The following is an 88563-nucleotide window of genomic DNA, read 5'->3' as shown; positions in this document are numbered from 1 at the left end:
CACTGTACTGAGGATGTAAGCTTGACCTGCAAGGGAAATAGCATCTTTTGCACCCACTGTCACATTCCCCGCATTCCCCTGTCCATAAGTTGAGGTAGAAAGTTGAGCGCCATCACTTAGAGAGAAGTCACCAGAATCGATGAAAATGTTACCTCCATTGCCTTTTGATCCCAAGCGCACTAAATTGCGAATTATGCTCCCAGAACCTGCAATTTTGATTTCCCCGGTAGCTTTGAGGGTAATATCCCCGGCAACAGTTTCAGGTGTACCCAAACCTACCCCAATACCAGCAGAAAGGAGACTTCCTCCTAATATCTCTAAATTACGGGCATTAACTGCAATATTACCGCTACCAGCCCCAGTCACAAATACACCCGCTTGATTGGTAAGCGATATATCAGCACGAGTCACATTAAGAGGGAATTTCAAGCTGAGATTATCCCGATTAAAAACAAGATTGACATTTCCCGGTGCTGCTAACCCCCCGAATTCAACTCTCCCACCATAAGCATTTAAATTGCCGCCATCCATGCTGACATTACCGCCCACTAGCAGCAAACTTTTACCATCTCCTACTCGTAAACCATAAGCATTAAGACCTGCGGGAGTTATTCCTGCTGGTGCAATTGACCTGTTTTCAATTCTGCTAGGCTGAAGTTGATTGAAGAACAATGCCGAAGGATTAACTGTTAGTAATGCAGAAGGAGTCTGAGGATTAGTTGCACTAAATTCTAAGCGATCGCCAAACACAAATGAATTCGCCGTACTCGCCACAAATGAACCCGCCACATCCAACCGTGCATTGTTTCCAAAAATGATCCCATTGGGATTGAGAAAAAACAAATTTGCACCACCATTCACCCCCAAAGTGCCGAGAATATTCGAGATATTACTTCCCGTCACCCGTGTGAGAATATTGGAGATTCCCGTGGGATTGGCAAAATAAACACGCTGCAACTCTCCCACATTGAATTCCTGGAAACTATGGAACAGGTTTGCACCACGAATTGCTCCGCCATCAATGCGATCGCCAACACTACCTTTAATATTCACATTGGGAGTTATTCTTGAAGAGCGATCGCCCAAGGTTCCATCAGGGGTAATCTGGGCTAAGGCGTGATTTTCAGAACCAAATATGACATGAGCAAGCACTCCAATAATCCTAAAAACTCCTAATAAACCTGAGCGCCAATTCCGATCTCCACAGATTGCCATATCAGAACCAGCCTCGCTTGCTCATTTCCTACCCGTGAATATGCAATCAATCTATAGCGCTTCGGGTTGAGTTCAATACAGACCTAACCCCCAGCCCCTTCCCTACTAGGGTTGGGGAGTAAGGTTTTAAGCCTCTCTCCTTTTTTTAGGAGAGAGGTCAGAGTGTATTTAATACAAACGAGAAACGCTATAGCGGTTCTCGCTTGAGTGAGATACAAGAACCCCACCCCCAACCCCCTCCCCGCTCTTCGAGAGGGGACTATGATGGACTTCATGTGATTAGGAAACGCTATACGCTATATTGATAAATTTTTCTACAATTAATTTCAGCAGATACTTTAACTAGATGATAGTAAAGTTTCTAAAACTTTACATTAGGTAATGCTGACCAAAAGAAAAAGTTACAAATCACTCATCAACCTCGCCTTACGGAGAAAGAATTGCAGCACCGTTTCTTCACGGGAAATAATATCAACCCTACCCTCCATGCCCAATTGAATGTGACACTGGTTTTTCCCTTTACCTAAAACCAGAGTTTCTGGTTCAATAGTCACTTCATAGAAAGCACCAGCCGTTGGTGCTTGCCGACTAACAGATGTGTCAGTAGATGAATTGCTATTATTCTTTTGGGGAGTAATCGCATCTGGAGAAATCGCCTGCACTTTTCCATTCAGAGTACCATAATCTGGGTAAGGACAAGCGCTGACCCGCATTTGGACTTTTTGACCAATTTTTAACTTACTTTGATTTTCAGATGCCACTACTGCTTTCAAAACTTGAGGCGCATCAGTGGGGACAATTTGCATCACTTCTTCGCCAGGACGCACAGTTTGACCTGGGTTTCGCAAATTGAGTTGAGATATTATCCCATCGGCAGTAGCTGCGATCGCGGTTTGAGCTAAATCTATTTCCCCTTGTTTGAGTTCGCTGGTATCACGCTCTAGCTGCTTCTCAATTTCAATCCGTTGCTTAATTAGGGCTTGACGTTCCTTTTCTGAAGTCGCCTTGTTGCTTTCTCCTCCAGCTTTTTCTTGAGCGATACGTTCAGTAGCAACAGTTACTTCTGCATTACTTGGATTTACGGATGCTTGGGCGCGTTGTCTTCTCGCAATGGCAGCAGATATAGCTTCTTGTAACCGTTGAATTGTTTCTGTTTGCGCCTCCACTGCTGCTTGTTGCGCCTTTACCGCTTGCTCTTGCTGTTTTGCAGCTAATTGTGCTTCTTCCAATTGATCCTTAGATAGCGCCCCTTGGGTGGCTGCACTCTCATATCGGTTCTGTTTTGACTGGGCTACACCCAAAGCAGCTTCAGCAGCATGAAGATTCGCTTGTGCTGTTTTTAACTGTGCTTTCCCAGCCTGCAATTCTGACTCAGCAATTCTGACGTTAGCATCAGCTTCTTGGAGTTCGGAAACAGTGGTAAGATTTTTATCTCGATATTCCCGACGGCGACCGCTCAATTCGGCTTGGGCACCAGTAATAATCCGGTTTACGCGGTCAGTTTCGGCTCGAATCTGGCTGTTGAGGGCATTAATCTGGGCATTGATTTGCACTAGTTGTAACTTAGATTGTTGAATACTAGTTTGCAATTGGCTATTTTTCGTTTGCAGACGGGAGTCGTCGATAGTTGCGATCGCATCTCCTTTTTTGATAACTTGATTTTCTTTGACATAAATGTGCATTACCTGACCTTCAATCGCCGCTTGCACAATTCGCAATTCACCCACCGGACGCACAACCGCCTGTCCTTGGACGGTGACTTTATATTTAGTGACAGCAGCGATTGGAACAGCTAGTCCGAGAACGCAGAGAATAAACATTCCGCCAAAGGTTGTCCAACGATTAATTGGTGGAAGAAATTCATTAGTTTGAATTGGAGGTAGAAAATCTGTATTGCTAACCATGATGTAATATGAATAAACCGCAGAGGCACAGAGAAAACAGAGATTTTTACAACTGATATCATGTCCGGGCAATTAAGCATAAAACCCGGAACCCCACCCCGCCAAAGCTGCGCTTTAGCTCCCCTCCCCGCCGGCGGGGAGGGGCTGGGGGTGGGGTTCTTTTATTATGGGTAATTTGGCGAAGATGATATGATTTAGAATTGCTATCTTACATTAATGGCAACAGACTTGCCGTTACGTTGAGCCGAGGAAGATGTCAGCGCCAACGCATCCTGAGAGGGGAAAATATCATCGAGGAAATCTAAATGTTCACCGGGTAATTTCCGCAATTCTTCTGGTGTACCTTGAATCTTTAAGCGTCCTTGTTCTAAAAGTACAATTAAATCTGCTCTTTGTATGACCTTGGGACGGTGACTAATCAGAATAGTCGTTTTATTATGACGATGGGATAAAAGTCTATCTAGTACTTGTCTTTCGCTTACAGGGTCGAGTGCGCCCGTGGATTCATCTAAAATTAAGATCGGTGGCTCAGTAACTATTGCTCTGGCGATCGCTAATCTTTGGCGTTGTCCACCGGAAAGATTTGCACCAAATTCTCCTAAGACAGTTTGATATTTATCGGGTAGTTTGCTAATAAATTCATCTGCACCAGCAATTTGACAAGCTCTGACAATTTCTTCAAAACTGATGTGGGGATAGCTAAAGTGGAAGTTATCAATAATAGAACGACTCCAGAAGTGGGGTTCTTGAGGAACTAATACTACCTGTTGTCGCAGACATTCTAAAGACAGGTCTTGCTGATTATAGAAACCATAACGAATATTGCCAGACTGAAGTTTATATAAACCAGTAATCAATTTCGCCAGGGTACTTTTACCACAGCCAGATTTGCCAATTAAAGCAATGACTTGACCGCCAGGAATAGTTAAGGAAAAATCTTCTAGTAGGTCAACTCTACCTGCGTGATGAAAGTTAAGTTCAGTGCAAGTAATATCCGCATTCCCAGGAATTTGTGCCCAAGGCTTTTTGAAATCATTCTCGTCTTCTGGGGTAGCATCAATAACTTCTGTCATCCGTTGAATGACAATCTGGGCAGTAATAAACTGATCTACTAAGCCGATCGCAGCACTTAGGAAGCCCAGAAAATTGCCACTCATGCCGTTATATGCCATCAATTGACCGATTGTTAAGGTGCGATTAATGACTAAATAGCTACCCATCCAGAGGATGCCAATACTAATGAAAGTGGAAAGAACGCCAGTAATTGTACTGCTATAAAGTCCCAGCTTCATCGTACTCCAGCCCAGGTGGGCGAGGCGACCATAATTCCCTTGGTATTCTTCCCAAGCTTGGGGAGTGGCTTGGGTAGTTTTTAATACTTGCACACCACGAAATGTTTCCACCAAAAAGCCTTGGTTTTCTGTACCAGAAACAATCATATTGCGGGTTTTCTGGCGCATCGCGGGTAAGAAAAGCAAGTTAACAGCTGTGACAATAATAAATGCAACTATGGAAGCTAGAGTTAGTTCCCAACTGTAAAAGAGCATAATGCCCAAGGAAATTACAGCGATAAAAAATTGACTTGGTAATCCGAGGACAATTTGGGAAACTAAGTTATTGATGGACTTAACATCAGAAATGCGGCTGACAACTTCCCCACTGCGTCGTCCTTCAAAGTAGGAAAGGGGTAAATGTAAGAGTTTGCGTCCGTATTCGAGGATTAGTCCTAATTGCAATTTTTGACCAAAGTGACCGATGAGATGAGATTGTACTAAACTAATGGCGCTTCTAATTAAGTTCATGGCAATAACGCCAATTGCCACAGTAGTTAGTAGTTGGGTATCACCTCGTACTAATACATCATCGGTGAGGAGTTGCATCATAAAGGGAGATGCTAAAGAAAGCAGTCCAATGGCGATGTTAATTGCGATCGCTTGGGCGAGAATAAAGCGATAGGGCCAAACCCGTTGCATATAACGCCCAAGACCGCCAATTTTATCTGACTCTTGTTGATAAAAGCGGCTGTCGTCAGGAGTTAGCAGTAACATCACGCCATTACCCCAACCTGCAACTAACTCCTGGCGGGTCAGGTAACGGATACCAACACCAGGGTCAGCGATGACATATTTCTTACCTTTTTGTCCGTATAAAACTACCCAGTGGTAGCCCTTCCAGTGAATAATGACTGGTAGGGATATTTGGTGTAATTGGTCGATTAGTTGGGGAGTGGCTTTAACTTGGCGAGCATTGAATCCTAGTACTTCGGCTCCTCGCTTCAATCCCAGCAAGGATGTTCCTCTAGAACCAGTACCTACGGCTTCCCGGACACGGTTGAGGGTAAATGTGCGTCCGTAGTGTTTGGCAATGGTGGCTATACTTGCTGCACCACAGTCTTCTTCACTGTGTTGAAGGACTATTTGGTATTTCATTTTCAGGTGCAATTAATTAATACTGAGTGAAAAAATACAGTCGGGTCAAATGACCCGACTTGATTGAGCATTTAGCTTGTCATATTCGACTTTTCACTGCTTGGCTGAGGCAGTAAAAGGTCATTGCGCTTAGGCTATACTGTGCGAGGAACTATATTTGGAGTCGGATTAGAACTAGGACTACCAGGAGTATTTGAAATTAAGACTAAAGTATTGCCACTTGCAACATCAAAAACATTTTTTCCTGGATCTGGAACTAGTTTTTGGTTAGCTACAGCATAGCCAGGTCCAATCTGTGAGTCGAAGCTAACAGTTGGTGCTGTAGAGTAACTATATTGGTTATCATCGCCAGGGTTCAAAAAGTCACTTATTCCGTTAATATTGTAGTTGAGGGGAATACCCGAATTATTGGTGAGATCGTAGGTAAAACCACCTTCGATCACTGCTCCTTCTTCGAGAGTTAATTCGGTGAACAGTTGTTCTTGACCAACAGCAGAATAGTTAGAAGTAGAAGTGATATTGTCGGTATTTGACATTGTTTTTCTCCTTGATTGTAATTGACTGGAAGTTCTGGAAATAAATTTTTCCCAGATAAACTTGTTACTTCGAGGTTCAAAATAAAAGTTGGCTCAATGACTCTGGAATTAAAACTTAATTCCAAGTAAAAGTCACCAATTAGGCACTAATTAAATGCCCCATACAGAGATAACTCGATAAAGTTTAATTCACCTTGTTTGCACCTTTTTTTAGTACTTAGTAGGTGAATCTCTCTGCATATCACTCTTTACGACGGCTTTTAGTTTTTATGCACTTGGATCAGAAAAATTTTGGAAAAATCTGTAAAATCCCTACGCAGCAAGGAATTAGCTTTTGGCTGTATCGCTGTATAATTGAGAGCAGCTATGGTTCAAACAACGGCAAATATTCCATGCAACCCCGACAGGGCATTGTTGAAATCTTGTGTACCTTTGTGCAATTTGAGGGTAAATGTGCGTCCATAGTGTTTGGCAATGGTGGCTAGACTTGCTGCACCACAGTCTTCTTCACTGTGTTGAAAGACTATTTGGTATTTCATTTTCAGGTGCAATTAATTATGAGTGAAAAAATACAGTCGGGTCAAATGACCCGACTTGATTGAGCATTTAGCTTACAGGTTGAGGCACCCCTACATTTACAGGCGGATTAGAACTAGAACCACCAGGAGTACTTGAAATTAAGACTAAAGTACTGACATTTGCAACATCAAAAACATTTTCTCCTGGTTCTGAAACTAGTTTTTGGTAAACTGGAACATAGCCAGATCCAATCTGTGAGTCGAAGCTAACAGTTGGTGCTGTAGAGTAAGAATATTGCGTCTGATCACCAGGGTTCAAAAAGTCACTTTTTCCGTTAATATTGTAGTTGATGCCAACACCCGAATTATTGCTGAGATCGTAGGTAAGACCACCTTCGATCACGGCTCCTTCTTCGAGAGTTAATTCGGTGAACAGTTGTTCTTGACCAACAACAGAATAGTTAGAAGTGATATTGTCGATATTTGACATTGTTTTTCTCCTTGATTGTAATTGACTGGAAGTTCTGGAAATAATTTTCTTCCAGATAAACTTGTTACTTCGAGGTTCAAAATCAAAGTTGGCTCAATGACTCTGGAATTAAGTTTTAATTCCAAGTAAAAGTCACCAATTAGGCACTAATTAAATGCCCCATACAGAGATAACTCGATAAAGTTTAATTCACCTTGTTGGCACCTTTTTTTAGTACTTAGTAGGTGAATCTCTCTGCATATCAATCTTTACGACGGCTTTTAGTTTTTATGCACTTGGATCAGAAAAATTTTGGAAAAATCTGTAAAATCCTTATGCAGCAAGGAATTAGCTTTTGGCTGTATAATTGAGAGCAGCTATGGTTCAAACAACGGCAAATATTCCATGCAACCCCGACAGGGCATTGTTGAAATCTTTTCTACCTTTGTGCAATTTGAGGGTAAATGTGCGTCCGTGGTGTTTGGCAATGGTTGCTAGGCAAGCTGCCCCGCAGTCTTCTTCAGTGTGTTGGAAGACTATTTGGTATTTCATCTTCTGGTGTGATGATTGGTGAGAAAATATAATCGGGTCTTGTGACCCGACTGTATTCAGTGTTTAGTTTTTCCATTCAGACGTTTGACTATGCCAATTTTAGATTTTAGATTGCCGATTTTAGATTTTTTTGGTTCATGCCCCGTCCCTAGTGGGCGGAACAAATCCAAAATCCCAAATTTAAAATCATAATGCCCCGCACCCTTGCGGTCTCTTTCAATCCAAAATCCAAAATCCAAAATCCAAAATTGATTGACTGCTTGGGGGTGTAGTCAAAAGTAAAAAGTAGTTAGTAAGAGCGATCGCTTGGCAGTCCGTCAAGACGCACCGATCTGCGATCCACCCCAGTCTTTACCTAATTCCCAGAGTTGGCTCCCGCCATAATATGCAGATTTGGCGGCGAGATGAATCGAGGGCAAAAAACGAGACGTTCCCCAACCATAACTGGCTGCAAGCCAGTGAGTCCAAGTGAACAGTTGAGTTTTTTGCTTTCTCCATGTTATGATTTACGTTAGTGTGCATGACGTAAATATGCTGGTATTTGAGGCCAAACTTGAGGGAGAAGATGAGCAGTATCAAGCGCTTGATGAAGCGATTAGAACTGCTCGTTTTGTTCGCAATGCAAGCCTTAGATATTGGATGGATAACAAGGGTATTGGGCGATACGACCTCAGTAAGTTCTGCGCTGTGCTTGCTGCTAACACCGAGTTTCCTTGGGTGTCTAAGCTTAATTCGATGGCTCGTCAAGCCAGTGCTGAAAGAGCGTGGTCTGCGATTGCTCGGTTTTTTGATAACTGCAAGAAAGGTAAACCGGGGAAAAAAGGTTATCCTTTGTTCAAGAAGGAACAAACCCACGGTTCTGTTGAGTACAAAACTTGTGGGTGGCGACTTTCTGATGACCGCAGGTATATCACTTTCTCTGATGGATTTAAAGCAGGAACTTTCAATCTCTGGGGAACCCGTGACCTGCATTTCTACCACAGGAAACAGTTTAAAAGAGTGCGGGTTGTACGTCGTGCAGATGGCTATTATTGCCAATTTTGCATTGACCAAGAGCGAGTAGAAAGGCGAGAACCAACGGGTAAGACTATTGGTATTGATGTAGGCTTGAACCACTTCTACACCGATAGCAATGGGGAAACCATCGCCAATCCCCGACACCTACGTAAAAGTGAGAAGTCTTTGAAACGGTTGCAACGCCGTTTGTCTAAGACTAAAAAAGGTTCCAACAACAGAGTCAAGTTTAGAAACAAACTTGCGCGTAAACACCTCAAAGTAAGTCGCCAACGCAAAGACTTTGCTGTTAAGACAGCAAGGTGCGTAGTGAGGTCTAACGACCTCGTGGCGTATGAAGATTTGCAGGTGCGTAATATGGTCAAGAATCATCGCTTGGCTAAGTCTATCAGTGATGCGTCGTGGTCGCTGTTCCGTGAATGGGTTGAGTATTTTGGTAAAGTATTTGGCGTGGTAACTGTTGCGGTTCCACCTCACTACACCAGTCAGAATTGCTCTAACTGTGGTGAAGTTGTCAAAAAGACTCTTAGCACTAGAACTCATATTTGTCCTCATTGTGGACATACTCAAGATAGGGACTGGAACGCAGCACGAAATATATTAGAAAAAGCCTTGAGTACGGCGGGTCACGTCGGAACTAACGCCTCTGGAGAGACTGATCAATACAAGAGGTGAGGAAACTCCTCTTCTTGCAAATCAACTCGTGGAAAGAGGAAGCCCAAAGAGCGATCTTTGGAATCCCCCGCTATATCAGGTACTCCTGATTAGCGGTGGGAGGATGTCAATATTAGGTCTGACTGAGTAGGGACTCTTTAGGATGTCAGACAACCAGTTCAGTTAGACTTCGTAAAATTCATATCTCCTTCCTGGTGCTAGATCCTGAGTCCTATTTTGTACCCCTGGCGCCAGTAGATCAAGATCCCAACTTGCTGTAGCTATTGGATCTAGACCGAGAAAATTTGAAACTTGCCCTGGGGCAATGGCAAGATTACTGCCAGCGTTAGGAGCATCATAGGCTAAGTTATAGGACAAATTGTAGCTAGTGCCATTTGTTATTTGAAGAACTGTCGGGTTGGGTGTAGGGATACCAGGATTACCGCCGATACCGCCGACAGCTGTTTGGACAGGCACGGCGGCCCTAGCTGGACCGGCATCTCTAATTAAAACTGTAAACTGTCCTCCCTCAAGCATTGCTCCTTCTTCGAGAGTTAATTCGATGAACAGTTGTTCTTGACTAACAACAGAACTGTTAGAAGTAGAAGTGATGCTGTCGATATTTGACATTGTTTTTCTCCTTGATTGTAATTGACTGGAATTTCCTGAAGGAATTTTTCCAGATAGATTTGTTACTTCGAGGTTCAAAATCAAAGTTGGCTCAATCACTCTGGAATTAAGTTTTAATCTCAATTAAAAAGTCACCAAATAGGCACTAATTAAATGCGCCATACAGAGATAACTCGATAAAGTTTAATTCATCTTGTTTGCACCTTTTTTTAGTACTTAGTAGGTGAATCTCTCTGCATATCACTCTTTACGACGGCTTTTAGTTTTTATGCACTTGGATCAGAAAAATTTTGGAAAAATCTGTAAAATCCTTATGCAGCAAGGAATTAGCTTTTGGCTGTATCGCTGTATAATTGAACGTGAGTTCGACAAATCTTGTTTGACCTCTCAAGAGCAGCCCCTCGACCTTGGCGTCAGCCTGCCGTTTTAGGCAAGCCCAGAGGGGAGTAAAAAGCTTAATTTTTCGTTGCTCCTCCCTTTCCGTTTCGGAGAGGGAGGCTGGGAGGGAGAGGTTCATTGAACTCACGTTAATTGAGATCAGCTATGTTCAAACAACGGCAAATATTCCATGCAACCCCGACAGGGCATTGTTGAAATCTTTTCTACATTTGTGCAATTTGAGGCAGACCAATTTAGTGGTTGGGCAACAGATGCCAAACTGCGACGCAGTATGAAAGTTTGCCTTACGGGGTCGTTAACTGAGAAATCAGATACCTTTTGGGCTGTTTACTGGTATAAAGTTTGGCAGAATGAATCTAGTACTGTGGCGATCGCACATATTTCTGCTTACTTACAAGAGGTGTGCTATTGGACTGCAAGAAAATTCGCCCTCAAGTTTGCCACACAATCGTCTCTAGCAGACTGTTTTCAGATGGCGATCGCTCATATTAACAAAATTCTCAAAACTTTCAATCCTCAATACAGTTCGCATTTAAAAAGCTATGCAGAATTAGCTTTTGAATCGATTATCAAGGATGTACTGCGCTTACGAAAGGAAGCAAACATTTGCTCAGACTGGGCATTATTACATAAACTCAGCCGCAAACGACTAGTGCAGTCATTACAAAATGCCGGATTTAACGCTCAAAGTATCGAAAGTTATATTTTAGCCTGGGAATGCTTTAAGGAACTCCACACAGGTGACAATACAAAAATTCGCCAGCTTACCAAACCAGATGTTCTGACTTGGGAGGCTATTACTAATCTTTATAATGTAGAACGTTTAAGCCGATTGAGTTCACCCACCGCCGCAGTCAACCAGAAAACCATAGAAAGCTGGATATTATCTTCTGCGAAAGCTGCTCGTACCTTCCTCTATCCTAAGATTGTTTCCGCAGACGCTCCCCTCAAAGAAGATGATGGTAATTTATTAGAGATATTGCCTGCAAATTGGCAAACATCTTTACTAACGGAAATTATTGAGCAGGAAGAAGCTGCGAATGCACGAAATCAGCAAGCTCAGTTAAACGAATTTTTGCACCAAGCGATCGCTGCAATGGATGCCAAGTCACAACAACTACTACAAGCTTACTACGGTCAGAAGCTGACTCAAACAGAAGTTGCTGCACAGTTAGAAATTAAGCAATATACTGTTTCCCGTCGCCTTAGCAGCATTAAAAAGTCATTGCTGCTGACTTTAACGCAGTGGAGTCAAAACACCTTGCATATTTCTCATAAATCTGACGTAATAGATACTATAAACACAAGCTTAGAGGAATGGCTCAAAGTCCAATATAGCCATACCTTCGGGGCGGGAGTAGGGAGTAGGGAGTAGGAAGTGGGGAGTAGGGAGTAGGGAGTGGGGAGTAGGGAGTAGAGACGCGATTAATCGCGTCTCTACTAGGGAGTGGGGAACAGAAGAGAAAACTAGAGATAGAAAATTTGGTTTTAAGCCTCGCCCGATGCGATGCCCGTAGCTCTGCCGAACGCGAGTGCGTCTCGTAGAGAAGGGTTAAGCGAAAAAATTCCTATTTTCCAAAGTAGGTTGAAACCCCGCCCCTTGTGGTAATACTTAGTTTCCCCACTCCCCACTCCCCACTCCCCACTCCCCATTCATTTTTTAATATGGAGCCATTCTAAAATTATGTTTAACACACCTCCCGCATTCATTATTGACTCACGGCAGTTATATTTAGAAATTTCCCAATCTCCAGAGGAGCAAGAACAGCCATACTCAACAGCTGGTGCTTGTCAACGTGGGTGGATAAATCAAATTTGCTTGCAAGCATTTTTGCCTTGGTTCAAAGAGGAAATTGCCCCCACTGCTAGGGTTTATCCCAACAGTGCGGCATTACCGAGTTTTTGGGAAGTAGTCAATGGTACAGCGATTAATTTTGATTGCGATCGCCTTGTATTAATTCCCACCCTCGCTATAGATAACGATGAGTTGCGCGTACCGCAGGAATGGGTAGATATACCAGAGTGGGTTGCTGACTACTACATAGCAGTACAGGTCAATCCCGATGATGGCTGGATGAAGATTTTTGGCTACACAACCCATAAAATTCTGAAAACAAAAGGGGTTTATGATGCTGGCGATCGTACTTACAGCTTGGAAACTGAAGATTTAATTTCAGATATCAATGTGCTGTGGGTTACACGCCAACTTAATGATCCAGAAGCCTTACGCGCCCAGATTGCACCTTTAACTCCGATTGCCAAAACCCAGGCAGAAAACCTCTTAGAAAGGTTGGGTAATCCCGATGTGAAATTCCCGCGTTTGGCAGTTCCATTTTCACTATGGGGTGCGCTCCTGGCACATAGCGGTTGGCGTAAAAAATTGTATGAGCTGCGTCAGGGTTTACTCATCCAATGGTCAATTCCGCAATGGTTGCAGACAGGAGTAGGCAATTTAGCTCAACAGTGGGGATGGGAAAAAAGAGAATTCGTCGTGTCTACAGGAATGCGGAGTGCAGAACCATTCCTCGGCTTGTCTCGGCAAATAATAGTTGCAGAGGATAGATACGAGTTACGTATTTTCCCAAAAAGCGCTTCTGAGGAATATGTTTGGCGCTTTGAATTGCGAAGTGCAACTCCTAGTGGTCAAATTCCTGCTGGGTTTAAGCTTCGGCTACTAACAGAAGACTTACAAGCTTTTGAGAATAATGAAGATGCAGCAACAACTCCTGTAGATATGTTGTATTTGGAAGTAATTTTGGAACTAGGAGAAGGATTAGTTTGGGAAATAGAACCCGCACCTGAAGATTATGACCGAGAGATTTTGCGGTTTTAAAGAAGAATTCAGAAGTCAGAATTCAGGAGTCAGAATTCAGGAGTCAGAATTCAGGAGCGGAGCCGGAGCAGGGCGAAAGCTCCGGTCAGAATACCTAACATGAATTCTGACGACTGGCGCTAATATTGCTGTTTGATAATAGATACAACTCAGCATCTGTGGAGAACTCGTTGTGGGCAAGTTAGTCATCTTAAAGTTAGGGGAGGGAAACTTTGAACAAGGGTTTCCGGTGACGCTACAGATTGGCGATGAAAATGTCCGCCCTAGTGTGGAAATTACGGGTGCGCTTCCCCCCAACCCAGAAATTCTCCGCGATTATTACCGTTGGCAATCTATTTATCGTAATTTAAGGTTGCCATCTCGTCCTATTGGTTTACCCAAGGAACTTAACCAAGCCGCCAGCCTAGAAGACTGCCAGCAGGTGACTGAGGAATTTAAAATACGTTTTAATACTTGGCTTGCTGCCGATTCCTTTCGTCCTATCCGCGAGAAATGGTTGGAAAAACTCAGGCTTGCGGATAATATCCGTGTGCTTTTACAAACCAAAGACCTCCGATTACAGAAACTCCCCTGGCATCTTTGGGATTTGCTGGAACGCTATCCCCAGGCGGAAATAGCCCTGAGCGCTCCCGCCTACGAACAAGTCAACCGAACCGCAACCACATACGACAAAGTAAAAATCTTAGCGATTTTGGGTAACAGCCAAGGAATTGATACCAAAGCAGACCAGGCGCTGCTTAATTTGTTACCGAATACAGACATCACTTTTTTAGTTGAACCACAATGCCAAGACCTGACTGAGCAGCTATGGGAGCAGCATTGGCAGATTCTATTTTTTGCCGGACACAGTTCTACTCAGGAAACGAATGAAATCGGAAAAATCTACATCAATCAAACTGAAAGTCTCACAATTAGCCAGTTAAAATATGCCCTGAAAAAGGCAGTGGAACGAGGTCTACAACTGGCGATTTTCAATTCCTGTGATGGCTTGGGATTGGCACGGGAGTTTGCTTCTTTGCAGATTCCCGAAATTATCGTGATGCGAGAGCCTGTACCCGATCGGGTGGCGCAGCAGTTTTTAAAGTATTTTTTGGAAGCCTTCGCGCAGGGAAACTCGTTGTATTTAGCTGTGAGGGAAGCACGAGAAAGGTTACAGGGGCTAGAAAATCAATTTCCCTGCGCGACATGGTTGCCTGTGATCTGTCAAAATCCGGCAGAGATGCCGTTGAATTGGGGGGAATTATTTAGAAATACACCCAATCTTCCCACATCTTTGTCTAAAACTACGGCTGTTAAAAGAATCACAAATCGGCTTGGGTTCTCATTGCTCTTACTGACGAGCATGGTAATGACTGGAATATTAACAGGGGTAAGGTATTTGGGTGTGATGCAACCATTAGAATTAAGTGCGTTTGACCAAATGTTACGCTTGCGTCCTGCTGAGAAACCAGACTCACGCCTATTGATTGTTGCTGTGACTGAAGAAGATGTGCAGGCGCAAAAACAGGAAAAACCTCAAGGTTCCTTGTCAGACAAATCACTTGCTCAACTCTTAGAAAAATTAGAGACATATCAAGCACAAGTTATTGGTTTGGATATATACCGAGATTATCCAGTGGGTAAGGATTATCCAGCATTGGCAGAACGAATGCGAAAAAGCGATCGCTTTGTGGGGGTGTGTCAACTCAGCGATTCCCAAGCCGGAAAACCAGGTGTGAAACCACCACCAGAAGTTTCTCCAAAGAGTCTAGGTTTTAGCGATATTGCCGTAGATTCAGATAATGTCGTGCGTCGCCATCTGTTAGCGTTAACTCCCTCACCCTCATCTCCTTGTACTGCCTCCTATGCCCTGAGTGTTCAACTTACATTGCGTTACCTGTACGCGAAGGGAATTAAGTTACAATTTACCCCTGATGGCGCGTGGCAATTAGGGAAGCAGGAATTTAAACCAATAGAAGCTCATGCCGGAGGTTATCAAGGGATTGACGCTTTTGGACACCAAATTTTGTTAAATTATCGCTTCTCTGGTTCCCCAGATGCGATACCTTCGGTAGGCTTCGCCAACGCACCACATATTACTTTGAGACAAGTGCTAACGGGTAAGCTGAATGCCAATGCAGTCAAAGGCAGGATAGTCATTATTGGCACAACAGCAGAAACTTTTGGTGATTACTGGTTAACTCCCTACACCACTCCTAAAGGGAAATTACAGGCAATACCAGGAGTATTTTTACAAGCCGAGATGGTCAGTCAACTGCTCAGTGCTGCTTTGGACGGAAAACCTCTGTTGTGGACTTGGCCACTTTGGGGTGAAGTAATGTGGGTTTGGGGTTGGTCTTTTTTAGGCGGTTTGCTTACTGCTTATCTGCACCGATTCACTTACTTAAGCTTGGCAGCAGGTATAGCTATTATCAGTTTATATGCTAGCTGTTTTATATTTTTTATTGCATATAGTTGTTGGGTTCCTCTGATTCCTGCTATGTTGGCTTTAGGAGGTAATAGTTTAATAGTTACAACTTACTTAAACATAAAATTTAAAAATTAATATTGAAGAAGAATTCAGAATTCAGGAATCAGAATCAATCAGTCGGGGATTGGGACTGGGTACTGATTGAAGACCACTAAATCGTAGATTTGGTGTGGGTCTAAAAAGAGTCTATTCATCCGCTTTTTTGGTCAAAATACCTAACATGAATTCTGACGACTGGCGTCTTTATTCTGTTTCGATAACGCCAATTTTAAACATGAAAACCACCGTTCAGCAGGTAGGAGGCAGGAGGCTTTATGAAAAGCTATTGGCAAAAAATACAATTAATCGCTGCATTCGGGATGGCTTGGTTGGGAATTATCGGCTCTTCTCCAATGATTTGGATAACACCATCTGCCGCCGCGCCTGTGACATTTTCGCCTCCTCCGCCTCCTCCAGACAGGGGTGCAACAGGCGATCGCGGAGGAGCTGCAAGTCGTGGTTGTGGTGTTAGTAATCAGTCTGTAATTGCACTTGTACCTGTATATAAACAGACACTCAAGCAAGGAAAAACAGAAGCAGTTTCTGTTACTAAAGTTTGGGGCTTGACGACCGAGAAACATCCAACTTTTTGGTTTTTTGTCCCCTATAAAAAATCTACAATTAATTCCATTGAGTTTGTTCTCAAAGATGAGTCAACTAAACTAAGTCAAACTCTTTATCGAACAACAGTAACAATCCCAGAAGAACCAGGAATTATTAGTATTCAGTTAAACGCAACTACTCCCCCATTGGAAGTAGACAAGATGTATCACTGGTTTTTCAAGATTAAAATCAATTGCAATCCCCAACAACCTCCAGAGCAGGAGTATGTGGAAGGATGGGTGCAACGGGTGAATCTAAATCCTAAATTAGTAGATAGCCCGAAGCAAGCAACTCCTCTGCAACGGGTAAAGCTTTATGCCCAGAATGGCATTTGGTACGATGCCTTAACTACTCTGGCTGAATTACGTCTTGCCAAACCTGAAGATCCAACTTTAGCGGTGGAGTGGATGAATTTGCTTAAATCCGTAGATTTAGAGAATTTAGCTAAACAACCACTTTTGAAGAAGAATTCAGGAGTCAGAATTCAGGAATCAGAATCAATACTTCGGCAGAGCTACGTAACCATCAGTCGGGGATTGGGACCCGCCACTGATTTAAGACCACCCTTTACCGTCTAGTCCTCCAGTCAAGGGATTTAAGCACCTGGAAAACTGCGGTGATCTTGAAGCAACTAGGTCGTGCGAAGCGTCAGTGCGATTCGTTCAGTCGAAACCTGAATAAGGAGGATGACTGGCTTTGGTTGAGTAACCCATCAAGGGTAGAGTTCGCACTTTAAATCCTCAATCAATGACAACTCACTATCCATGTAGGTGTGGAAACCTAGCCGAGCCAAAAGCTAAGAAAGCTAGAAGAGAAAGGGAAAGATTGAAGTTACCCAACTCTAATTATAACCCAATCAAAAATACACCAAGTCCTACTGTCCCGGTGCGGGATTAAAAGCACACAGCGCCCTCTACCGTGAGGTAGATGAGGAGTTTCCCCTGTATCTGGATTGACAACCCAGACGCAGAAGCGGGAGTGAAAGCAGTTGAGGCGGTAATAGCTGAAAACGCAAGCTGCTAGCAGGAGTTCATGGGTAGAACAAACAAATTGCCAAAAGCACGTCTTGAACTGGCAGGGCAACTAAAACTAACTGGCAAATCCAAACCTACACGTAGAGTTTGGATTCCAAAACCAGGAAAAGAAGAAAAACGCCCATTAGGAATACCCACAATGTACGACCGCGCACTACAAGCTGTAGCGAAGGCTACACTTGAGCCAGAATGGGAGGCTATTTTCGAGCCAAACTCCTACGGTTTTAGACCTGGAAGGTCATGCCACGATGCGATAAAACAGATTAAAAACTGTATTCAAATCAAGGCAAAGTACGCGCTAGACGCGGATATAGCCCGATGCTTTGACCGCATCAACCATGAGGCACTGCTCCAAAAGTTGAACATCAAAGGAAAAGTCAGGCGACAAATAAAAGCTTGGCTAAAATCCGGGGTAATCGATTCAGGAGCATTCAGTGCAACATCTGAGGGAACGCCGCAGGGCGGTATAGTTTCACCACTATTAGCAAACATAGCCCTCCACGGCATGGAAGAAAGGATAAAACAGGAATTCCCAATGATGCCTCTCACAGGTAGGGAAACTTGGTTTCACAAAAAGGGAACGTCCTTTCGCACCCCTAATGTTATCCGTTATGCAGATGACTTTGTGATTCTCCATGAAAATAAAGCCGTTGTCCAAAGATGCCGAAAAATTATCTCGGAATGGTTAGCTGGTATAGGACTTGAATTAAAACCAGAAAAAACTCGGCTAACTCATACATTCAACCCTGAATTAAGTGAGGATGGAAAAGCTGGATTTGACTTTCTCGGTCATCACATCCAACAATACCCCGCCGGAAAATACCGGAGCAATATAGATGCCCAAGGTAAAATATTAGGTTTTAACACCCTCATCACCCCATCCGCGAAGGCGAGTAAGGCTCACCAAGAGGAAATCAAAAGAATCATCACAAAACACAGGTCTTCACCCCAAGCGGTACTAATAAAAGACCTTAACCCTGTCATAAGGGGATGGACTTCTTATTTTTCTAACTCCGATGTCAAAACCGTTGGAGAACTATCGAAACAAGATTACCTCACATACCTGAAACTTCGACGATGGGCAAAACGCCGATGTGGAAACATAAATGATGGACACATCAAATATTGGACTTCCATTGACAGTGATAACTGGGTATTCGCAACCAGGGAAGGGTACGCGAACCCCCTACGGTTACTAAAACATAGGGAAACAAGTTGCAGTAGCACTGACTATGTGAAAGTTAAAGGCGATAAAAGCCCTTACGATGGCGACACAGTTTACTGGAGCAAAAGACTAGGAACACACCCCCAAATGCCCAACCGTAAGGCAAAGTTGTTAAAACTTCAATTGGGGAAATGTCCTTGGTGCGGCTTAAGCTTCCAAGAATGGGATGTTTTAGAAGTAGACCACATCACCCCCAGAGCCATTGGCGGCAAGGATGAATACAAAAATCTGCAATTACTGCATCGGCATTGTCACGACGAAAAGACCGCACTTGACCTAAAAGAAATACGGAAGAAAGACCGCTCCAAATTCCTAGAGAAACTCTCTCAATTCTGGAACAAATTTAACTGGGAGTGGATACATGATATTCCTAATTTCATAGGTCAAAAGGTTAGGGAGTCCGATTTGACAAAAGGATAACACACTGAGTAGCCGTGTGCAGTGAAAGTTGCACGCACGGTTCCGAATGGGAGGGGTGATGCAGTAATGCACACCTCGACCCTACCAAAATCTCAGGTGGATGTTGCTAAAAACGACTTGGGGAATGTAGAAACCCCAAGCTCAGGCGAAGCCAGCTTGGGGTAGTTCATAGAAATTCAACTTAAAGAGAGACTACTGAGGGTCATCCAAGACGGAACTGTGAGCTTGTGGTTCTTGAATGCGGTGTTGTATATAGCTCCGTCGAGCCTTTGCGATTTCTTGATAAACCTTCTTGCGAGCTAAGTTGACGCTACCTAGGGGCGCGTGTTCAGTCAGGGTATGCCAGGGGTTGAAGGAGAGTCCTTCATTCAACCGATCCCGCTCCTGGAAGTCGAATTTCTGAGTGGGAATTCTAATAGTTGCAAGCTTAATAAACGGTGAGTCTTCTTCTTTCCACTCTTGCATCGGATCTTCGATAGGGGTTTTCTCGTCATTGACATAGGACTGTACCAGAAAGTCAAAGGTGGCCTCTTGACCGTCTGCCGACAGATAGGCGACTATTGCTTCACGCAGGTAATTCTCGGAGTCGGGGATCGAATTGGGAGACTCTTGCTGTTGAGGTTTTACGGAATATTTGATGGACTGAGAACCCAATTGATAGGGCGTTGTACTCCAGTATTGAATCAGCAGGGGATTGGCAACTTGTTTGCTGGTGACTGCCTTAAGGATTTCAAAAGTGGGGGCTAGCGATCGCAATTCTTCTGCATCTGCCTTACCAACGCTTGCTTTCGTCAGGATGGCAAACCCTTGAGCATTTTTCACAAAAAAGATCGGAGTATTAATCAGCAGAAAATCTTGAGTTTCCTGCTCATCATCCAGTACTTTTTGACCCTCTACCTGCATGAGTTTGATGGCCATTGCTCGAATATCGGGTTCTAAATCTGACTTGAGTTTACCGCGCTTCTCGGCATCGGAAGCATTTGAGAAACGTACCCAAATTGGATAAGTCTTAGACTGAGCGAAAATGCCAACCTGTAATGATTGGGGAATGTTGTCTTCAATAATAAATTCTCCCCAAACTAAGCCGTGGCTTTTGGGATGATCTTTCCGCAGGTCTGGCCCTTTTTCAGCTTGAACATCGAGATCGATATCCAGAATAGTATCAGTTGCCGCTTCTTGTGTAGTAGTAGATAAGTTGGCATGAGTCATGGTTTTTCTCCTTTTTTTAACCAAATTCGGCAGGTTTAATTACGAACCCCAACCTGCAAAGGAAACTTGACGGCGATAAAATTTAATCTCGCAATTTCATTGCGTTCTGATTGCTCTGCAACAAGCTCAATCCCATGATTAAGATAATCTCACTTGAGTGAGGTACAAGAACCTCACCCCCCCGAAGAGCAAGCGAGGAGGGGACTATGATTTAAGGTGCATTGGAGTAACCAGAACGAAAAGACTTGATACTTTGTTGTTCTGGATTATACTTATTTCTTAAAATGCTTCCAATATCATTTCCCATAACATGAATTGAGATGGATGGTGCAAATACCGTAGTGGCTTTCACAGAGTGAATATCTCCATCGGGAGGCAACAAATGGTAAATTTCACCGCGTTTTACTTGATACAGACCAACAATCTCTAACTGAGCAAATCCTTCTAATTCACCATTATCTAGGCGATGGTACACAGTTTCTTCTTGTTTGCCTTGATACAACCCGACAAGTCCCCAAGATAAATGGTCGTGGATAGGGGTAATGGAATTAGGAGGAATCACTAAACTAAAAATAGTTAGCTCTTGAGAACGATACAGCAACCATTGTCCGATACCGCCGCCTAAACCACTGTCAGGGTTTGGTTGAGCAAAATGTTCTGGTAGCCAATCCTGTCTCTGGAGTAGGGCAGCAAAATAGGGTTCAAGGATATTGAGGGTTTTTGTGTGATTACGATTTGTGCTAGCAATAATTTCTTTGGCAGTAGCCACAAACTCAGATAATTCAGGACTATCAACAAACCATTGGTCTGTTTCTGAGGGTTCGAGAGTAGTTGTGTGAGGCATAAAATATTAGATGTAGGATTCAGGATGAGAACTTACTCTAGGCAACGGTGACTATTTGTTGTTCTCTTCGATGTACTTCTTTTTTTACCAACGGAATTACATCTTGACCAGAGGCGATCGCATCTTCCACGGGTCAAAACCGCGAATCAAAAGTGTTGTCACTCCAGCATCGTAATAATCAAATAACGATTCTGCTATTTGTTTTGGAGTCCATACTAAGGCACTAGTACCGCAAGGCGGAATTCGTAATTCGTAATTCGTAATTAATTGTTTGCAAGGGTTTGAGACATTTCAAATGGGTGGCTTATTTACGCCGTGCTGTACTAGTATTACTATAATCTCCTGTAGTAAGTAGGTCGGCGCAATTAAAGCTAAGTGCTGAAGGCTGTCATTTGTCCTCTCTTACAAAGTTCTGAGCGGAGGAAACCTCCGCTCAGACTTTGCGCTTTGTCACTTGTACTGAGCGACGTCGAAGTATTGGTCATTAGTAAGGGCTTAAAGCCTATTTACATTTCGTAATATACTTGGGTTTTTTCGCGCCAACTCACTTATATACAATCAGTGCCCACAGACATTTGTCGTAAATTTCACTGTCTTGGGCTTCCACTAGTGCGAGTGCAACCAGCAGTTAGAACACTGATAAACAGAGTTGTCACTAAAAAGCTACTGATTTGTTGTGATCTGGACTGTGAGATAAAAATCATCAGTGTAGTCCAAATGAATTAATAACCTACTGTTTGATCTACGATGTTACGCAGAGGTTTATCTTGGCGATAGCGGGTAAAATTATCGAGAAAAAGTGCAAGCGATCGCTCCTTAACTCTGGGAGAATTACCAGAACAGTGGGGTGTAATAAAAACGTTGGGCAAAGACCACAATGGACTTTCTGCTGGTAGTGGTTCTGTAAACACTGTGTCTAAAGCAGCCCCCGCAATTTCACCATCCTCTAATGCTTTCACCAGTGCAAATTCATCTACAATTGCACCACGAGCAATATTAATTAAATAAGCACTGGGACGCATCAAATGCAGTACCTCAGCATCAATCATGCCTTTAGTTTCCCAGGTCAGAGGCGTGGCAATCACAACATAGTCGGCTTCACCCAAAAGTGCTTTCCATTCATCTGCACCAACTACTTTGTCAAAGTTAGGTTGCGGTTGCGGGTGACGACGACTCCCAAAAATCCGCATCCCAAAAGCTTTAGCACGGGACGCAATTTCTTGCCCAATTCCACCTGCACCGATAATTAATAAGGTTTTATCTAGTAATTCTTGAATTGGCAGACCTTTTTGCCAATGGTGTTGAGTCTGTTGTTGGTGTAATTTGGATAGTTGCTTGGCATGAAACAGCATATAAGCAATGACGAATTCGGCAATGGGAATCGCGTGAACTCCCGCACCGTTAGTCAAAATCAGGTTACGTTCTATATATTTGGGTGTAAAGATGGGTGTAAGGATGTGATTTACACCCGCATTTGGTGCATGATGCCAACGCAATTGCGGTGCAGATTCTAAAACTCGATGCAATGTTGTTGGTTTCAGGAAAAACCAGCTAAAGTAAACTTCGGCATCTTTAGCATCGCCATCAAAGTTACCTTCGCTGTCCACACGCACAACTACTATGTCATCAGGTAGATGAGCCTCAAGTTCTGTGGCTACGTCTGTTGGTAGAATAATTTTCAAAGTTGACAACTCCCTTCACGTTGCTTTGTCGTGAAAAAGCAGGTGCGATCGTCGCCTAGATTTAAAAATTCCATCCATGACATTCTCGCACCCACCTCAACTGCCATAAGATATCCATCATCAGGTAACAGATTGCAATTTAGTGCTTGGCTCAAAAAACCAATGCCTTCAGTAGCAATGATGACTGTGTGCGATAAACTACGTCCCACCGTAGGCGATGGGCTACGGTGGGGCGTAGTTTATCGCAATTCATACTTAATACTCTTTGTCGGTCGTATTACCGTAGTTTGCATATAAAAAAAGCTTTGCACACTTTTTTTATAAAATCAAGGGCTATCTTAATAAAACTTAAAACTAACTAATGAAACAAAATTGTAAGTAATAGCAAAAACTAGGACTTACGCATTGACAGAGACAACCAAATGTGCATCACATCTCCTTACAAGGCTCTGCCTTGTAATGCTCTTGTGGGAGGGCTGCTGCCTCCTGTCAAACTGGGAGGCAGCAGCCCTCCGAGCGATCGCATTCCCAGGCAGCAGGCCAGGAACGATGTAGGGCAAGACTTTTATCTTAATCAGCTTCATATCCACATGATGCTCAATTTGTAAAGTGCGTAAGTCCTACATCTTATCAAGAAGATAATACACTAACTTGACCGATTTACCGTAAATTATGGTAAAATGCAAATTTAGCTGAATTATCGAACAGAATTCAGGAGTCAGGAGTCAGAATTCAGAATGAATTCTGTACGAAAAAGCGGATGAATAACCGGAGTTTTTGCACCCCCACCAAATCTATGATTTGGTGGTCAACTTTCGTAGTGGCGGGTCCCAATCCCCGACTGAAAGATTGCTGAATTCTGAATTCTGGATTCTGCATTCTTCTTCAACATCATTACTTGTTCTAAAAATCCTGTCAATCGAACAGATTAGTATTTCACCCGAAAAAAGAGGTAAAACTTAATGTTGAAATTTTTATTTCAGCGCCTAATAATCTATTGGCAAAAATGGGTTATTTTCAGATTTGCCAATCCAAGGCGATTCTTATCTATTGTCCCGATAAAATTTACTGGGGCATTTATTACTGGCTTATGCGTCAGCTTGTTATTTGCTGCTTGTACAGTAAATAATCCAACTAATACTACAACATCTGCCAATAATTCCACTCAAACCAAAGCATCAGTAGTCAGAATAGGCTATCAAAAATCCTCAATTCTCCTAAAAAATAAAGGGTTTTTAGAAAAGCGATTACAACCTGAAGGTGTATCTGTTCAATGGATTGAATTTCAGGCTGGTCCACAGCTTTTAGAAGCCATGAATGTTGGCAGTATTGACTTAGGAAATACTGGAGAATCGCCACCAATTTTTGCCCAAGCAGGAGGTACTGCAATTACATATATCGCCGGAATTGCCCCAAGTCCTGCTGGTTCAGCAATTCTTGTTTCCAAAAATTCTGCCATCAAAACAGTCAACGATCTCAAAGGTAAAAAGATTGCTTTCCAAAAAGGTTCTAGCGCCCATTATCTGCTTGTGCAAATTTTAGAAAAATATGGTTTGAAATATAGTGATATTCAACCTATATATTTACCACCAGCCGATGCTCGTGCTGCCTTTGTCAGAGGTAGTGTTGATGCTTGGTCAATTTGGGACCCATTTTACGCAGCAGCGGAGAAATCTGCCAATGCTCGTGTATTAATTGATGGTACAGGAATTAATAAACAAGGAGGATATTACCTTGCCAGCCAAAAATTTGCTAGCCAACAGCCAGAACTTATTAAGACAGTGTTAGAAGAAATTCAAAATTTTGAACAATGGGCTGATCAACATCGAGATGAAGTAGCTGCAAATCTCTCCTCCATTTTGGGCATTGATTTAGAAACAATGCAAAAAAGTACTAATAGAAGAAAGTTTGGCCTTATACCAATTTCTCAAGAATTAATTACTCTTCAGCAGCAAGTTGCTGATAAATTCTATGAACTTAAATTGATTCCCAAAGAAATTAACGTCAAAGAAGCGATGCTTACACCTGAGCAATATGCAGCTTTTTCACCCAAAACTAAATAATTAGTAGTTCGTAATTAAGCCTTTTCTTACAGCTATTTTCAGGTAAATAGACCACGCGGGTAGGGGCACAGCAATGCTGTGCCCCTACGACAGATGTGGTTCAAAACTTGTTCGCGGAGCGTCGCGCAGAGAGTATTTGAGACAGGACTTACGCAAACAATAGCCGAAACCCTTATTTTTGGGTAGGGGCAATTCATGAATTGCCCCTACCGCGTGTAGTTTTGCGTAAGTCCTATGAGATTTAGACTGTTTGCAGTTGGAGGTTTTTTTGGAATAGTTCTAAGACTTGTTGCCAAGCGTCGGCGGCGGCTTCGGGATTGTAGCTGGCGCGATGGTTGCAGAAAAAGCCATGTTCTGCACCCTCATAGCGGAAGATTTTATGAGGAATTTGATATTTCTTTAATTCGGCTTCAATTTGTTCTGTGTGTTCTAGTGGGATGCCTTTATCTTCTGTACCAAAGAAGGCGTAAATGGGGGCTTTAATCTGCGAAGTATGGGTGATAGTTGGTTCACCACCACCGGGTGTAGAGTTGGTAATTCCGCCACCGTAGAAGGAAGCTGTAACTTTAATGTCTGGTAAAGTGGCTGCTAAGTACACAACATGACCACCAAAGCAGAAACCAATAGAACCGATCGCATCTTTCTGTACATTTGGTAGAGTTTGCAAATAGTTGATCGCCGCTTGAATATCGCTCAATATTTCCTCGGCTGTGGTCTGTTCTTTATAGGTTCTACCACGCTGGATATCTTCTGGAGTATATTTAGCCTCGAAACCGGGAGCAGTGCGCTGATAAAGTGCGGGAGCGATCGCTACATACCCGTCCTTAGCAAACTTCTCAGCAACTTCCCGAATATGAATATTTACCCCAAAGATTTCCTGAATCACAATCACGCCGGGGAAAGTTCCCTCTTTTGCAGGTTCAGCTAAGTAAGCATCAATTTGCAAATCACCGTTTGGGACTTTAACTTGAGTTGTGCGAATTCCTGTGTTTGTCATTTTAGGATTTAGCCTACAATGTCGTTGAGAGTTGATTGTTGTTGATATTTATCGATATACTACGGTAAACACGTTAACTTACCGTATTTTATAAAAGCATCATTCCATAACCAAGTAAGAAAAACAAGTATGGAGGAAATAAAAGTGTGGCTCACAGGAATCGATCATATTCAGGTGACATCACCACCGGAAGTAGAAAACGCGATGCTGTTTTTTTACAACCAAATTTTGGGACTCACTGAAATTATTAAACCAGAGGCTCTCCAAGCTAATGGAGGCGCATGGTATGTGCTGGGGGATATTCAAATCCATGTAGCTATAGAGAAGCCGGCTAATAACGAAGTATCTAGGCGACATATATGTTTCCGGGTTCACAACTTAGAAGTATTTGCCAAACATCTCCAAGCATATAAGGTAGAAATTATTAGCGATCGCCCCCCAAGCGGATACAATCGCTTTTTTGTCCGCGATCCGGGTGGTAATCGCATAGAAATAGCAGAATTTATCTAAGAGGATGTTTGAAAAGTCCTCATCTTGGTAGCAAATACTTTGAGATCCCCCTAAATCCCCCTTAAAAAGGGGGACTTTAAGAAGTTTTCCCCCCTTTTTAAGGGGGGCTAGGGGGGATCTAGAAGTGCCTAAAATCACAGCCAACCACTTTTCAAACAACCTCTAACACAATTAACAATTAACAATTCAAAATTCAAAATTCAAAGTGCATAATCTGATTGTCATCCTCACTTTTTAGCGAATTTTAGATTTTAAAATCTAAAATCTAAAATCTGTCTTGAAAAGTTTGCTCAACGGGGGGAACCCCCGCACGCAACTTTTCGCAAAATCCAAAATTGTGTGACCAAATCCGCCTCCTCCAGGAGTTTCTATCACAAAAACATCCCCATATCTCATCTCTACTGTTGCTGTGCTGTCTAAATTCTCTTCAATTCCATTCTCACGTTGTATCCAGTTGCGTCCGACAATTCCGGCTTCCCCACCATTTAATCCAAAGGGAGGGACAACCCGATGACTAGAGAGAATATTAGCTGTCATCGGTTCTAGAAAACGGATGCGGCGGATAACTCCATTACCACCAGAATATTTCCCTTTACCACCGCTATCGGGACGAAGACTAAAGCTTTCTAAAAGTACCGGATAACGGGTTTCTAAAACTTCTGGATCGGTCAAGCGGGAGTTAGTCATGTGAGAATGAACACCATCAGTTCCATCAAAATCAATTCCTGCTCCAGAGCCGCCACAGATAGTTTCATAATATTGATATTGCTCATTACCAAAAGTAAAATTATTCATCGTTCCTTGAGAAGCAGCCATCACACCCAAAGCGCCATATAAAGCATCAACAATGGTTTGAGAAGTTTCGACATTACCCGCTACTACTGCTGCTGGATAAATTGGATTCAGCATACAGCCGACAGGTATAATAATTTCTAGAGGATTAAGACACCCGGCATTCAGAGGAATATGATCATCAACCAAAGTCCGAAAGACATATAAGACTGCTGCTTGAGTTACCGCTTTCGGAGCATTAAAATTACTATTTAGTTGCCCAGATGTGCCAGTAAAATCAATGGTAGCACTACGACTTTCTTGGTGAATTGTCACTTTAACTTTAATTATTGCCCCATTATCCATTTCATAAACAAATGAGCCATCTTTGAGAAGATTGATAACCTTTTTCACTGACTCTTCAGCATTAGCTTGCACAAATTTCATATAATCTTGGACAGTCTCAAGCCCGTATTGTGAAGTCATTTTACGGAGTTCTTGAACTCCCCGTTCATTTGCGGCAATTTGTGCTTTTAAATCAGCGATATTTTGCTCAGGGTTACGCGCAGGATAAGTATGATTTGAGAGGTGCTGTCTGACTGCAATTTCTCGAAAATTTCCCTCTTCAACTAAGAGAAAATTATCAAAAATAATTCCTTCTTCTTCTACTGTGGTACTGTGGGGAGGCATTGAACCAGGAGTAATTCCACCGATATCGGCTTGATGTCCACGAGAAGCGACGTAGAAAATCGGAGTAGGCGGTGTAGTATTTTCCTCACTTTTCAGAAATACAGGGGTAATTGCAGTGACATCAGGAAGGTGGGTTCCGCCATTATAGGGGTTATTAGATAAATAGACATTTCCTGGTTTTAGAGTGTCACCTTGATCGTTAATTAAGCTGCTGACACTTTCACTCATTGAGCCTAAATGTACAGGAATGTGGGGAGCATTAGCGACTAATAATCCCGATGAGTCAAAAATAGCACAGGAGAAATCTAGCCTCTCTTTGATATTCACTGATGTGGCCGTGTTTTGTAACACAATTCCCATTTGTTCGGCGATAAATTGATAGAGATTTTTGAATATTTCCAAGCGGACGGGATCAGGTTGAGTTGTTGTGTACATTTTTGATTTCTGTTTGTTTAGGGACTTCCAAGAAGTAAATTATTTAAGGAAACGAACCACAGAGACGCAGAGAACACAGAGAGAAGAGAAATAGAGAGGATTTTTGCGTCAGTTTTGGGATATTTTTTTATTTGGATGTCACATAGTGTAAGAGGTTGTTTGAAAAGTTTTTCGCTGTGACTTTAGGCACTTTTAGATCCCCCCTAACCCCCCTTAAAAAAGGGGGAACCGGAATCAAAGTCTCCCAATTTATCGGGAGATTTAGAGGGAGCTAAAACTTTTGATACCGATAACAGGACTTTTCAAACATCCTCTAAGTTGGCTTCGATTTCCGCAGGAAGTTAAGCATAGCTGAAACCACAGCATCCGGTGACTCAATTAAGAAGCCATGACCACCACAGTCGAGGACTAAAAGTTCAGCGTTGGGAATGCCTTGAGCAAGTTGTTGAGAAAACTTTAGCGGGGTGAGAATGTCTTGTTTGCCAACTAGAACTAGGGTAGGACAATGAATTTGTTGAAGGCGATCTGTTGTGTCAAAGTCAAGCATGGCTCGGCTGTGATGATAGAGTGAATGAGTCGCAGGCAAGAAAGGATATTTGATTGCAAATTCGATCAGACCTTCGATCATTCCAGGAATCGAGTAGAACGTATCTGTAAATATCCACGGTAATACGACTTTTTCATAAAGTTTCAGGTCTACATTAGCGCAGAGGTCGCCCCAAGTCTCAATAATGCTGTTGAATAATGCATCACCCTTTGCTAACGATGAAAGTAGCATCAGACTTTGTACCTTTTGAGGATGTGCTAACACTAGTTCTTGGGCTATCTGACCACCCATTGAATGACCTGCTAGATGCACTTTATCGATCGCAATATGATCAAGCAATGCTGCAACGTCACTAGCCATCTGTTTGAGACTATAGGGACTTTCGGGAGCAGAACTTCGCCCCATACCTCGGTTGTCCAAGCGAATAACTTGATAGTGCGAAGTCAGCGATCGCATAATCAGCGACCAATAGGCATGATCGCAAAGGAAGCCAGCTATTAATAACAATGGCTCACCGCTTCCTTTAATATCGTAGAACAAATCAATTCCGTTAATCTCAACCTTGGGCATAGTCAATAAGAAATAAGAATTAAGGTTAAAAGGGCGGTTAGAAACCGCACGCCAGTTGCAACAAGAGTGGCTCGCCGCCCAACGCACTGGCTTGTCTACACGAGGCTTTACCCACCTTTCCTGCGGAACGCCAAGGGCGAACGTGGGTTAAGAATCCTTGATTTTGTATTAGTCCACGGAGGTGGACTTTGTTTGTGTAGCCGCGAATTCTATTCGCCCTGGCTTAAGTTGACACGGATGAGCAATGCTGTGCCCCTACCCGCGTGGTCTATTTACCTGAAAATAGCTGTAATGAAGTTTTTCTCATTCCCATGCAAAGCATTGTCAGCCAATACAATGGCATTGTCAGCCGATGCAATGGCATTGTCAACCGATGCAATGGCATTATCAGCCGATGCAATGGCATTATCAGCCGATGCAATAGCATTGTCAGGCGATGCAATGGCATTGTCAGCCCATGCAATGGCATTATCAGCCCATGCAATGGCGAAGAATAAGTTGCACATCGAGTCAGATTCATCGCAACTACTCAAGCCGGATAGAAAAACTACATCTGACTAGATATGACTATCTTTTAAGTAAAGTTTTTTAATTACGAATTACGAATTATTTATACTCCTGCAAAGCCCCTAACTTCCGAATTCCGGGCCAAATCATCGCCGTAGCAATCACTACTACAATTGTGCCAATTCCACCACCTACAACCGAAATCACTGGGCCAAACAAGGCAGCTGTCAAGCCTGACTCAAAGCCCCCTAATTCATTTGAGGCACTAATAAACACGCTATTAATAGCAGCAACCCGACCACGCAAATGATCCGGTGTTCTAATTTGAACTAATGTATGGCGAATCACAACGCTAATACTATCTAGTGCGCCACCCAGGATCAGCATCAACATAGATAGCCAAAAGGAACGAGAAAGTCCAAAGATAATTGTGACAACCCCAAAGCCAACCACTGACCACAATAAGGCTGGGCCTGCTTTGCGTAACGGTGGTAAATACACCAGGGTAATACCCATGCTCAAAGCACCGATGGAGTGTGCTGCCTGTAAATATCCCAACTCCACTGGCCCCACATGTAAAATATCTTTGGCAAAAATCGGAAGGAGCGCGATCGCACCACCCAACAAGACAGCAAACATATCCAATGTAATTGCTGCTAAAATTAACTGATTCTGCCAAACAAATTTAGCACCAGCTGACAGGGCTTTGAGTGAGATTGGCTCTGTTGTGCGAATACCTTTTTTCTCTTTGATCGCCAGCGTTAAAATAAAACACAGCAACGCCGCGATCGCAGCTAGCACATAAACTCCTGTAGCACTTCCCAGTAGTGCAATTCCAAATCCTCCAAAGGCTGGGCCGATAACTGCGGCTAATTGAAAGCTACCACTATTCCAGGTTGCTGCATTCGTAAAAGCACTGACAGGTATCAACTGCCACATGAAGGCATCACTGGCAGGTCTGAGGAAAGCCCTAGCAACACCTGTTAATACCAAGCAGGCGTAAATTAGAAAAACTGCACCTTTAGTATAGGAAAGTACACCCAAAGCTAGGGAGCAGAGAGCTAGCAACATTACCGACAGTAAAATGATCAGTTTGCGATCGCGGCGATCGGCCACATGTCCGACAATCAAGGTGAGAGCAATCATCGGCAAGACTTGCGCCAGCCCCACGCCACCTAAAGCGATCGCTGAATCAGTCCGCTCATAGAGTTCCCAGCCGATGGCTACAGTTTGCATTTGCGATCCCACAAACAGCACCAGCCGTCCAATGGTAAATAGTCGATAGTCTCGAAACTTCAGGGCTGCAAAGGGATCGTGCTGTGCAACCTCAGAGTTATGGGGATTTGAGTTCTGTTTGCTCGAAGACATTTTTTAGTAGAGTTAAGCCTTCTTCAATGTTGGAAATTTGCTCTTCTGTAAGACCTTTCAGCAGATCGGTAATATGAGCGCGAGTTTGATCTTGGGATTGCTTGAGATGGTGTCTTCCCTCTTCAGTGAGATTGAGCAGCACCCGCCGCCGCTCTTGAGGATGATCGCAGCGTTTCACGAAATCGCGTTGGACTAAGCGTTCTATGGTTGCTGATGCCGTGGCAGAGGTGACACCTAAATGCTCTGCTAGCTCAGATAATGAAGCTCCAGGATTGCGGTTGATAAATGCTAGCGATCGCAACTGAGGTATAGATAAAAAAGCAGCGCTATGGGCACGCATATCCGCTCGGATAAACCGCATCACTAATGGAACTGTGTCCATTACCCTAGCGGCACATTCTTCGGAAGTTGCACCTTTAGTAGGTTTATCCAAGGTCATGGGCTTGTTGTTCTCCTGATTACATTTCCATCCGTGGATAAAGTTTTCCAGCGATGATGGTTAAGATAATTAACCTTAATAAGAGAATTGTACAATCCAGACCAAAGCGATAGATGCTAGTACAACACGGCGTAAGGGACTTCCAAATAAAAAAATACTCGAAAAACTGACGAAAAAACTCTCTCCTCCTCATTCCTCTGTGTCGCGCCAGTTGCTTCAAGTCGGGGAACCCGCCCAACGCACTGGCTTCTCTGTGTCTCTGTGGTTCGTTTATTTGGGTAATTTATTTCTTGGAAGTCCCTAAATAAACTACCGATTCCAAATCAATCAACCGCTTACGCTGTATACCTGTTTGAATTTTGAATTTTGAATTTTGAATTCCGCCTTGCGGATCACATTGCTACCCGTGGATAAAGTCGTCCACCGATGATCGTCAAGACTGTTACTGCTAATGAGAGAATTGCTAAATCCCAACCAAAGCCATAGACGCTGATTCCATCCGCTAGCATGGCGCTGCGTAAGGCGTCAACCTGATAAGTTAAGGGATTTAAGTGGGAAATAATCTTTAACCAGCCGGGCATCATTGAGATGGGATAAATAGCATTGCTGGCAAAAAATAACGGCATGGTTAACATTTGTCCAATTCCGGTCATCCGCTCTCTGGTTTTTGCCAAGCAGCCAATGATTAATGAAAAAAGACAAAAGCAAGCCGCCCCCAGCATCACTACCAATAGCACTTGCAGAAATGCTAGAGGATGGAGATTTAATTTTACACCTAAGAAAAAAGCCAATACATAAATTACTGCTACTTGGGATAAGCACCGGACTCCACATGCTAGAGCTTTGCCTAAGACCATTGCTACACGGGGTGTAGGACTAGCAAGAAATTTATGTACAATCCCTAAATCTCGTTCCCAAATTAGTGTCATTCCACCAGTGAAAATGGCCACATTCAACACGCTTTGAGCGAGAATGCCAGCAGCCATAAAGTCTAAATATGGTAAGTTCCCTGTATGAATTTCGTGAAGTTTGGAGAACACTTGCCCAAAAATCAGTAACCATAATGACGGTTGCACCGATCTAACTACTAAATCAGTGGGATCGTGGCGGAGTTTACGCACTTCCAATTCTGCGATCGCCAGAGTTTTCGTAACTACCTCTTTAATTGCAGAGATAATATTTCCTCGGTGAGTAGCTGGGCTTTTAACCCAACCGTTGAGCAGTACGTCTGGTTCTTGCTGTGTCACGGTAGTTGACTCCTGATGTTAACTGGTCGCCTGTATAGTGAATAAAGACATCATCCAAAGTTGCGTTTGGTTTATCTAATGAAGCTTTTAAGTCGCTTGGTGCGCCTGTAATTACGACTTCACCTTGCTGCATAATCGCCACGCGGTTACATAAGCTATCTGCTTCTTCTAAAAAGTGGGTTGTTAAAAATATAGTTGTGCCGTAATCAGCACAGAGTTGTTCCACAAGCTGCCATACTTGAGTTCGAGCGATGGGATCTAGTCCGACAGTCGGCTCATCAAGAAACAAAATTTGGGGTTGATGTAGCACTGATACGCCGATTTCCAGCTTGCGGATCATCCCACCAGAGTAGTTTCGTACCAAGCGCTTCGCCGCATCTTGCAAACCCATGTATTCTAAAATTTCATAGATGCGGCGATCGCGTCCTTTGGCAGGTATTCCATACAGCTTGGCAAAAATTAAAAGATTTTCGTAACCCGTGAGGCTACCATCAGCAGAGAGCGCCTGGGGTACATAGCCAATAGCCCGTCTCACAGGATTAGATTCACGAGTCACATCATAGCCAGCTAAGGTTGCTGTTCCTGCACTGGGAGGCAGTAAAGTTGTCAACATCTTAATAACTGTACTTTTCCCTGCCCCATTCGGTCCAAGCAGCCCAAATACTTCACCCTGTTCCACAGATATGCTCAGGTTATTAACAGCCGTTAACTTCCCAAAACGGCGTGTGAGTCCCTGAGTTTCCAAAATCAGCCCTCTTGCTTCGCTAGGAGGTTCTGACCGATTTATTTTTCCCGTCAGTATAGTCACAAGTTTGATGCACTCACAATAATTAGGTAAGCTAACTATTAGTTTCTCAACATATTGGTTGGAAGTCAATAGACTTTTGGCATAAATCATTAACAACGAGGTGAATTTATGTCTCAAAATCCAATTGCCCAGTTAATTCACGATCGCATTGGGAATTATAAAGATAGGGATACAAAATCACAATAGTTTTGACGTATCCTTTTTATAGTATAAATGTACTGTTAGCTTGAGTTATACAGCCATGCAACCTCTTCAGCCAGTTAGCGGATCAGATTTGCAAAGATTTTTGTCAGCGCCAGAGCAGTTATTGCAAGAGTCAGTAGCATTGCAATTAGCGATCGCTAGTTTCCACCAGACACCGCGTAGTCTTTTAGAAATTCTAGTTAATAGTGCTGATGCACAGGTAGCAGAAGCGGCAAGTTTACACGTAAATTTTGCCGGAGAAATAACAGACGGGTGGCAGCAAGCAGTTGATGAAATCCTGCAACAGCGTCAGCTAGGGCAAAACGACCGATTGGCGGTAGAACTGCTCAGAATCGGGTCTGTACCTCCTTGCTTTTTCAGCGAATGGGTTCCAGCCGAGCCACTAATTCAAGGATTGCGAAATCCCCAAATGCCGTTGCGTTATCGGTTGCAATTATTACAACGACTGTCACAGGAACCAAGCCTAGAACCAAGGTTACAGGTGGCAGAGTCGCCAGAAACGCCGTCAGCAGTGTTAGAGCAGTTGGCGGGTGATTTAGAATTACCAGTACGGTTGGCGGTGAAATTTAATCCCAGTTGTCCACCACCATTAATTGAACTGGTGGAAGGACAGTATGCCGTTGCATCTGACTGGAATACCGATGGTGAACAATTAGCGATGCTGGGGCTGAGTCGTTGGCCGTGGATTCGGTTGGCTGTGGCGCAAAATCCCTCAGCGACAGCAGAGACGCTGATGCAGTTGGCTGGGGATGCGGTGTACAAAATTCAGTTAGCGGTAGCGAAGAATCCAGAAACACCCGCAGATGTGTTGGCTGTGTTAGCAGAACATCAAGATAAAACGATACAAGCAGCCGTGGCAGAACATAGGAATGCAACGGAAGAAATATTGCATCAATTATTTCCAACTCAACAGCAACTTTTGGAAAGAAGGAAAAATTTACCAACTAGTATTTTAGAGCGATTTTTTAACGAAGTAGCGACAGAGAAACCGCTTTGGAAAAATTACAAATGGCGGTATCTGTTTCTGGATCAGCCAAATACACCAACCTGGATTTTAGCTGAGTTAGCGAATGTTGATTTGGATGCATTGAAGAACCAAACTAATTTTTCACTGATATTCCAAACTTTAGAAGAAGGCATGACCGTGCAAAAATGGCTTCAAGATGAGACAAGATTTTTAGCTGATATTGCCAAACATCCCCAAGCTTCAGTGGAAATTTTACAACATTTGACACAATATCCTAATCCGTATGTACAACTAGCCCTTGCTCGGAATTCTCAAACTCCTGAAGAACTCAAATTAAGTTTATTAGCAGAGTTAGCTGTTAATGCTGACGAGAGGATTCAAGTCCAAGTCGCGGAAAATCCTCATACACCTGTGCATATTTTGCAAACGATCGCGCAAAATGAGTTTTATCAAACAAAAGTCTTACGAGAAATTCGGCGAGTTTTAGCATCAGAATATGCAGCAAATGCTTTCCCATTCAAATCTCATGCTGACGATGTTATGTATCATTTACAGCATGAGATTTTATATCCAGCAGGTATATCTGTTGATGTTGAAAGCTGGATGGAAATTATTGAGAGTCATAATTTGCTCGAAGTAATGGAAAGCAACTTAACATCTTTGGACACGAGTTGCCAACTGACTGCATTGATGATTCAATTAATGCCTCAATGGGCTGAAGTGCTTCCCAATATAACTGATAAATCACTGGAACGAGTTGTCAGAGACCTAAAAGATATTTTGGAAGAGATTAACAGTTCTGTAAAATATACCCTACGGTCAGTCGGAGTAGCACTTGTTGGCAATCCTAACACTCCAGTGACTTTGCGAGAACACTTAAAAAATAAACTTATCAGACCATCAATCCCGCTTGATTATCAATATAGTGATCGTGATGTACTTTTAGCGCTAGCTTATAATCTACAGGTTCCTGAAGTCGAACGGATGGAATATTTACAACAGCTTCTCGATCATGTTGGCAAAGAAATTGCTATGGATTCTCGCACACCTCTTTCAGTGTTAGAACAATTACTTGAACAAGGACAACAAAAAGCGATCGCCAAAAATCCTGCTACGCCTGAATATCTTCTCAGGCGAATTGCAAATCAGCCACAACCGCATGATTCGATCTGGAGGGTTATTGCTGAAAACCCAAATGCTCCTGCTGATTTACTGCTTCGATTTGTCCATCATCCCCATGAGAGACAAACTGAGAGTAATGTCACAATGTTTGATATAGTTATTGCTAATCCCAACTTACCTATTTTAGAACGTTATCGGTTGTTACTTGGTAAAGAAGAAGCTCAAGAAGTTGCCAACACTCACCAATTAATGGCACAGCGTTACGATAGTCCTTATGCTTTAGCACAGGTTCTGCAAAACGGAGATCAAAAAGCTAAATTGACCGCAGCAGGTAGCAATAAAACTCCGATTCAAGTCTTGGAACAACTGACCAAAGATGCAGATGAAACCGTGCGTCAAGTTGTTTTACAAAATGCCAATTTACCACTCCAAAATTTGCTAGAACTGGCGCGAGATAAAAGCTTTAACGTGCGTTCACTGCTTCTCTACAAATCATCTTATAACAAAACACCAACGCCTATTCAACTATTAGAAATATTGGCGCAAGATGAATCTGAGGAAGTCAGAGCCAAAGTTGCAGAACATCCCGATTCACCTGTTGAACTTTTGACGCGGTTAGCCAATGATACTAGCCGTGAAGTCAAATCAAGACTAACTGCTAACCCCAATACTCCAGTCACAATACTCACTCGCTTAGGCTTAGAAGAAAATCTCGTAAATCAACGTAATCCTAATACACCAGGAATTGTACTTGCTCAGGCGGTTAAAAGCATGAGTAGCAAAAATCTTGCTGATTTTATTAAACATCCTGTCAAAGGTTCACAAATGCCTGCTGAAACTTTGTCACAGTTAGCAAGTCACACCGATAGTTCAGTGCGTTATCGAGTCGCATCTCACCCTAATACACCAGCCACCGTTTTAAGACAGTTAGCTAGAGATTCTTATGTAGCTACCGTGCGTGCTGTCGCCAGTAATGCTAATACATTTCCTGAAACTTTGGAAGTGCTAGCTAGCCATCCAGATTTTACAACTCGTTTGGAAGTTGTTCGCAATCCCAACACACCGCCTCGCGCACTTGCTCAAATTGTTCTGAGTACCCAAAATTCAGGAAATACGCCAAATCAAACAGTGGATATGCTCAAAAGTGCATTTCCGGGCGATCATAATAATGTACTGCGTTCAATAGCTGGTAATCCTCGCACACCTATAGAAGCATTGGAGATTTTAGCAAGAAGAGAATTTATCGGTGCAACACCCGATCCTCGCTCGATTATTCCACCTACAACTGATGATAGTATAGTGCGATCGCTTGCGTACAACCCCAGTTTAACACCGCAATTGCTGGGCATTCTTGTCCAAGACCCTTGTGTAGAAGTGCGGGTTTATTTAGTCCGCCATCCCAATTTGACAGAGGCGTTGTGGTTGCGGTTAGCGGAAGATGCGGTAATATCCGTGCGTGAAGCTGTTGCTGCTACAATCAACGCACCTGTAAGTGTTTTGGAATTACTGGCGCGAGATGAACAAGTAGAGGTGCGAATCAAAGTAGCGACTAACCCCAATACACCAATTACTGTCTTACAAATTCTCGCAGGTGACGAAAACTCCAGTGTACGCACTGCTGCGGCTAGCAATTCTAACCTACCTGCAACAATACTGACACAATTGGCAAATGATCAAAAAGTCGAAGTCCGCCGCGCAGTTGCTCAAAATCCCAACACCCCTGCACCCATCCGCGAAACCCTCCGCGATTTGGTTGTACAACCCACCACCCGCCAAACTAGTCCTACCTTGCGCGGACTCAACCGCCTCTACAACCCCAGCACTGATGATTTAGTCAGCATACTTGCAGAATACGCAAGTTCAGAAAATGCCTTTGTGCGGTTAGTAACACTCCTCCACCCGCTAACTCCCCATGAAGTGCTGACTCAAGGGGCGCAGTCTGCATCCTGGCTAGAACGCTACGCCGTTGCTGATAATTCTGGGACTCCTAGCGTTTTACGTCAGCAACTTGCTGAAGATAGCAACCGGATTGTCCGCGCAGCCGCTAGAGTTAATACTAATTCGTAATTCGTAATTCGTAATTCGTAATTCGTAATTAATATCCGTCAGATTTAGTCTGACTTTTCACGTTATGTGGAAAAGCCACGAAAAACCTAACCCCCTAACCCCCTTCCCTACTAGCGTTGGGGGAAAATTCAAAGTCTCTCTCCTTTTAGGAGAGAGAAATAGAAGTGAGGTTTTCCAGATACCGTGAAAAGTCAGAGATTTAGTGGGGGTTTTAGAGTTTGAATTTGTTGCTGGATTTTAGAGAATTGGTATAACTTGTGAATAATTGAGGATGTTGCAGATGGCATACAGTGATTTCACACTTGCCAAAGTTCGAGAAACGTTTCAACTTGTAAGTGATGAAAAGCGCAATCTATTCAAAGATGTGTCGCCTATTCAACCTTCCGCTAGCTTAACAACGCTCTTAGAAGAATATACTCAACTAGCAACTGCCATCAACACGGAAAAAGCTCGTTCAGAATTACTAATTATGCCAGTTCTTACCGAAGTTAGACGACAGTTAAGTTATCAAATATCACTGTTTTCTGGAACAGATTTTGATGTAGATAGTAGTAAAGTATTGAATGGATTTTGTGATTTCATTCTCTGTGATTCTGAAGAACAGTTTTACATTAAAGCGCCTGTGCTTACAATTGTTGAGGCGAAAAATGAAAATATCAAAGGTGGTTTAGGACAATGTATTGCCACTATGATAGCTGCCCAATTATTCAATCAAAATACTCAACAAGAAGTTAAGACAATCTATGGAGTTGTGACTAGTGGAACCAACTGGCGGTTTTTAATGTTGGAAGGACTAACAGCATACATTGATATAGTTGAATACTACATCAATGATGTTGATAAGATTCTTGGTATTCTATTGCAACCATTTAAATCTGCTTTACTACAAGCATCCTTATGATAATAATCGCAAATTTATCAATCACATAACTGTAATTAAATTGCACCTAATATATTATGCACACTGAAACAGAACGCATTTTTGGAACTCTACAAGTTCTTGTTGATCCTTACTTAACTGTTCGTTTACCAGGTCATGAAGACGGCGGTACTATTGTTCCATTTGTTTGGGACGTATCTGAACAAGGAGAATTTAATATTATCAATCTCTGTCTGGCTAATGGTTGGCTACAGCTTACAGATGTAGATATTATAATTAAAAGTTGGCAAGAATTGGAATATCTGGAATTTTTTCCCAAAATCAATTTAAGCTTGCTAGAGAAAAATATTAGGAACAATAAATTAGCAGCTTTATTTCAGTTTTTGCAGACCAATTTACAAGAATTAGAATCATTTAGATTCAAGAAAGTTTATTATCCTACATCGTCTTTTGTAATTGGGAGAACAGAAGAAGGTAATTGGATTTGTATTTGTCCAACTGTTTATACAGAAACAGGAATTCCGCAAGAGCTAATTTCTCGTTCTTCTCTATCTCGATCAACCTCTAGTCAATTATACGGTCAAAACACACTAAATTTCATTTCACAAATTGAAGCAATTACCTCAGAAATAGGCACAATTTCCTTAGAAGGTGATTTTGGTGGTGGTTATTACTATAGCTATGATCATCAAATTGTTTATGGTGTTGGTGTATCTAAAGAACTAGCATTTGAACAGGCTTTTCAAAAGGCTAGACTTCTAGAACTAAAACAATTTCATAGCTTTTATACTGATAAAAACTACTTAAGCGACTACTATGAGGAAGATTATGAAGAAATTTATGCAAAATATGAGCAAGTTAATAAATTTTTTAACCAGAGATTTCCTGAAGTAATTATGTATAGATTCAGTTTTTTTACTCAGGAGCATATATACATAATAGGTCAAAGTCACCCTGGAGATTGGGTTGGACTATATCTAAAAAGTGAATTTGTTTACAATCCCTAGATTCAGGGCTATTTCTTTCTCATCTAGCCCGCCTCAGAATGAATTCTGAGTCTAATAGCGAAAGTCGTCTAAAGACGACTAATAAAAGGTTATAGTCCGTTTTAACGGACTTTAGTTATTAGCCCGGAACTTTATTTCTGGGCGGTTTATGTCTAGAGCGAAATAGCCCTAGATAACTTAAAATAGTTTGCTTAAGTATCAACCGTAAAATTAATTAGAGCTAAATTTATGCATTTAGAAACAGAAAAAATCTTAGGTACTCTTGAAGTATTGACGGAAAAACCCCTTGAGTTTCGTCTGCACAGTAATCAATATTCTTCTTTAGTACCTTTCGTTTGGGATGTAAAGGAAAAAGGCAACTTTAGCTTACTCAATCTTGGACGCGATCAAAGATGGATAACTCTAACAGATATTGATGTCGCCGTAAAAAGTTGGCACGCATTAGAACGTCGCGGTTATCTAAACCCAGATGATGATCCGAGTGATTATGAAGATGAAGATATTATCAATCCTGAATTAGCTGATGAAAGGGCAAATATATATCAGGAATTAGCTGATGCTATCCAAGAAAAACTCCATAATATAGAAGTGTTTAAATTCAGTAAAACTGTTTACTATTCTTTTTATGTTGTGTTAGGTCAAAACCAAGAGAATAATTGGTTTTGTTTTTCTCAAACTGTTGCGAGAGAAACAAGATTAGAAGGCGAAATAAAATACTCTGATTTACCTGATTTAACAATGCAGCCATCTTTCGATAGCAGTACTGCTAAATTGAAAGATAAATTTCAGCAAATTATCAATCAATTACAACCGATTAGTATTTATGGTTATTATGGTGGTGGCTATGATTATAGATTCAATCATTGTTTAGTTCAAGGAATAGCCGACTCTAAAGAAAAAGCATTGTTAGTAGCTCTACATCAAGCAGGAATGCTAGATATTGCTAAATTTCATGAGTTTGACCCAGAAGCTTTATCTTGGATATGGGACGAGGCTGAAATTGCTGAGTTTTATCCCAGATACCAAAAAATAAATAAGTTTTTAACACAAAATCTTTCCGATTTAAGAATGATCAGATGTAGCTTTTGGAATCGTGAATATATATATGTCGTTGGTCAAACCAATGCTGGAGATATAACTGGAATTTATATAGAAAGTGATTTTGATTACAATCCCTAATTTTACATACAACATCTCAAGAAGATAAATTATGCACTCTGAAACAGAACGCATTTTTGCAACTCTACAAGTTCTTATTGGCTCAAATTCGTTTGTTTGGGAAACTACAACCCAAGGTGAATTTAACCTCTGGAATTTAATGATTTCCGAAGGGTTTGTTCATCTAACCAACATAGAACTTGCTTTTAAACATTGGCAAAATATTGAAGAATGGAGAACTCCTACTAATCAACAAGAATTTTGTGAATACGCCCCGCCACGTTCAGAACGCGAGGACAACACTTGGAACGAAAGTATTGCTAATGAACGCCTTGGCTACTATCAACAACTCCAGCAGTTAGTTGAAAATCATCTGCAAAATATCCAAGCATATAATTTATCTGTTCCCAAAGCAGCACATCAAAGCTTTGAGTGGGAACATCCATATTTTTCTGTGTCGATTGTGGTTGGTGAAACTAGCGATCGCAACTGGTTTTGCCTTGCCCCCACCATCCCCGATCAAGTAAGCTATAATCACCGCGATCGCAATCAACCCACAACACAAATTGTCTACGAAGAATCACCAAGCGAAGCACCTCAAACTCTGATAACTGAAGTTCAAATTCTGCTTAATAATCTCACCCCAATTACCAACTACGGCTACTACCACGGCGGATACAACTATACCTATCAACATCAAATTGTCGGTGCGATCGCCAAAAGCAAAACGACTGCCATTGAACTTGCACTGCAAGCAGCAACTATGGTTTTTTTGGAGAAACGAACAGTTGAATATACTGATGGTCGCTACAATAGCCGTAAACTCAGCCAGTTTATGAACCAGTGCTTGCATAACCGCACTGACTACAGTATCAGCTTTTGGGATGTTGGCTACACCTACGAAGTCGGACAAACCCCAGCAGGAGATTTGCTAGGGGTGCGATCGCAAAGCGAATTTGAATACAATCCTTAGAAAGAGTAGCAAAAACCCAAATGTCTAAAAAGTCCGATTCGCAGTTCCAAAAGTTTAAAAGTAGGTAAGCGACTATTCATTTTATCGAACAGAATTCAGGAGTCAGGAGTCAGAATTCAGAATGAATTCTGGGCGACTGGCGGATAAATAATCGGCGTTTTTGCACCCCCACCAAATTTTCAATTTCCTGGTGCAACAATTCAGTCGCGGGTCTGAATCCCCGAATGATTGATTCTGGATTCTAAATTCTGAATTCTGAATTCTGGATTCTGCATTCTTCTTCAATTAAACCTTTGTTCCATGTGCATAGATAAAATAGTTATCTGTCACCTTCACGTCAGTCTGAAAACCTGTTTTATTTAGCTGATCTTGAAGTTCATCAGGCTGATAAAAAATTTTGACAATCTGAAATTCTTGACCATCATTTAACTTCCGGCTTTTATATATGTTTCCGTCATCTTTAAGAATATGATTGTTAGCCGTAGATGTCGGTTCAAAGCGAGAGTCAATGATAAATACTTGTCCACCAACGCGAACAGATTGATAGACTTTCGTCAAAAATGAATCGAGTAATTTTGGCGGCACATGAGACAGCCAAAAGGCAAAAAACACTAAATCATATTCAGTGTCAGGTTGCCATGTAAATAAATCGATTAGGTGATATTCAACACTCAGTGAATTTAACTTGGAGCGATTAATTGTAATCACTTCTTGGGAGGCATCGATCGCAGTAATTTTTTTACCGATAGTTAAAAGTTCCTGCGTCCAGATACCTGTTCCACAGGCTAACTCTAAAATATCATCCACCACGCCAATTTGGTGTAATGTATTTTTGATCACAGCTATTTCATAAAACCAGCGCTGGTTGTTTTCGGTACCGCGATCGTAGCGTCCTTTCCTATAGAACCACTGATCATATTCGTTGGCTCTAGCGCGATAGTAATCAATCTGTTGTTGAAGAATATTATCTGTCATGGTGTGCTTTCTGATCCGATTGAATTTAGATTTGACGTTGCTATAACTTTTAGGAAGAATTTTTTCTTCAGCGAATCAACTTGCATTTCAGCTTGAATTATGTGATATTTTTATGATTCCATAATAATACGGTAAATCAATAAACTTGCCGGAGTTGTACCGGAGGTTTGCTGAAGTCTGATAGTTATTTATCCCTGAAAGCAGAGTAAAGATGTTGACTAAGTTCTCTCCAAGTCGATTTTTGGGTATTGCGATCGCCTTTCTCCAAAGGTTCCAACAACGAAGAATCCGCACCTTTTCTATAATGTTTGCAGTGGGACTTAGCTTAACTTTGGCTCTCTCTGCTTGTTCTCCAAGCGCAAGCGACAACTCTGGCACACCGCAGACAACCCAAGCCCCCAGTCCAGCAGCTAGCGCTACTACAGTTCGCATAGGTTATCAGAAAGCATCAACTGTCCTCTATGCGCTGAAGGCGAGAGGGGAATTAGAGAAAGCTTTCGCAGCTTCAGGCTCTTCCGTAACTTGGTCAGAATTTCCTGCTGGACCCCCACTCCTAGAGGCATTGAATGCAGGTAGTATTGATTTTGGCTATACCGGAGAATCACCACCTATATTTGCTCAAGCTGGGGGTATTCCTTTAGTTTATGTTGCCTACGATCCTTGGAGTCCCAAGGCTGAAGCCATCCTGGTGCCCAAGGATTCACCTATTAAAAGTGTGGCTGAACTCAAGGGTAAAAAAGTTGCTTTTGCCAAGGGTTCTAATGCTAACTACCTATTGGTGAAAGCACTGGAAAAGGCAGGGGTACAGTACAGTGACATCCAACGAGTAACTCTGACTCCCGCCGATGCTCGTGCTGTCTTTGAGGGAAAAAAGGTTGATGCTTGGGCAATTTGGGACCCTTACTTAGCCGCAGCAGAAGCAGCAACAGGCGCACGTACTTTAGCAGACGCGACGGGATTAGCTCCCAATCGTGGTTATTATCTGGCTGCAAAATCTTTTGTTGATGCCAAGCCGGATGCCTTGAAAATAGTTCTCGATCAGGTGAAGAAAGTTAGTGACTGGGCAAAGAATAATCCTAGTGAAGTTGCTAAGTTTCTTTCCCCTGCTTTGGGTATAGATGCTCCGGTGTTGGAAATAGCAGAAAAGCGACGTGAATATGATGTACTTCCGCTCACAGATGAAGTGATTACTAAACAACAAGAGGTTGCAGATACCTTCTATAAAATTAAATTGATCCCGAAAGAAATCAAAGTTAAGGAAATCGTTTGGCAAGGCAAATTGAATAAATAACTGAATCGTAATATGAAAGAGTGGTACAAGGACGATCTCGCGTATATCCATGATGTCGGTTATAGTAATTACGCTCTCAAATCTGCTCCCGGCATTATAGAAATTCTGAATCGGAGCGGAATACGGGACGGGCTAGTGGTAGATTTAGGGTGTGGAAGTGGATTATCAGCGCAAGAACTCACGAAGGCTAATTATCGTGTTCTCGGAATTGATATCTCTCAGTCAATGATTGAAATCGCTCGCAAAAGAGTGCCAGATGCAGAGTTCCGAGTCGAATCATTTTTCAAAGCTGAGATTTCACCGTGTCATGCTGTGATATCGATCAGTGAATGCTTTAATTACTTGTTTGATCCAGATCCCGAACGTCAAACGTTGGTTGATCTGTTTGACCGCATATACAACGCTTTAGTTTCTGGAGGTGTCTTAATTTTCGACATTGCAGAGCCAGGACAGATTGCACCGGAAATCACAACTAAGGGATTCAATGAAGGAGACGATTGGATAGTACTCGTCGAAAAAAATGAGGATCAAAAGCAGGGGATACTCACCCGTCGAATTATTACCTTTCGTAAAGTGGGAGAACACTACAGACGGGATGATGAAGTACACCATCAGCAGTTATATGAAGCGACAGATATTGCAGAAAAACTTCGTCAAGTTGGTTTCCAAATTGAGATCGTGCGTAGTTATGGTCAGTACAATCTGCCAAAAGCTCATGCAGCATTCATTGCCCGTAAATCAGTATGAGACTACAACAAAATATGCGCGAGTAATGTATAATGAAATATTTATTATGGGATTTTGAGAATACACTAGGTTTATAAAAATGTAATTTTATCGAATCATATACCCGAACTTAACGATATTATAGAGAATTTAGGAATTAGAGATTACTTTACTGAAATATATACATCTGGAAAAATTGGTTATGAAAAACCAAACATCAAATTTTATGATTACGTTATCAACGATTTAAATCTTGAAAATAAAAAATGTATCATGATAGGCGATAGTTATGACGCTGATATAGCTGGAGCTTTACGCGCAGGAATCAAAGCAATCTTAGTAAGAAAACCAAACGAAAAGAATTACAGATTTTATTGTAAAAATATAAGAGGAATAATAGAAATAATAAAAAATATGTCAATTTAAACACATTTGCACCAGATGGCTTAAGGGAGTACCAAAAAAATCATCCAATCTTAATTTGTAGGATGCATTATGCCTCTACCTAACGCACCATAATAGATTAGATTTCGAGTAATATCTAAAAAAAATAAGTAGTTGAAAACGACACTAAGAATCGACTAAATTTTTTAAGATGACCAATCTCAGCGTTAACCTTAACAAAGTCGCTTTACTCAGGAATGCTCGAAATTTTGGGAGACCGAGTGTGATTGAAGCGGCTTCTACCTGCATTAAAGCTGGCGCACAGGGAATCACAGTTCACCCACGCCCAGACCAACGACATATCAAGCCGGAAGATGTCGATGCACTGGCGCAGATATTGACTGTTGAGTTCAACATAGAAGGTAATCCTTCACCTCAATTTTTAGAGATAGTCCGAAAAATCAAACCAACGCAGTGTACCTTAGTTCCCGATGCACCAGATGCTTTCACATCAGACCACGGATGGGATCTGGCTACAGATGGCTCTTGGCTCAGACCAATCATTCGAGAGTTAAAAGACCTCGGAGTTCGAGTCAGCTTGTTTATGGATACTGACTTAACTCAAATTAAACGTGCTAAAGAGATTGGAAGCGATCGCATTGAGCTATATACAGAACCTTATGCTACAGCTTTTCGTAATGGCAATGTAGAATCTGTATTCCAAGACTACCAAAAAGCAACACAAAAAGCTCAGGAAATTGGTTTAGGAGTGAACGCTGGGCATGATTTAAATCTGCAAAACTTAGAAAAGTTCTGTTCAATTTCTGGCATACTTGAAGTGTCTATTGGTCATGCGCTGATTGCCGATGCTTTGGAGGTGGGACTATCTACTGCTGTGCAAAAGTATTTAAAAATCCTATCTTTAAACTAGATTTAAAAACTTTTCACAAGAGGTGAATAGACAATGTATTTTACCGCCTGAATGTTCCGGCAAAGTATTCTATAGGACTTACGCAAAATATCTCTCAAACTCTGATTTCTCCATGCCCTCTGCGCCTCTGCGGTTCGTTATTCCGTAATTTGTGCGTAAGTCCTATTCTATTTAATCAAAAAATAAGTAACTATTTTATGGCTGCAACAAGTAACTTCCAAGATTCAGAAGTCAGACAGTTAAAGATGTATAAGTTTGCCCCGGCTTGCGAGAATGAGCAAATAGTATTTGGTGCTGCACGACCTGGATACAATAATAAGAAGCTTCAAGATTGGATAGAATTCATGAAGCGCCAAGATATCAAGCGAGTTTGCTGTCTTCTTCCAGAGCAACAGCTAGCTTCTTACTCTGATCTTCTGGGCACATACAAACAGGAATTTGGTAATCAACTAGTTTGTTGGGCACCAATTGCAGATTTCCATCTATGTAATTTAGAAACCCTCACACAGAAAATACTTCCTTTCTTAATAGAAGCAGATAAACAAAACGAGAAAGTCGTTGTACACTGCTCTGGTGGAATTGGACGTACTGGACATGTGTTAGCGGCATGGCTAGTTAGTGTCCGAAAATTATCAAATCAAGCTGCAATAAATGCTGTCAAGAGAACAGGTAGAAATCCTTATGAAGCTGCGATCGCTGCTGTCTTTAGAGGTATCAATCCCTTGAAAGTTGTAAAAGAACTTGACGTACTTCTGAATGATTGCCGTCAAGCAGTGCATCAAGTATAGGACTTACGCATTGACAGACATAACCAAATGTGCATCACCTCTCATTACAAGGCAGAGCCTTGTAATGCTCTTGTGGGAGGCTCTGCCTCCCAGTTTGACACGAGGCAGAGCCTCCGGCACGCGGACGCGAACGCTACTACACAAAGCTTAGTCCACCGACCTGGACTAATACAAAATCAAGTGTTTTTAACCTGCGTTCGCGTAGCGTTCCGTAGGAAAGGCAGGTTTTGCCTGTGTAGCCGCACCTGTGCCAGGGCTAGTAACAAATTAGACTTTTCAAACAACCTCTTAGAGGCGTAGCTGTATTTGCTGCTTGATTCTTTCACAAGTCTATGATATTATCCGTGCAATTGGATTGATACAGTAATCCGATAGATTTACAGTAGATTAAAATCTGTCCGAGATTATGCGCCATTTCCCAAGTTGCTTAATTAAATTTATCAGCTACAACTTTCATTTCACTTTCCAGCTAATTGCCAGTAGCACAAAGGGCAGACATTCAGTATTGAATAAACGAAAACATTAAAAAATTACTACTGCATTATGGTAGAAATATCGAGCAAATCTCACTTTAAGCTATTCAATTACTTTCTACTATTCTTAGTAGGTGCAGTATTCACCTTATCTACGACTTTAGTCAGCTGTAAAGCACCAAGTACACCAGAGAAAGCCGCTAACGCCTCTAATAGCAATAAGACAAAAGTCTTACACATGGGCTATATGACAGCTGGAGACTTACTCAAGATTAAAGGACTGTTAGAAAAACGTTTAACTCCACTGGGTATTTCTGTAGAGTGGTCAAAATTTGCTGCAGGACCGCAACTTCTGGAAGCGATGAATGTGGGAAGTGTAGATTTCGGCTTTGTCGGTGAAACTCCGCCTATCTTTGCTCAAGCGTCCGGCGTTCCTTTTGTTTATGTTGCTAGTAGTAAACCTGGGACTGGTGAGGAAACTGCTGTTGTAGTCGATAAAGACTCTCCAATCAAGACAATAGCTGACCTCAAAGGTAAAGGACTCGCCTTTCAAAGAGCTACTGCACAACAGTATTTCGTTCTGAAGGTTTTGGAAGAAGCAGGACTAAAACTTAGCGATATTAAACACATTAACCTCACACCATTAGAAACTCGTGCAGCATTTGAACGTAAAAGTGTTGATGCGGCTGTAATTGGCGACCCCCACCTGGCGCTATTTCAGAAAACTGGCAGTATTCGGATTATCCGAGATGGTAAGGGAATTACTACCCAAGGAGCCTACTGGTTAGGTTCGCGCAATTTCGTCAGAGATAATCCTGATGTAGTGAAAATCATTTTGGAAGAAGTCAACAACGTCGGTAAATGGGCTGAAGCTAACCCACATCAAGTAGCTGAACTGATTTCGCCCGAAGCAAAAATTGATGTTCCAACACTAGAACTAGTATCAAAGCGCAGGCATTACACTTTAAGACCTCTTAGTGAAGAAGTTTTGTCAGGACAGCAGAAGATTGCTGATTTGTTCTATGAGCAAAAATTCATCACTAAGAAAATTAATGTTAAAGAAGCGACACTTTCCTCTGAACAATATGCTGCTTTGACCCCTTCGGTAGTTAAGCCTTGAGTATTTGCAGTAAACTTAAGCATCAGAAAATTGATAGCATATTATGGTAGCTAAAAAACACAACTTTCTAATGTTATTAATGGCTGGAGTATTTACTCTATCCACGACTCTAATTAGTTGTAAGACACCAAATACACCAGACAAAGCCGCCGTCGCCGCTTCTAATGGCATCAAGACGAAGGTGTTACGAATAGGGTATTTTACTACTGCGGATATAACCAGAAATAGACAAGTTTTAGAGAAACGCTTGAATCCACTAGGCATTAATGTACAGTGGGCAAAATTTACCGCCGGGCCGCAACTTCTAGAAGCGATGAATGTCGGCAGTTTGGATGTCGGTGCTGTCGGTGAAACTCCACCCATCTTTGCTCAAGCAACTGGCATTCCTTTTGTTTTTATTGCTAGCACTAAACCACCTACTGGTGAAGGAACTGCGATCGTAGTACATAAAGACTCCCCAATCAAGACTGTAGCTGATTTAAAAGGTAAGACTCTTGCTTTTCAAAGAGCTACTGCGAGTCAATACTTTGTGGTGAAGGCTTTGGAGGAAGTAGGGCTGAAGTTGAGTGATGTCAAATATCTAAATCTCATATCACCAGAAACTCGTGCAGCATTTGAACGTAATAGTATTGATGCAGGTGTAATTAGTGATCCTCAACTTGCCGAGTTTCAGAGAACTGTGGGAGTTCGGATTCTCCGGGATGGTAAAGGGATTACGACCCAAGGTGGTTACTGGTTAGCTGCACGCAGTTTCGTGAAGGAGAACCCGGAATTAGTGAAAATTATCCTCGAAGAAGTCAATAATGTAGGCAAATGGGCTGAGGCAAATCCACGAGAGGTTGCCGAAATAATCGCGCGTGATGCCAAGCTAGATATTCCAACATTGGAAAAGGTAGTCAAGCGGCGGCGTTATACCTTAAGACCTATTAGTGATGAAATTCTGTCAGGGCAGCAGAAGATTTCTGACTTGTTCTATGAGCAAAAATTTATTACTAAGAAAATCAATGTTAAAGATGTGGCGCTTTCCTCTGAAGAATATGCTGCCTTGACCCCACCCGAAATCAAGCCTTAGAGGATGTTTTAAAAGTGGTGGCTGAGGTACCAAAACTTTAGCTCCTCCTAAATCCACACCACTTGCTTCAAGTCCGCAGAGCCGACGCCAGTCGCTCATGGGGGAAACCACGCCAGATGCTTCAAGTCGGCGGAGCCGCCCAACGCACTGGCTCCCCAAGACCGCGCTGGCTCCCCAAGGCACTGGCTCTCCTTAAAATAATTCGTAATTAAGTTTTGTGACGAACGCGAACAGCGTCTCTAAGAGTTGAGTGCTGTTGTGGCGACGGTTTCCGACTCGCATTACTTCGAGTGAAAAAGAATGTAGAGACGTAGCACTGCTACGTCTCTACAAGGGTTCTTGATAACGCATATTTAATTTCTAAACCATCCATATTGGGCATGGCTAAATCGGGCAGAATCACATCTGGATTGTATTCAGTTGCTACTTACAGCAGAATTCAGGAGTCAGAATTGGTGAATTCAGAAGTAAAACACGCTTTATACCTAGCTTTGAGACGAATCGTTGTCTACTTCACCTTCCTTGAAATCTGCTGTATATCGCGTGTTTGCAGGAAAATTGATAACCGTGAAACACTATATTTCACTCATAAATTCAGATGTGCTGACCCTGATTTACTAGGTTTCAGAGACTTTTTCATTTTGAGGACAAAGAGAGCGAATTAACTCCCGAATCACATCGGTTGCTGGTCTTCCTGTGATTGAACAGTATTGTTCAAGCTTCTGTGCCTCGCTTGATGTGAGATTGATTGTAAGTCGTTTAGCAGCCCATTTTTTATTCATGTATTAGAGAGACAAGCGATATTTTTAAACTACTTCTCTAATATCAATCATTTAAGCTGCTAAGACAATGGTATAACTAATGACATCTACTTCAAGTAATCATGAAGCTGGATATTATTTTTTCTAAGCAATAGTCAAGAGGTAGGGTATATTCTCAAGTATGAAGTTTAGCTACTTTTAGGGCAGTAATTATAAGTAGAATGTAAAAGGAATATTAAAGTAAGTAAACACAAAATAAGTATTTTCACCAACTGTCATTAAACATCGACGTCGCCAAAGTGTTAGAGGATGTTTGTAATGTCTTAGTTTTCCATATTTTAAAACAGGAGTTTGAAACCATCTGACGGCAAGAGGGAATTTTGCAATACAACTGGATTCTTTCATCGCCCCTGCCTTAATTCAGTAACTGAATTATGTAAGATTATTAACAATTCTTGTATCTGGTAGTAAATAGCTGTACTGTAAACGGCTAATAATAATACTGTTTAGTAAGGGGAGATTTATGAAATCAAAAATGGTTGCAGCTTGGCAATATGCAAAGAAAATTTTTGTTTTCCCAAGAAATATTATATTTTTTGGGTTGGCACTTTTACTGATTTTAGCTTTTAGTACGATTGTAAACTTCACACCATTGGCTCAACCTGCCACAGCTTAAGTGACGCCAATCTCAACCACTATTCCACATTATGCCGTAACTGCTGAATTTGGTAGAGATAGACCAGGTAGCGATTACTATTCTTTTACGATTTCAGCATACGCTTCAATTTGCCAGCAGGCTTGTATTAATGATACCGGCTGTATTGCTTATACTTATGTTCGACCAGGGCCAAAAAGTCCTAGTGCTGTTTGTTATTTAAAATCTGTAGCCCCAGCTTCTAACCCAAATGACTGCTGTGTATCCGGTGTGAAATTGTAACCTAAAAGTGCGGTGCGATCGCATCATGACATAGACTTACAGCAGTTTTTATGTATTTGAACTACATCTGTCGTCGGGGTATAGGAATGCTGTGTCCCTACTGTGTGGTCTGTTTACCTGAAAATAGCTGTAAAGACTTTAATACAGCACAGCGTAAATCCAGCTACCATCTCAATTAACCAGACAATTATTTGAGCAACTTGTTAAAGGTAGGCAAACTTCCGCCACAGTGTAGTAGGATGATTGTTTAGCGCTAATTTAGTGATTTCCGATAATTATGTTTTGATGTAGTTTGCAACTTCAACCTCATGAGCGATGCTTGTAGGTTTAGGAATAGGTAAACCATCTTCTAGCATTCCTTCTAGATGAAATTCAATAGCTTCTGCAATCATCTGCTTGACTTCTTCTAAAGTTTCACCCACAGCTACACAACCTGGTAAATCAGGGACATAAGCGCCGTAGCTAGTTTCTCCCTTTTCAATCACAACTGTATAATGCATCAGTCTTCCTCCAATTGAGCTTGTCTCCAGATATTTTTCAGAGTGCCAATTGGCACATCCACATTTGGCTTACCAGACACTGTTACAGCACCAGGTTTATCTGGATGTTTGAACTGTCGATGACTACCTCTAGTTCTATGAAGATACCAAGCATCAGCTTCTAGTCGTTTGATAACTTCGCGTACTTTCATGCTACTACTTATCTGTACAGATAAAATTTCTGTTACAGATAGAGTCGCTAATTGAGAAGTCAAAAGTCAATAAGATTTCCTCATTTTGGGAAATTTCCTCATTTCGGGAATATTTTGGATTCAGAGATTCCCGACCCTATACCCCACAAAAAAGAATAAATTAGCTTAAAGTCTTATCAAACAGAGACTTTAGTTATTGAGTACATTATTAATACATATTAATAGATGCAGTATTGGGGATGAGATATTAATAGATGCAGTATTTATTTAAAGTTAACTTAAGGCTATTTCTGATTCTTATATTCACACGTTCTGAATAATCCAGCTTAGAGGCGGGGACAAAAATCATATTATGAACAAAACCTTTGCAACTATTGACGGGAATGAGGCTGTCGCCCGTGTCGCTTACAAATTAAATGAAGTGATTGCCATTTATCCCATCACCCCCTCTTCAGCAATGGGTGAATGGGCAGATGCTTGGTCAGCAGAAGGTCGTTCTAACCTCTGGGGTACTATTCCCAGCGTTGTGCAAATGCAGAGCGAGGGAGGAGCCGCAGGCGCTGTGCATGGAGCATTACAAACAGGTTCCCTGAGTACCACTTTCACGGCATCTCAGGGGTTATTATTGATGATACCCAACTTCTACAAAATTGCTGGTGAACTGACTAGCGCTGTGGTTCACGTTGCAGCCCGCTCTTTGGCTACCCACGCTTTATCTATTTTTGGCGACCATAGCGATGTGATGGCAGCTCGTGCTACTGGTTTTGCGCTGCTGTGTTCCGCTTCAGTGCAAGAAAGTCAAGATTTTGCTCTCATCGCCCATGCTGCTACCCTAGAAGCGCGAGTCTCGTTTATGCACTTCTTTGATGGCTTCCGCACCTCCCATGAAGTCCAGAAAGTCAAATTGCTGTCAGATGACGATTTGCGATCGCTAATTCACGATAACCTAATACTCGCACACCGCGCCCGTGCGCTGACCCCAGATTGTCCAGTATTGCGCGGTACTGCCCAAAACCCCGATGTCTACTTCCAAGGACGTGAAGGCGCTAACCCTTACTACAACGCTTGTCCAGAAATTGTCCAGCGCATCATGGATCAATTTGGAGAACGCACGGGAAGGCATTATAAAATCTATGAATATTACGGCGCCAACGATGCCTCGCGCGTTATCGTTCTTATGGGTTCAGGTTGTGAAACTGTCCATGAAACGATAGATTATCTTAACGCCCGTGGTGAAAAACTTGGTGTAGTGAAAGTGCGACTTTACCGCCCCTTTGATGTCCAAAGGTTTGTTGCAGTATTGCCAACTAGTGTACAAGCGATCGCTGTTCTTGACCGCACTAAAGAAGCAGGTAGCGCCGGGGAACCTTTGTATTTGGATGTTGTAGCTGCTATTCATGAAGCGTGGGGAGTAGGGGGAGATGAGGGAGTAGGGGGAGATGAGGGAGCGTGGGGAGATGAGGGAGCAGGGGGAGATGAGGGAGCAGGGGGAGATGAGGGAGCGGGGGGAGATGAGGGAGTAATGGGAGCAACATCCTCCTCATCCCCCTCATCCCCCTCATCCCCCTCATCCCCCTCATCCCCCTCATCCCCCAAAATCATTGGTGGTCGTTACGGTCTTTCTTCCAAAGAATTTACTCCGGCGATGGTGAAGGGCATTTTTGATAACCTTGGTAAAGCTAAACCAAAAAATCACTTTACTATTGGGATTAATGACGACGTTACTCATACTTCCTTGAGCTTTGACCCCAACTTCTCCACAGAATCGGATAATGTTGTTCGGGCTATGTTCTATGGATTAGGTGCTGATGGCACTGTTGGGGCTAACAAAAACTCTATCAAGATTATTGGTGAAGAAACCGATAATTATGCCCAAGGCTACTTTGTCTTTGACTCCAAGAAATCTGGCTCGATGACCGTCTCTCACCTACGCTTCGGCAAAGAGCCAATTCGCTCCACTTACCTAATTGACCAAGCCAACTTTATTGGTTGCCATCATTGGGGATTTCTGGAACGCATAGATGTTTTAAAAGCTGCTACTTCTGGGGCGACTTTGCTGATTAATAGTCCATATAATGCAGATACCGTCTGGGAAAATCTGCCGCTCAAGGTGCAGCAGCAAATTATCGAAAAACATTTGAAGTTATACGTAATCGATGCTAGCCAGGTTGCCCGCGAAAGTGGTATGGGTGGACGTATTAACACTATTATGCAGGTATGCTTCTTTGCATTAGCGGGTGTCTTGCCACAAGAAGAAGCGATCGCTAAAATCAAACAAGCAATTGACAAGACCTACGGTAAAAAAGGCGCAGAAGTTGTCCGCATGAACTTACAAGCTGTAGACAACACCTTAGACAACTTGCATAAGGTAGATGTACCACAAACACTCCCCACAGACGCGATTAATCGCGTCTCTACTCCAAACTCTTGTACAGACGCGATTAATCGCGTCTCCGTCTCCGCTCCCGAATTTGTGCGAGAAGTTCTGGGCAAAATCATGGTATGGGAAGGCGATGACTTACCTGTTAGCAGACTACCCGTTGATGGCACTTTTCCCGTAGGTACTGCCAAGTGGGAAAAACGTAATGTTGCTGAAGAGATACCTGTATGGGAGCCGGATGTCTGCGTCCAATGTGGTAAGTGTGTGATGGTTTGTCCCCACAGTGCCATCCGTGCCAAAGCTTATCAAGCGGATGAGTTAGTCAATGCACCGGGAACCTTTAAATCAACTGGTGCAAAAGATAAAGACTTTGCTAATCAAAAATTTACCATTCAAGTTGCCCCAGAAGATTGCACAGGATGTACTATTTGTGTAAATATTTGTCCTGCTAAAGATAAATCTCAGCCATTGCGGAAAGCGATTAACATGGCACAGCAGTTGCCTTTACAAGAACAAGAGCGGAAAAACTGGGATTTCTTCTTGAGTTTACCCAATCCTGACAGGCGATCGCTAAAATTAAACCAGATTCGCCAACAACAACTACAAGAACCTTTATTTGAATTCTCTGGTGCTTGTGCAGGTTGTGGTGAAACACCTTATTTAAAATTATTAACACAATTGTTTGGCGATCGCGCCGTCATCGCCAATGCTACAGGTTGTTCCTCAATTTATGGTGGGAACCTCCCCACAACTCCTTGGACAACCAACGCTCAAGGACGCGGCCCCGCATGGTCTAATAATCTATTTGAAGATAACGCCGAATTCGGTTTTGGCTTCCGTCTTTCTCTCGATAAACAAGCTGAGTTTGCGGCGGAATTGTTGCAACAGCTAGGGAGTGGGGAATGGGGAGTGGGGAGTGGGGAATTGGGAATACATCAGGAGTTGGTACAGTCTATTCTCAATGCCAAACAAAACACTGAGGCTGATATTTGGGAACAACGAGAACGGGTAGCGCTGTTGAAACAAAAGCTAGATGAACTGTTAGAAAAAAGGAATTACTACTCCCATGCCCAAATCCAAAGTCTCAAATCCCTTGCAGACTACTTGGTGAGAAAAAGCGTCTGGATTGTTGGCGGTGATGGTTGGGCTTATGATATTGATTTTGGCGGTATCGATCATGTAATCGCTAGTGGTCGAAATGTCAACATCTTGGTAATGGATACAGAAGTGTATTCTAATACAGGCGGTCAATCTTCTAAAGCTACGCCACGAGCAGCAGTTGCTAAATATGCCGCCAGTGGCAAGCCTGCACCTAAAAAAGACTTAGGGATGATTGCCATGACCTACGGAAATGTTTACGTAGCGAGTGTAGCCCTTGGTGCTAGAGATGAACATACTCTGAAAGCATTTTTGGAAGCAGAAGCTTATGAGGGTCCATCACTGATTATTGCTTATAGCCATTGCATCGCCCACGGCATTAACATGACTACAGGGATGAATCATCAGAAAACTCTGGTAGAATCAGGTCGTTGGTTGCTGTATCGACATAATCCAGAGTTGCTCAAACAGGGTAAAAATCCTTTGCAATTGGATATGCGATCGCCTACGCAATCTGTAGAACATTCGATGTATCAAGAAAATCGCTTCAAAATGCTTACCAAGAGCAAACCCGACGTAGCCAAGCACTTATTAGAACAAGCTCAAGCTGAAGTAGATGCACGTTGGCAGATGTATCAATATTTGGCAAAGCGTGATGTTAATGACTAAGTGACATCTCTCCGTCCTAAAGGCTACGGTGAATTACCCCCCTTAATCCCCCCGATAGATTGGGGGGAAACCGGAAATCTAGTTCCCTCCCCTTTATAAGGGGAGGGTTAGGGTGGGGTAAAACCTTGGTTAACGTGCCGTGAGTTCGGAGAGGGGAGATAAAGCGCAGCTTTATCGGGGTGAGGTTAAGCTGTACTTCACTCTTATTAGGAAACACTATAACATCGTGATATTCATGAGAAACATCGTGATGTTCATGAGAAACATCGTGATGTTCATGAGAAACATCGTGATGTTCATGAGAAACATCGTGATATTCATGAGAAACATCGTGATATTCATGAGAAACATCGTGATATTCATGAGAAACATCGTGATATTCATGAGAAACATCGTGATGTTCATGAGGAACATCGTGATGTTCATGAGGAACATCGTGATGTTTATGACAAACCCTGTGCTTTAAGTTGTATTAAAGGCGAACTTTATCCAACAAACACGCAAATATTGGGCTTGGTTTTTCAACACAGCCTATAAAAGGCTTCTTGCTGTTTCAGCTAAAAAAATAATTAGGCAATTTTTAATAACGCGAGGAAAAAAGAGTTTCCCAGTCAATCACAGGCGGTCTTTGTCCCTGGTTGACTATTTCAAAAATTTGTCTCGAACTATTTGGCTGAAAAAGGCATTCCACACAAGCGCTGGCGACATCAATCCGGCTGGCATCACCCGAAAGTGTATCCCCAGTGGCTACCACCACACCGTATTTACCCCCAGTTTTTGCCTTTAAGAGCGTGTTGAGGTCGTATGAGGTATATGGGCCGTCAATGAGGCGTCCTGGGCGGATAATAGTGTAAGGTAATCCTGAATTAATAATGGACTCCTCGCCCTTTTGTTTGGCATCCAACACGCCGAAGGCATTAAGAATACTAAAAGGAAACTGATTTTTACGGAGAATTCCACAGGAAGAGACGAAAACAAATCGCTGCAAATTTCGTGGTGCTGCTGCCACTAGGTTGCTGATACCTTGGGCATCGACCTTCGCCGGACTATTCTTTGCTTTTGCTTCACTAGATTTGGGGTTAAGAAAAGTGATTCCCCATTCAATCAAGTTTGGAGGTTCGTCAAACTCCCATCGCGCAGAGGGAAAGGCAGTGGTTCCAGTACAACTTATGATGTGGCTCACACCTAGCGTTGCGGCTGGCAGTGTAGCTGGCTGGCGGATGTCACCAACGGCAATTTCCACACTAGAGTTAAACATCTCTTCAGCTTTTGCAGCATTGCGTGTCAGGACACGAACTTTCAAGCCTTTCTCTAGCAGCTTACCTACCACCAGTTGCCCCACTCCACCAGTAGCACCAGCAACTAGGACCAAATTTTCAACTGAAGTTTCAAAAGAAGTCATAAAGTACCTGTGAGATAGTCTATAGCGGTTCTCAATTGCATGGAATACAGGAGCCAGTCGGGTGGGCGAGTCTCCCGACTTGACCGAACTGGCGTACCACTCCCAGGGGCACAGCATTGCTGTGCCCCTACCATCTGTTGCATCCCAACGAGAACTGCTATATTGCTAATCTAGTGACATACTCCACACACTCCCTATAAGAGTGAGTGTGGGCTTCTCAGTGACTCCTCTAGGAGGACATTAACTGAGCTTTAAAGCCCTATGCCCTAGGGACTTTTGGAGATAATTTTGAACTTTTTTGATAGGCTGCTTTTCAGCATTTAATTGAGTTACACCTAGTGGTTAAAATTATATCAAATATTTTGAAAAAAATCAAGAAAGTGTTCATTCCTCAATGCCTACGGCACGAAGATAGCGAACGACCAACATTGCTGATTTCGCAATGCTCAATGCAAGGAAAGTTGGTCAAGAAAGTCACCACGCGTATTCATGAGGCAGCGCTTTGGGCGGGTTTCCCGACTTGTAGCGACTGCCGTCTCATCACCTCCCTATCGGGTAGGTGAGAGGCTTCTACTGTTTAAGCTAAAAAAATGCGATGTCTACGACGGGCGTAGATGCAGTACATCGCCAAAATAGACCTAGATTAAAAATTTTGCTCATGGCTGTTGACTCTGTAGCATACAGGCTGAAAACTGGGAATTTTAAGATCAGGGCAAACTCCCTAAATCTAAATCAGCACAGTAGCCAGCACTTGAGGTTTCGAGCCACGAATGAAAATTAGTCAAAAATTAATTTCGGGTATTCTAGGAATGGTTACTCTCTCAGCAACTATTGGTGCAATTAGTGCCAATCAGCAATTGAAGATGGCTAAGTATCTTGCTCAACAAGAAGCTGAAGAAGTTGCGGGACTACTGGGATATTTCGTAAGTCATGAGATGCAATACCACGAAATGCGATCGCAAGAGGAGTTGCTAGCCCATTTGCAAGAGCATGTTCAAGCCCTACATAAGCAACGTCAGCGTGATCTGGAGATTGTAGACCGCAATAAAATCATTCTGGCAGATGTAGTTACCGAAGACATCGGTACGCGATTAGATCACGATCGCAATAATGAAGTTGGTAAAACTATTCACGATGGTATACCAAGAACCTATGTTGAGACTAGTTCTGAGTACCCAAAGGGGATTCAATTGATTGCTGTTGCTTTTAAGACTAGCAACGGTGAAACCTTTGGTGCAGTAATTCTGGAATATACACCGCTTTACGAAGCAGCGCTAGCAATAGCCTATAAAAATATTGTTGTGACGTCGGCCATTAGTTTGGGATGTGGCATATTTGCATTAGCAGCAGTTTATCTGCTCTCCAGAAGTATCTCAAAACCGATTAAACAACTCCAGCAAGCTGTAGTATATCTGGCTGAAGGTAAGCTGGATACCAGAGTTAGTATTGGTTCCCAGGATGAGATTGGCGAGTTAGCCACCTCGTTCAACAAAATGGCGGACGATCTGCAATATTCTAGAGTTGAGTTGGTCAATGCTAACGAACAATTACGAGACGAGATTGTTGAGCGCCAACAGGCAGAAGCCGAACTTCAGCAAGTTCTGAAAGACCTGCAAAAAACCCAAATGCAATTAATTCAATCTGAAAAAATGTCGAGTTTGGGTCAACTAGTGGCGGGAGTTGCCCATGAAATCAACAATCCGGTTAATTTCATCTACGGCAACCTCCAATACACTGATGATTACACTCAACAGCTGTTGCTGTTAATTAAGCTTTATCAAAATTATTATCCCTACCCAGAGCTAGAAATTCAAAATGCTAATAAAGAAGCAGATATTGAGTACCTAATAGAAGATTTGCCTAAGATGTTGTCTTCAATGAAGATGGGGGCTAAACGCATCCGTGAAATTGTTCTCAGTCTACGAATTTTCTCTCGTTTGGATGAAGCTGAGTTCAAAACGGTTGATCTGCATGAAGGAATTGACAGTACTCTGTTAATTTTGCAACACCGTCTTAAGGCACAAAATAATCGCCCTGAAATTAAAGTGGTCAAAGAATATGGTGAAATGCCTAAAATCCAGTGTTTTGCAGGGCAAATGAATCAGGTATTTATGAACCTCTTGGCAAATGCAATCGATTCTTTAGAAGAGGGGTTCCAAAAAGAACTTTGTCCAAATCCCTTGATTCGCATTTCTTCTGAACAGGTAAATGAAAATGTCGTGATTCGGATTGCTGACAATGGAGCAGGAATTCCAGAAGAAATCCAGTCGCGTCTATTTGACCCTTTTTTCACCACGAAACCAGTTGGTCAGGGGACTGGTATGGGATTATCGATAAGCTACCAAATAATTACTGAAAAGCATGGTGGCTCTTTGCAATGCATTTCATCACCGGGACAGGGTGCAGAGTTTGTAATTACAATCCCGATTCGAGCAGTGAAATCAGCACAATTATCAATAGACATCTCCAGAAATTAAAGATGCCTTATCCAGAATCCTTGTAGAGAGACGTAGCAGTGCTACCTCTCTACATTCTTTTTGACTAGATGTCTAATCTGCGATCGCACTTACAGCAGAAATCATGTATTTGAACCACATCTGTCGTAGGGGCACAGCAATGCTCATTGGTGTCAACTTAAGTAAAAAGTCAGCAGAAGATGTAATCTAAGGACATCTGGTTTGATGTTCTTAGTGATACATCATGAGTACAAAACGTCCAGCGCGAAAAGGAAACCCCGATCTGCGGCAGCAAAAACATATACCAGCACCGCCGATAGAGGAAATGGAGAAAGAAATAAATTCAATTGCTATCTCCAGTGAGCTTTAAACCCCTGAGATTGTATGAAGACAAACAGAAGAAAAAATTCCGAGATAGAATATTAACCCTACCGATGATGATGGCGATGGTCGCTCCGCGAACCGCCGCAGGCATCGTTGTGAGTTTAGTTGATCGCCAAATTCCAGGCTTAAGAGAAGTACAAAGGGTCTTGTCACGCATTGGGATTGTTATGGGTGGAACGAATGGAAGTGAGTGCCCAAGCAGTGTCAAAACGATTGCGAACATTGCCAATTGAATTATTTGCACAAGTTTTTGAGCAAGTAATGCAAAGAATCAGTACTCAACCAAAAAATCAGGCAATTCCAGAGAATTGGCTGGAAGTTTTAGTTATCTTCGGAAATTGGTTTTCCAAAATTAGAAAGTCAATTTCCTAACTTGACGATGCGCGTCTAATTAAATTTATCTATTGTAAAGGAGTGCAGTCAAGGCGAACACCTAAAACGCGATCGCTGCACAGACTCAACTTACTAAACTCCCTCAATTAAGTAAGGAGAAAAACAATGTTTAACATCAACAACCAAACCCAAGACCTCTACAGCCTCGAATTGGTGCAAGACCTTGACCATGAAGCCGCTGCTACTGTTACTGGTGGTTATTTATCCATTTCCACTGATGCTAATGCTCAAGGAAGTCAGCTAGTTCTCGGACAAGGATATACCAGTTTAGGAGGCTATAACAATAAAGTATCTTGGTACCAAACGACTAACGAAGGTTGGTATGCCTACACTGGTGAGAATTACACAGGTCAATCCTACTATCTACCACCAAACACCTCAGGTAACTTATCCGCTTATGCTAACGACACCTGGCAGTCTGCCCAACCTGCATCCCAATCTGCTCCGATTAACGGAGGTCATCACTGGTGAGAATTACACAGGTGAATACTACTATCTACCACCAAACACCTCAGGTAACTTATCCGATTATGCTAACAACACCTGGCAGTCTGTCCGACCTGCATAATCAGCTCGGTTCTATTTCGTACCGCAGACTAGAATCATGAAAAACTTAAAACAGAAAAAATGCTCTCACACAAGCTTTTAGCTGAGTAACATCCTTTTCTGGCAGTTTGTAGGGGCGAGGTCGTTTTCGCTCCTAGTTTTTGATTTTATTTAAAATAGCACAAATAAACGTAAATGGCAATATATATAGCTTGATTGAAGCTCAGGGATGGATGTACGGATCTAATAGGACTCTTTGAGGTTTTGTGTTGGGTAATTCGATGACTTGTGTGTACACCGTAGCCTTAAAAAGGGGTGATTTCTAAAGCTTTTTAGGGGGTTGGGGTATCTGAGTGCGTAAGTCGTGGAAGTTTTAGTTATCTTCGGAAATTGGTTTTCCAAAATTAGAAAGTCAATTTCCTAACTTGACGATGCGCGTCTAATTAAATTTATCTATTGTAAAGGAGTGCAGTCAAGGCGAACACCTAAAACGCGATCGCTGCACCGACTCAACTTACTAAACTCTCTCAATTAACTAAGGAGAAAAACAATGTCTAACATCAACAACCAAAGCCAAGACCTTTACAGCGTCGAATTAGTGCAAGACCTTGACTATGAAGCCGCTGCTACTGTTACTGGTGGTACATTATACATTTCCACCGGACCTAGTGGTTCAGGAAGTGAGACAGCTGTCGGAAAAGCATATCCCGATTTAGGAGGCTATGACAATAAAGTATCTTGGTACAAGGTAACGGGTAACACTGGTTGGAATGCCTACACTGGTACGGATTACACAGGTCAAAAATACTATTTAGCACCAGGCACACAAGGTAACTTAGGCGGTGACGCTAACAATAACATTGAGTCTTTACAACCTGCATTACCTGCATAATCAGGTCGGTTCTATTTCATACCGCAGACTAGAATCCTGAAAAACCTAAAACAGAAAAGAATGCTCTGACATAAGCTTTTAGCTGAGTAACATCCTTTTCTGGCAGTTTGTAGGGGCGACGTCGTTTTCGCTCCTACTTTTTCATTTTATTTAAAATAGCACAAATAAAGGTAAATAACTTTCCAAAATTGGAAAGTCAATTTCCTAGCTTGACGATGCGCGTCTAATTAAATTTATCTATTGTAAAGGAGTGCAGTCAAGGCGAACACCTAGAACGCGATCGCTGCACCGACTCAACTTACTAAACTCTCTCAATTAACTAAGGACAAAAACAATGTCTAACATCAACAACCAAAGCCAAGACCTTTACAGCGTCGAATTAGTGCAAGACCTTGACCATGAAGCCGCTGCTACTATTAGTGGTGGTACACTATACATTTCCACCGGACCTAGTGGTTCAGGAAGTGAGACAGCTGTCGGAAAAGCATATCCCGATTTAGGAGGCTATGACAATAAAGTATCTTGGTACAAGGTAACGGGTAACACTGGTTGGAATGCCTACACTGGTACGGATTACACAGGTCAAAAATACTATTTAGCACCAGGCACACAAGGTAACTTAGGCGGTGACGCTAACAATAACATTGAGTCTTTACAACCTGCATTACCTGCATAATCAGGTCGGTTCTATTTCATACCGCAGACTAGAATCCTGAAAAACCTAAAACAGAAAAGAATGCTCTCATATAAGCTTTTAGCTGAGTAACATCCTTTTCTCGCAGTTTGTAGGGGCGAGGTCGTTTTCGCTCCTACTTTTTCATTTAAACAATTGTAGGACAAATAAACGTAAATAACTTTCCCAAATTGGAAAGTCAATTTCCTAACTTGACGATGCGCGTCTAATTAAATTTATCTATTCTAAAAGAGTGCAGTGAAGGCGAACACCTAAAACGCGATCGCCGCACAGACTCAACTTACTAAACTCTCTCAATTAATTAAGGACAAAAACAATGTCTCAGATCAACAACCAAACCCAAGACCTCTATAGCATCGAATTGGTGCAAGACATTGACCATGAAGCAGCTGCTACCTGTAGTGGTGGTGCCTACGACCCAGATGTAATTTTGTATAGAGATGCAGGAGCAGGCGGCGCTAATCCTCTGGCGGTTAATGCATCAATTGGCGATGGTCTTAACTACGTTGGTAATGATTTCAACGATGTAACCTCATCTTTTGTGATTCAGAGGGGTACATGGAGCTTCTATAGAGACGCCAACTATGGGGGGTATGAGGGGACTTACGGACCAGGAGTATACTCTAGTCTCCCATCGGGTATTGGAGACGACAGTATAAGTTCCCTCTATCGTGCAGGGTAGATTTAACTATACTCTAGTCTCCCACCGGGTATTAAAAACGACAGTATAAGTTCCCTCTATCCTGTAGGGTAGATTTAACTATCCTACACGATAGATAAAGGGATTTTACGCCGGGGTAAAGCTACCTTCGAGTATACATTTTTCAGATAGTATTAACACTATTTAGCTATCAGTTACTTTAAGAATATCAATAACTCAGTTAGTAGTTATTCACTTTTGACTGATAACTATTCACTGTTTACTTACTTTAATCATTGAACAATGAAATACCACAGCATATTGCAACACAGTGAAGAAGATTGTGGCGCTGCTTGCCTTGCAACTGTTGCCAAACATTACGGACGCACTTTGACTCTGAGCCGGGTACGAGAAGCAGTAGGCACGGGGTCACGAGGTACTACTCTGCTTGGTTTGAATCGGGGTGCAGAAGCTTTGGGATTTAATGTCCGCCAAGTCAAAGCTTCTCCTCAATTGATCGATAGTTTAAATAAAGCTCCAATGCCCGCCATTATACATTGGAAAGGTTATCACTGGGTAGTTTTATACGGTCAAAAAGGGAAAAATTATGTAATTTCCGATCCGGGTTTTGGTATCCGCTACCTCAGTCGTAAGGAATTAGCTGAGGGTTGGAGTAATGGAATCATGCTGCTATTGGTGCCAGACGACACCCGTTTTTCTGAGCAGCCAAATGACAAAATGACTGGCTTTGGACGCTATCTGGTGCGTGTTTGGCCCTATCGCTTCCTTCTGGGTCAGGCGATCGCAATTAATATTGTAATCGGACTTTTGTCTCTCGCCTATCCTTTGATGATGCAACTGCTCACCGATGATGTGCTAGTGCGGGGAGATACTCAACTATTAACTACCGTGGCAATTGGGGTAATTGCCATGAACTTGTTTAAAAGTGCAATTGGTTTGGTACAGTCTCACCTGATCGGTCACTTCGGTCAACGGTTGCAATTAGGACTGCTGATGGACTACGGTCGAAAACTTTTACACTTGCCCTTATCTTACTTTGAAGGACATCGTAGCGGGGAAGTCGTCAGCCGAATTTCCGATATTCATGCCATCAATGACTTAGTTTCGCAGATTGTTCTTGGTTTACCTAGCCAATTTTTTATTGCTGTAGTTTCCTTGGGCTTTATGCTGTTTTTGAGTTGGCAACTGACTCTGGCTTCGGTATTAGCCTTTATCGTCGTCACCTTAGTTAATCTGCTTTTCCTACCCGCTTTGCGCCAGAAAACTCGTAAGCTGATCATTCTAGGTACTGAAAACCAAGGCTTTTTGGTAGAAACTTTTCGTGGCGTCCAAGTACTCAAAACGACCCAAGCAACTCCGCAAGCTTGGCAAGAATATCAAACCAATTATGGTCGCATCGCCAACTTGGGTTGGAGTACGATGAAGTTGGAGCTATACAGCAGCACATTTACTAATATTCTTTCAACTATAACTAATATAGGTTTACTCTGGTTAGGCAGCTATTTAGTAATTAATCACACATTATCTATTGGTCAGCTACTAGCCTTTAACGGCATGAGTGGCAACTTTCTCGGTTTTCTGAGTTCAGTGATCGGGTTAGCTGATAAGTTTATTACTGCCCAAATTGTCATCCAACGGATGTCAGAAGTGATTGACGCTACCGCAGAAGACTCGAATGAAGAGAAAAAGCCTTGGGCAAAAATTCCTACTGATGCAAATATTATCTGCACTAAAGTTAACTTTCACCATGCTGGCAGAGTTGACCTCTTGCAAGATTTTACGTTGACTATGCCTGGTGGTAAAGTGATTGCTTTAATTGGTAAATCTGGTTGTGGTAAAAGTAGCCTAGCTAAACTGATTGCTGGTTTATATTCCCTCCAATCAGGCAATATCCGTTATGGCATCTATAACAAACAAGATTTATCTTTAGAATGTCTGCGACAGCAGGTAGTTTTAGTCCCGCAAGAGCCGCACTTCTGGAGTCGCTCAATTTTTGATAACTTCCACTTCAGCTATCCTGACGTGACTTTTGAAGAAATTGTCACAGCTTGCCAGATTGCAGGAGCAGATGAATTTATTAGCGAATTACCTGACAAATATCATACTGTGTTAGGAGAATTTGGAGCGAATCTTTCAGGTGGACAACGGCAGAGATTAGCGATCGCCAGAGCGATAATTACTAACCCGCCGATACTGATTTTAGATGAATCTACTGGCGCTCTCGATCCGGCCAGTGAAGTTGAAGTACTAGATCGACTGCTTGCCCATCGCCAAGGCAAAACCACAATTTTAATTAGTCACCGTCCCAGAGTCATTGAGCGAGCCGATTGGATTGTATTACTAGAGAAAGGACGTTTGCAAATCCAAGGTTCTCCAGAAGAATTGCGCCAAATTGCTGGCAATCACTTGGACTTCCTAGAGAATGTTCGACCATCAACTCCGAGTTTACTAGGGAAATCTTCCGGCTCTGCTGCTAATGGCAAATACGTCACCATCAGTTAACTAATTCGTAATTCGTAAGAGGATGTTTGAAAAGTGGTATGTTGTGATACTAATCGAATAATTACCCCCCTTAATCCCCCCGATATATTGGGGGGAAACAGGAATAGGAATCCGGTTCCCTCCCCTTTATAAGGGGAGGGTTAGGGTGGGGTAAAAGAATATTTGATACATCAATCATGACTTTTCAAACATCCTCTAATTCGTAATTCGTAATTAACTTTCATTCGGTGGGTTTAAGTTTCATAGCAACTAACAAGCCGCAAGTTTTGTGGCTCTTGTATTTATCCCCGTTACAAAACTGTACTTCCGACTTCCGACTTCCGACTTCTTTAATTCTGTTTAGGTACTTGTTATGGTTAGTCAATCTAATTCTGTCGGACTTCCCCAAGCTGAAGAAAACGATTTTCTGCCACCACTTGGTAATTGGACTACTATTGGTGGCGCGATCGCATTGGTTGCTGTGACAATAGCAGTTGCCGCGGCCTCTGTAGCTCAATACAAAACCACCGTTCAAGCACAGGCAAGCCTGCGTCCGACTGGTGAGTTGCGGCTGGTTCAGGCTGCTACAGAAGGCCCAGTTATGCGGATTTTTGTGAAAGAGAATCAGATTGTTAAAACAGGAGATGCGATCGCTACTATTGACGACTCCCGCCTGCAAACTAAAAAGAGCCAACTAGAAAGTAGCATTGGGCAAACAAAATTACAACTGGTGCAAATCAACGCTCAGATTCATGCTCTTAATAACCAAATTGCAGCCCAAACTGACAGCAGTAACCGTACAGTGGCGGGGGCTGAAGCTGAATTGAGCAGTCGCAAGCGGGACTATCAAGACAAGCGAATTACTACTGTTAGTGATGTCCAAGAAGCCTCTGCAAACGTCAGAGCCGCAACTGCTGGCTTAAGTGCAGCGCAGACAAAGCGAAACCGATATGAGAGTGTAGCCAAAATTGGAGCTTTGTCACAAGATCAATTCGAGGAAGCACAACTAGCTGTTCGCCAGCAAGAACAACTACTTGAGGCAGCCAAAGCCAAATTGCAAAGCTTACAAGCTGCCCTGAATCCAACTTCGGCAGAAATTGCGATCGCCCAAGAACGCATTGCTCAAGAAAAAGCTACGGGACAGGCTAGCATCGCCACATTAGACAAAGAACGCAACGCGCTTATTCAACAACGGATTGAAACGCAAAAACAGTTCGAGCATGATGACCGCGAACTTAAACAAGCGAATATCGAGCTTAAGGAGACGATCATTTCTGCCACAGCAGACGGTGTGATCTCCAAGCTAAACCTACGTAATCCCGGCCAAACATTGCGCCCTGGAGAAGAAATCGCCCAAATTGTTCCTACTTCTGCCCCCTTGGTGATTAAGGCAGTGGTAGGAACTGAGGATAAAAGCAAGTTGAAGCCAGGACAAAACGTGCAAATGCGAGTTTCTGCTTGTCCTTATCCAGATTACGGTACTCTCCAAGGTAAAGTTAAATCAATTTCTCCAGATGCATTTTTTCCATCAGCGAATAATGATGCTGCTACAGGTGCTACTGCAACTACTCCCAAAGGTGCTGCCTTCTATGAGGTAACAATTGAACCTCAAAGCCTGTCTTTAGGTCGAGGAAACAAACAATGTTCCATTCAAATGGGAATGGAAGGCAGAGCCGACATTATTTCTAAACAAGAGACTGTACTCCAATTCTTTTTGAGAAAAGCAAGGCTAATGGTAGATGTTTGAGCAAATAAAGGGGAGTGGGGAGTGGGGAGTGGGGAGTGAGGGAGTAAGAATTTTAGATTTTAGATTGAAATTTAATCCAAAATCTAAAATCTAAAATCCAAAATTGAATTGTCCAATGCCCTAATTCCAATCCTGTTCCTCTTTCTTGCCGCGACTTTTGTAAATTCCCCCCAAATCGTGAATTTGGCGAGTTTTCTCAAAAAGCTCGGCTTCGGTCAAACCCCACTGCTGCAACACTTTATCTAGGTCTTTTTGGATGTCTCTCGCCCCTGGAAACCCTTGATAACGCATTCGCAGCCTAGCCAATTCTGCTAAATTATAGTCTGTCGCCTCTTGAAGGAGTAAAATATCAATAACAGGGCGATCGCGATTATAAAGAGGATGTTGTTGGTCTTTCCCTGCGGGTGCATCAGTCATAGTCAAGTCCTGTTAGCGGATAGCTAGGGTTTAGCCCGTGCTGAGTCCTGAGTTTTTAGTTTAGCTGAGGAAGGGAGGCAGGACAGGCACAAGAAAATTGTTAAATACTGAAAAATTCACTGTCAACTTTGCAACTCTTTACTTACCCCACTCCCCACTCCCCACTCCCCACTCCCCACTCCCTCACTCATAGTAGACGGCAACTACACCTGAGGTCTTACGGCTCTCACCACTGCCACCTAACTTTAAATAAAGTTACATTAGTCCTTAAGAAAATACAAAAAACTTTAGATGAGGGTGAATTTTATCTCACCCAAAGTCCAAGCAGCTAGGGAGCAAGAACCCGCTATGTTTGAACACTTCACTTCCGAAGCCATTAGAGTAATTATGCTAGCTCAGGAGGAAGCACGTCGCCTGGGGCACAACTTTGTAGGAACTGAACAAATTCTCCTGGGTTTGATGGGAGAAGGAACTGGGGTTGCTGCTAAAGTACTGGCCGAATTAGGCGTTACCCTCAAAGATGCCCGCCGCGAGGTAGAAAAAATTATTGGCAGGGGTTCTGGCTTTGTACCACCGGAAATTCCTTTTACACCCAAGGTGAAAAGTCTCTTTGAGCAATCCTTTAAAGAAGCTCATAGTCTGGGACAGAATTACATTAACACTGAACACTTACTCTTAGGATTGACTGAGGCTGGTGAAGGTGTCGCCGCCAAAGTACTGCAAAATCTAGGGGTTGACTTCAAGAGTGTCCGTAGTGCGATCGTTCGCCGTTTGGGTGAAAATTCTCCGGCTTTCGCTGGTAGTGGTAGTCAAAAGCGTACCCAACCGCTAACGATGGAAGAGTATGGCAGGAATTTGACCAAATTAGCACAAGAAGGCAGACTCGACCCCGTAGTTGGTCGCCAGAAGGAAATTGAGCGGGCGATCCAAATTCTCGGTCGCCGTACTAAGAATAACCCAGTGCTGATTGGAGAACCAGGAGTTGGTAAAACTGCGATCGCAGAAGGTCTAGCTCAACGTATTATCAATCAGGATGTTCCCGAAAGCTTACAGGGCAAACAAGTTATCAGCCTCGATATGGGGTCATTGGTAGCTGGAACTCGCTTCCGTGGCGATTTTGAAGAACGCATCAAAAAAGTCGTGGAAGAAGTCCGCACTGTCGGCAATATCATCCTGGTGATTGACGAAATTCACACCTTGGTTGGTGCTGGTGGTACAGAAGGTGGCTTGGATGCAGCCAACATCCTCAAACCTGCCTTAGCACGAGGTGAACTCCAGTGCATCGGCGCGACTACCCTTGATGAGTATCGTAAGCATATCGAACGCGATGCCGCCCTAGAGCGTCGTTTCCAACCGATTAAGGTCGGGGAACCCTCAGTAGAGGAAACCGTACAAATTCTCTACGGTTTGCGCGGTGCTTATGAACAACACCACAAAGTCACAATTTCGGATGGGGCACTTGTGGCAGCAGCAGAATTATCAGACCGCTATATTAGCGATCGCTTCTTGCCCGATAAGGCAATAGACTTGATTGATGAAGCAGGTTCTCGCGTTCATCTGCGGAACTCTCAGAGTTCTCCAAATAAAGAACTCAAGCGTGAACTCGCTGGCGTTACCAAATCTAAAGAAGCAGCAGTCAGAGTCCAAGATTTTGACAAAGCTGGAAGCCTGCGCGACCAAGAGTTAGAACTTGCAGAACAACTGCAAGCAACATTTACACAAAATGGTCAACCTGTCAACTCTAATGTAGTTGACGAAGAAGACATCGCCCAAATCGTTGCCTCTTGGACTGGCGTACCAGTCAACAAGCTAACTGAATCTGAGTCAGAGTTGCTCCTGCACCTAGAAGACACTTTGCATCAACGGCTGATTGGTCAAGAGCAAGCAGTCTCGGCTGTATCTCGCGGTATCCGTCGCGCCCGCGTCGGACTAAAAAATCCCAATCGCCCCATTGCTAGCTTTATCTTCTCTGGCCCCACTGGAGTCGGTAAAACAGAATTGGCGAAGGCACTAGCTGGCTACTTCTTCGGTTCGGAAGACTCGATGATTCGCCTAGATATGTCCGAATACATGGAAAGCCACACCGTCGCCAAGCTGATTGGTTCGCCTCCTGGTTATGTGGGATACGACGAAGGCGGACAACTTACAGAAGCTGTGCGGCGAAAACCGTACTCAGTGCTGCTATTCGACGAAATCGAAAAAGCTCACCCCGATGTATTTAATATGCTGCTGCAACTCTTGGATGACGGTCATCTTACCGATGCCAAAGGTCGGAAAGTTGACTTCAAGAACACGCTGATCATTTTGACTTCTAACATTGGTTCCAAGGTGATTGAAAAAGGTGGTAGTGGTTTAGGCTTTGACTTCGACACTCAAGCCGACGCTAGTTATAACCGCATCCGCACCTTGGTAAATGAGGAATTGAAAGCTTACTTCCGTCCTGAGTTCCTCAACCGTCTCGATGAGATCATCGTCTTCACCCAGCTTTCCAAGGATGAAGTTAAGCAAATCGCGGAAATTATGCTCCGCGATGTTGCTAGCCGCTTGACGGAAAGGGGAATTATCCTAGAAGTTAGCGATCGCTTCAAAGAGCGTGTAATTCAAGAAGGCTACAATCCTAGCTATGGTGCTAGGCCATTACGTCGGGCAATTATGCGCCTCCTAGAAGATTCTCTCGCCGAAGCAATGCTGTCTGGTGAAATTACAGATGGAGACACAGCGATTATCGATGTTGATGATGACTCTCAGATCAGAGTCAAAAAATCAGAAAAACGAGAATTACTGTTGGCAAATGTTAGCTAATGGCTCACCTCTTATCTAAGTAGAGGTGTCTCTGATAAACATCAAGTGAGATGGTATTATATCTTACCCCTGGTAGAAATGCTAGGGTTTTTTTATGCAATTTTCTTTTTAGTGGGCAATACCCACCTACCCACAACTGTTTATAATGAGTTTAAGATATAGCAGCAATATGAATGATTAAAAATCAGAACTTCCACATAGTAGACGTAGGTTGGGTGGAGCGGAGCGCAACCCAACATATATCAGGATGTTGGGTTACGCAAAGCCTCCACCCAACCTACAATTTTTTTGCAACATTTTAGGCAAGAGGGTCTACTACAAGACTACCGAGATTTTTTCAGAAATCAAATATGATTCCTATAGCAGCAATATGATAGAAAATCAGAACTTCCACATAGTTAAAGATACTGTCAGAACTGATGACAAAGGACGATTAACCTTGGGTACTGTTGCCAAAGGAAAGAGCTACCGAGTCCTCATCAATGAGGCAGGACAAATTCTGCTAGACCCAGTTGTAAACATTCCAGAAAGAGAACTTTGGATATGGCAAAATTCTGTAGCTCGTACCTCATTAGAAGTTGGTATAAAACAGGCAAGTTCTGGTGAACTTCACGACTTAGGCTCGTTTACCCAGTATGCGGATCTAGAAATTGATGAATAGGGTGTCTCTATGACACAAAGAAGTCAGCAGGACACTAGCCCTGGACACTAATCTCAAAATATAATCCTAGTCACGAGAGTTAATCTGCAACACTGAGTAATAGTGAATTTTAAGATAATATTTTCAACCGAGGCTAGTACAGCACTAGCTAAACTACAACAAACTGACTCTAAGAAGTACCAAAAAGTTTTAAAAACGCTGGGTTTAATGGAAATAAATCTACGACACCCTAGTTTGAATACTCACAAATATGAATCTTTATCAGGACCCAATGGAGAAGAAATTTTTGAAGCCTATGTAGAAAACAAAACACCTGCTGCTTTTCGAGTTTTTTGGTATTACGGATCTGAACCAGGAGTTATAACTATCCTGACAATTACACCCCATCCTTAATGACACCGTTGCAACTTCTTGTTAATTTTTTTATCAACAAACTCATTACGATACTGATTCCTCTGGTAACAATTCTGATGCTGCTTCACCATCAACAGCATTATCGGAATCACCAGATTTAGAAAAACCATCTGCTACATCTTTGATAAAACCAGCTATAGGTACTGCAACTACTAAACCCAAGACTCCAGCAACATTGGTTCCTACAAGCAAAGCAATTAACACCCATATTGGTCTAAGTCCAGTAAATTTACCTAATAATCGGGGTGCGATCGCCTGATCAATGAACTGATCAATGACAACAGCTACTGCAAAAACCTTCGCTGCTAGCCAAAAGTCATGTGTAGCTATGATGAAAGTGATGACAATCAGACTGACGACATCACCAAAGGGAATTAAGCTCAAAAGTCCAACTCCCAAACCAAAGAGTAAACCAAACTGGACTTGAAAAGCTAAAAACAATAATGTTACTGAAAAACCCATCAGCAAAGCCAAACTTCCCTGACCAATCAAGTAATTTTGGAAGTTTTGCTGAATAGACTGGCTAATCTCCTGGGCAACATTTCCAGGTAACTTCTTAAATATCGCCTCCCAAATTCTTGGCCCATCTAACAACAGATAAAAAGTCAATACTACTGTGATTAATGACTCAGAAATACTATCAATAGTATCTATGATAATGCTTAAAAGCTTATCGGAAATAAACTCTAATTCATTGGGGAATTTGTTGGTTATTTGTGTTAATAACTGACTGAGATTCACATTTAATTTGTGCCTAAAAAACCAATCATTTACAATCTGAAGTTTTTCTTCACTAGAATCAATCCATTGGGGAAGGACTTTAACCATCTCATTAAATTGCTCTAAAACAATGGGCAATAAAGTGATACCCAGAGCAACAACAATTACTAATGCTAATATAAAAACTAATGCTACTGCATAGCCTCGTTTAACTCCCCTCTGTTGGAGAATCGAAACAGGATAGTTTAAAACGAATGCAAGCAAAGTAGCCAAGACAAGAATTGTGACGACAGGTTGAAGATTTTTAACAAGCAAAAATGCTAGCCAACCATTGAGAAAGACTAGAGGAAATAGCAGCGTAAAAATTAACCATCTAAGTAGTTGATTCAGTGAAAAATTCATCATTAATTTAGAAATCAAAATTATTCTAGTTACTAGATTGAACCTGAAAATTAAATCTGCCTAATGGGAAGTAGATAAAAAAATCTTTCCCCATTCCCTAGTAGAGACGCGATTAATCGCGTCTCTACTCCCCACTCCCCACTCCCCATTATTCCAATTACTAACTTTCAGCAAAAGCCAAAAATTGCTCCTCATTTATTCGCCCAGCTTGATACAGAGTATTAGTAATTTCCGAAATAGTTAAAACTGCATGACCGCGATAACCATTTTGCTGTAACCTATCTTTCACTCCTTGTTCATGGTCTATTAATACCACAATATCATTAACATTTAATCCTGCTGATTTTAACTTTTCTGCCCCTTCCATAACACTTTTGCCACTGATGAGAATATCATCAACGACCACAACCGTTTCACCAGGATGAAAGTTACCCTCAATTACTTTCCGAGTTCCGTGCGCCTTCACCTCTTTACGAGGGAAAATCATTGGACAATGAAGGCGTAAAGCTAAACCAGTCGCAGTCGGTAAAGAACCATAGGGAATACCTGCTAATCTATCAAAACTAAGGTTTTTCAAAATATCCTGATATGCAGTGAGAACTTGATTAAAAACTTGGGGATTGGAAATAATTTTGCGTAAGTCGATGTAATAAGGAAATATTGCTCCTGATGCTTGGATAAAGCTGCCAAACATAATACAGTCAATGTCATAAAGTTGTAAAATTAAATCTTGTTGGGGGTGCTGATTTAGCAAACAAACATCAGGAAACCACACAGAACAAGTGGAATTGTCATGAATAACTTCAGCTTTGATTTGATTAATTTCTGCGCGTAAAGATTGGACTTCCTGAGATAGTTTTGTCTTTCCCAACATATCTTGAGGAACAGGAATTAGCAAACCATCACCGTTAGCATTCAAACCTGCTTCTAAAATTTGTTTCAGGTTTTGACCCTCCGCCCAGATGCTACGCGCCATAATGATTCGTTCAGGTGCGATCGCTCGAATAAGTGCTAAGATTTCAGGATTTGTAGTTCCCACTTCCAAACCCAATTGTTCTGGAGTTCCCCAGGTTTTTGATTCTTTGACCACCTGTAAATAAAGGGGTGATTCGTTTGTAGGATATTGCTGTAAAGCTTCTGCACTTGGATTAGAAGTACAGCATAAAATAAACACCGCTTTATCAGGATATACCAAAAAAGGTGCTACATGATCTTGTCCTGTATAAGGACTGAGAGTGATTGCATCTACTTGCCATTCTGTAAACACAGTTCGGGCAAAAATGGTACTAGTATTTAAGTCACTGTGTTTGGCATCTAAAATAACTGGGATGTGGGCTGGAATAGCTGCTAAAGTTTTGTACAGCAGTTCTAAACCGGGAATACCTAACGCTTCATAAAAGCCAAGTGTGGGTTTATAAGCACAAACGAAATCAGAAGTTTCTGCAATAATGAATTGTAACCACTTCTGTAAACCAGCGATGAGTTCTTCAGATTCATAACGCACAGGCATCATCTCTGGATTTGGATCAAGTCCTACAAACAGTAAGCTTTGATTTTGCAATATATTACGATTCAATTTATCAAAAAAGTTCATATTTATCAGTAAAAAAGGATCGTTTACCAAAACATCGATTCTGTAAGTTGAGTGCCTCCAGCTTTCCGCCCTAATCGAGAGTGAATCACTGCAAATAAGATAACCATTGGTACTGAGGCAAAGTGAACAATTCGCAATGCTTGCCAACTGCCAAATAAATCCACAATCCAGGAAAATTGAGCAGGTTTATACATTCCTATTCCTGTAAATAACGCCAGCAGCAAGATCGGAATAATTGCTGTATAGGCAATCCGATGCCAAGCATAAATTAGGCGCTGGGAATTTTGAGTTTTTTGTAATGCTTTGAGGTCATTAGCACCTACAAACCGATGTCGCCAGCGCCGGGTAATTAAAACGTAAATTCCATACCATAAGAGATTTAGCGAAAATAGCCACATTGCTGCAAAATGCCAGTTTCTACCTCCTGCTAGCCAACCTCCTAAAGTAAATATCGGAGGAATGTGCAAACCTGCACGTCCACCAAAAACAGGGTTGGCGTTGTAAATTTGTAGTCCACTGGTGAGCATGATAAACAGACTAATGATGTTACAGGAGTGGAAAATTTTGGCTCCTATTGCTTGAGTAGGCGGCTTCCGAGTTTGAGGGGGAACGGCTGAAGTCATAGATTTGACTGATAAAAATTGCTGATTATCTGTCTTGGGTAAATAGGCCAGGAAGTTTGGGGATTATTACTTATCCTTATTTTCTCATCCTATGATTCAACAGAACAAGTTTTGAGATCAGGGGATAGCCGTTAAAGTTTGCTAACTCTACCAGTAATTGATCTAGTTTAGGAATAAGAATTAAATAACATATATAGCGGTTCTCAATTGCATGGAATACAGGAACCAGTCGCGTGGGCGGGTTTCCCGACTTGGGCGAAGTAGGGGCACAGCAATGCTGTGCCCCTACCATGTGTTGCATCCGAACAAGAACTGCTATAATTGATGTCCCTGGTTTACCTCACCCTCAATCCCTCTCCGATATATTGGAGAGGCAAGCTAGATACAGGATGAAGTTTTGCATTTTATTTAATCTACCAGGACTTACGCAAAAAGCCAGTGAAAGCCTTGATTTACCGTAGGGGCAATTCATGAATTGCCCCTACATTTCGTACTTGATGCGTAAGTCCTATCTACGTTCCTTAGTGAGGTTTAGGTGTGCGATCGCCTTTTGCCGGAGTAACTGTCAGCAACGGCTTACTTGTGTTCGGGCGATCGCACCTATGAGTCCACTCCCCTAATTCACTCCTGTCTTCGTACTTTTGTCATTCCCCATCGCCTTCGCTAGATTTGGTGCTATCACTGTCAGTCGTTGATGCAGCATTAAGAGCAGGTCGCTTATGACTCTGGCGCGGCTTTCCCCCCGCTTGCATATACTGCAAACTGTTCTTGCCATAGTGCGTCCTCACACTCATCAACATCTTTTCCGAATAGCTAATCAAATCCTGCTCTAGTAATTCAATCTGTCCCATCGCTTCATCCACGCTAGAAAGCATCGTGTTGTAGCTCGATAGCTTCGCTTGCAAGGTTTGAATTCGCTTCTCATACTCTACCAAACTCAAGCCATTACCAAATTCCAGCGTTTCACTAATCGATCGCATCCCCGCGATCCGTCGTGTTCCCTTATCCAGTGCCGTAGAACTGCGTTTTAATCGTGCCATATATGTATCTCCTATCAAAGCCAATGTGAAAATTAATACAAGCTTCTGTTTAAATTCTAGCCATCTGCTATCCCCATTGCCCTGAGCAAAAACAACTAAAATTAAAGTATGGTCTACAATAAAATCTCATATTTATTCCTTATTTTTACTTAAAAATATTGAAATTCACGGTATAAAATTTGCGTTTATTAGTCTTAAGTCCTTAAATATCCGATTGGAGTACCCAAATATCCGATTGAAGTACCCAAATATCCGATTGAAGTACCCAAATATCTTATTGAAGTACCCAAATATCTTATTGAAGTACCCAAATATCCGATTGGAGTACCCAAATATCCGATTGGAGTACCCAAATATCCGATTGGAGTACCCAAATATCCGATTGAAGTACCCAAATATTCTATTGAAGTACCCAAATATCCGATTGGAGTACCCAAATATCCGATTGGAGTACCTAAATAGACAACCTCACCCCGATAAAGCTGTGCTTTATCTCCCCTCTCCTTAGTCTACGGTGTACACACAAGTCTGAAATAGATGATTCACCAAGGTTTTACCCCACCCTAACCCTCCCCGATATATTGGGGAGGGAACTGGATTTCCGGTTTCCCCCCAATAAACGGGGGGATTAAGGGGGGTAATTTGACTGCGGGTGTGCGGGTGTGCGATCGCCTGTAGAATACCATTATTCACAACTGGATAAGTGCGATCGCCTTTACAACACCATTATTCCACCTCAGAACACAAAACTTCTAGATTAGCTCTATTCCTTACAATGGAATAGGGTTTTATTAATTTTCCTTCTTCAGGGAATCTCAAAGTCAATATACTAACTGATGCAATTTGATACCCAACTGCTACCACGTATTAATGCCACATCCAAGAGAGAAAATGGTAAACAATATTATGTAGATGCCAAGGGAAATCGCTTTCCCAGCGTTACTACAATACTTAATGCCACCAAATCACAAGCAGACCGAGACAGATTATTAAACTGGAAAGCGCGTGTTGGTACACAAGAAGCTACCCGCATTACTACAACTGCTAGTCGTCGGGGAACCCAAACACACAAACAAATTGAGCGCTACCTCCTTGGTCAAAACCCTGTTTGTCCTGAAGCGAGTCGCCCTTATTGGGAGAGTATCAAGCCAGTTTTACAACAAATTGACACAGTTAGACTCGTCGAAGGCTCTGTTTTTCATCATGATTTGGGTTATTCTGGCAAAGTTGATTGTATTGCCAGCTATCAAGGTATTCCCTGTATTTGCGAGTGGAAAACAGCAGACAAACCCAAAGGCTCAATTGAGCATTTATATGAACATCCACTGCAACTTACGGCATACATAGGAGCAGCTAACGAGTATTATCGAGATTATGGCATTCAGCTAAAACACGCTCTCTTGGTAGTAGCGATTCCAGAAATGCCAGCAGAGGTATTTTGGTTTGAATCAGCAGTCATCAAAGATTACTGGGAAGAATGGGAAAAAAGAGTCGCCCAGTTTTGGGAACGCAGAAGTGTTTGGGGTTAGTCAGAGGATGTTTTAAAAGTGGTTGGCTGTAATTATTAGGCACTTGTTGATCCCCCCTAACCCCCCTTAAAAAGGGGGGAACCAGAATCAAAGTCCCCCAATTTATCGGGGGATTTAGGGGGATCTAAAACATTTTTATACCGATCAAAGGACTTTTAAAACATCCTCTCAGTAGGATTGCACAATTAGCAAAAGACTGCATTTCGTAACGTGAAGTAAATTTTAACTCAAATACAGCAAGCAATCTAACCTTGTAACGCCAACACAGTAATTAACCCAGAAAATCTTGCAAAATCGCCTGTGTTGTGAGTGAGTAACTGAGGAATGCCATAAACTAGCATTGTGGCGACAATATTTGCATCATGAACTTGCTTACCACCGCTAGGAATTTCCTCCATGAGTGTTAGTAACTTTTCTGTAACTTGAGAATTATCTTCAGCCACCCGAAAGCGGTTATAGAAATAGCGGAGATCCTGAATTACTATTGCAATGGGTAGTGGGTTGACAAACTGTTGCGGACGGGTAAGGGTAGCCAAATATTCCCGCAATACTTGTCGGCTAATCCACAACTCAACCCCTGCATCATAAAAACCTTGGATAGCCTCCATAGCAGCTTGGTGAAATGGAGACTGAATCTGACTAGCGTACACCAAAATATTTGTGTCTAAAAAAACAGGATCAGCGTCCCCAATCTCCATACATATCCTCACGTCTTAAAGAAAGATTTTCAGGCCAAGGTCCATAATTATGTACAGGAAAGTTTAGAGGAGGGCGTTTTTCCTTGCTCTCTGCTTTCTCAGCCAAAGGCTTTTCATCAATTACTATTACCACCTGATGTTCACCCTCTGGAATATCCAATGGTAATTGCGCTGTAATCTTACCATCTTTTGTAACCGTGGCAATTGTTTCTATACTTTTCATACTTACTATTTCTATTCGATTAATACATCACTACTTGGTGAAAGAAAGATTTGGACACATTTGCATAAACGAAAATATTCGTATAGATAAATACAGGGTTATTAGTCGTTTGCATAAAGGTCTTCTCTGCGGAAAGTTAAACTTTCTGAGACTAATCCTACAGGATAGGCGGAAAACTTAAAAAGCATTTTATTTTCCTTACTCTCTACTTTCTCTACCAAAAGCTTCTCATCAATTACTATTACCACCTGATGCTCACCTTCTGGAATATCCAATGGTAACTGCGCTGTAATCTTACCATCTTTGGTAACTGTGGCAATTGTTTCTATAGTTTTCATCTCATTTATCCTTGTTCAATCCATTACAGCTAATACAGCTTTCGGCAATAACTTATCTTTAAACCAAACAATTCTGGCGGGGACATCATTTAATTTTACTCCCGCTTTTTCTAAATTAAGTCGCTCAGAAATTGCCAAAATCAAATCGTCACGTCCAGCCCGCCGTACCTGAGAAAACTTCTTTTGTAAATATTCTGGTCGCCAATAACCAACAATTTCTAATAAGAAGGTACGTCCATCAGGATGCACTAAGCGGAAATCGGGAATCATTACACTACCGGGAATTGGGATTAAATCAACTTCTCGCTCTAACGCCCAACCACTTTTCAACGCATCCCACTTATCAGCAAAGGATGCTTCTAGCATACTATCGTAGGGCTTCCCTGGTGGATAATGGGATACCAAACCACATTCAGAATTGAGAGTGAAACGTCCAGTTTTCCAAGTATTTGTATAAGCGTCGCGGGTTTGGAGAATTGAAGAAAGACTCCATCTAGTAACGTGAAGTAAAGCAGGAATAAGTTTTGCGATCGCTAACCCATATCGCGTACTAGGATTAAACAAACTCGTCGGACCATCAATGGTAATTGTAAACCCGTGGTCAGCATCACCCTCAATATAAGCCATCAATTGAAACAACTTTAAATAGCGAAATAACAGCTTATATTCACCCGGAACATTCCGGTGAGCATTTAATACAAGTTGACTGGCTTTATAAAATACACCCTGCACCTGAGATAAGTTATATCGATTTAACAAATCTGGCGCTATTGGTGCATCAAAAACAGTCAAAATCTTATTTTCAGATAAATCAGCATATAGTCCATTACGAACCTGTTCTGATAAAACTTCCCGTTCAAGTTCTTGAGTTAACTCATCAGCAAGTTTACCAAGAGTAACTTCTGTTGATTCCCGACTAGAAACAGACTTTGCAGCTAGCGAAAACACCCGTTCTCTTAACATTTGTGGTTCCAGAGGACTAACCACCTCAAAAGTGCAAAAACTGCTTTTGAGAATATAAGCTAATCCTCGCTTCACCCGATAATCTGTAGAATCTCCTTCAAAATCAGTCAGTTGTCGCTCAAGTACACCTTGAGTCTTCCCCACTGCTGATTGAAAATAATTAATTAACTCAATCGCCAAATCCGAAGTTTTCTGATCAATCTTCAGTCTCTTCGGAATAATCTCCTCCCCGTTTTGGCGATGCATCAGTAAGTCTGTCGGTAACATCTGGCGAATTTTGGATTTTAGATTTTGGATTTTGGATTGAATAATTAATTTCTAACTGTTCCGCAGCTTTCAAACTCCTTTCTTTCCCACTCCCGTACACAACCTGTAAATTCCCTTTGTTCTCCTCCTCCTCTCTGCGTCCTCCGCGTCTCTGCGGTTCGTTCCTCTTCTCCCCTCTTCGCCGCGCTGAAGTCCCCTCTTCACTCGTATCCTCCGCCACCACTTCATACAAAATCGCCCGTTTATTCTCAATATTCCCCTTCCGTAAAATCCTCCCCAATCGCTGAGTATACTCCCTAGCCGAACCCGTGCCCGATAAAATGATCGCCACAGAAGCCGCAGGCACATCAACGCCTTCATTCAAAACATGAGAAGCAACCAAAGTATTATATTTACCCTCTCGAAACTTGGTTAATATCTCATGGCGTTCCTTCACAGGAGTTTGATGAGTAATTGCCGGAATTAACAACTCTTGAGAAATGCGGTAAACCGTCGCATTATCCGCAGTGAAAATCAAAATTCGTGCCGGATAATGTTCTGCTAATAAATCAGCGAGAATTCGCAATTTACCATCAGTACCCAAAGCGATATCTTTTGCTTCCCGGTGCGCTAACATAGCTCTACGTCCAGATTGCGATCGCGCACTCATTTGTACGAACATTTGCCAACCTTGAAGACTCCCCAAAGAAATCTTCGATTGCTTCAAAAAGTCGTTGCGGGTTTGAATTAGTTGATTGTATCTTTCCCGCTCAAGTTGCGATAACTTTACCTTAATTTGGACAATTTCATGCTCTGCTAATGCCTTCCCCGCCAAATCTTCAGCGCGTTTGCGATATACTTCTTGGCCAATGAGGATATTTAAGTCAGCGTGTTTACCATCAGTGCGTTCCGGTGTAGCGGAGAGTCCCAGACGATAAGGTGCGATCGCATATTCCGCAATCACCCGATTAAAATCTGTCGGTAAATGATGACATTCATCAAAAACAATCAAGGCATATTGATTCCCCAACGTTTCGGCGTGAATTGCAGCACTATCATAAGTTGCAACTAAAATAGCCGTTCTATCCCGCGAACCACCTCCCAGCAATCCCACCTCAGCATCGGGGAAAGCCGCTACCAAGTGTGCATACCACTGATGCATCAAATCCAAAGTTGGTACGACAATTAGCGTCGTGCGCGGCGTTGACTGCATCGCCATTTGTGCCAAATAAGTCTTTCCCGCCGCCGTGGGAAGCACAACGACCCCTACTCTACCCGCCAGTTTCCAAGCCGCTAGCGCCTCAGTCTGGTGGGGATAGGGTTCCATTTCCAGACTGGGAACCAAATCTACAGGATAAAATTGCTTCGCCTCATCGATAAAATAAATATCTTCGGCTTGTAGTGCTTCCACTAGCGATCGGTATCTAATTGCGGGAATGCGAAATTTTTCAACTCGATCATCCCACGTCGCATAGTCCATCCAACCTTTGCCGCGTGGTGGTGGATGCAAAATTAATGTGCCACGATCAAAATTTAATGTAGGTGTACGAGCCATTTTGGAAACTGGGCATTGGGCATTGGGCATGGGGCATAGGGCATTGGGCATGGGGCATGGGGCATAGGGCATAGGGCATTGGGCATTCTTTCTCCCTCATCTCCCTCTTCTCCCCCACTCCCTACTCCCTACTCCCCACTCCCCACTCCTTTGATTACTAATAACGCAAAAAGTGCATGATTCATCCAAGTAACTCAGATAAAACCCAACTAGACGCGCTCATTAGTCACGGAATGTCCTATCGGCAAACCAACACTAACCTTGCCGAATCCTACAAAGAACAGCGACAGAGCTTTCAGTTGAAACGGCTGCAATTGCAGGCGCAGATTATCCTGGTAGCTGGCTTGACTTTGATCGCTTTTTTTCTTTGGGCAAATTCACAATTAGAAGCCAAGATATACGCCTTTAAAATCGGTCTGGTAGTAGAACTATTCACACTCATTTGTTGGGGTTTATGTAAAACCTCTATAGGTCGTCGTTACCCAAACTTAATTTTTTTGATTTTATGCTGGTCTGTAACTTGTGCTGTCCAAATTCATATAGCTTTGCTGTTTAAGAATCTAGAACCTAGAAGCAATATCTGGAATCTGATGTTTCTCACTCAAGCTACAATCGTTCCAGTGCAATGGTGGATACATTTAATAGCACAAATTGGGACAATTGGTTGCTATTTTATTTTATATATATTATATAATCCCATCTTAAAAAATTCATCAGCTTTTTACATTGAGCAGGGTTTATATTTATTTTGGACTTGCATAATTTGTGTCTTTTCTGTCTATTTATATGAACGCTTGCGAAAAAAAGAATTTTACGCCCGTAAGTCAATGGAACTAGCGCAGTACAAATCAGAACGGCTGCTATTAAATGTTCTGCCAGAGATGATTGCAGAACAATTAAAACAACAGCCGACAACTATTGCCGATAGCTTTCTGGAAGTTACGGTGCTATTTGCCGATATTGTTGGCTTTACAGAGCTTTCAACTCGGACATCTCCTGCGGAATTAGTCGAGTTATTAAATACAATATTCTGTTTGTTCGACCAATTGGCAGAACGTCATGGGGTAGAGAAAATCAAGACGATTGGCGATGCATATATGGCTGTTGCGGGGTTGCCAAATAAGTCTAACAACCCGGCTCCAGCGATCGCTAACATGGCCTTAGATATGCAAAATGCTATAGCTACGTTTAACGAAGAAAATAACCAATCCTTTAGCATCCGTATTGGCATTAGTACAGGGCCAGTTGTGGCAGGGGTAATTGGGCTGAAAAAGTTTGCCTACGACCTTTGGGGAGATACAGTCAATACAGCTAGTAGAATGGAATCACATGGGATAGCAGGTAGTATCCAGGTTTGTGAAGCAACTTATCAGCTTTTAAAGGATAAATACTTATTGGAGAAACGAGGTTTAATTATGGTTAAAGGTAAAGGTGAAATGATGACTTATATACTCAAGGAAATTAATTTAAAAATTTAATCAATCTATACTGTTTGATAGAGGATAAAACAGGAGTGAATAGTCCTATACATGGTTTAACTGTCATTCGCTATGACTAACAGTTGAATCAAGAGGAGGAATTTGATCGGCGGTTAATGTAACAACTTGACCATCTTGCCAAATGCTAATAGATTCTCCTAAACGGCGGTGTCTTTCAATAGCTTTAGCAATAGCAGCTTTGACACCAGCATCAATTTTTTGATGGATTTCTGTTAGGGGAATTTGCGCTTTATTCCCCGGTTGTAATTCGATTCCAGATTTGGGGTTCATAGATAATTGCTTCCTGATTGATATTTGATGCAGCCACTAATAGAGGTTCAGACCCAGAATTATCATAGATTATCCAAGTATCACACACAGGTAAATACAAGTTAATTAGGTTGCTGCGTCCGCGTTCGTAACGACGGCGAATAGTATCTTATCTGATATTGTGACCACCACTTTCTACACGTCTGCGTACCCGTGTAATGGCTAATTCGGGACTTTGTAACCAAATCCCCAGTGAGTTAGGAAGTGCGATGCCTGCGGCGGGCTGCGCCATCGCGCATTAGTGAGAAAAGGATAGTTTCAGGTAAGTAGTTGGGTAGACTAATTTTATACCTGTCGCGCTTTCAAATGAAAAACGTAATAAAATTTGTACAGCCAAAACGCCTAATAACATTAATCATCTTTTTGATACTCATGTATGAGACCAGGGTTTACTTAAATTATATTGGTCAGTGTGGAAAAATATCTATTCACAGAGATTGTAAGTAATTTTTTCAGCAAAGAATTACTCACCGTGAATAGCACCTTGATTTTTAATTAGATAAGCTTTAATTTCAATCATCTGCTCACGTAGGTGGTCTAACTTGCCTTCTACTTCATTGAATCCGGTAGCAATGCCTTGTGAGATTTGGATCTGGTTATTGCGGAGGTGATTGAAGTCTCGCTCCTCATTCACCGCCTTCTCAGCTGCCGATGTCGCTTCTTGAATAGCCTGCTGTCTTTCAAGACCAGATTGTTGCTTTTCAAACTTCTGTTTATCCTTCCATCGGAAGAACCAACCGGATGCAGCAACGATAAAAGAAAGTAGAAAACCAGCGAGACTAATATCAATTTTCATTCCTTTATTTTGACTTTAAAATCATCAAAACTGAAAGATATATTATTAGATTCAGCTATATATCTACATATCTACAAATTCCCATATTTTAAAAGTGCAATCCTTGAAGTATATTTGTGCTTCAAATGAGATTTGATAGTTAGTTGGAAAGCGCAAAAAATTAATGATTATCGGCGTATAAAGAGAGATAAAGTGAGATTGCCCAATCGCTAAACCTAATGAAAATGGCACGGGAACAGCTTGATGCAAATAGCCTGCTTTATACCAATTTGGCTTGGCAGTGGTAGCAGATACTTGCACAGCGATAATTGCTGAGGTGAATAGGTGAGGCGGTTCAAAAGCTGCTATACGCTCAACAATCGCCCCACCTGAGATGGTTGCATTTTTAGTGGAATCCATGATGAGGTTCCACTTACTCGCATCACTAAAATCACTCATTAAAACTTATTTGCGAGATATAACTCGACGTGGATCTAAATCACGGATTATTTTACCGCCGGCGACTTTAGCTATCTGTAAAGGCCAAGTCTTACCTATCAAGTTCTCTTTAACAGTGGCTGTCACTGTCTCAGCATACCTAAGTTGTTTTCGATATGTCTTAGTAGTTGCACCGCTTCCTGTAGTAATTTCAATTTCTACAGTATGTAGCACCCCTGCCAACAAAAGTTCTTTTACGGCTACTCTAGGCACAACTCCGTTTAACTTTGCGTCTGCTTGACTTATTCCTGTAGCAGTAGCAACATCGGTTACATATACACCTGGGCTGCCAAGAAAATAATAAGTTGTTGCTGCCACAACAGGGTCAGTTAGCGCTGGAGCAGTAACTTTAAGCAGTTCTAATATACCCGCCATAAATTCAAATTCCTTGATTGTTTAGAACTAACCGAGTTGAATATGTTGGGAGAAATAGGCTGACTTAATTGTGTCAGTAGCTCCTAACTTCAAAGTTGCCAACGCTCCTACCTGTGGGCAATTGGTAGCAACCATGATGACAGTTTTAGTTTTTTTGGTGTCTAACCGCACTGTGGCACGCCTGACTAATCCGTGTGCAATTGCAGCACTAACGGAGATGGTTTCACTGCCAGCAGTCGGAGCGCCAGTTAGTTTTTTTACTCCACAAATAGTCCCAATAGCGTCATATTCATCTGGTAGTGAGATTATTTTATTCCCCACCTGATGAGGAACTCTTGCTGTATATGCCATATTTTAAGCTCTTGCTAGATGTACAAAATGTAGCAGAAAGCTAATGAGATTAGTCATCGGTAAACTACTGATTTACCACTGTTCAACGACTATAAAGACTATCGCACCTTAATGCCCGACAGGGCCACGCAGAGGTTTACAGCTACTATTGCCCAAAAATATCTTTCTTTTTTCTAACCCTTGTATTTATACCCAGTTCACTAGGGACAACATACCAACGTCGCCCTAGTTTAAATCCTTGAAGTTGTTGATTATAAATCTTTCTAATTATTGACTTTCTGGTGTAGTGATATTTTTTACAAGCTTCTTTTAAGGTGATGACATTAGAAATATCGTCAGGGATATGCCACCAGGAATGAGGTGTTACCATTTGACAAGCCAGGTAGGAAAGAGAGTAAGGCAGCCAGTAGCGTAGAACTTTGCCATCCGACACTTAACTTTAATCTTTGTTATTGGAGTCGTGGTGCCAACTAAACATGATTTACTTTCATAAGCTCCATTCAAGTAATTTGGATCAACCAAGTCTTTGGCAGCACTTAGAATTTTATCGCCTTCTGTTTTATCAAAAGAGTGAATTGTTATTTTACTATTATCTTTGAGTACGAAAATTATTTCCCAATTACCACGCTGATAATTCGGAAAAGGTGGTTTAGGTAATACGAGCTTTTCTGGTTTGTGATGAGGTATGGTAATCCGATATTTCGGAGAGCCAATGATTTTACCACTATCATCGACCTCAGCAAATTGATAAATGGCTTGCGGTCGATGATACTCTGGACGGATTAGCCAGCCATCAGGACAAACAGCATCACCACCACCTGAAGAAGGGAATTGCTGATTAAATAATGTAATTCGACTTTGAGCAATTAAGCTAGAATCATTTGATTTAACAGTCATTAGTTGAATTGACTCGTTATCGGCAGCAGACGGAGTTGCACCAAAATGTCCAGCAATAGCCGGGTTATAAGTTGCAATCAAGCCTTTTCTAATTGCTGCCCAATCTCTAACAGGCATAATTAAGAATTAATCTCTTGATTTCTCGTGGTTGTAGCTTGAGTAATTTGTGTTTGGATAGTGGTGTCTAAGCTTGTGATCTCTGTTTTTATTTCTTGAAGTAGAACAGCAGCAGTTTTAGGAGTTTCATTGTTGATGATTGTCAAAGCATCAGATGGACTAACAAGGCTACCTGCTTTTAGGGATATAGTAGCTGGGTAATATTTCCAATTTGCTTCTGATAATATGCCATCGTCTTGGAGAGCATTAAAACCAGCAGCCGTTGTTTTGAGATTCTGTTCAGAGGCGTTCAACATTACTGCTGAAATCTCTCTGACTTCATTTAACAAATTAACGAATCCATTCCCGTAGCCAGCTTTACAACTGGCGGCATCACCAATAGAAATTTGTTTAAATTTCAGGCGTTCTGCATCTTCAGTTCCTTCGATGACGCTTATTGATTGTGTGGTATAAACAGGGTTTTTGTCTTTGTCGCAGTAGTCAAAAGTTTGTACAGTTATTATTGACGTTTTCACTGGTTTATCTTCTTTTTTAAGTTGTTCTATTTCTTGTTGTTCTAAAATTTCCGCCAAACTATTTAACCCAGTTACAGCACCAGAAAGAGCTGCTAACTCAGTAAGAACCTTGGCTTCTGCTCTAGCTGCTGACTCGCCTACCAAAAGTGCTGTGTTATTAAGGCTTGTGGCAACGCCCTCGAATTCAGCTTTTGCAGCATTTACCCCTGCTTCTAATTCAGTTTTAGCAGAGTTGCTCGCTGATTTAAGTTCAGTTTTAGCCGAATCGGCTACACCCTCAAGCGCATCTTTTTCAGCATCAACCACTAATTTAAGTTCAGTCTTGGCAGAGTCAGCTATTCCCTTGAATGCGTCTTTTTCAGCGTCAGCGATTGATTTAAGTTCATCCTTGGCAGCATCTGCTGTTCCCTCAAATACACCCTTTCCAGCATCAGCACCTGATTTGAATTCATCCTTGGCAGAGTCAGCTATACCCTTGATCTCGTCTTTTTCAGCGTCAGCGATTGATTTGAGTTCAGTTTCCGCAGAACTAGCGACTGACTTTAATTCAGTTTCAGCAGAACTAGCGACTGATTTCAATTCAGTTTCAGCAGAACTAGCGACTGACTTTAATTCGGTTTCAGCAGTTGTAGCGACTGACTTTAATTCAGTTTCAGCAGTTGCAGCAGCTGACTTCAATTCGGTTTCAGCGGTTGTAGCGACTGATTTAAGTTCAGTTTCCGCAGAACTAGCGACTGACTTTAATTCAGTTTCAGCAGAACTAGCGACTGATTTCAATTCAGTTTCAGCAGAACTAGCGACTGACTTTAATTCGGTTTCAGCAGTTGTAGCGACTGACTTTAATTCAGTTTCAGCAGTTGCAGCAGCTGACTTCAATTCGGTTTCAGCAGTTGTAGCGACTGACTTTAATTCAGTTTCAGCAGTTGCAGCAGCTGACTTCAATTCGGTTTCAGCAGTTGCAGCAGCTGACTTCAATTCGGTTTCAGCAGTTGTAGCGACTGACTTTAATTCAGTTTCAGCAGTTGCAGCAGCTGACTTCAA

79 protein-coding genes and 4 pseudogenes are annotated in these 88563 nt (G+C 42.2%); 39 read left to right on the top strand and 44 right to left on the bottom strand.

What is annotated here, in order from left to right; genetic code table 11:
- The 8 genes and pseudogenes from V7K27_RS05710 to V7K27_RS05675 form a co-directional block, all read right to left on the bottom strand.
- Positions 1-1215: filamentous hemagglutinin N-terminal domain-containing protein (locus tag V7K27_RS05710; RefSeq protein ID WP_334945145.1), on the bottom strand; the 1215-nt coding region annotated here is incomplete at its 3' end.
- 401 nt (positions 1216-1616) lie between these two features.
- Positions 1617-3119 (bottom strand): HlyD family efflux transporter periplasmic adaptor subunit, encoded by a 1503-nt coding sequence (locus V7K27_RS05705; protein ID WP_334945143.1) that lies wholly within the window; start codon positions 3117-3119, stop codon positions 1617-1619.
- A 203-nt stretch (positions 3120-3322) separates the two neighbouring features.
- Positions 3323-5548 (bottom strand): peptidase domain-containing ABC transporter, encoded by a 2226-nt coding sequence (locus V7K27_RS05700; protein ID WP_334945141.1) that lies wholly within the window; start codon positions 5546-5548, stop codon positions 3323-3325.
- Positions 5549-5682: 134 nt separating this feature from the next.
- Positions 5683-6084 (bottom strand): hypothetical protein, encoded by a 402-nt coding sequence (locus V7K27_RS05695; protein WP_334945139.1) that lies wholly within the window; start codon positions 6082-6084, stop codon positions 5683-5685.
- A gap of 395 nt (positions 6085-6479) precedes the next feature.
- Positions 6480-6623: pseudogene (locus V7K27_RS05690) on the bottom strand (cysteine peptidase family C39 domain-containing protein); the annotation flags it as partial.
- A gap of 67 nt (positions 6624-6690) precedes the next feature.
- The gene (locus V7K27_RS05685) at positions 6691-7092 is read right to left on the bottom strand and encodes a hypothetical protein (protein WP_334945137.1); all 402 of its coding nucleotides are present in this window, start codon (positions 7090-7092) and stop codon (positions 6691-6693) included.
- A 435-nt stretch (positions 7093-7527) separates the two neighbouring features.
- Positions 7528-7623 (bottom strand): annotated as a pseudogene (locus tag V7K27_RS36405) (cysteine peptidase family C39 domain-containing protein); the annotation flags it as partial.
- Positions 7624-7679: 56 nt separating this feature from the next.
- On the bottom strand, positions 7680-7862 hold the full coding sequence (locus V7K27_RS05675) for a hypothetical protein (protein ID WP_334945133.1): 183 nt from the start codon (positions 7860-7862) through the stop codon (positions 7680-7682).
- A 292-nt stretch (positions 7863-8154) separates the two neighbouring features.
- On the opposite strand from V7K27_RS05675, the pseudogene V7K27_RS05670 reads away from it, so the two are divergent.
- Positions 8155-9405: pseudogene (locus V7K27_RS05670) on the top strand (RNA-guided endonuclease InsQ/TnpB family protein).
- A gap of 69 nt (positions 9406-9474) precedes the next feature.
- On the opposite strand, the gene V7K27_RS05665 reads toward V7K27_RS05670, so the two are convergent.
- A complete protein-coding gene (locus V7K27_RS05665; protein WP_334945131.1) occupies positions 9475-9921 on the bottom strand; it encodes a hypothetical protein in 447 nt (148 codons plus the stop codon).
- 568 nt (positions 9922-10489) lie between these two features.
- Between V7K27_RS05665 and V7K27_RS05660 the strand changes: the two genes are divergently transcribed.
- From V7K27_RS05660 to ltrA, 5 genes are all read left to right on the top strand, one after another.
- Positions 10490-11695, top strand: coding sequence for a sigma-70 family RNA polymerase sigma factor (locus V7K27_RS05660; protein ID WP_334945130.1), 1206 nt, complete (start codon positions 10490-10492; stop codon positions 11693-11695).
- A 309-nt stretch (positions 11696-12004) separates the two neighbouring features.
- On the top strand, positions 12005-13153 hold the full coding sequence (locus V7K27_RS05655; protein ID WP_334945128.1) for a DUF1822 family protein: 1149 nt from the start codon (positions 12005-12007) through the stop codon (positions 13151-13153).
- Positions 13154-13325: 172 nt separating this feature from the next.
- Positions 13326-15698, top strand: a complete 2373-nt coding sequence (locus tag V7K27_RS05650; RefSeq protein WP_334945126.1) for a CHASE2 domain-containing protein — start codon at positions 13326-13328, stop codon at positions 15696-15698.
- Positions 15699-15937: 239 nt separating this feature from the next.
- On the top strand, positions 15938-16843 hold the full coding sequence (locus tag V7K27_RS05645) for a DUF928 domain-containing protein (RefSeq protein WP_334945124.1): 906 nt from the start codon (positions 15938-15940) through the stop codon (positions 16841-16843).
- 454 nt (positions 16844-17297) lie between these two features.
- The gene (ltrA, locus tag V7K27_RS05640) at positions 17298-18944 is read left to right on the top strand and encodes a group II intron reverse transcriptase/maturase (RefSeq protein ID WP_334945122.1); all 1647 of its coding nucleotides are present in this window, start codon (positions 17298-17300) and stop codon (positions 18942-18944) included.
- 192 nt (positions 18945-19136) lie between these two features.
- Here the strand turns inward: ltrA and V7K27_RS05635 are convergent, their stop codons facing one another.
- The 4 genes from V7K27_RS05635 to V7K27_RS05620 form a co-directional block, all read right to left on the bottom strand.
- Positions 19137-20153, bottom strand: a complete 1017-nt coding sequence (locus tag V7K27_RS05635) for a catalase family protein (RefSeq protein ID WP_334945120.1) — start codon at positions 20151-20153, stop codon at positions 19137-19139.
- A gap of 211 nt (positions 20154-20364) precedes the next feature.
- Positions 20365-20997 (bottom strand): hypothetical protein, encoded by a 633-nt coding sequence (locus V7K27_RS05630; RefSeq protein WP_334945118.1) that lies wholly within the window; start codon positions 20995-20997, stop codon positions 20365-20367.
- Positions 20998-21719: 722 nt separating this feature from the next.
- Positions 21720-22679, bottom strand: a complete 960-nt coding sequence (locus V7K27_RS05625; protein WP_334945116.1) for a D-2-hydroxyacid dehydrogenase — start codon at positions 22677-22679, stop codon at positions 21720-21722.
- A complete protein-coding gene (locus V7K27_RS05620) occupies positions 22676-22888 on the bottom strand; it encodes a hypothetical protein (RefSeq protein WP_334945114.1) in 213 nt (70 codons plus the stop codon). The genes V7K27_RS05625 and V7K27_RS05620 overlap by 4 nt, the downstream gene beginning before the upstream one ends.
- A gap of 213 nt (positions 22889-23101) precedes the next feature.
- Here V7K27_RS05620 and V7K27_RS05615 point away from each other — a divergent pair, with 213 nt between their 5' ends.
- Both V7K27_RS05615 and V7K27_RS05610 read left to right on the top strand, forming a co-directional pair.
- Positions 23102-23287: a hypothetical protein gene (locus V7K27_RS05615; protein WP_334945112.1), complete on the top strand. Its 186-nt coding sequence runs from the start codon at positions 23102-23104 to the stop codon at positions 23285-23287.
- A 354-nt stretch (positions 23288-23641) separates the two neighbouring features.
- The gene (locus V7K27_RS05610) at positions 23642-24742 is read left to right on the top strand and encodes a sulfonate ABC transporter substrate-binding protein (protein ID WP_334945110.1); all 1101 of its coding nucleotides are present in this window, start codon (positions 23642-23644) and stop codon (positions 24740-24742) included.
- Between the two features lie 241 nt (positions 24743-24983).
- Here the strand turns inward: V7K27_RS05610 and V7K27_RS05605 are convergent, their stop codons facing one another.
- On the bottom strand, positions 24984-25739 hold the full coding sequence (locus V7K27_RS05605) for a dienelactone hydrolase family protein (protein ID WP_334945109.1): 756 nt from the start codon (positions 25737-25739) through the stop codon (positions 24984-24986).
- 129 nt (positions 25740-25868) lie between these two features.
- On the opposite strand from V7K27_RS05605, the gene V7K27_RS05600 reads away from it, so the two are divergent.
- Positions 25869-26249, top strand: coding sequence for a VOC family protein (locus V7K27_RS05600; protein WP_334945107.1), 381 nt, complete (start codon positions 25869-25871; stop codon positions 26247-26249).
- A 258-nt stretch (positions 26250-26507) separates the two neighbouring features.
- Here V7K27_RS05600 and V7K27_RS05595 read toward each other — a convergent pair whose 3' ends face one another.
- Both V7K27_RS05595 and V7K27_RS05590 read right to left on the bottom strand, forming a co-directional pair.
- Positions 26508-28145, bottom strand: a complete 1638-nt coding sequence (locus V7K27_RS05595) for a hydantoinase B/oxoprolinase family protein (RefSeq protein WP_334945105.1) — start codon at positions 28143-28145, stop codon at positions 26508-26510.
- A gap of 313 nt (positions 28146-28458) precedes the next feature.
- Positions 28459-29262, bottom strand: a complete 804-nt coding sequence (locus V7K27_RS05590) for an alpha/beta fold hydrolase (protein WP_334945103.1) — start codon at positions 29260-29262, stop codon at positions 28459-28461.
- A gap of 66 nt (positions 29263-29328) precedes the next feature.
- Between V7K27_RS05590 and V7K27_RS05585 the strand changes: the two genes are divergently transcribed.
- The gene (locus tag V7K27_RS05585) at positions 29329-29823 is read left to right on the top strand and encodes a hypothetical protein (RefSeq protein ID WP_334945101.1); all 495 of its coding nucleotides are present in this window, start codon (positions 29329-29331) and stop codon (positions 29821-29823) included.
- A gap of 45 nt (positions 29824-29868) precedes the next feature.
- On the opposite strand, the gene V7K27_RS05580 is transcribed toward V7K27_RS05585, so the two are convergent.
- From V7K27_RS05580 to V7K27_RS05560, 4 genes are all read right to left on the bottom strand, one after another.
- On the bottom strand, positions 29869-31137 hold the full coding sequence (locus V7K27_RS05580) for an MFS transporter (protein ID WP_334945099.1): 1269 nt from the start codon (positions 31135-31137) through the stop codon (positions 29869-29871).
- Positions 31103-31576 (bottom strand): MarR family winged helix-turn-helix transcriptional regulator, encoded by a 474-nt coding sequence (locus V7K27_RS05575; RefSeq protein ID WP_334945097.1) that lies wholly within the window; start codon positions 31574-31576, stop codon positions 31103-31105. Before V7K27_RS05575 ends, V7K27_RS05580 begins: the two co-directional genes overlap by 35 nt.
- A 392-nt stretch (positions 31577-31968) precedes the next feature.
- Positions 31969-32823, bottom strand: a complete 855-nt coding sequence (locus tag V7K27_RS05565; RefSeq protein WP_334945095.1) for an ABC transporter permease — start codon at positions 32821-32823, stop codon at positions 31969-31971.
- Positions 32780-33631, bottom strand: coding sequence for an ABC transporter ATP-binding protein (locus V7K27_RS05560; RefSeq protein ID WP_334945157.1), 852 nt, complete (start codon positions 33629-33631; stop codon positions 32780-32782). The genes V7K27_RS05565 and V7K27_RS05560 overlap by 44 nt, the downstream gene beginning before the upstream one ends.
- 241 nt (positions 33632-33872) lie before the next feature.
- On the opposite strand from V7K27_RS05560, the gene V7K27_RS05555 reads away from it, so the two are divergent.
- The 5 genes from V7K27_RS05555 (at position 33873) to V7K27_RS05535 (ending at position 42009) form a co-directional block, all read left to right on the top strand.
- Positions 33873-37991 carry a hypothetical protein gene (locus tag V7K27_RS05555; RefSeq protein WP_334945094.1) on the top strand — a complete coding sequence of 1373 codons (4119 nt, stop codon included), beginning with the start codon at positions 33873-33875 and terminating at the stop codon, positions 37989-37991.
- Positions 37992-38271: 280 nt separating this feature from the next.
- Positions 38272-38892, top strand: coding sequence for a hypothetical protein (locus tag V7K27_RS05550; RefSeq protein ID WP_334945092.1), 621 nt, complete (start codon positions 38272-38274; stop codon positions 38890-38892).
- Positions 38893-38948: 56 nt separating this feature from the next.
- On the top strand, positions 38949-39878 hold the full coding sequence (locus tag V7K27_RS05545; RefSeq protein WP_334945090.1) for a nuclease A inhibitor family protein: 930 nt from the start codon (positions 38949-38951) through the stop codon (positions 39876-39878).
- Between the two features lie 228 nt (positions 39879-40106).
- Positions 40107-41057, top strand: coding sequence for a nuclease A inhibitor family protein (locus V7K27_RS05540; RefSeq protein WP_334945087.1), 951 nt, complete (start codon positions 40107-40109; stop codon positions 41055-41057).
- A 31-nt stretch (positions 41058-41088) separates the two neighbouring features.
- A complete protein-coding gene (locus V7K27_RS05535) occupies positions 41089-42009 on the top strand; it encodes a hypothetical protein (protein WP_334945086.1) in 921 nt (306 codons plus the stop codon).
- A gap of 285 nt (positions 42010-42294) precedes the next feature.
- Here V7K27_RS05535 and V7K27_RS05530 read toward each other — a convergent pair whose 3' ends face one another.
- Positions 42295-42984 carry a class I SAM-dependent methyltransferase gene (locus V7K27_RS05530; protein WP_334945084.1) on the bottom strand — a complete coding sequence of 230 codons (690 nt, stop codon included), beginning with the start codon at positions 42982-42984 and terminating at the stop codon, positions 42295-42297.
- 211 nt (positions 42985-43195) lie between these two features.
- Between V7K27_RS05530 and V7K27_RS05525 the strand changes: the two genes are divergently transcribed.
- From V7K27_RS05525 to V7K27_RS05495, 7 genes are all read left to right on the top strand, one after another.
- On the top strand, positions 43196-44275 hold the full coding sequence (locus tag V7K27_RS05525; protein WP_334945082.1) for a sulfonate ABC transporter substrate-binding protein: 1080 nt from the start codon (positions 43196-43198) through the stop codon (positions 44273-44275).
- A gap of 12 nt (positions 44276-44287) precedes the next feature.
- On the top strand, positions 44288-45022 hold the full coding sequence (locus tag V7K27_RS05520; RefSeq protein WP_334945080.1) for a class I SAM-dependent methyltransferase: 735 nt from the start codon (positions 44288-44290) through the stop codon (positions 45020-45022).
- An 84-nt stretch (positions 45023-45106) separates the two neighbouring features.
- A complete protein-coding gene (locus V7K27_RS05515; RefSeq protein WP_334945155.1) occupies positions 45107-45427 on the top strand; it encodes an HAD family hydrolase in 321 nt (106 codons plus the stop codon).
- 169 nt (positions 45428-45596) lie between these two features.
- Positions 45597-46316 carry a pyridoxine 5'-phosphate synthase gene (locus V7K27_RS05510; protein ID WP_334945078.1) on the top strand — a complete coding sequence of 240 codons (720 nt, stop codon included), beginning with the start codon at positions 45597-45599 and terminating at the stop codon, positions 46314-46316.
- 245 nt (positions 46317-46561) lie between these two features.
- On the top strand, positions 46562-47104 hold the full coding sequence (locus V7K27_RS05505; RefSeq protein ID WP_334945153.1) for a protein-tyrosine phosphatase family protein: 543 nt from the start codon (positions 46562-46564) through the stop codon (positions 47102-47104).
- 543 nt (positions 47105-47647) lie between these two features.
- Positions 47648-48697: an aliphatic sulfonate ABC transporter substrate-binding protein gene (locus tag V7K27_RS05500; RefSeq protein ID WP_334945076.1), complete on the top strand. Its 1050-nt coding sequence runs from the start codon at positions 47648-47650 to the stop codon at positions 48695-48697.
- A 43-nt stretch (positions 48698-48740) separates the two neighbouring features.
- Positions 48741-49769, top strand: a complete 1029-nt coding sequence (locus V7K27_RS05495) for an aliphatic sulfonate ABC transporter substrate-binding protein (protein WP_334945074.1) — start codon at positions 48741-48743, stop codon at positions 49767-49769.
- 617 nt (positions 49770-50386) lie between these two features.
- Here V7K27_RS05495 and V7K27_RS05490 read toward each other — a convergent pair.
- Positions 50387-50551, bottom strand: a complete 165-nt coding sequence (locus V7K27_RS05490) for a CopG family transcriptional regulator (protein ID WP_334945073.1) — start codon at positions 50549-50551, stop codon at positions 50387-50389.
- 502 nt (positions 50552-51053) lie between these two features.
- On the opposite strand from V7K27_RS05490, the gene V7K27_RS05485 reads away from it, so the two are divergent.
- Together V7K27_RS05485 and V7K27_RS05480 are read left to right on the top strand one after the other, a co-directional pair.
- Complete coding sequence (locus V7K27_RS05485; RefSeq protein WP_334945071.1) at positions 51054-51206, top strand: hypothetical protein; 153 nt, start codon at positions 51054-51056, stop codon at positions 51204-51206.
- Positions 51207-51467 carry a PAN domain-containing protein gene (locus V7K27_RS05480; RefSeq protein ID WP_334945069.1) on the top strand — a complete coding sequence of 87 codons (261 nt, stop codon included), beginning with the start codon at positions 51207-51209 and terminating at the stop codon, positions 51465-51467.
- A 275-nt stretch (positions 51468-51742) separates the two neighbouring features.
- Here the strand turns inward: V7K27_RS05480 and V7K27_RS05475 are convergent, their stop codons facing one another.
- Complete coding sequence (locus V7K27_RS05475) at positions 51743-51967, bottom strand: type II toxin-antitoxin system HicB family antitoxin (RefSeq protein WP_334945067.1); 225 nt, start codon at positions 51965-51967, stop codon at positions 51743-51745.
- Positions 51967-52221, bottom strand: a complete 255-nt coding sequence (locus tag V7K27_RS05470) for a type II toxin-antitoxin system HicA family toxin (RefSeq protein WP_334945065.1) — start codon at positions 52219-52221, stop codon at positions 51967-51969. Before V7K27_RS05470 ends, V7K27_RS05475 begins: the two co-directional genes overlap by 1 nt.
- Positions 52222-52510: 289 nt before the next feature.
- Between V7K27_RS05470 and nifJ the strand changes: the two genes are divergently transcribed.
- On the top strand, positions 52511-56305 hold the full coding sequence (gene nifJ / locus V7K27_RS05465) for a pyruvate:ferredoxin (flavodoxin) oxidoreductase (protein ID WP_334945063.1): 3795 nt from the start codon (positions 52511-52513) through the stop codon (positions 56303-56305).
- A gap of 580 nt (positions 56306-56885) precedes the next feature.
- Here nifJ and V7K27_RS05460 read toward each other — a convergent pair.
- Positions 56886-57707, bottom strand: a complete 822-nt coding sequence (locus tag V7K27_RS05460) for an SDR family oxidoreductase (protein WP_334945061.1) — start codon at positions 57705-57707, stop codon at positions 56886-56888.
- Positions 57708-58477: 770 nt separating this feature from the next.
- On the opposite strand from V7K27_RS05460, the gene V7K27_RS05455 reads away from it, so the two are divergent.
- The 8 genes and pseudogenes from V7K27_RS05455 to V7K27_RS05420 all read left to right on the top strand — a co-directional run bounded on the left by V7K27_RS05455 (position 58478) and on the right by V7K27_RS05420 (position 67961).
- Positions 58478-60184, top strand: coding sequence for a sensor histidine kinase (locus tag V7K27_RS05455; RefSeq protein ID WP_334945059.1), 1707 nt, complete (start codon positions 58478-58480; stop codon positions 60182-60184).
- A 223-nt stretch (positions 60185-60407) separates the two neighbouring features.
- Positions 60408-60880 (top strand): annotated as a pseudogene (locus V7K27_RS05450) (IS4 family transposase); the annotation flags it as partial.
- A gap of 165 nt (positions 60881-61045) precedes the next feature.
- Entirely contained in the window at positions 61046-61411 is a 366-nt protein-coding gene (locus V7K27_RS05445) for a hypothetical protein (protein WP_334945058.1), read from the top strand.
- A gap of 625 nt (positions 61412-62036) precedes the next feature.
- Positions 62037-62378, top strand: coding sequence for a hypothetical protein (locus V7K27_RS05440; RefSeq protein WP_334945056.1), 342 nt, complete (start codon positions 62037-62039; stop codon positions 62376-62378).
- 334 nt (positions 62379-62712) lie between these two features.
- Positions 62713-63054, top strand: a complete 342-nt coding sequence (locus tag V7K27_RS05435) for a hypothetical protein (protein WP_334945054.1) — start codon at positions 62713-62715, stop codon at positions 63052-63054.
- Positions 63055-63388: 334 nt separating this feature from the next.
- On the top strand, positions 63389-63754 hold the full coding sequence (locus V7K27_RS05430) for a beta/gamma crystallin-related protein (protein ID WP_334945052.1): 366 nt from the start codon (positions 63389-63391) through the stop codon (positions 63752-63754).
- Positions 63755-64015: 261 nt separating this feature from the next.
- Complete coding sequence (locus V7K27_RS05425) at positions 64016-66235, top strand: peptidase domain-containing ABC transporter (RefSeq protein WP_334945050.1); 2220 nt, start codon at positions 64016-64018, stop codon at positions 66233-66235.
- Between the two features lie 352 nt (positions 66236-66587).
- The gene (locus tag V7K27_RS05420) at positions 66588-67961 is read left to right on the top strand and encodes an HlyD family secretion protein (RefSeq protein ID WP_334945048.1); all 1374 of its coding nucleotides are present in this window, start codon (positions 66588-66590) and stop codon (positions 67959-67961) included.
- A gap of 120 nt (positions 67962-68081) precedes the next feature.
- Here V7K27_RS05420 and V7K27_RS05415 read toward each other — a convergent pair whose 3' ends face one another.
- The gene (locus tag V7K27_RS05415) at positions 68082-68378 is read right to left on the bottom strand and encodes a DUF3288 family protein (RefSeq protein ID WP_334902109.1); all 297 of its coding nucleotides are present in this window, start codon (positions 68376-68378) and stop codon (positions 68082-68084) included.
- A 128-nt stretch (positions 68379-68506) separates the two neighbouring features.
- On the opposite strand from V7K27_RS05415, the gene V7K27_RS05410 reads away from it, so the two are divergent.
- From V7K27_RS05410 to V7K27_RS05395, 4 genes are all read left to right on the top strand, one after another.
- Positions 68507-68710, top strand: coding sequence for a hypothetical protein (locus tag V7K27_RS05410; protein WP_334945046.1), 204 nt, complete (start codon positions 68507-68509; stop codon positions 68708-68710).
- A gap of 16 nt (positions 68711-68726) precedes the next feature.
- Positions 68727-71180 (top strand): ATP-dependent Clp protease ATP-binding subunit, encoded by a 2454-nt coding sequence (locus V7K27_RS05405; protein ID WP_334945151.1) that lies wholly within the window; start codon positions 68727-68729, stop codon positions 71178-71180.
- 370 nt (positions 71181-71550) lie between these two features.
- The gene (locus V7K27_RS05400) at positions 71551-71841 is read left to right on the top strand and encodes a hypothetical protein (RefSeq protein ID WP_334945045.1); all 291 of its coding nucleotides are present in this window, start codon (positions 71551-71553) and stop codon (positions 71839-71841) included.
- A gap of 102 nt (positions 71842-71943) precedes the next feature.
- A complete protein-coding gene (locus tag V7K27_RS05395) occupies positions 71944-72234 on the top strand; it encodes a hypothetical protein (RefSeq protein ID WP_334945043.1) in 291 nt (96 codons plus the stop codon).
- Positions 72235-72279: 45 nt separating this feature from the next.
- On the opposite strand, the gene V7K27_RS05390 is transcribed toward V7K27_RS05395, so the two are convergent.
- The 4 genes from V7K27_RS05390 to V7K27_RS05375 all read right to left on the bottom strand — a co-directional run bounded on the left by V7K27_RS05390 (position 72280) and on the right by V7K27_RS05375 (position 76634).
- Positions 72280-73377 (bottom strand): AI-2E family transporter, encoded by a 1098-nt coding sequence (locus V7K27_RS05390; protein WP_334945149.1) that lies wholly within the window; start codon positions 73375-73377, stop codon positions 72280-72282.
- A 160-nt stretch (positions 73378-73537) separates the two neighbouring features.
- Positions 73538-74971 carry a bifunctional orotidine-5'-phosphate decarboxylase/orotate phosphoribosyltransferase gene (locus tag V7K27_RS05385; protein WP_334945041.1) on the bottom strand — a complete coding sequence of 478 codons (1434 nt, stop codon included), beginning with the start codon at positions 74969-74971 and terminating at the stop codon, positions 73538-73540.
- Between the two features lie 23 nt (positions 74972-74994).
- A complete protein-coding gene (locus V7K27_RS05380; RefSeq protein WP_334945039.1) occupies positions 74995-75594 on the bottom strand; it encodes a cytochrome b/b6 domain-containing protein in 600 nt (199 codons plus the stop codon).
- Between the two features lie 644 nt (positions 75595-76238).
- Positions 76239-76634 carry a hypothetical protein gene (locus V7K27_RS05375; protein ID WP_334945037.1) on the bottom strand — a complete coding sequence of 132 codons (396 nt, stop codon included), beginning with the start codon at positions 76632-76634 and terminating at the stop codon, positions 76239-76241.
- An 836-nt stretch (positions 76635-77470) separates the two neighbouring features.
- Here V7K27_RS05375 and V7K27_RS05370 point away from each other — a divergent pair.
- A complete protein-coding gene (locus V7K27_RS05370) occupies positions 77471-78163 on the top strand; it encodes a PD-(D/E)XK nuclease family protein (RefSeq protein WP_334945035.1) in 693 nt (230 codons plus the stop codon).
- A 245-nt stretch (positions 78164-78408) separates the two neighbouring features.
- On the opposite strand, the gene V7K27_RS05365 is transcribed toward V7K27_RS05370, so the two are convergent.
- From V7K27_RS05365 to V7K27_RS05345, 5 genes are all read right to left on the bottom strand, one after another.
- Entirely contained in the window at positions 78409-78861 is a 453-nt protein-coding gene (locus V7K27_RS05365; protein ID WP_334945033.1) for a type II toxin-antitoxin system VapC family toxin, read from the bottom strand.
- The gene (locus tag V7K27_RS05360) at positions 78842-79084 is read right to left on the bottom strand and encodes a hypothetical protein (protein ID WP_322739253.1); all 243 of its coding nucleotides are present in this window, start codon (positions 79082-79084) and stop codon (positions 78842-78844) included. The genes V7K27_RS05365 and V7K27_RS05360 overlap by 20 nt, the downstream gene beginning before the upstream one ends.
- A 101-nt stretch (positions 79085-79185) precedes the next feature.
- Positions 79186-79422, bottom strand: a complete 237-nt coding sequence (locus tag V7K27_RS05355; protein ID WP_334945030.1) for a hypothetical protein — start codon at positions 79420-79422, stop codon at positions 79186-79188.
- A 15-nt stretch (positions 79423-79437) separates the two neighbouring features.
- Positions 79438-80652 (bottom strand): DUF790 family protein, encoded by a 1215-nt coding sequence (locus V7K27_RS05350; RefSeq protein WP_334945028.1) that lies wholly within the window; start codon positions 80650-80652, stop codon positions 79438-79440.
- Positions 80582-82186, bottom strand: coding sequence for a DEAD/DEAH box helicase family protein (locus V7K27_RS05345; RefSeq protein WP_334945147.1), 1605 nt, complete (start codon positions 82184-82186; stop codon positions 80582-80584). Before V7K27_RS05345 ends, V7K27_RS05350 begins: the two co-directional genes overlap by 71 nt.
- A 176-nt stretch (positions 82187-82362) precedes the next feature.
- Between V7K27_RS05345 and V7K27_RS05340 the strand changes: the two genes are divergently transcribed.
- Positions 82363-83664 carry an adenylate/guanylate cyclase domain-containing protein gene (locus V7K27_RS05340; protein ID WP_334945026.1) on the top strand — a complete coding sequence of 434 codons (1302 nt, stop codon included), beginning with the start codon at positions 82363-82365 and terminating at the stop codon, positions 83662-83664.
- A 63-nt stretch (positions 83665-83727) separates the two neighbouring features.
- Here V7K27_RS05340 and V7K27_RS05335 read toward each other — a convergent pair whose 3' ends face one another.
- The 9 genes from V7K27_RS05335 to V7K27_RS05295 all read right to left on the bottom strand — a co-directional run.
- Positions 83728-83955, bottom strand: a complete 228-nt coding sequence (locus V7K27_RS05335) for a hypothetical protein (RefSeq protein WP_292762136.1) — start codon at positions 83953-83955, stop codon at positions 83728-83730.
- 148 nt (positions 83956-84103) lie between these two features.
- Positions 84104-84226, bottom strand: a complete 123-nt coding sequence (locus V7K27_RS05330; protein ID WP_334945023.1) for a hypothetical protein — start codon at positions 84224-84226, stop codon at positions 84104-84106.
- Between the two features lie 231 nt (positions 84227-84457).
- Positions 84458-84790, bottom strand: coding sequence for a hypothetical protein (locus tag V7K27_RS05325; protein WP_334945021.1), 333 nt, complete (start codon positions 84788-84790; stop codon positions 84458-84460).
- A gap of 63 nt (positions 84791-84853) precedes the next feature.
- Positions 84854-85228 carry a hypothetical protein gene (locus V7K27_RS05320; RefSeq protein WP_334945019.1) on the bottom strand — a complete coding sequence of 125 codons (375 nt, stop codon included), beginning with the start codon at positions 85226-85228 and terminating at the stop codon, positions 84854-84856.
- Between the two features lie 6 nt (positions 85229-85234).
- On the bottom strand, positions 85235-85642 hold the full coding sequence (locus V7K27_RS05315) for a hypothetical protein (protein WP_334945017.1): 408 nt from the start codon (positions 85640-85642) through the stop codon (positions 85235-85237).
- A 27-nt stretch (positions 85643-85669) separates the two neighbouring features.
- A complete protein-coding gene (locus tag V7K27_RS05310) occupies positions 85670-85993 on the bottom strand; it encodes a hypothetical protein (protein ID WP_334945015.1) in 324 nt (107 codons plus the stop codon).
- Positions 85994-86138: 145 nt separating this feature from the next.
- Positions 86139-86363, bottom strand: coding sequence for a hypothetical protein (locus tag V7K27_RS05305; protein WP_334945014.1), 225 nt, complete (start codon positions 86361-86363; stop codon positions 86139-86141).
- The gene (locus V7K27_RS05300; protein WP_334945012.1) at positions 86357-87007 is read right to left on the bottom strand and encodes a hypothetical protein; all 651 of its coding nucleotides are present in this window, start codon (positions 87005-87007) and stop codon (positions 86357-86359) included. The genes V7K27_RS05305 and V7K27_RS05300 overlap by 7 nt, the downstream gene beginning before the upstream one ends.
- A gap of 2 nt (positions 87008-87009) precedes the next feature.
- On the bottom strand, positions 87010-88563 hold a 1554-nt coding region (locus V7K27_RS05295; protein WP_334945010.1), incomplete at its 5' end, for a hypothetical protein.

It is taken from the genome of Nostoc sp. (genome assembly GCF_036919575.1).
In the GTDB taxonomy this organism is placed as follows: Bacteria; Cyanobacteriota; Cyanobacteriia; order Cyanobacteriales; family Nostocaceae; genus Nostoc.
The sequence above is the reverse complement of the archived record's forward strand: the minus strand, read 5'-3'. Positions and strand labels throughout refer to the sequence as shown.

Coding starts and splice junctions, on each gene's coding strand:
- V7K27_RS05705 (WP_334945143.1), bottom strand. CDS start 3,119: ATGGTTAGCAATACAGATTTTCTACCTCCAATTCAAACTAATGAATTT.
- V7K27_RS05700 (WP_334945141.1), bottom strand. CDS start 5,548: ATGAAATACCAAATAGTCCTTCAACACAGTGAAGAAGACTGTGGTGCA.
- V7K27_RS05695 (WP_334945139.1), bottom strand. CDS start 6,084: ATGTCAAATACCGACAATATCACTTCTACTTCTAACTATTCTGCTGTT.
- V7K27_RS05685 (WP_334945137.1), bottom strand. CDS start 7,092: ATGTCAAATATCGACAATATCACTTCTAACTATTCTGTTGTTGGTCAA.
- V7K27_RS05665 (WP_334945131.1), bottom strand. CDS start 9,921: ATGTCAAATATCGACAGCATCACTTCTACTTCTAACAGTTCTGTTGTT.
- V7K27_RS05660 (WP_334945130.1), top strand. CDS start 10,490: ATGCAACCCCGACAGGGCATTGTTGAAATCTTTTCTACATTTGTGCAA.
- V7K27_RS05655 (WP_334945128.1), top strand. CDS start 12,005: ATGTTTAACACACCTCCCGCATTCATTATTGACTCACGGCAGTTATAT.
- V7K27_RS05645 (WP_334945124.1), top strand. CDS start 15,938: ATGAAAAGCTATTGGCAAAAAATACAATTAATCGCTGCATTCGGGATG.
- ltrA (WP_334945122.1), top strand. CDS start 17,298: ATGGGTAGAACAAACAAATTGCCAAAAGCACGTCTTGAACTGGCAGGG.
- V7K27_RS05635 (WP_334945120.1), bottom strand. CDS start 20,153: ATGACTCATGCCAACTTATCTACTACTACACAAGAAGCGGCAACTGAT.
- V7K27_RS05630 (WP_334945118.1), bottom strand. CDS start 20,997: ATGCCTCACACAACTACTCTCGAACCCTCAGAAACAGACCAATGGTTT.
- V7K27_RS05615 (WP_334945112.1), top strand. CDS start 23,102: ATGTGCATCACATCTCCTTACAAGGCTCTGCCTTGTAATGCTCTTGTG.
- V7K27_RS05610 (WP_334945110.1), top strand. CDS start 23,642: ATGTTGAAATTTTTATTTCAGCGCCTAATAATCTATTGGCAAAAATGG.
- V7K27_RS05605 (WP_334945109.1), bottom strand. CDS start 25,739: ATGACAAACACAGGAATTCGCACAACTCAAGTTAAAGTCCCAAACGGT.
- V7K27_RS05600 (WP_334945107.1), top strand. CDS start 25,869: ATGGAGGAAATAAAAGTGTGGCTCACAGGAATCGATCATATTCAGGTG.
- V7K27_RS05595 (WP_334945105.1), bottom strand. CDS start 28,145: ATGTACACAACAACTCAACCTGATCCCGTCCGCTTGGAAATATTCAAA.
- V7K27_RS05590 (WP_334945103.1), bottom strand. CDS start 29,262: ATGCCCAAGGTTGAGATTAACGGAATTGATTTGTTCTACGATATTAAA.
- V7K27_RS05580 (WP_334945099.1), bottom strand. CDS start 31,137: ATGTCTTCGAGCAAACAGAACTCAAATCCCCATAACTCTGAGGTTGCA.
- V7K27_RS05575 (WP_334945097.1), bottom strand. CDS start 31,576: ATGACCTTGGATAAACCTACTAAAGGTGCAACTTCCGAAGAATGTGCC.
- V7K27_RS05555 (WP_334945094.1), top strand. CDS start 33,873: ATGCAACCTCTTCAGCCAGTTAGCGGATCAGATTTGCAAAGATTTTTG.
- V7K27_RS05550 (WP_334945092.1), top strand. CDS start 38,272: ATGGCATACAGTGATTTCACACTTGCCAAAGTTCGAGAAACGTTTCAA.
- V7K27_RS05545 (WP_334945090.1), top strand. CDS start 38,949: ATGCACACTGAAACAGAACGCATTTTTGGAACTCTACAAGTTCTTGTT.
- V7K27_RS05540 (WP_334945087.1), top strand. CDS start 40,107: ATGCATTTAGAAACAGAAAAAATCTTAGGTACTCTTGAAGTATTGACG.
- V7K27_RS05535 (WP_334945086.1), top strand. CDS start 41,089: ATGCACTCTGAAACAGAACGCATTTTTGCAACTCTACAAGTTCTTATT.
- V7K27_RS05530 (WP_334945084.1), bottom strand. CDS start 42,984: ATGACAGATAATATTCTTCAACAACAGATTGATTACTATCGCGCTAGA.
- V7K27_RS05525 (WP_334945082.1), top strand. CDS start 43,196: ATGTTGACTAAGTTCTCTCCAAGTCGATTTTTGGGTATTGCGATCGCC.
- V7K27_RS05520 (WP_334945080.1), top strand. CDS start 44,288: ATGAAAGAGTGGTACAAGGACGATCTCGCGTATATCCATGATGTCGGT.
- V7K27_RS05510 (WP_334945078.1), top strand. CDS start 45,597: ATGACCAATCTCAGCGTTAACCTTAACAAAGTCGCTTTACTCAGGAAT.
- V7K27_RS05505 (WP_334945153.1), top strand. CDS start 46,562: ATGTATAAGTTTGCCCCGGCTTGCGAGAATGAGCAAATAGTATTTGGT.
- V7K27_RS05500 (WP_334945076.1), top strand. CDS start 47,648: ATGGTAGAAATATCGAGCAAATCTCACTTTAAGCTATTCAATTACTTT.
- V7K27_RS05495 (WP_334945074.1), top strand. CDS start 48,741: ATGGTAGCTAAAAAACACAACTTTCTAATGTTATTAATGGCTGGAGTA.
- V7K27_RS05490 (WP_334945073.1), bottom strand. CDS start 50,551: ATGAATAAAAAATGGGCTGCTAAACGACTTACAATCAATCTCACATCA.
- V7K27_RS05485 (WP_334945071.1), top strand. CDS start 51,054: ATGAAATCAAAAATGGTTGCAGCTTGGCAATATGCAAAGAAAATTTTT.
- V7K27_RS05475 (WP_334945067.1), bottom strand. CDS start 51,967: ATGCATTATACAGTTGTGATTGAAAAGGGAGAAACTAGCTACGGCGCT.
- nifJ (WP_334945063.1), top strand. CDS start 52,511: ATGAACAAAACCTTTGCAACTATTGACGGGAATGAGGCTGTCGCCCGT.
- V7K27_RS05460 (WP_334945061.1), bottom strand. CDS start 57,707: ATGACTTCTTTTGAAACTTCAGTTGAAAATTTGGTCCTAGTTGCTGGT.
- V7K27_RS05455 (WP_334945059.1), top strand. CDS start 58,478: ATGAAAATTAGTCAAAAATTAATTTCGGGTATTCTAGGAATGGTTACT.
- V7K27_RS05445 (WP_334945058.1), top strand. CDS start 61,046: ATGTTTAACATCAACAACCAAACCCAAGACCTCTACAGCCTCGAATTG.
- V7K27_RS05440 (WP_334945056.1), top strand. CDS start 62,037: ATGTCTAACATCAACAACCAAAGCCAAGACCTTTACAGCGTCGAATTA.
- V7K27_RS05435 (WP_334945054.1), top strand. CDS start 62,713: ATGTCTAACATCAACAACCAAAGCCAAGACCTTTACAGCGTCGAATTA.
- V7K27_RS05430 (WP_334945052.1), top strand. CDS start 63,389: ATGTCTCAGATCAACAACCAAACCCAAGACCTCTATAGCATCGAATTG.
- V7K27_RS05425 (WP_334945050.1), top strand. CDS start 64,016: ATGAAATACCACAGCATATTGCAACACAGTGAAGAAGATTGTGGCGCT.
- V7K27_RS05420 (WP_334945048.1), top strand. CDS start 66,588: ATGGTTAGTCAATCTAATTCTGTCGGACTTCCCCAAGCTGAAGAAAAC.
- V7K27_RS05415 (WP_334902109.1), bottom strand. CDS start 68,378: ATGACTGATGCACCCGCAGGGAAAGACCAACAACATCCTCTTTATAAT.
- V7K27_RS05405 (WP_334945151.1), top strand. CDS start 68,727: ATGTTTGAACACTTCACTTCCGAAGCCATTAGAGTAATTATGCTAGCT.
- V7K27_RS05400 (WP_334945045.1), top strand. CDS start 71,551: ATGATAGAAAATCAGAACTTCCACATAGTTAAAGATACTGTCAGAACT.
- V7K27_RS05390 (WP_334945149.1), bottom strand. CDS start 73,377: ATGAATTTTTCACTGAATCAACTACTTAGATGGTTAATTTTTACGCTG.
- V7K27_RS05385 (WP_334945041.1), bottom strand. CDS start 74,971: ATGAACTTTTTTGATAAATTGAATCGTAATATATTGCAAAATCAAAGC.
- V7K27_RS05380 (WP_334945039.1), bottom strand. CDS start 75,594: ATGACTTCAGCCGTTCCCCCTCAAACTCGGAAGCCGCCTACTCAAGCA.
- V7K27_RS05375 (WP_334945037.1), bottom strand. CDS start 76,634: ATGGCACGATTAAAACGCAGTTCTACGGCACTGGATAAGGGAACACGA.
- V7K27_RS05370 (WP_334945035.1), top strand. CDS start 77,471: ATGCAATTTGATACCCAACTGCTACCACGTATTAATGCCACATCCAAG.
- V7K27_RS05365 (WP_334945033.1), bottom strand. CDS start 78,861: ATGGAGATTGGGGACGCTGATCCTGTTTTTTTAGACACAAATATTTTG.
- V7K27_RS05360 (WP_322739253.1), bottom strand. CDS start 79,084: ATGAAAAGTATAGAAACAATTGCCACGGTTACAAAAGATGGTAAGATT.
- V7K27_RS05355 (WP_334945030.1), bottom strand. CDS start 79,422: ATGAAAACTATAGAAACAATTGCCACAGTTACCAAAGATGGTAAGATT.
- V7K27_RS05350 (WP_334945028.1), bottom strand. CDS start 80,652: ATGTTACCGACAGACTTACTGATGCATCGCCAAAACGGGGAGGAGATT.
- V7K27_RS05345 (WP_334945147.1), bottom strand. CDS start 82,186: ATGGCTCGTACACCTACATTAAATTTTGATCGTGGCACATTAATTTTG.
- V7K27_RS05340 (WP_334945026.1), top strand. CDS start 82,363: ATGATTCATCCAAGTAACTCAGATAAAACCCAACTAGACGCGCTCATT.
- V7K27_RS05335 (WP_292762136.1), bottom strand. CDS start 83,955: ATGAACCCCAAATCTGGAATCGAATTACAACCGGGGAATAAAGCGCAA.
- V7K27_RS05330 (WP_334945023.1), bottom strand. CDS start 84,226: ATGGCGCAGCCCGCCGCAGGCATCGCACTTCCTAACTCACTGGGGATT.
- V7K27_RS05325 (WP_334945021.1), bottom strand. CDS start 84,790: ATGAAAATTGATATTAGTCTCGCTGGTTTTCTACTTTCTTTTATCGTT.
- V7K27_RS05320 (WP_334945019.1), bottom strand. CDS start 85,228: ATGAGTGATTTTAGTGATGCGAGTAAGTGGAACCTCATCATGGATTCC.
- V7K27_RS05315 (WP_334945017.1), bottom strand. CDS start 85,642: ATGGCGGGTATATTAGAACTGCTTAAAGTTACTGCTCCAGCGCTAACT.
- V7K27_RS05310 (WP_334945015.1), bottom strand. CDS start 85,993: ATGGCATATACAGCAAGAGTTCCTCATCAGGTGGGGAATAAAATAATC.
- V7K27_RS05305 (WP_334945014.1), bottom strand. CDS start 86,363: ATGGTAACACCTCATTCCTGGTGGCATATCCCTGACGATATTTCTAAT.
- V7K27_RS05300 (WP_334945012.1), bottom strand. CDS start 87,007: ATGCCTGTTAGAGATTGGGCAGCAATTAGAAAAGGCTTGATTGCAACT.